The 114167-nt window shown below is 71.3% G+C and carries 108 protein-coding genes, 3 tRNA genes and 2 pseudogenes (1 of these 113 running past the window's edge); 74 read left to right on the forward strand and 39 right to left on the reverse strand.

Annotated features, from left to right (window positions below):
• Positions 1 to 1237 precede the first annotated feature (1237 nt).
• Entirely contained in the window at positions 1238 to 1630 is a 393-nt protein-coding gene (locus AB0H83_RS27890; RefSeq protein ID WP_360099491.1) for a CBS domain-containing protein, read from the reverse strand.
• Positions 1631 to 1794: 164 nt separating this feature from the next.
• On the opposite strand from AB0H83_RS27890, the gene AB0H83_RS27895 reads away from it, so the two are divergent.
• Both AB0H83_RS27895 and AB0H83_RS27900 read left to right on the forward strand, forming a co-directional pair.
• Positions 1795 to 3231 (forward strand): GuaB1 family IMP dehydrogenase-related protein, encoded by a 1437-nt coding sequence (locus tag AB0H83_RS27895; protein ID WP_360099493.1) that lies wholly within the window; start codon positions 1795 to 1797, stop codon positions 3229 to 3231.
• Positions 3232 to 3347: 116 nt separating this feature from the next.
• Entirely contained in the window at positions 3348 to 4658 is a 1311-nt protein-coding gene (locus AB0H83_RS27900; RefSeq protein ID WP_360099495.1) for a hypothetical protein, read from the forward strand.
• 99 nt (positions 4659 to 4757) lie between these two features.
• Here AB0H83_RS27900 and AB0H83_RS27905 read toward each other — a convergent pair whose 3' ends face one another.
• Positions 4758 to 6098, reverse strand: a complete 1341-nt coding sequence (locus tag AB0H83_RS27905) for a hypothetical protein (RefSeq protein ID WP_360099497.1) — start codon at positions 6096 to 6098, stop codon at positions 4758 to 4760.
• Entirely contained in the window at positions 6095 to 7246 is a 1152-nt protein-coding gene (locus AB0H83_RS27910) for a glycosyltransferase family 4 protein (RefSeq protein ID WP_360099499.1), read from the reverse strand. The genes AB0H83_RS27905 and AB0H83_RS27910 overlap by 4 nt, the downstream gene beginning before the upstream one ends.
• A 44-nt stretch (positions 7247 to 7290) precedes the next feature.
• On the opposite strand from AB0H83_RS27910, the gene AB0H83_RS27915 reads away from it, so the two are divergent.
• From AB0H83_RS27915 to AB0H83_RS27970, 12 genes are all read left to right on the forward strand, one after another.
• On the forward strand, positions 7291 to 8151 hold the full coding sequence (locus AB0H83_RS27915; RefSeq protein ID WP_360099501.1) for a DNA-formamidopyrimidine glycosylase family protein: 861 nt from the start codon (positions 7291 to 7293) through the stop codon (positions 8149 to 8151).
• Between the two features lie 4 nt (positions 8152 to 8155).
• A complete protein-coding gene (locus AB0H83_RS27920; RefSeq protein ID WP_360099503.1) occupies positions 8156 to 9586 on the forward strand; it encodes a DUF2142 domain-containing protein in 1431 nt (476 codons plus the stop codon).
• A 198-nt stretch (positions 9587 to 9784) separates the two neighbouring features.
• Positions 9785 to 11296: a sugar transferase gene (locus tag AB0H83_RS27925; RefSeq protein ID WP_360099505.1), complete on the forward strand. Its 1512-nt coding sequence runs from the start codon at positions 9785 to 9787 to the stop codon at positions 11294 to 11296.
• Positions 11297 to 12148: 852 nt separating this feature from the next.
• Positions 12149 to 13360, forward strand: a complete 1212-nt coding sequence (locus AB0H83_RS27930; protein WP_360099507.1) for a histidine kinase — start codon at positions 12149 to 12151, stop codon at positions 13358 to 13360.
• Between the two features lie 43 nt (positions 13361 to 13403).
• Positions 13404 to 14216 (forward strand): LytTR family DNA-binding domain-containing protein, encoded by an 813-nt coding sequence (locus AB0H83_RS27935; RefSeq protein WP_360099689.1) that lies wholly within the window; start codon positions 13404 to 13406, stop codon positions 14214 to 14216.
• A gap of 63 nt (positions 14217 to 14279) precedes the next feature.
• Positions 14280 to 14984 carry a response regulator transcription factor gene (locus tag AB0H83_RS27940; protein WP_360099509.1) on the forward strand — a complete coding sequence of 235 codons (705 nt, stop codon included), beginning with the start codon at positions 14280 to 14282 and terminating at the stop codon, positions 14982 to 14984.
• Positions 14981 to 16000, forward strand: coding sequence for a HAMP domain-containing sensor histidine kinase (locus tag AB0H83_RS27945; RefSeq protein ID WP_360099511.1), 1020 nt, complete (start codon positions 14981 to 14983; stop codon positions 15998 to 16000). The genes AB0H83_RS27940 and AB0H83_RS27945 overlap by 4 nt, the downstream gene beginning before the upstream one ends.
• 223 nt (positions 16001 to 16223) lie before the next feature.
• Positions 16224 to 17918, forward strand: coding sequence for a DUF4153 domain-containing protein (locus AB0H83_RS27950; protein ID WP_360099513.1), 1695 nt, complete (start codon positions 16224 to 16226; stop codon positions 17916 to 17918).
• Positions 17919 to 17999: 81 nt separating this feature from the next.
• A complete protein-coding gene (locus AB0H83_RS27955) occupies positions 18000 to 18386 on the forward strand; it encodes a hypothetical protein (RefSeq protein ID WP_360099515.1) in 387 nt (128 codons plus the stop codon).
• An 85-nt stretch (positions 18387 to 18471) separates the two neighbouring features.
• On the forward strand, positions 18472 to 20169 hold the full coding sequence (locus AB0H83_RS27960) for a cation acetate symporter (RefSeq protein ID WP_360099517.1): 1698 nt from the start codon (positions 18472 to 18474) through the stop codon (positions 20167 to 20169).
• Between the two features lie 47 nt (positions 20170 to 20216).
• Positions 20217 to 20981: an ABC transporter ATP-binding protein gene (locus AB0H83_RS27965; RefSeq protein WP_360099519.1), complete on the forward strand. Its 765-nt coding sequence runs from the start codon at positions 20217 to 20219 to the stop codon at positions 20979 to 20981.
• The gene (locus AB0H83_RS27970; RefSeq protein ID WP_360099521.1) at positions 20972 to 22768 is read left to right on the forward strand and encodes an ABC transporter permease; all 1797 of its coding nucleotides are present in this window, start codon (positions 20972 to 20974) and stop codon (positions 22766 to 22768) included. The genes AB0H83_RS27965 and AB0H83_RS27970 overlap by 10 nt, the downstream gene beginning before the upstream one ends.
• Here AB0H83_RS27970 and AB0H83_RS27975 read toward each other — a convergent pair.
• On the reverse strand, positions 22749 to 23195 hold the full coding sequence (locus AB0H83_RS27975; RefSeq protein ID WP_360099523.1) for an MSMEG_6728 family protein: 447 nt from the start codon (positions 23193 to 23195) through the stop codon (positions 22749 to 22751). The two genes, AB0H83_RS27970 and AB0H83_RS27975, sit on opposite strands and share 20 nt — an antisense overlap.
• Between AB0H83_RS27975 and AB0H83_RS27980 the strand changes: the two genes are divergently transcribed.
• The 11 genes from AB0H83_RS27980 to AB0H83_RS28030 all read left to right on the forward strand — a co-directional run bounded on the left by AB0H83_RS27980 (position 23175) and on the right by AB0H83_RS28030 (position 35201).
• The gene (locus tag AB0H83_RS27980; protein ID WP_360099691.1) at positions 23175 to 23741 is read left to right on the forward strand and encodes a flavin reductase family protein; all 567 of its coding nucleotides are present in this window, start codon (positions 23175 to 23177) and stop codon (positions 23739 to 23741) included. The genes AB0H83_RS27975 and AB0H83_RS27980 overlap by 21 nt on opposite strands.
• 155 nt (positions 23742 to 23896) lie before the next feature.
• Positions 23897 to 24241, forward strand: a complete 345-nt coding sequence (locus tag AB0H83_RS27985) for a DUF485 domain-containing protein (RefSeq protein WP_033360602.1) — start codon at positions 23897 to 23899, stop codon at positions 24239 to 24241.
• Positions 24238 to 26001: a cation acetate symporter gene (locus AB0H83_RS27990; protein WP_360099525.1), complete on the forward strand. Its 1764-nt coding sequence runs from the start codon at positions 24238 to 24240 to the stop codon at positions 25999 to 26001. Before AB0H83_RS27985 ends, AB0H83_RS27990 begins: the two co-directional genes overlap by 4 nt.
• A 68-nt stretch (positions 26002 to 26069) precedes the next feature.
• A complete protein-coding gene (locus AB0H83_RS27995; protein WP_360099527.1) occupies positions 26070 to 27041 on the forward strand; it encodes a UDP-glucuronic acid decarboxylase family protein in 972 nt (323 codons plus the stop codon).
• Positions 27042 to 27112: 71 nt separating this feature from the next.
• Positions 27113 to 28369 carry an LCP family protein gene (locus AB0H83_RS28000; RefSeq protein WP_360099529.1) on the forward strand — a complete coding sequence of 419 codons (1257 nt, stop codon included), beginning with the start codon at positions 27113 to 27115 and terminating at the stop codon, positions 28367 to 28369.
• 845 nt (positions 28370 to 29214) lie between these two features.
• Positions 29215 to 30351, forward strand: coding sequence for an LCP family protein (locus tag AB0H83_RS28005; protein WP_360099531.1), 1137 nt, complete (start codon positions 29215 to 29217; stop codon positions 30349 to 30351).
• Positions 30352 to 30389: 38 nt separating this feature from the next.
• Positions 30390 to 30710, forward strand: coding sequence for a rhodanese-like domain-containing protein (locus AB0H83_RS28010; protein WP_360099533.1), 321 nt, complete (start codon positions 30390 to 30392; stop codon positions 30708 to 30710).
• A gap of 10 nt (positions 30711 to 30720) precedes the next feature.
• Positions 30721 to 31530, forward strand: a complete 810-nt coding sequence (locus AB0H83_RS28015; RefSeq protein WP_360099535.1) for a glycerophosphodiester phosphodiesterase family protein — start codon at positions 30721 to 30723, stop codon at positions 31528 to 31530.
• Positions 31531 to 31657: 127 nt separating this feature from the next.
• Positions 31658 to 33148, forward strand: a complete 1491-nt coding sequence (locus AB0H83_RS28020; RefSeq protein ID WP_360099537.1) for a HAMP domain-containing sensor histidine kinase — start codon at positions 31658 to 31660, stop codon at positions 33146 to 33148.
• A complete protein-coding gene (locus AB0H83_RS28025; RefSeq protein ID WP_360099539.1) occupies positions 33135 to 33551 on the forward strand; it encodes an ATP-binding protein in 417 nt (138 codons plus the stop codon). Before AB0H83_RS28020 ends, AB0H83_RS28025 begins: the two co-directional genes overlap by 14 nt.
• Before the next feature lie 762 nt (positions 33552 to 34313).
• Positions 34314 to 35201: a DUF5926 family protein gene (locus tag AB0H83_RS28030; protein ID WP_360099541.1), complete on the forward strand. Its 888-nt coding sequence runs from the start codon at positions 34314 to 34316 to the stop codon at positions 35199 to 35201.
• 56 nt (positions 35202 to 35257) lie between these two features.
• Here the strand turns inward: AB0H83_RS28030 and AB0H83_RS28035 are convergent, their stop codons facing one another.
• On the reverse strand, positions 35258 to 36472 hold the full coding sequence (locus tag AB0H83_RS28035) for an arginine deiminase (protein ID WP_360099543.1): 1215 nt from the start codon (positions 36470 to 36472) through the stop codon (positions 35258 to 35260).
• A 191-nt stretch (positions 36473 to 36663) separates the two neighbouring features.
• On the opposite strand from AB0H83_RS28035, the gene AB0H83_RS28040 reads away from it, so the two are divergent.
• The 5 genes from AB0H83_RS28040 (at position 36664) to pheA (ending at position 40019) form a co-directional block, all read left to right on the forward strand.
• A complete protein-coding gene (locus AB0H83_RS28040; RefSeq protein ID WP_360099545.1) occupies positions 36664 to 37368 on the forward strand; it encodes a hypothetical protein in 705 nt (234 codons plus the stop codon).
• Between the two features lie 133 nt (positions 37369 to 37501).
• Positions 37502 to 37933 (forward strand): hypothetical protein, encoded by a 432-nt coding sequence (locus AB0H83_RS28045; RefSeq protein ID WP_360099547.1) that lies wholly within the window; start codon positions 37502 to 37504, stop codon positions 37931 to 37933.
• Between the two features lie 117 nt (positions 37934 to 38050).
• Entirely contained in the window at positions 38051 to 38455 is a 405-nt protein-coding gene (locus AB0H83_RS28050; RefSeq protein ID WP_360099549.1) for an ACT domain-containing protein, read from the forward strand.
• Between the two features lie 85 nt (positions 38456 to 38540).
• On the forward strand, positions 38541 to 39053 hold the full coding sequence (locus AB0H83_RS28055; RefSeq protein WP_360099551.1) for a hypothetical protein: 513 nt from the start codon (positions 38541 to 38543) through the stop codon (positions 39051 to 39053).
• A gap of 27 nt (positions 39054 to 39080) precedes the next feature.
• On the forward strand, positions 39081 to 40019 hold the full coding sequence (gene pheA, locus AB0H83_RS28060) for a prephenate dehydratase (protein ID WP_360099553.1): 939 nt from the start codon (positions 39081 to 39083) through the stop codon (positions 40017 to 40019).
• Positions 40020 to 40161: 142 nt separating this feature from the next.
• On the opposite strand, the gene AB0H83_RS28065 is transcribed toward pheA, so the two are convergent.
• The 4 genes from AB0H83_RS28065 to AB0H83_RS28080 all read right to left on the reverse strand — a co-directional run bounded on the left by AB0H83_RS28065 (position 40162) and on the right by AB0H83_RS28080 (position 42584).
• Positions 40162 to 40869: an AIM24 family protein gene (locus AB0H83_RS28065; RefSeq protein WP_360099555.1), complete on the reverse strand. Its 708-nt coding sequence runs from the start codon at positions 40867 to 40869 to the stop codon at positions 40162 to 40164.
• 93 nt (positions 40870 to 40962) lie between these two features.
• Complete coding sequence (locus tag AB0H83_RS28070; protein WP_360099557.1) at positions 40963 to 41694, reverse strand: AIM24 family protein; 732 nt, start codon at positions 41692 to 41694, stop codon at positions 40963 to 40965.
• A gap of 60 nt (positions 41695 to 41754) precedes the next feature.
• Entirely contained in the window at positions 41755 to 42102 is a 348-nt protein-coding gene (locus AB0H83_RS28075; RefSeq protein ID WP_360099693.1) for a metallopeptidase family protein, read from the reverse strand.
• A gap of 56 nt (positions 42103 to 42158) precedes the next feature.
• A complete protein-coding gene (locus AB0H83_RS28080) occupies positions 42159 to 42584 on the reverse strand; it encodes an OsmC family protein (RefSeq protein WP_360099559.1) in 426 nt (141 codons plus the stop codon).
• Positions 42585 to 42652: 68 nt separating this feature from the next.
• Between AB0H83_RS28080 and AB0H83_RS28085 the strand changes: the two genes are divergently transcribed.
• From AB0H83_RS28085 to AB0H83_RS28105, 5 genes are all read left to right on the forward strand, one after another.
• The gene (locus AB0H83_RS28085) at positions 42653 to 43141 is read left to right on the forward strand and encodes a hypothetical protein (protein ID WP_360099561.1); all 489 of its coding nucleotides are present in this window, start codon (positions 42653 to 42655) and stop codon (positions 43139 to 43141) included.
• Complete coding sequence (locus AB0H83_RS28090; protein WP_360099563.1) at positions 43134 to 43751, forward strand: NAD(P)-binding domain-containing protein; 618 nt, start codon at positions 43134 to 43136, stop codon at positions 43749 to 43751. Before AB0H83_RS28085 ends, AB0H83_RS28090 begins: the two co-directional genes overlap by 8 nt.
• Positions 43752 to 43766: 15 nt before the next feature.
• On the forward strand, positions 43767 to 44462 hold the full coding sequence (locus AB0H83_RS28095) for a hypothetical protein (RefSeq protein WP_360099565.1): 696 nt from the start codon (positions 43767 to 43769) through the stop codon (positions 44460 to 44462).
• Positions 44463 to 44581: 119 nt separating this feature from the next.
• Positions 44582 to 45397 carry an HAD family hydrolase gene (locus AB0H83_RS28100; RefSeq protein ID WP_360099567.1) on the forward strand — a complete coding sequence of 272 codons (816 nt, stop codon included), beginning with the start codon at positions 44582 to 44584 and terminating at the stop codon, positions 45395 to 45397.
• Positions 45394 to 46206 carry an HAD family hydrolase gene (locus tag AB0H83_RS28105; protein ID WP_360099569.1) on the forward strand — a complete coding sequence of 271 codons (813 nt, stop codon included), beginning with the start codon at positions 45394 to 45396 and terminating at the stop codon, positions 46204 to 46206. The genes AB0H83_RS28100 and AB0H83_RS28105 overlap by 4 nt, the downstream gene beginning before the upstream one ends.
• Positions 46207 to 46898: 692 nt before the next feature.
• Here the strand turns inward: AB0H83_RS28105 and AB0H83_RS28110 are convergent.
• Positions 46899 to 47441 carry a bacterial proteasome activator family protein gene (locus AB0H83_RS28110; RefSeq protein WP_360099571.1) on the reverse strand — a complete coding sequence of 181 codons (543 nt, stop codon included), beginning with the start codon at positions 47439 to 47441 and terminating at the stop codon, positions 46899 to 46901.
• 83 nt (positions 47442 to 47524) lie between these two features.
• Between AB0H83_RS28110 and AB0H83_RS28115 the strand changes: the two genes are divergently transcribed.
• The 3 genes from AB0H83_RS28115 (at position 47525) to AB0H83_RS28125 (ending at position 51553) form a co-directional block, all read left to right on the forward strand.
• Positions 47525 to 48343: an alpha/beta hydrolase gene (locus AB0H83_RS28115; RefSeq protein WP_360099573.1), complete on the forward strand. Its 819-nt coding sequence runs from the start codon at positions 47525 to 47527 to the stop codon at positions 48341 to 48343.
• 82 nt (positions 48344 to 48425) lie between these two features.
• The gene (locus AB0H83_RS28120; RefSeq protein WP_360099575.1) at positions 48426 to 49637 is read left to right on the forward strand and encodes an ABC transporter substrate-binding protein; all 1212 of its coding nucleotides are present in this window, start codon (positions 48426 to 48428) and stop codon (positions 49635 to 49637) included.
• Positions 49638 to 49930: 293 nt separating this feature from the next.
• Positions 49931 to 51553: a hypothetical protein gene (locus AB0H83_RS28125; protein WP_360099577.1), complete on the forward strand. Its 1623-nt coding sequence runs from the start codon at positions 49931 to 49933 to the stop codon at positions 51551 to 51553.
• A gap of 62 nt (positions 51554 to 51615) precedes the next feature.
• Here AB0H83_RS28125 and AB0H83_RS28130 read toward each other — a convergent pair whose 3' ends face one another.
• Together AB0H83_RS28130 and AB0H83_RS28135 are read right to left on the reverse strand one after the other, a co-directional pair.
• Entirely contained in the window at positions 51616 to 51864 is a 249-nt protein-coding gene (locus AB0H83_RS28130; RefSeq protein WP_360099579.1) for a hypothetical protein, read from the reverse strand.
• Between the two features lie 86 nt (positions 51865 to 51950).
• Positions 51951 to 53168, reverse strand: coding sequence for an ABC transporter substrate-binding protein (locus tag AB0H83_RS28135; protein ID WP_360099581.1), 1218 nt, complete (start codon positions 53166 to 53168; stop codon positions 51951 to 51953).
• Between the two features lie 256 nt (positions 53169 to 53424).
• On the opposite strand from AB0H83_RS28135, the gene AB0H83_RS28140 reads away from it, so the two are divergent.
• Complete coding sequence (locus AB0H83_RS28140) at positions 53425 to 53862, forward strand: hotdog fold thioesterase (RefSeq protein ID WP_360099583.1); 438 nt, start codon at positions 53425 to 53427, stop codon at positions 53860 to 53862.
• A gap of 87 nt (positions 53863 to 53949) precedes the next feature.
• A complete protein-coding gene (locus AB0H83_RS28145; RefSeq protein ID WP_360099695.1) occupies positions 53950 to 54303 on the forward strand; it encodes a hypothetical protein in 354 nt (117 codons plus the stop codon).
• 872 nt (positions 54304 to 55175) lie between these two features.
• Here the strand turns inward: AB0H83_RS28145 and AB0H83_RS28150 are convergent.
• Positions 55176 to 55916: a hypothetical protein gene (locus AB0H83_RS28150; protein ID WP_360099585.1), complete on the reverse strand. Its 741-nt coding sequence runs from the start codon at positions 55914 to 55916 to the stop codon at positions 55176 to 55178.
• Positions 55917 to 56601: 685 nt separating this feature from the next.
• Here AB0H83_RS28150 and AB0H83_RS28155 point away from each other — a divergent pair.
• Positions 56602 to 57042, forward strand: coding sequence for a MarR family transcriptional regulator (locus AB0H83_RS28155; RefSeq protein ID WP_360099587.1), 441 nt, complete (start codon positions 56602 to 56604; stop codon positions 57040 to 57042).
• Between the two features lie 83 nt (positions 57043 to 57125).
• Positions 57126 to 57470 carry a hypothetical protein gene (locus AB0H83_RS28160; RefSeq protein WP_360099589.1) on the forward strand — a complete coding sequence of 115 codons (345 nt, stop codon included), beginning with the start codon at positions 57126 to 57128 and terminating at the stop codon, positions 57468 to 57470.
• 181 nt (positions 57471 to 57651) lie between these two features.
• On the opposite strand, the gene AB0H83_RS28165 is transcribed toward AB0H83_RS28160, so the two are convergent.
• The 9 genes from AB0H83_RS28165 to crtI all read right to left on the reverse strand — a co-directional run bounded on the left by AB0H83_RS28165 (position 57652) and on the right by crtI (position 62890).
• Positions 57652 to 57969, reverse strand: coding sequence for a helix-turn-helix transcriptional regulator (locus AB0H83_RS28165; protein WP_238014155.1), 318 nt, complete (start codon positions 57967 to 57969; stop codon positions 57652 to 57654).
• Positions 57966 to 58310: a type II toxin-antitoxin system RelE/ParE family toxin gene (locus AB0H83_RS28170; RefSeq protein ID WP_360099697.1), complete on the reverse strand. Its 345-nt coding sequence runs from the start codon at positions 58308 to 58310 to the stop codon at positions 57966 to 57968. The genes AB0H83_RS28165 and AB0H83_RS28170 overlap by 4 nt, the downstream gene beginning before the upstream one ends.
• A gap of 188 nt (positions 58311 to 58498) precedes the next feature.
• Positions 58499 to 58572, reverse strand: a tRNA-Phe gene (locus AB0H83_RS28175).
• A gap of 13 nt (positions 58573 to 58585) precedes the next feature.
• Positions 58586 to 58659: transfer RNA gene (locus AB0H83_RS28180), tRNA-Asp, on the reverse strand.
• 30 nt (positions 58660 to 58689) lie between these two features.
• Positions 58690 to 58762, reverse strand: a tRNA-Glu gene (locus AB0H83_RS28185).
• A 179-nt stretch (positions 58763 to 58941) separates the two neighbouring features.
• Positions 58942 to 59814, reverse strand: a complete 873-nt coding sequence (locus tag AB0H83_RS28190) for a polysaccharide deacetylase family protein (protein ID WP_360099591.1) — start codon at positions 59812 to 59814, stop codon at positions 58942 to 58944.
• A 147-nt stretch (positions 59815 to 59961) separates the two neighbouring features.
• Positions 59962 to 60855, reverse strand: coding sequence for a MerR family transcriptional regulator (locus AB0H83_RS28195; protein ID WP_360099593.1), 894 nt, complete (start codon positions 60853 to 60855; stop codon positions 59962 to 59964).
• Positions 60852 to 61397 carry an isopentenyl-diphosphate Delta-isomerase gene (gene idi, locus AB0H83_RS28200; RefSeq protein WP_360099595.1) on the reverse strand — a complete coding sequence of 182 codons (546 nt, stop codon included), beginning with the start codon at positions 61395 to 61397 and terminating at the stop codon, positions 60852 to 60854. The genes AB0H83_RS28195 and idi overlap by 4 nt, the downstream gene beginning before the upstream one ends.
• Positions 61394 to 62890: a phytoene desaturase family protein gene (crtI, locus tag AB0H83_RS28205; RefSeq protein WP_360099597.1), complete on the reverse strand. Its 1497-nt coding sequence runs from the start codon at positions 62888 to 62890 to the stop codon at positions 61394 to 61396. The genes idi and crtI overlap by 4 nt, the downstream gene beginning before the upstream one ends.
• Before the next feature lie 72 nt (positions 62891 to 62962).
• Between crtI and AB0H83_RS28210 the strand changes: the two are divergent.
• Together AB0H83_RS28210 and AB0H83_RS28215 are read left to right on the forward strand one after the other, a co-directional pair.
• Positions 62963 to 63862, forward strand: a pseudogene (locus AB0H83_RS28210) (phytoene/squalene synthase family protein); the annotation flags it as partial.
• 139 nt (positions 63863 to 64001) lie between these two features.
• Complete coding sequence (locus AB0H83_RS28215; protein ID WP_360099599.1) at positions 64002 to 65303, forward strand: deoxyribodipyrimidine photo-lyase; 1302 nt, start codon at positions 64002 to 64004, stop codon at positions 65301 to 65303.
• A gap of 4 nt (positions 65304 to 65307) precedes the next feature.
• On the opposite strand, the gene AB0H83_RS28220 is transcribed toward AB0H83_RS28215, so the two are convergent.
• Entirely contained in the window at positions 65308 to 66000 is a 693-nt protein-coding gene (locus AB0H83_RS28220) for an HAD family hydrolase (protein WP_360099601.1), read from the reverse strand.
• 40 nt (positions 66001 to 66040) lie between these two features.
• Here AB0H83_RS28220 and AB0H83_RS28225 point away from each other — a divergent pair, with 40 nt between their 5' ends.
• From AB0H83_RS28225 to AB0H83_RS28240, 4 genes and pseudogenes are all read left to right on the forward strand, one after another.
• Positions 66041 to 66214, forward strand: a complete 174-nt coding sequence (locus AB0H83_RS28225; protein ID WP_360099603.1) for a hypothetical protein — start codon at positions 66041 to 66043, stop codon at positions 66212 to 66214.
• 12 nt (positions 66215 to 66226) lie between these two features.
• Positions 66227 to 66910: pseudogene (locus AB0H83_RS28230) on the forward strand (hypothetical protein); the annotation flags it as partial.
• A gap of 906 nt (positions 66911 to 67816) precedes the next feature.
• Positions 67817 to 71068, forward strand: coding sequence for a S8 family serine peptidase (locus AB0H83_RS28235; protein WP_360099605.1), 3252 nt, complete (start codon positions 67817 to 67819; stop codon positions 71066 to 71068).
• A gap of 94 nt (positions 71069 to 71162) precedes the next feature.
• Positions 71163 to 71618 carry a MaoC family dehydratase gene (locus AB0H83_RS28240; protein WP_360099607.1) on the forward strand — a complete coding sequence of 152 codons (456 nt, stop codon included), beginning with the start codon at positions 71163 to 71165 and terminating at the stop codon, positions 71616 to 71618.
• Positions 71619 to 71678: 60 nt separating this feature from the next.
• On the opposite strand, the gene AB0H83_RS28245 is transcribed toward AB0H83_RS28240, so the two are convergent.
• The 3 genes from AB0H83_RS28245 to fabG are packed head-to-tail and all read right to left on the reverse strand — an operon-like array spanning position 71679 to position 74682.
• Positions 71679 to 72746 carry an acyl-CoA dehydrogenase family protein gene (locus AB0H83_RS28245; RefSeq protein ID WP_360099609.1) on the reverse strand — a complete coding sequence of 356 codons (1068 nt, stop codon included), beginning with the start codon at positions 72744 to 72746 and terminating at the stop codon, positions 71679 to 71681.
• A complete protein-coding gene (locus tag AB0H83_RS28250) occupies positions 72743 to 73924 on the reverse strand; it encodes an acyl-CoA dehydrogenase family protein (RefSeq protein ID WP_360099611.1) in 1182 nt (393 codons plus the stop codon). The genes AB0H83_RS28245 and AB0H83_RS28250 overlap by 4 nt, the downstream gene beginning before the upstream one ends.
• A complete protein-coding gene (gene fabG / locus AB0H83_RS28255; RefSeq protein WP_360099613.1) occupies positions 73921 to 74682 on the reverse strand; it encodes a 3-oxoacyl-ACP reductase FabG in 762 nt (253 codons plus the stop codon). The genes AB0H83_RS28250 and fabG overlap by 4 nt, the downstream gene beginning before the upstream one ends.
• A gap of 210 nt (positions 74683 to 74892) precedes the next feature.
• Here fabG and AB0H83_RS28260 point away from each other — a divergent pair, with 210 nt between their 5' ends.
• The 4 genes from AB0H83_RS28260 to AB0H83_RS28275 all read left to right on the forward strand — a co-directional run bounded on the left by AB0H83_RS28260 (position 74893) and on the right by AB0H83_RS28275 (position 79257).
• Positions 74893 to 75885, forward strand: coding sequence for a hypothetical protein (locus AB0H83_RS28260; RefSeq protein WP_360099615.1), 993 nt, complete (start codon positions 74893 to 74895; stop codon positions 75883 to 75885).
• A gap of 5 nt (positions 75886 to 75890) precedes the next feature.
• Entirely contained in the window at positions 75891 to 76523 is a 633-nt protein-coding gene (locus AB0H83_RS28265; RefSeq protein ID WP_360099617.1) for a hypothetical protein, read from the forward strand.
• Between the two features lie 3 nt (positions 76524 to 76526).
• The gene (locus AB0H83_RS28270) at positions 76527 to 77324 is read left to right on the forward strand and encodes an endonuclease/exonuclease/phosphatase family protein (RefSeq protein WP_360099619.1); all 798 of its coding nucleotides are present in this window, start codon (positions 76527 to 76529) and stop codon (positions 77322 to 77324) included.
• A 241-nt stretch (positions 77325 to 77565) separates the two neighbouring features.
• On the forward strand, positions 77566 to 79257 hold the full coding sequence (locus AB0H83_RS28275) for a substrate-binding domain-containing protein (RefSeq protein WP_360099621.1): 1692 nt from the start codon (positions 77566 to 77568) through the stop codon (positions 79255 to 79257).
• Positions 79258 to 79301: 44 nt separating this feature from the next.
• On the opposite strand, the gene AB0H83_RS28280 is transcribed toward AB0H83_RS28275, so the two are convergent.
• Both AB0H83_RS28280 and valS read right to left on the reverse strand, forming a co-directional pair.
• Complete coding sequence (locus tag AB0H83_RS28280) at positions 79302 to 80108, reverse strand: TrmH family RNA methyltransferase (protein ID WP_360099699.1); 807 nt, start codon at positions 80106 to 80108, stop codon at positions 79302 to 79304.
• Entirely contained in the window at positions 80108 to 82600 is a 2493-nt protein-coding gene (gene valS / locus AB0H83_RS28285; RefSeq protein WP_360099701.1) for a valine--tRNA ligase, read from the reverse strand. Before valS ends, AB0H83_RS28280 begins: the two co-directional genes overlap by 1 nt.
• Before the next feature lie 36 nt (positions 82601 to 82636).
• Between valS and AB0H83_RS28290 the strand changes: the two genes are divergently transcribed.
• Entirely contained in the window at positions 82637 to 84091 is a 1455-nt protein-coding gene (locus tag AB0H83_RS28290; RefSeq protein WP_360099623.1) for a fused MFS/spermidine synthase, read from the forward strand.
• Positions 84092 to 84162: 71 nt separating this feature from the next.
• Here AB0H83_RS28290 and AB0H83_RS28295 read toward each other — a convergent pair whose 3' ends face one another.
• A complete protein-coding gene (locus AB0H83_RS28295) occupies positions 84163 to 84918 on the reverse strand; it encodes an SDR family oxidoreductase (RefSeq protein ID WP_360099625.1) in 756 nt (251 codons plus the stop codon).
• Between the two features lie 194 nt (positions 84919 to 85112).
• On the reverse strand, positions 85113 to 86435 hold the full coding sequence (locus AB0H83_RS28300; RefSeq protein WP_360099627.1) for a SpoIIE family protein phosphatase: 1323 nt from the start codon (positions 86433 to 86435) through the stop codon (positions 85113 to 85115).
• Between the two features lie 147 nt (positions 86436 to 86582).
• Between AB0H83_RS28300 and AB0H83_RS28305 the strand changes: the two genes are divergently transcribed.
• Entirely contained in the window at positions 86583 to 86924 is a 342-nt protein-coding gene (locus tag AB0H83_RS28305; RefSeq protein WP_360099629.1) for an STAS domain-containing protein, read from the forward strand.
• A gap of 75 nt (positions 86925 to 86999) precedes the next feature.
• On the opposite strand, the gene AB0H83_RS28310 is transcribed toward AB0H83_RS28305, so the two are convergent.
• Positions 87000 to 87389, reverse strand: a complete 390-nt coding sequence (locus AB0H83_RS28310; RefSeq protein WP_360099631.1) for an ATP-binding protein — start codon at positions 87387 to 87389, stop codon at positions 87000 to 87002.
• A 162-nt stretch (positions 87390 to 87551) separates the two neighbouring features.
• On the opposite strand from AB0H83_RS28310, the gene AB0H83_RS28315 reads away from it, so the two are divergent.
• The gene (locus tag AB0H83_RS28315; RefSeq protein WP_360099633.1) at positions 87552 to 87914 is read left to right on the forward strand and encodes a TraR/DksA family transcriptional regulator; all 363 of its coding nucleotides are present in this window, start codon (positions 87552 to 87554) and stop codon (positions 87912 to 87914) included.
• A gap of 79 nt (positions 87915 to 87993) precedes the next feature.
• Here the strand turns inward: AB0H83_RS28315 and AB0H83_RS28320 are convergent, their stop codons facing one another.
• Entirely contained in the window at positions 87994 to 88233 is a 240-nt protein-coding gene (locus AB0H83_RS28320) for a hypothetical protein (RefSeq protein ID WP_360099635.1), read from the reverse strand.
• Between the two features lie 79 nt (positions 88234 to 88312).
• Here AB0H83_RS28320 and AB0H83_RS28325 point away from each other — a divergent pair, with 79 nt between their 5' ends.
• The 5 genes from AB0H83_RS28325 (at position 88313) to AB0H83_RS28345 (ending at position 93691) form a co-directional block, all read left to right on the forward strand.
• Positions 88313 to 91039, forward strand: a complete 2727-nt coding sequence (locus AB0H83_RS28325; protein WP_360099637.1) for a response regulator — start codon at positions 88313 to 88315, stop codon at positions 91037 to 91039.
• Positions 91036 to 91410, forward strand: a complete 375-nt coding sequence (locus AB0H83_RS28330) for a response regulator (protein WP_360099639.1) — start codon at positions 91036 to 91038, stop codon at positions 91408 to 91410. The genes AB0H83_RS28325 and AB0H83_RS28330 overlap by 4 nt, the downstream gene beginning before the upstream one ends.
• A gap of 106 nt (positions 91411 to 91516) precedes the next feature.
• The gene (locus tag AB0H83_RS28335) at positions 91517 to 93151 is read left to right on the forward strand and encodes a sodium:solute symporter family protein (protein ID WP_360099703.1); all 1635 of its coding nucleotides are present in this window, start codon (positions 91517 to 91519) and stop codon (positions 93149 to 93151) included.
• 62 nt (positions 93152 to 93213) lie between these two features.
• Positions 93214 to 93498: a hypothetical protein gene (locus tag AB0H83_RS28340; protein WP_360099641.1), complete on the forward strand. Its 285-nt coding sequence runs from the start codon at positions 93214 to 93216 to the stop codon at positions 93496 to 93498.
• Positions 93499 to 93541: 43 nt separating this feature from the next.
• Positions 93542 to 93691 (forward strand): hypothetical protein, encoded by a 150-nt coding sequence (locus AB0H83_RS28345; RefSeq protein WP_360099643.1) that lies wholly within the window; start codon positions 93542 to 93544, stop codon positions 93689 to 93691.
• Positions 93692 to 93710: 19 nt separating this feature from the next.
• Here AB0H83_RS28345 and AB0H83_RS28350 read toward each other — a convergent pair whose 3' ends face one another.
• Positions 93711 to 94025: a hypothetical protein gene (locus AB0H83_RS28350; RefSeq protein WP_360099645.1), complete on the reverse strand. Its 315-nt coding sequence runs from the start codon at positions 94023 to 94025 to the stop codon at positions 93711 to 93713.
• 3 nt (positions 94026 to 94028) lie between these two features.
• Between AB0H83_RS28350 and AB0H83_RS28355 the strand changes: the two genes are divergently transcribed.
• The 4 genes from AB0H83_RS28355 (at position 94029) to AB0H83_RS28370 (ending at position 97742) form a co-directional block, all read left to right on the forward strand.
• A complete protein-coding gene (locus tag AB0H83_RS28355; RefSeq protein WP_360099647.1) occupies positions 94029 to 95036 on the forward strand; it encodes a hypothetical protein in 1008 nt (335 codons plus the stop codon).
• Positions 95037 to 95053: 17 nt separating this feature from the next.
• Positions 95054 to 95749 (forward strand): response regulator transcription factor, encoded by a 696-nt coding sequence (locus AB0H83_RS28360; RefSeq protein WP_360099649.1) that lies wholly within the window; start codon positions 95054 to 95056, stop codon positions 95747 to 95749.
• Positions 95746 to 97203 (forward strand): HAMP domain-containing sensor histidine kinase, encoded by a 1458-nt coding sequence (locus AB0H83_RS28365; protein WP_360099651.1) that lies wholly within the window; start codon positions 95746 to 95748, stop codon positions 97201 to 97203. Before AB0H83_RS28360 ends, AB0H83_RS28365 begins: the two co-directional genes overlap by 4 nt.
• 68 nt (positions 97204 to 97271) lie before the next feature.
• On the forward strand, positions 97272 to 97742 hold the full coding sequence (locus AB0H83_RS28370) for an alpha/beta fold hydrolase (RefSeq protein WP_360099653.1): 471 nt from the start codon (positions 97272 to 97274) through the stop codon (positions 97740 to 97742).
• On the opposite strand, the gene AB0H83_RS28375 is transcribed toward AB0H83_RS28370, so the two are convergent.
• The 4 genes from AB0H83_RS28375 to AB0H83_RS28390 form a co-directional block, all read right to left on the reverse strand.
• Positions 97723 to 98613, reverse strand: coding sequence for a hypothetical protein (locus tag AB0H83_RS28375; RefSeq protein ID WP_360099655.1), 891 nt, complete (start codon positions 98611 to 98613; stop codon positions 97723 to 97725). The two genes, AB0H83_RS28370 and AB0H83_RS28375, sit on opposite strands and share 20 nt — an antisense overlap.
• A gap of 198 nt (positions 98614 to 98811) precedes the next feature.
• Positions 98812 to 99285 carry a Rieske (2Fe-2S) protein gene (locus tag AB0H83_RS28380; protein ID WP_360099657.1) on the reverse strand — a complete coding sequence of 158 codons (474 nt, stop codon included), beginning with the start codon at positions 99283 to 99285 and terminating at the stop codon, positions 98812 to 98814.
• A gap of 16 nt (positions 99286 to 99301) precedes the next feature.
• Positions 99302 to 99880, reverse strand: a complete 579-nt coding sequence (locus tag AB0H83_RS28385) for a DUF6529 family protein (protein ID WP_360099659.1) — start codon at positions 99878 to 99880, stop codon at positions 99302 to 99304.
• Between the two features lie 16 nt (positions 99881 to 99896).
• Entirely contained in the window at positions 99897 to 100610 is a 714-nt protein-coding gene (locus tag AB0H83_RS28390) for a hypothetical protein (RefSeq protein WP_360099661.1), read from the reverse strand.
• Positions 100611 to 100754: 144 nt separating this feature from the next.
• Between AB0H83_RS28390 and AB0H83_RS28395 the strand changes: the two genes are divergently transcribed.
• From AB0H83_RS28395 to AB0H83_RS28430, 8 genes are all read left to right on the forward strand, one after another.
• Positions 100755 to 102662 carry an adenylate/guanylate cyclase domain-containing protein gene (locus AB0H83_RS28395; RefSeq protein WP_360099663.1) on the forward strand — a complete coding sequence of 636 codons (1908 nt, stop codon included), beginning with the start codon at positions 100755 to 100757 and terminating at the stop codon, positions 102660 to 102662.
• Positions 102659 to 103315, forward strand: coding sequence for a Crp/Fnr family transcriptional regulator (locus AB0H83_RS28400; RefSeq protein WP_360099665.1), 657 nt, complete (start codon positions 102659 to 102661; stop codon positions 103313 to 103315). The genes AB0H83_RS28395 and AB0H83_RS28400 overlap by 4 nt, the downstream gene beginning before the upstream one ends.
• Before the next feature lie 150 nt (positions 103316 to 103465).
• Positions 103466 to 105859, forward strand: a complete 2394-nt coding sequence (locus tag AB0H83_RS28405) for an immune inhibitor A domain-containing protein (protein ID WP_360099667.1) — start codon at positions 103466 to 103468, stop codon at positions 105857 to 105859.
• Between the two features lie 62 nt (positions 105860 to 105921).
• Positions 105922 to 106365, forward strand: a complete 444-nt coding sequence (locus AB0H83_RS28410) for a hypothetical protein (RefSeq protein WP_360099669.1) — start codon at positions 105922 to 105924, stop codon at positions 106363 to 106365.
• A 37-nt stretch (positions 106366 to 106402) separates the two neighbouring features.
• Complete coding sequence (locus AB0H83_RS28415) at positions 106403 to 106915, forward strand: redoxin domain-containing protein (protein WP_360099671.1); 513 nt, start codon at positions 106403 to 106405, stop codon at positions 106913 to 106915.
• Positions 106912 to 107466 carry a DsbA family protein gene (locus AB0H83_RS28420; RefSeq protein WP_360099673.1) on the forward strand — a complete coding sequence of 185 codons (555 nt, stop codon included), beginning with the start codon at positions 106912 to 106914 and terminating at the stop codon, positions 107464 to 107466. The genes AB0H83_RS28415 and AB0H83_RS28420 overlap by 4 nt, the downstream gene beginning before the upstream one ends.
• Positions 107467 to 107909: 443 nt before the next feature.
• On the forward strand, positions 107910 to 108536 hold the full coding sequence (locus tag AB0H83_RS28425; protein ID WP_360099675.1) for a GPP34 family phosphoprotein: 627 nt from the start codon (positions 107910 to 107912) through the stop codon (positions 108534 to 108536).
• A gap of 112 nt (positions 108537 to 108648) precedes the next feature.
• Positions 108649 to 110091 carry an APC family permease gene (locus AB0H83_RS28430; RefSeq protein ID WP_360099677.1) on the forward strand — a complete coding sequence of 481 codons (1443 nt, stop codon included), beginning with the start codon at positions 108649 to 108651 and terminating at the stop codon, positions 110089 to 110091.
• Positions 110092 to 110172: 81 nt separating this feature from the next.
• Here the strand turns inward: AB0H83_RS28430 and AB0H83_RS28435 are convergent, their stop codons facing one another.
• Entirely contained in the window at positions 110173 to 111216 is a 1044-nt protein-coding gene (locus tag AB0H83_RS28435) for a phosphatase domain-containing protein (protein WP_360099679.1), read from the reverse strand.
• A gap of 145 nt (positions 111217 to 111361) precedes the next feature.
• Here AB0H83_RS28435 and AB0H83_RS28440 point away from each other — a divergent pair, with 145 nt between their 5' ends.
• A complete protein-coding gene (locus AB0H83_RS28440; RefSeq protein WP_360099681.1) occupies positions 111362 to 111643 on the forward strand; it encodes a hypothetical protein in 282 nt (93 codons plus the stop codon).
• A gap of 475 nt (positions 111644 to 112118) precedes the next feature.
• Positions 112119 to 113762 (forward strand): helix-turn-helix transcriptional regulator, encoded by a 1644-nt coding sequence (locus tag AB0H83_RS28445; RefSeq protein WP_360099683.1) that lies wholly within the window; start codon positions 112119 to 112121, stop codon positions 113760 to 113762.
• A gap of 246 nt (positions 113763 to 114008) precedes the next feature.
• Here the strand turns inward: AB0H83_RS28445 and AB0H83_RS28450 are convergent, their stop codons facing one another.
• Positions 114009 to 114167: the end of an RICIN domain-containing protein gene (locus AB0H83_RS28450; protein ID WP_360099685.1), read on the reverse strand. It continues 441 nt past the right edge of the window; the window shows 159 of its 600 coding nt (coding positions 442-600); its start codon lies off the right edge, out of view — the gene reads right to left on this strand; the stop codon is at positions 114009 to 114011.

Consider the following 114167-nt stretch of genomic DNA (forward strand, 5'->3'; position numbering starts at 1 on the left):
CAACGATGGTCCGACTCATCTGAGCTCCTCCTTCTGCGGGGGTGGTCATTCGGCCGCGCGGAGGCCGCGCGACAGGGTGCCGTGCCCGGGGTGATGGTCCCCGGGCGCGGTCCTCGCCTGGTCAGTCGCCGTCGAGGTCGTCATTCGGTGGCTCCACTCCGGTTCCACTCCGAGCCCAACCAACGCGAAAACCATCGATTGCTAGACCGGTGAGTACCAGCGTTCGGACCACGATCTCCCGCCACCATTCGTGATCCAAGGACGATTCTGGTCGTCTGGGTGACCACTTCGGTCCTTCGATCATCGGCGCGCGTCGCCTGCGGCAATGAATGCGTTGCCCGTGGTGCCCGTTGTCTGTTCCGCTGGTGATCGAAGGACGATTCTGGTCATCCTGGTGGCCATTCCGCTGCTTTGATCACGAGCGGGGGTGCTTCGACCTCGGTGGTGGCGCGTTCGACGGCCGTTGCCGCGTGGATGTTGCCCATGCTGTGTGTCGCCCGCGGCTTTCAGCGCGTTGCCCGCCGTACCCGTTGTCTGTTCCGCTGGTGATCGAAGGACGATTCTGGTCATCCTGGTGACCACTCCGATCCTTCGATCATGAGTGCGTTGCCCGTGGTGCCCGTCGTCCGTTCCGCTGGTGATCAAAGGACGGTTCTGGTCGTCTGGGTGACCACTTCGGTCCTTCGATCATCGGCGCGCGTCGCCTGCGGCAATGAATACGTTGCCCGCGGTGCCCGTCGTCCGTTCCGCTGGTGATCGAAGGACGATTCTGGTCATCCTGGTGACCATTCCGCTGCTTTGATCACGAGCGGGGGCGGCTGCGACCTCGGCGGTGGCGCGTTCGACGGCCGTCGCCGCGTGGGTGTCGCCCATAGCGTGTGCGTCACCTGCGGCCTTTAGTGCGTTGCCCGCGGCGCTCGCCGTCTGTTCGCCTGTGATCGAGGGATGGTTCTGGTGACCATTCCGGTGCTTCGATCATCGGCGTGGTGCCTGTGGCAGTGAGTGTGTTGCTCGCGGCGGCCATGGTCTGTCGCGGCTCGTGATCGAAGGATGGTTCTGGTCGTCCTGGTGACCAGAACCATCCTTTGATCATCGGGGGTCGGCGGGAGGCCGTGTCGCGACCGTGCCAGTCGTGTGTCGGGGCCGGGATCACGGGATCACGGGATCCTTCGCGCCCGGTAGACATGCGGAAACGGCGTAGAAGGGGCCGCGGGTGGACCGCGGCCCGGGGTGACAGTTAGGCGGCGACTGGGGATCCCTGGTGGACCCAGACGCGGAGGACGTCGCGGACGGAGATCACGCCTAGGACCTCGTCGCCGTCGAGGACTACCAGGTGGCGGAAGCCGCCGCGGACCATGGCGGAGGCGGCTTCCTCGATGGTCCAGGTGGGGCTGGCGTAGACGACTTCCCAGGTGATGTGGGCGGCGGTGCGTTCGACGTCGGGGTCGAGGTCGGCGCCGAGCGCCTTGAGGATGTCGCGTTCGGTGATGATGCCGACGCCCTCGCCGTCTGGGTCGACGACGATGGCCGAGCCGACGCGGTGGCGGGACATCAGTTGGGCGGCCTGGCGGAGGGTATGGTCTGGGCCGAGCTGGACGACGGCAGTGGACATCGCTTCGTGGACCTGCATCAGGCATCACTCCTCGCAAGGCACGTTACGGAAATCCTCCCTGCTCAGTGGCCGACTCTCAAGAGTTGCTCACCCTTTTGCGCGGACCAGAAGCGACACCCGAAGCGAGAAGCCGCGCGAGAAGGGCCGTTACCGCGCCGGAACGCGCGTTAGAGTTCGAAGACGTGCGCTTCCTCAACGATCAGCAGCCCGGCCACGAGCTGACCTATGACGACGTGTTCATGGTGCCGAGCCGCAGCGCCGTCGAGTCACGCATGGCCGTCGATCTCAACACGCGCGACGGGAGCGGCACGACGATCCCGATCGTGGTGGCGAACATGACCGCGGTTGCGGGGCGGCGGATGGCCGAGACGGTGGCGCGGCGGGGCGGGCTGGCGATCATCCCGCAGGACATCCCGATCGACGTGGTCGCCGAGGCGGTCGCGTGGGTGAAGCAGCGGCACCTGGTGCACGACACGCCGATCACGCTCGGGCCGACGGAGACGGTGTCGCTCGCGCTGGACCTGCTGCCGAAGCGGGCGCACGGCGCGGTGATTGTCGTGCAGGACGGCAAACCGGTGGGTGTCGTGACGGAGAGCGACTGCGCCGACGTCGACCGGTTCAGCCAGCTGGGCAGCGTGATGTCGCGCAACCTGCAGACGCTGCCGGAGGACATCAGCCCCGAGGCGGCGTTCGAGCAGCTGACCGCCGGGCACCACAAGCTCGCTCCGGTCATCGACGCGGCCGGCCGGCTGGTCGGCATCCTGACGAGGAACGCGGCGCTGCGCGCCACCCTGTACCAGCCGGCCGTCGACGACAACCAGCAGCTGCGCATCGGCGCGGCGATCGGCATCACCGGCGACGCCGCCGGCCGGGCCGACAAGCTGCTCGCCAGCGGCGTCGACGTGCTCGTCGTCGACACGGCCCACGGCCACCAGGAGCGGATGATCTCGACGCTGCGCGCGGTGCGGAAGCTGAAGCCGACCGTACCGGTCGTCGCCGGCAACGTGGTGACCCGCGACGGCGTCGCCGACCTCATCGAGGCGGGCGCCGACATCGTGAAGGTCGGCGTCGGGCCGGGCGCCATGTGCACCACCAGGATGATGACCGGGGTGGGGCGGCCCCAGTTCTCCGCGGTGCTGGAGTGCGCGACCGAGGCCCGTCGCCACGGCCGGCACGTGTGGGCCGACGGCGGCGTGCGCCACCCGCGGGACGTGGCGCTCGCGCTCGCCGCCGGCGCGTCCAACGTGATGATCGGGTCCTGGCTCGCCGGCACCCACGAGTCGCCGGGCGACCCGCGCCGCGACCCGAGCGGTCAGCTGTACAAGGAGAACTTCGGCATGGCGTCGGCCCGCGCGGTGAGCCGGCGGACCGCCGACGACAGCGTGTACGAGCGCGCCCGCAAGGCGTTGTTCGAGGAAGGCATCTCATCGTCGCGGATGTACCTGGATCCGCGCCGCCCGGGCGTGGAGGACATCCTCGACGCGATCGTCGCCGGGGTCCGCAGCGCGTGCACGTACGCGGGCGCGAGCAACCTCGAGGAGTTCGCCGAGCGTTCCACCGTGGGGATTCAGAGCGCCGCCGGGTACGCAGAAGGAAAACCGCTGGATGTCAGTTGGTGAACAGGCCGCCGGGATAGTCTCGTCACCCGCAGGTCACGTATGGTGCGTGTCGTGAAGCTCGTTCGCGACCTCGGCCGTCGAGGGTGACCGACCAGCCGCCATCACGCCGGCGCCGCATGCAGGCGTTTCGCGTCGCGTCCCGTTTCGTCGGTGCCGGCCTGCTCGACCAGGTCGTCATCGCGACCGCCAACGCGGCGAACACGCTGCTTGGCGGCATCCTGCTGCCCAAGGACAAGTTCGGTGCGCTGGCGCTCGCCCTGAGTGTCGGGTACTTCTCGATGTACCTCAACCGGGCGTTCGTCGGTGACGTCCTGCTGGCGCTGGCGTCACGGTTCGAGGGCGAGCACCGGGGCCGGCTGATCCGCAACGGGCTGACGACCGCGTTCTGCTCCGGTGTCACCACGATGGTCGTGTTCATCGTGCTGTGGCTCGCCTGGCCGCACAACGGCAACATCGACCTCGACGAGCTGATCTGGCTGGTGCCGTTCATGGTGCCGCTGATGCTGCACGACACGGCCCGCTGCGACTACCTCGCCGACCGCCGCCCGGACAAGGCGCTCGGCATCGACCTCGTGTGGGCCGGCACGCAGGGCGTCGTGATCATCGCCATGATCCTCACCGGCAACGAGAGCCCGGGCGGGCTCCTCGCCGCGTGGGGCATCGGCGCGACCGCCGGCGCCACCGTGTACCTGCTCCGCGAGCGCCGGGTGCCGTGGCGCGGCAACCCGAAGGCGTGGCTCGCCGAGACCCGGCACCTGTCCGGCTGGTTCACCGCCACCGCGATCGTCGCCCAGGTGCAGGTGCTGTCGATCAGCTTCCTGGTCGCCGGCAAGCTCTCCAAGATCGACCTCGGTAACCTGCGGTTCGTGCAGACGGTCCAGCTGCAACCGGTGCAGAACCTCGTCGCCGCGATCCAAGGGCTGCTCGTGCCGCGGGCGTCGCGGGCCGCCGCCGACGCGGCGAAGCCCGGCGCCGAAGGGGCCGACGCGGCCGCCGCCCTGCGCCGCCAGACCCGTCAGCTCGCGATCGCGTTCGCCGTCCTCGGCACGCTGATGGTGGTCATCGTGTGGCCGCTGGTGTCGTGGGTACTGACCACGACCGACAAGTTCGCCGAGGCCGCTCCGCTCGCACTGCCGATCGCGCTGCAGGGCGCCGTGTACCTGCTCCAGGTGCCGTTCACCGCCGCGATGCGGGGCATGCACCGGGCCAGGATGCTGTTCGTGCAGTACGTCGTGTTCGCCACCGTGTCGCTGACCGGCCTGTCGGTCGGCGCCAGCCAGGGCCTGCAGGGCGCCGCGTGGGGGCTGCTCACCGGCTCCGCCACCGGCCTGGTCTGCATGGTCGTGCTGTACGGCATCGCGCTGAAGAGCGTCGGCCCGCCGGCCACGGCACCCGCACCGCGGCTGGACGCGACCCAGAACGCCTGAGCGACCTTTCAGCCCAGCGGTTGCGACCGGACCCGCCGGCCCGCCGCAGCCGCGCCGGCAGGACCGTCATCACGCAGGCGGCCGCAGCCGGCGGGACAGTCAGCGGGCCTGCGCCGGGGTCCTGGGTGGGCTGAGGAGCAGGGCGGCCTCGCCGGCGAGCAGCAGCAGCCACAGGGTGCCGCCCGTGCCACCGATCAGCCACTCGTTGGTGATCATCGTGACGAGCGCGCCGGGCAGGAACACCACCAGCCACGGGGGAGCGTCCCGGCGGCGCCGCCACACGTGCCACAGCAGCAGGCCGAGGCCGGTGAGGAAGGCGACCACGCCGGCCACGCCGGCCTTGCGCAGCGCCGCGATCGGCGCGTTGTCGACGGTCAGCTTGATGTCGGCGCCGCTGCTGGCCCGGTAGACGGTCGCCCGCGCGTCGCGGGTGTTGCCGAGCAGCTTCTCGGCGAGGCTGTCGCGCCGCCAGTCGGCGCCGACCTGCCGCCACGTCTCGACCCGGCCGCTGCTCACCCCGGCGTCGTCGCCGTAGCGCTCCTTGACCAGGAACGACGGGCCGTTGACCAGGAGCACCACGGCGAGGGCGGCGGCGGGCACGAGGGCCCGGCGGTGGTCGTACCAGATGAACACCAATGTTGCTGTCAGCAGCAGCAGGAAGCCGGTGCGGGAGTCGCTGGTGCACAGGATCAGGGCGGCCGTCGCGACCGACCCCACCCGCTGCCAGGCGGCCGCTGTCGCGTCGGCGCTGATGCGGATCGCGGCGAGCGCGGCGATGCACGCCATCGCGTTGGGGTGATCCAGCAGCCACGACGCGCCCCAGAACCGGTACTCGAAGCCGCGCCCCCACGGCGTGTCCGGCACGACGTGCGGCGCCGTGAACAGGTTGCCGGAGCCGGCCAGCAGCAGCGCCGCGACCGTGCCGAGGAACGCGACCGCGATGCCCCGGGTGAACCGCGCGAAGTCCCCCTTCACCGCGAACACCGCAAGCACGACGAGCCCGAAATATCCGGCGTACAGCATCCGCTGCAGAGCGATCTCCGGCTTCATCACCAGCACCGCGCCGAGCGCGTCGATGACCAGGTAGGACACGCCGAGCCAGGCGGCGCCCGAGCGCAGCGCGGCCGCCTCGAAAGGCCGGCACCAGAACAGCAGCAGCAGCCCCGACAGCAGCAGCAACGTCCACACCACGACGCCGGTGTTCGTGTACGTCCAGCTCAGCACCCCCTGTACCGCGAACACCCCGCCGAGCACCAGGCCACGGACGTCGCAGGCCGGCACCAGCGACACGGTGAGGACCCCGACCGCCCCCGCGACCAGGCCGGCGAGCAGCGCCAGGGCCGCGGCCCGGTAGCTGTCGTCGACGACCAGCTCGACCGCGCCGGCGAGCAGCCCCACGGCCACGATCCCGGCGACGGCCCAGCCGGCCCGCGTGATCACCGCAGGACGCTGCGGTAGACGTCGATCAGCCGCTGGATGAGTACGTCGGGGGAAAAGTGCTCCTCGTACCGGCGGCGCGCGGCCGACGTGAGCGCGCCGGCACCGGCGTGCGCCTTCGCCAGGCCGTCCGCGAGCGCCTCCGGGGTGGGTTCGACGACCCAGCCCGCGTCACCGGTGAGGAACGGCAGCCCGCCCCGGTCGGTGACCAGCGCCGGCCGTCCGGCGCACAGGGCCTCCAGCACCACGGTCGGCAGCACATCGTGCCAGGTCGAAGCGACGATCATGCAGGCCGCTGCGCCGATCTGCGCCCGCACCTCAGCATGCGGGACAACACCCAGATACGAAATATCCGACCTGTCGCGAGCGGCCGCCTCCGCCAGCGGGCGCAGCGGGCCGTCGCCGACGATCCGCAGCGGGCCGAGCGCCCCCTCCGGGTGCCGCCGCCACGCGTCCAGCACCAGCTCCAAGCCCTTCTCCGGGCTGAGCCGCGCCACGTAGACGAAGCCCTCGCCGGCCCCGGGGGCGACGCCCGTGTCCGGGATGCCGTTGGGCTTGACGGTGATCCGCTCGTCCGGGATGCCGAAGTCGCGCAGGTGCGCGGCGATCCGGTCGCTGAGCGCCACGAACCGGTCGACGCTGCGCCACGTGCCGCGGTGCACCGCGAGGGTCGTGGCCATCACCGCCGACTGGGCCTTCGAGTCCCGGTAGCAGGCGTGCCGGACCGCCGGCAGCGCGAACGCCCTGCCGCGGCACTCCGTGCAGATGTGCCCGTCGCGGAAGTACAGCCCCGGCGCGCACACCTGCCGGTAGTTGTGCACCGTGTGCACCACCGGGACGCCGAGCGAGTGTGCGGTGCGCACCACCCACGGCGACAGCAGCGGGTACGCGTTGTGCAGATGCAGCACGTCCGGCTTTTCCGCTTTTATCAGCTTTTCCAGGGCGCGCTGCGACTCGCCGTTGCGGATCGGCGACAGCGGCAGCAGCACCTTCCGCGCCGTGGAGAACGTGCCGATCTCATCGGAGCTGCGCAGGAACGGCAGCACCGACACCCCGGCCATGGACAGTTGCGCGATCTCGGCGTCGACGATGACGTTCTCACCGGACGGCGCGCCGGACGCGTAGCGATTGTGCGCGACAACGACCTTCATGACGGAAAAAGACTACGGCCCGTGTCGTGAGGCAGACTGTACGGGTGCCAGAGCTGCCCGAGGTTGAAGCGCTCGCCGCGTTCCTCCGCGACCGCGCCGTAGGCCACACCGTCGAACGCATCGAGGTCTCCTCCCTCAGCGCGTTGAAGACCTTCGACCCGCCGGTCACCGCCGCGGCCGGCCTGCCGCTGACCGGCGCCTCCCGGCACGGCAAGTTCCTCGACATCCACGTCGGCGACGACCTGCACCTCGTCACCCACCTCGCCCGCGCCGGCTGGCTGCACTACCGCGAGACGTTCAACGCCAAGACCCCGCTCAAACCCGGGTCCGGCCCCATCGCCGTGCGCGTCCGGCTCGACGACGAGTCCGGCTTCGATCTCACCGAGGCCGGCACGAAGAAAAGCCTCGCCGCCTACTTCGTCACCGACCCGCGGCTCGTCCCCGGCATCGCCCGGCTCGGCCCCGACGTCCTCGCCGTCACCACCGACGAGTTCGCCGCCGCGATCCGCAGCCGCAAAGGCCAGATCAAAGGCGTCCTCACCGACCAGACCGTGATCGCCGGCGTCGGCAACGCCTACTCCGACGAGATCCTGCACGCCGCCAAGATGTCCCCGTTCGCGCTCACCAACCGCATCACCGACGACAAGATGGCCGAGCTGCACACTGCCACCCGCGCCGTGCTCACCGGCGCCGTCGCCCGCTCCGTCGGACAGAAAGCGGCCACCCTCAAGTCCGAGAAACGCTCCGGGCTCGCCGTGCACGCCCGCACCGGCCTGCCCTGCCCCGTCTGCGGCGACACCGTCCGCGAGGTCTCCTTCGCCGACACGTCCCTGCAGTACTGCCCCACCTGCCAGACCGGCGGCAAACCCCTCGCCGACCGGCGGCTGTCCAAGCTCGTACGCTGACCCGGTGCGCCGAGCCTTCCTGATCGCATTCGCCGGTTTCTTCCTGCTCGGCGCGGCCTGGGCGCTCGCCCTGCCGGTCAACGGCACCTACGACGAGAAGCAGCACCTCGTGCGCGCCTGGGCCGTATGGACCGGCCAGTGGCTGCCGCACGCCCGCACCATCGACGCCAGCGGCAACGAGACCAACGCCTTCGACGGCCCCCGCAGCCTCCTGCCCGCCGACGCCGACTGCACGTGGCTCGACAAACCCGATTACAAGCCGGCGTCGTGCCTCACCTTCACCGGCGACCGCACCGAGGTGCTCGTGCCCAGCGCCGCCGCCCGGTACAGCCCTGTCTACTACGCCCTCGTCGGACTGCCGCTGCGGATCTCCCCCGACAACACCGGCCTGATCCTGGCCCGGCTGCTGTCCGCCGCACTGTCCGCGGCGCTGCTCGCCGCCGCGCTCGCCCTCGCCGGCCCCGGGCTGCTGCGGGCCGCCGTCGTCCTCGCCGCCACCCCCATGGTCATGAACCTCGACGGCGCGCTCAACCCCAACGGCATGGAGATCAGCGCCGCGGTGCTGCTCTACGTCGCCCTGCTGCGCAAGCACTGGCCCGCGGCCGGTGTCGCGGCGGCCCTCCTGCTCACCGTCAGAGACCTCGGCCCGGTCTTCGCCGCCGGTGTACTGGCAGTGTCGCTGTTCGTCACCGGCTCCTGGGTACGGTCCAAGGCGTTCTGGCTCCCGTTCGCCGGCGGCGCCGCCTTCGCGGTCTTCTGGGCCATCACCGCGTCCCGCAACGACGCCATCGACCCCGGACGGCCAATCGCCGCCACGACCAGCGGCGCCATCCTGCGCGACATCGCCGACAACCGCGCCGAGTTCTGGGTCCGGCAGATCATCGGCCAGTTCGGCTACGGCGAGACCACCGTCTCCCTCGGCCTCATCGGGCTCTGGTACCTGCTCGTCGCCGCGCTCGTCGCCCCCGCCCTCTGGTTCGGCACCACCCGGCTGCGCATCGCCATCCTCGCCGTCGGCATCGGATCCGCCGCCCTGCTCGTCGCCCTGGAGCTGTACTTCGCGCCCAAGGTCGGCCACTTCGCCCACGGCCGGTACGTCATGCCGCTCGGCGTCGGCGTGGTCCTCCTCGCCGGGACAGCGGACCGTTACGCAGCGTGGCTGACCGACCGTGGCTGGCTCGACCGGCTCACCATCGGCCTCGTCGCCGTCACCGTCCCGCTCGACCTGTACGCCCTCGCCCGGGTCATGACCCGCTTCCAGCACGGAATCAACGAAGGGCTGAACCCGTTCGGGGGAACATGGCAGCCACCCCTCGGCAGCGTCTTGCCCGTTCTGGCGTGTTTAGTGGGTGGTGCGCTACTCGCGGTGATTGTCACACGGAGTTCTGTCCGGCCCACGCCACAGCACTCGACATCCAACACGTTCAGCAACTAGTCTCGGCCGGTCGTCGTCGGTTGCCCCGGCCAACATGGGACACTGCTCGCGTGCGATCGGGTGTCCTCGTAGCCGGCAACCACATCCCACCCGGTCGAGCAGTTGAGCGCCTGATCCCCGGATCGTGGTGCGAGAGGACACACTCAGGTGACCGCTAGTCTCCAACGTCCGGCCACCCCGCCGAGCCGGAGATCAACCTTGGGTGAGCTTGACAGCTTCGAGATTCTTCCCGAGCACGCGCTCACCCCTGTCGGCCCCAACGGCGTGCCCCGCTCCGGCTGGCAGCGCGCCCGCCGGGTCTCCCGGTGGCACCGCCCCTACGCGGCGATCCTCCTACTGCTCGACACCCTCGCCTGTGTCATGGCCAGCGTCACCGCCAGGACCTTCCTCGACAACAAGACCAACGAGATCTTCCGGCACAATCCCAGCCTGTGGACCTCGATCACGTTCGGTCTCCTGCCCGCCGTCTGGCTGCTCGTCCTCTGGGGCCACGGCGCCTACGACCGCCGCTACCTCGGCACCGGCACCGACGAGTTCAAGCGCGTCGTGCGCGCCTCCTGGACCGTCGTCGCGATCGTCGCCTTCGCCGCGTTCGCGACCAAGACCGCGGTCTCCCGGGTCTCGGTCGGCGCCGCGCTCGTCGGCGGCCTGCTCTACGTGCTCATCCTGCGCTACTTCGCCCGGCGCGCCCTGCACTACGTGCGGACCAAGTTCCACCTCGCGACCCACCGGCTGCTGCTCATCGGCACCCTGCAGGAGGCGCTCGAGGTCCACCAGGCGATTGCCCGCGACCCCGCCGCCGGCCTGGTCCCCGTCGGCATCCACCTCACCGAGGGCTACGCGCCACGGCCGAGCACCGTCACCCCCGTGCCCGTCCACGCCGGCCGCGACATCCTCTCCCTCGTCCGCGAGCTCAACGCCGACACCATCGCCGTCTGCGGCTCCGCCAGCGCCGAGCCCGTCGAACTGCGCCGCCTCGCCTGGCAACTGGAAGGCACCGGCATCGACCTCGCCGTCGCCCCCCAGCTCACCGACATCGCCGGCCCGCGCGTGCACATCCGCCCGATCGAAGGCATCCCGCTGCTCTACGTCGAAGAGCCCAAGCTCTCCGGCATCGGCTGGCTCTTCAAGAACGTCATCGACCGGACCCTCGCCCTCATCACGCTCCTGCTCGTCCTGCCGTTCTTCCCGTTCGTCGCGCTCGCCATCAAGCTCTCCGACCCGGGGCCGATCTTCTTCCGCCAGCCCCGCATCGGCCGCGAAGGCAAGATGTTCAAGGTCTGGAAACTGCGGACCATGTACGTCGACGCCGAAGAGCGCCAGGCCATGCTTGACGACCAGAACGAGAGCGACGGCCTGCTCTTCAAGATGAAGAACGACCCGCGCGTGTTCAAGGTCGGCAAGTGGCTGCGCGCCACCTCCATCGACGAGCTGCCGCAGATCCTCAACGTCCTCGCCGGCGAGATGTCCCTGGTCGGGCCCCGCCCGCTGCCCGCCGACGACGGCGACTTCCTGGGCGACGTCCGCCGCCGCCTGCTGGTGCGCCCCGGCATTACCGGCCTGTGGCAGGTCAGCGGCCGCAGCGACCTCTCCTGGGACGACGCGGTCCGCCTCGACCTGTACTACGTCGACAACTGGTCCCTCGTCCTCGACCTGCACACCCTCTGGCGCACCATCGGCGTCGTCGTCTTCCGCAAGGGCGCCTACTGACGCCCACCACCCCGCCTTTGGCCAGCGGCGCGGATCGACCACCCGGCAGATTCCTTGGATCATGGGCCGTGCCGGCGGCGGCCACGGAGATCGCGGTCCGGGCGTGATCTGGGCGCGTTCTGAGCGCGGTCCGGGCGTGATCTGGGCGCGTTCTGAGCGCGGTCCGGGCGTGGGTCGGGTCCGGTTCGGTCGTGTGAGTCCGGGCGCGGGTCGCCGTCAATCATGGCGCCGTCGATCATGGGTTCTTGATCGAAGGCGCGGGATGGTCGCCGGGGTGACCAGCACGTTCCTTGGATCATGGGCCGGGCCGGTGGTGGTCGCGGAGATCCCGGTCCGGGCGTGGTCCGGGCGTGGGTCGGGCGTGGGTCGGGCGTGGTCCGGGCGTGGGTCGGGCGTGGGTCGGGTCCGGTTCGGTCGTGTGGGTCCGGCCGCGGGTCGCCGTCAATCATGGCGCCCTCGATCGAAGGCGCGGGATGGTCGCCGGGGTGACCAGCACGTTCCTTGGATCATGGGCCGGGCCGGCGGTGGCCGGGGAGATCGCGGTCCGGGCGTGGTCTGGGCGCCGGTTGGGTCGGGTGAGTCCGGGCGCGGGTCGCCGTCGATCACGGCGCCCTTGATCGAAGGCGCGGGATGGTCGCCGGGGTGACCAGGGCGTTCCTTGGATCATGGGCGGGGTTGGGAGTGGCCGGGGAGATCGCGGTCTGAGTGCGGCTTCCGCTCGGTGATGAGGTCGGGCTGTCCGAGCGCGCCGGGCTGCCCTGCGCCGGGCTGTCCGCGTGCGTACAACTGTCGGGCCGTGCGCCGGGGTGTTGAGGGCTGTCCCGCGCCGCTGGGGTGGTTCAGGATGAGCGCGTGGGTGGAAACCTCGCCGCGGCTGCTGCCGTCGCTGTGCTGGCGGCGGCGCTTGCCGCGGCCGTCTACGCCGTCGTGCGGTTGCGGTCGCGGCGGGCGATCGCTACCGCTGCGCAGCGGGCGACGTACGACGTGCTGCACATCGCCGCCCTGGCGGCGGAGCCGCTGCGCAACGGGCTGACCGACGTGGCAGCGGGCAAGGCGGTCCGGCATCTGCGGACGTTGACCGGGGCGGCCGGGATCGCGGTGACCGATGCGACCAGGGTGCTCGCGTTCGACGGGGCCGGGGACCATCACCGGGAGCAGATCGCCGTGGCGGGGGCGAAGGCGGTCACCGCGGGACGGCCGACCGTGCTCGGGGGTGTCGACCTGCCCTGCGACATGGTCGACTGCCCGGTCCGGGGGGCCGTGGTCGTGCCGCTGGCGCAGCGGGAAGGGGCGCTGGTCGCGCTGTCCGACGGGCCGCCGGCACCGGGGCTGGTGCAGGCCACCGCGGAGACGGCCCGGTGGGTCGGCACGCAGCTGGCGCTCGCCGAGCTCGATACGTCGCGGGCGCGGCTGGCGCGGGCCGAGGTCAGGGCGCTGCGGGCGCAGATCAGCCCGCACTTCATCTACAACGCGCTGACCGCGATCGCGAGTTTCGTGCGCACCGACCCCGAGCTGGCGCGGGAGCTGATCCTTGAGTTCGCCGAGTTCACCCGGTACTCGTTCCGCGCGCACGGCGAGTTCACCACGCTCGCCGAGGAGCTGCGGTCCATCGACCGGTACCTGACCATCGAGCGGGCCCGGTTCGGGGAGCGGCTGCAGGTGCGGCTGCAGATCGCGCCGGAGGTGCTGCCGGTGACGCTGCCGTTCCTGTGCCTGCAGCCGCTGGTCGAGAACGCAGTCCGGCACGGGTTGTCCCGAAAGCCCGGGATGGGCACGATCAGCATCGTGGCCAGGGACGCCGGCGCCGAGTGCCAGATCACCGTCGAGGACGACGGGGTGGGGATGGACCCTGCGGTGCTGCTCAGCGCCGACGACACGACCGACGCGGGGCAGCAGGTCGGCGGCGACGGCGGGCAGCACGTGGGGTTGCGCAACGTCGACGAGCGGCTACGGTCGGCCTTTGGCGACGGGTTCGGGGTCGTGGTCGAGACCGCGCCGGGCGCCGGCACGAAAGTCAGCATGCGGGTCCCGAAGTTCCACCCAGAGGTACGAAGCACCCAATAAATACAGAAGAACACAAACATCCATGAACCAAGGGCGGCCAATGATGCAGTCGAGCGCCGGCAAGAGCGTCACCGGGCAGATCGTGCAGGAGCACGCGCCGCAGACCGGGTTCCTGCGCGTCCTCGCCGTCGACGACGAGGTGCCCGCGCTGGACGAGCTCGCGTACCTGCTGCGCGCCGACCCCCGCGTCGGCCGGTTGCACACCGCCGGCGACGCGACCGAGGCGCTGCGGGTCCTGCGGGACGTCGACGTCGACGCCGTGTTCCTCGACATCCGCATGCCCGGGCTCGACGGCATGGAGCTGGCCAGGGTGCTGGGCCGGTTCGCGAAGCCGCCCGCGGTGGTGTTCGTGACCGCGTACGACGACCGCGCCGCCGAGGCGTTCGACCTCGGGGTCGCCGACTACGTGCGCAAACCCGTCCGTGCCGACCGGATCGCCGAGTCGCTGCGGCGGGTCCTCGCCACCCGGCTCGTGCCGGCGCACCCCGCGGTCGCCGGGCGGCGCGACCGGCAGGACGACCCGACGATCCCCGTCGAGCTCGCCGGCACCACCCGGATGCTGCCCCGCTCCTCGGTGCGCTGGGTCGAGGCGCAGGGCGACTACGCCAGGCTGCACACCGCCGACGCCTCCCACCTGGTCAGGGTGTCTTTGGCGACGCTCGCCGAACGCTGGGCCGACGCTGGGTTCGTCCGGGTCCACCGCTCGTTCCTCGTCCAGCTGAAGCTCATCACCGAGCTGCGGATGACCAACACCGGTTATGTGGTGGTGATCGACGAGCACGAGCTGCCGGTGAGCCGCCGGCACACCCGGGAGCTCAAGGACCGGCTCGTGCGCGCCGCCAAGTCGTGGTCATAGGTCTTCACGACTTCCACACATCACGCACGGTTGCCCCTCGCATCTACCCAATACGCTGCTGTCATGAGTCTTCCGGGTACGGGGGAGCGACGGCGGGTCCTCGTCGTCGACGACGAACGGATGATCGCCGAGTCGATCGCGGCCCGGCTGCGTGCCGAGGGGTTCGCCGTCGACCAGGCACATGACGGCCCGTCGGCCGTCGCCGCCGCCCGGCTGCTGCGTCCGGACCTCGTCGTGCTCGACGTGATGCTGCCCGGTTTCGACGGGCTCGAGGTGTGCCGCCGCATCCAGGCGGAGCGTCCCGTCGCCGTCCTCATGCTCACCGCCCGTGACGACGAGACCGACATGCTCGTCGGCCTGGCCGTCGGCGCCGACGACTACATCACCAAGCCGTTCTCCATGCGGGAGCTCGCCGCCCGCGTCCACGTGCTGCTGCGCCGCCTGGAGCGGCTCGCGCAGACCCAGCCGGACCCGGACGCGGCCCCGATCGTCCTCGGCGACCTGGAGATCAACCGGGCGCAGCGGCGGGTCAGCCGCGGCGGCGTCGAGGCGCACCTGACCCCGACCGAGTTCGACCTGCTGGTCAACCTCGCCACCCGCCCGCGCACGGTCCTGCCCCGGGAGCGCCTCCTCGCCGAGGTGTGGGGCTGGGCCGACGCGTCGGGGACCCGTACCGTCGACAGCCACATCAAGGCGCTGCGCCGCAAGCTCGGGTCGGACCTGATCAGGACCGTCCACGGCGTCGGGTATGCCCTGGAGACCACATGAAGAACTTCCTGGACCTGCTGCCCCGCCCGCTCGACCCGCTGCGCTCGATCAAACTCAAGCTCGCCGTGCTGCTGGTCGCGTCCGCCGGCGCCGGTCTCGGCGTCTTCTGGATCGGCATCGGCTGGATCCCGCCGACGACGACGGAGATCGCGCTCACCGTCGGCCTGCTCACCTCCCAGGTCCTCGCCCGTGGCGTGACGTCGCCGCTGCGGGACATGACCGCCGCCGCGCAGGCGATGTCCCGCGGCGACTACTCCGTGCGGGTCCGGGCCACCTCGAAGGACGAGGTCGGGCAGCTCGCCGTCGCGTTCAACCAGATGGCCGCCGAGCTCGCCGCCGCCGACCAGCAGCGCCGGGAACTGATCGCCAACGTCTCCCACGAGCTGCGGACCCCGATCTCCGCCGTGCAGGCGGTCCTGGAGAACGTCGTCGACGGCGTCGTCCAGCCGGACCCGGCGACGCTGCGTACCGCGCTCGCCCAGACCGAACGCCTCGGCCGGCTCGTCACCGAACTGCTCGACCTGTCCCGTCTCGACGCCGGCGTGATCCCCCTGGACCGGGAGGACTTCCGCATCGAGGACCTGCTCATCGAGGTCGTCGCGGAGGCCGAGGTCAAGGCGTCCGCGGCCGGCTACAAGGTCGAGTACCTGTCCTGCGCCTTCCCGGAGAACGCCCTGGTCAGCGCCGACCGGGCGCGGCTGCACCACGTCCTGACCAACCTCGTCGACAACGCCACCCGGCACAGCCCCGACGGCGGCACCGTCACGATCATCGGCCGCCGCGACGGCGACCAGGTGATGATCGAGGTCGCCGACGAGGGCCCCGGCATCCCGCACGCGGAGCGCGAGCGGGTGTTCGAGCGGTTCACCCGCGGCGCCCGCGCCTCGGGCGGCGGCACCGGCCTCGGCCTGGCGATCGCGCAGTGGTTCATCCAGCTGCACAGCGGCACGATCGCGGTCATCGAGCAGCCGGACGGCATGGCGGGCTGCCGCATCCGCGTCACCCTGCCCGTCTGATCCACGCGTCTTCATTACGTGTCCGGTGTACCGCCGGACGCGCGGTTCCCCATACCTCCCGGAGTCCGAGATGACGGCACCGACCTTCGAACCGCCGGACGGCCCGCAGCAACCGGCCGAGTCCACCCACAAAGAGCCCACGCAGCACAAAGAGCCCACGCAGCGAGAAGGGCCCGCGCGAGACAAAGAGCCGGCGCAGGGGGAAGAGCCAGCGCAGCGGGAAGTGCCAACGCCACCGCCAGGCGGCGCCCCCGCGCCGAACCTGTGGAAACCACCCCAGCAGCCACAACCACCGAGACCCCCGCAGCCCGGAAACCCGGCGCAACCCCAACGACCGGGGCAGCCGCCGGCGCAGCCGAGACCGCAGGGAACCCCGCCCCCGCAGCAGCACCTCGGCCCCAACCCGGCGCTGCTCAGCCCGATCAGGCTCGGCCCGCCGAACCCGACGGTGTTCCAGCTGCGCTGGCCCCAGCGCAGCACCGCCGCCGGCCCGGACGTGCTCATCGGCGCCCTGGTCGCCGCGGTGATCGCGGCCGCGGCCCTGCCGCTGGACCGGCCCGGCATCGGCTGGCCGGTCGCTGGTCTCGGCCTGGTCGGTGCCCTGCTCGTCGTGCTCCTGCGGATGGACCCGCAGCGGCGCGGCACCAGCGCGATCGAGGCGACCTGCTGGAGCGCCGCCACCGTGGCGCTGCTGTCGGTGGGGGTGTTCCGGGCCGCCGGCTGGCTGTTCGCGCTGTGTGTCCTGGCCGCGTTCGGCACCGTCGCCCTCGCCGTCGGCGCGGGCCGGCGGGTACCGGCCGTGTTCATGGCGGTGCTGAACCTGCCGCTGGCCGGGTTCCGGGCGCTGCCGTGGGTCCGGTGGGGCATCGCCAGGGCGCGGGCCACGGAAGGGGCGTCCGGCGCGACCCGGGTCCTCGCGTCCGTCGGCCTCGGCGCGCTGCTGCTCGTCGTCTTCGGTGCCCTGTTCGCCAGCGCCGACGCCGCGTTCGACCGGATCGTCCAGGCGATCCTGCCGGAGCTGTCGCTGGGCACGCCGTTGCGGTGGCTGTTCGTCGGCACCGTGTTCGCGTTCCTCACCGTCGGCGGGGCGTACCTGCTGCACAGCCCGTCCACGGTCGGTGACGGCACGCCCCGCCCGGCCCGCACGGTGCACTGGTACGAGTGGGTCGTCCCCGTCGGCGCCGTCCTCGCCGTCTTCGGGATCTTCGTCGGCGTCCAGGTCGCGGTCCTGTTCGGTGACCGTGACTACGTGATGCGCACCGCGGGCCTCACGTTCGCCGACTACGCCCGCAAGGGCTTCTGGCAGCTGCTCGTCGTCACCCTCCTCACGCTCGTCGTGATCGCGGTGACCGCGCGCAAGGCGGCGCGGGAGACGGCCCGGCAGCGGCTGCTGCTGCGGGTGCTGCTCGGCCTGCTGTCCGCCGGGGCGCTCGTCGTCGTGGTCTCCGCGTTGTGGCGGATGAATGTGTACGAGCAGGCGTACGGCTTCAGCCGCCTGCGGGTCCTGGTCAGCGCGTTCGAACTGTGGCTCGGCGGCCTCATCGTGCTGATCATGATCGCCGGGGTGGTGCCGGTGACCCGGTGGCTGCCGCGCGCCGCGGTCGCGCTGTGGGTGGCGACCCTGCTCGGGCTCGCAGTGCTGAACCCGGACCGGTTCATCGCCGAGCAGAACGTCGCTCGGTACGCCGAGCACAACAACTCCGACATCTGGTACCTGTCGACGCTGTCCGCCGACGCCGCCCCGGCCCTGGACAAGCTGCCACCCGGCGCCCGCGAGTGCGCCCTGTCGGAGATCTCCAGCGACGTGCGCGACGCCGACGACTGGCGCGGGTGGAACCTCGCCCGCGCCGAGGCCCGAAGGATCGTCCCCGACGAGGTGAGCCCGGGACGTTTCCCCTGCTACCGGAGCTACCGGTAGCGAAGGACGCGGCGGGCCGACGTTCAACGGGGGACGTCGGCCCCTTGCGTTTGTTTCTCGCCGGTTGCGAGACTGCGGTCCATGGAGCCGCCCGCCCCGCGGGTCCGCGTGGTGCTCGGTGACGTCGCCCGCGGCCGCATCGACGTCGCGCGCACCCGCGCCGAGCTCGAGGAGCAGAGCCCGGTCGGCGCGGCGCTCGCCCGTGGTCTCGTGCGCGCCCAGCTGGCGGTGGCGGTCCGGCTCGCCGCGGTCGTCGCGGTCGCCCTCGGCGGCCTGCCGTTGCTGTTCGCCGCCGCGCCCGCCGTCGGCCGGGCCCACCTGTTCGGGGTGTCGGTGCCGTGGCTGCTGCTCGGCGTCGCCGCCTACCCGTTCCTGTTCGTCGTCGGCTACGCGTACGTACGCCTCGCCGAGCGCAACGAGCAGGAGTTCGTCGCGCTGGTCGAGGACAGGTCCCAGCAGCAATCATGAGCGGCCCGCAGCGCAGCGGAGGGCTGCGAATCGGCAGCTCAGGGTGGAGCTCAGGCCGGCGTCGGAGCGCAGCGGAGGGGACGGCATGAACACATACGCCCTGCCGGCGGTCGTCGCGGTCACGCTCGTCACCGTCGGCATCGGCATCTACGGGCTGCGCTTCGCCCGGACCACCTCGGACTTCCTCGTCGCGTCCCGGATGGTCAGCCCCACCTGGAACGCGGCCGCGATCAGCGGCGAGTACCTGTCCGCGGCCAGCTTCCTCGGCGTCGCCGGGCTGGTGCTCAAGTACGGCGTCGACGTGCTCTGGTACCCGGTCGGGTTCGCCGCCGGGTACCTGGCGCTGCTGCTGTTCGTCGCCGCCCCGCTGCGCCGCTCCGGCGCGTTCACCCTGCCGGACTTCTGCGAGGTCCGGCTCCGTTCGAAGCGGCTGCGCAAGCTCGCGACCGCGTTCGTCATGTTCATCGGCTGGCTGTACCTGGTGCCGCAGCTGCAGGGCGCCGGGCTGACCCTGCAGACGGTGACCGGCGCCCCGTACGCCCTCGGTGCCCTGCTCGTCGGCGTCGTCGTCACCCTCAACGTGGCACTCGGCGGCATGCGGTCGATCACGTTCGTGCAGGCGTTCCAGTACTGGCTGAAACTGACGGCGCTGGCGGTGCCGTTCGTGTTCCTGCTCATGCAGTGGCAGTCCGACGGCCGTCCCGCGCTGACCGCGCCCGCCGGGCCGACGTTCCCCGTCGCCACGACCGTCACCGTCGAGCACGTGACCCGGCTGACCGTGACCACCCCGACGCAGGTCACCGCGCACGGCCGGCTGGACGGCGCCGCGGTCGGCGGCACGGTGCTGCTCACCGCCGGCGAGCACGTCGCCGACGCCGGGACCGCCCTGGAGTTCCAGGCCGCGGCGCCGGTACCGAAGGTCGCCGCCGTCTCCGCGGACTCCCCGTCCGACTGGCTGCTGCCGGGCGACCATTCGCAGGGGATCTTCGCCACGTACTCGCTGATCCTCGCCACGTTCCTCGGCACGATGGGCCTGCCGCACGTCCTGGTCCGCTTCTACACCAACGCCGACGGTGCCGCGGCCCGGCGCACCACGCTGGTCGTCCTCGGGCTCGTCGGTGTCTTCTACCTCACCCCCACCCTGTACGGGGTGCTCGGCCGCGTGTACACACCGCAACTGCTGATGACCGGTAACACGGACGCGGTCGTGCTGCTGCTGCCGTCCGCGGCGCTCGGCGGCGGACTCACCGGCCAGCTGCTGAGCGCGCTGGTCGCCGCAGGCGCGTTCGCCGCGTTCCTGTCCGCGTCGTCGGGGCTGCTGACCAGCGTCGCCGGCGTGCTGTCCACGGACGTGCTCGGCCACGGCTCCGTCCGCGACTTCCGGCGTTCCGCGCTGGTCGCCGGGATCGTGCCGCTGCTGCTCGCCCTGTTCGTGGCGAGCCTCGACGTGTCGCAGGTGGTCGGGCTGGCGTTCGCCGTGGCCGCGTCCAGCTTCTGCCCGCTGCTGGTCCTCGGCATCTGGTGGCGGGGGCTTACCGCGGTCGGCGCGGCCGCCGGGATCGTCGCGGGCGGCGGCGCGGCCGCATCCGCGGTCCTGCTCACCGTCCTCGGCGGCCCGCTGCCCGGCTGGGCCGGGGTCCTCACCACCCAGCCCGCCGCGTGGAGCGTCCCGCTCGCGTTCCTGGTGATGATCTCGGTGTCGCTGCTCACCCGGCACCGCTTGCCGAAGGATCTCGGAGCGATCATGCTTCGCCTGCACGCGCCGGATGCGCTGCGGATGTGACGGTTTACGGGGATGCGGGGGATACGGGCGTGACCTACGGTCGAACGGTGACGGACAGCGAGACCGGCTCCGCGCTCGTGCTGCGAGGGCTCACCAAACGTTTCGACAGCAAGATCGCGGTCGCCGGGGTCGACCTTGACGTGCCGACCGGGTCGTTCTTCGGCCTGCTCGGCCCCAACGGCGCCGGCAAGACCACGTCGCTGTCCATGGCGGTGGGGCTGCTGCGCCCCGACGCCGGCCACGCCTACGTCCTCGGCCACGACGTGTGGTCCGACCCGGTCGAGGCGAAACGCCGCCTCGGGGCGCTGACCGACTCGGCCCGCATGTTCGACCGGCTCACCGGCAGCGAGCTGCTCGCGTACACGGGACTGCTGCGCGGCCTGCCGCAGGACGTCATCGACGCCCGCGCCGCGGAGCTGCTCGACGTCCTCGGCCTCGCCGATGCGGGCAGGACCCTGGTCGTGGACTACTCCGCCGGCATGAAGAAGAAGATCGGCCTGGCCTGCGCGCTGCTGCACGCGCCGCGGCTGCTGGTCCTCGACGAGCCGTTCGAGGCCGTCGACCCGGTCTCCGGTGCCCTGATCCGCGACATCCTCGTCCGGTACGTCCGCAACGGCGGCACGGTCATCTTCTCCAGCCACGTGATGGAGGTCGTGGAGCGGCTCTGCACCCACATCGCGATCCTCGCCGACGGCCAGATCAAGGTCGTCGGCACCACCGACGAGGTGCGGGGCGGCCGGGAGCTCGAGGACGTGTTCGTCGACGTGGTCGGCGGGCGGGTCGCGACCGGCGCGGAGCTGTCGTGGCTGTGACCCCGCCGCACATCCCCGCACAACGCCCGGAGCCGGCCGGGCCGGTTGCGCCGGCCGCCGCCGGGCCCGGCACGGCCGTCGAGGCCGCCGCGGCGCCCGGGATCTTCGCGCCGCGGCCGGAGCCGGTCCGCGCCGGCGAGCCCACGGCCGGCCACTTCGTCCGGCTCAAGCTGCGGATCCTGCGCAACGCCATGCGCGGCAAGAAGTCCCGCGTCTGGCTGTTCGTCCTCAGCGTCTTCTTCGGCCTGTGGGCCGCGTTCGTCGGGGTGAGCCTCTTCGCCGGCAGCAGCATCGCCGACGACGGGCTGCGCCCCACCCTCGCCGCGTTCGCCGGCGCCTCGCTCGTGCTCATGTGGGTGCTGGTGCCGCTGCTGTTCTTCGGCGTCGACGAGACCCTCGACCCGGCCAGGTTCTCGCTGTTGCCGGTGCCGCGCCGCACGCTCGTGCTCGGCATGCTCGCCGCCGCGTGCGTCGGCATCCCGCCCGTCGTCACGCTGCTCACCGGGCTCGGCTCGACCGTCGGCGCGGTCCTCGACGGCGGGCCGGCGGCCGGCGCGGTCGCGGTCGTCGGCGCCGTCGTCGGCCTCGCCGTGTGCGTCGCCGCGAGCCGCGCCGTCACCAGCGCGTTCGCCGGGATGCTGCGCTCGCGGAAGGTCCGCGACCTGGCGGCGCTGCTCATCGCCCTCGCCGGCATCTCCTGCAACCCGATCGTCCAGCTGGTGATGGCGCTCGTCGAGAACGGCGAGTCGAAGCAGGCCGCGACGATCGGCCAGGTCCTGTCGTGGACGCCGCTGGCCGCGCCGTTCGTCGCCTACGTCGACGCGATCGCCGGCGACTGGCACCTCGCCGCCGCCCGGCTCGCGATCGGGGTCGCCGGGGTCGCGCTGCTGCTGTGGTGGTGGCTGCAGACGATCGAGTCGGCGATGCTGGGCACCGCGTCGACCGGCGCGGCGAAGAAGGCGAAGACCGCCGACGGCCGCCCGGTACGCGCGTTCCTGCCCGGCATCGTGCGGTTCCTGCCGGTCGGGCGCTTCGCCGGCCTCGTCGGCCGGGAGGTCCGCTACTGGTTCCGCGACCCGCGCCGCCGCGCCAGCCTCATCTCGCTGCTCGCCACGTCCGTGGTCGTCCCGTTCGCGTTCACGTTCGGCTTCGGCACCGGCTCCGGCGAGCAGGAGGCCGCCCGGCAGAGTGCCGGCCTCAGCGGCGGCGCCCTGGTGATCTCGCTGATGTTCGCCGGCGCGTTCGTCGGGCTCGTCCTGGTCAACCAGTTCGGCAACGACGGCACCGCGTACGCGCTGCACATGCTCACCAACGTGCCCGGCCAGGTCGAGCTCGCGGCCCGCGCGATCGGCGTCGGCATCCTCACGTTCCCGCTGCTGGCCGCCGGCACCGTCGCCGTGTCCGTGCTCAGCGACCACACCGCGCAGCTGCCGGCCGCGCTCGGCGTCGGCCTGTGCGCCTACGGCATCTCCGTCGGCGCCGCCGGGGTCACGTCGGTGCTCGCTCCGTACCCGATGCCGGACTCCGCGAACCCGTTCGCCATGAACACCGGCCAGGGCAGCGCGAAGAGCATGCTGTCGTTCGTCAGCATGATCATCACGTGGGTGCTGACCGCGCCGCTGCTGGTCGCGTTCCTGCTGCTGCCGGACGGTTTCCAGTGGGTACTGCTGCCGGCCGGCCTGCTGTGGGGCTTCGCCCTCGCCTGGGTCGGCACCCGGGTCGCCGGCAACCTCCTGGAGCGGCGCGCGCCGGAGGTCCTGATCGCGGTCACGCCGAAGCGGGGGTAGGCCACACGTAGGGCTCGTCCGGGTCCGCGTCCGGGAACAGGGGCCCGTAGAAGTCCGGGTCCTTGCGGACCAGCGCCGAGCGGTGGCTGCGGTGCACGTCCTCGCGCCCCAGCCACGGCGGCACCGCCACGACCCGGGTCAGCTCCTGCTGCGAGCGGGCCGGCCCGCACGCCGCCGTCAGGGTCGCCGCCACCGTGTCGGCGTGCCCCAGCGCGGTCCACGCGACGCACATCTCCAGCCCGTAGCGGACCAGGGCCTCCTCGTACCCCTTCCACATCTTCACCGCCGGGTGGTGCCGCCAGCCGTACCCGGGCACGATCAGCCCGCGCAGCACCTGCAGCGCCTCGACCCGCTGCTTGCCCAGCCGCCGCGGGTCCAGCACGAGGGCGGTGGCGGTGAAGTCGGGATAGGGCAGGAAGGTCTGCACACTCCGGTCATACCCGACAATGAGCGGGTGAGTATCCACGCCACGGATCCGTTCGCCACCCCGGACGACCAGCGCTCGCCGCTGCGGCGGCTGCGCGGGCGCCTCCCCGCTCCCGTGACGCTGTGGACGGCGGCCGGCACCGGCGCGCCCGCCCGTCCCGCCGGGCTCACCGTGTCGTCGATGCTGGTCGCCGACGGTGACCCGGGCCGCATCGCCGGGCTCGTCGACGACGAGAGCGACCTGTGGACCGCGCTCGAGGCGACCGGCCGGTTCGCCGTCGTCCCCCTCGCCGAGGGTGACAACCAGCTCGCCGAGCGGTTCGCCGGGCTGATGCCCGCGCCGGGCGGGCTGTTCGCCACCGGCGACTGGGAGCACACCGAGTTCGGGCCCGTCCCGCGCGGCTACCCGTGGGCCGGTTGCCGCCTCGACCGGGCCGCGCCGTTCGGCTGGTCGCTGCTCGTCGAGGCCACCGTCGAGCGCGTCGAGCCGGCGGAGCCGGCGGCGAAGCCCCTGCTCCACCACCGGGGTCGGTACACCTCGATATAAACACCGGTAAACGGTGTGACCGCTGTCACTGGGCGCACCGAACCTGCCGTTCAGCGCAGCGGTCCGCCGGGCCCGTCCAGGGATCTTCACGCCCCGCCCGGCGGGTTCCTACGGTGCGCCGTACCCACACCCCAAACGGCAGGTGGTGATCCCCCATGAGCACCGAGACGCCGGTGCCGACCGGCACGGGCGACAACCGTTACGTCTCCGTCGCCAACACCCCGGAGTTCGCCGCGTTGCGCCGCGCCCTGCGGCGCTTCGTCTTCCCGGTCTCCGCCGCGTTCCTCGTCTGGTACGCGCTGTACGTCCTGCTCTCCGCATACGCCCGCGACTTCATGAGCACGAAGGTCGTCGGCCACGTCAATATCGCGTTGATCTTCGGGCTGCTGCAGTTCGTGTCGACGTTCCTCATCGCCTGGCTGTACACCCGCTACGCCGACCGCCGCGTCGACCCCCTCGCCGACGAGCTGCGGGCCAAGATCGAAGGGAGCCCCGAATGAGCGACATCACCCTCGCGGTGGGGGCGTCCACCACCCGGACGCTGACGCTCACGCTGTTCGTCGTCCTGGTCGCGGCCACCCTCGCCATCACGATCTGGGCCAGCCGGCAGACCAAGAGCGCCGCCGACTTCTACGCCGGTGGCCGCTCCTTCACCGGCTTCCAGAACGGCATGGCCATCGGCGGCGACTACATGTCGGCGGCGAGCTTCCTCGGCATCGCCGGCATCATCGCCCTCAACGGCTACGACGGCTTCCTGTACTCCATCGGCTTCCTCGTCGCGTGGCTCGTCGCGCTGCTGCTCGTCGCCGAGCTCATGCGCAACTCCGGCCGCTACACGATGGCCGACGTGCTCGCGTTCCGGATGCGGCAGGCGCCGGTGCGCACCGCCGGCTCGATCTCCACGATCATCGTGTCGATCTTCTACCTGCTCGCCCAGATGGTCGGCGCCGGCGCCCTCGTCGCGCTGCTGCTGGGCATCAAGGCCGGCGACACGTTCCTCGGCATGAGCGCGGAGACCGCGAAGATCGTCACCATCGCCCTCATCGGCGTGCTGATGATCGTGTACGTGACGGTCGGCGGCATGAAGGGCACCACCTACGTCCAGATCGTCAAGGCGTTCATGCTCATGCTCGGCGCCCTGCTGCTGACGCTGATGGTGTTCGCCGCGTTCAAGTTCAACCTGTCGTCGCTGCTCGGCGAGGCCGCCGCCAAGTCCGGCCGCACCCCGCCGGAGTCGTTCCTGCAGCCCGGCCTGCGCTACGGCCGCGACATCGCCGGCAACGCCACCGCCACCCTCGCCAGCAAGCTCGACCTGATCTCGCTCGGCCTGGCCCTGGTCCTCGGCACCGCCGGCCTGCCGCACATCCTGATCCGCTTCTACACCGTCCCGGACTCCAAGGCGGCCCGTAAGAGCGTCGTCTGGGCGATCGGCATCATCGGCGTCTTCTACCTGATGACCCTGGCGCTCGGCTTCGGCGCCGCGGCGCTCGTCGGGCGGCAGGCCATCCTCGCCCAGGACCCGGGCGGCAACACGGCGGCACCACAGCTCGCCGAGGCCCTCGGCAAACGCTACCTGGGCGGTGACTTCGGCGGCTCACTGCTGCTCGCCATCATCGCGGCGGTCGCGTTCGCCACCATCCTCGCCGTCGTCGCCGGGCTCACCCTGGCCTCGTCGTCGTCGCTGGCGCACGACCTGTACGCCAACGTCATCAAGCGCGGCCAGACCACCGAGCGGCAGGAGGTCGTCGTCGCCCGGTACTCCGCGTTCGTCATCGGCGCGGTCGCCATCGTGCTCGGCATCTTCGCCCGCAACCTGAACGTCGCCTTCCTGGTGGCGCTCGCGTTCGCGATCGCGGCGTCGGCGAACCTGCCGGCGATCCTCTTCTCGCTCTTCTGGAAGAAGTTCAACACCCGCGGCGCGACCTGGGGCATCTACGCCGGTCTGCTCTCCGCGGTCGGCATCGTGCTGCTCAGCCCGATCGCCTGGGGCGGCGTCAGCGACGCCCGCACCCCGGCGACCCTCACCGCCGCCCAGGCGAAGACCTGCGGCGTGGAGCAGACCTCGAAGCAGGTGTCCAACGCCACGGCGCTGTTCAGCTGCACGACCGCCGCACCGATCCCGCTGGAGAACCCGGGCCTGATCTCGATCCCGATCGGGTTCATCTTCGCCGCGATCGGCGCGATCACCAGCAAGGAGCGCAACCCGGACAAGTACGCCGAGCTGGAGGCCCGTTCCCTCACGGGGGCCGGCGCCCACTGAGACGGAGTGCACCGGGGCTGGGGCACCGCCGATCCCCAGCCCCGGTGCACTGCCGCTAGGCTGGTCCCATGGTCGTTGTTGCGCAGCGTTACGGCGAGGGACACCGGATCCTGCTCACCGGTGGTGCCGGATTCGTCGGGTCTCACCTCGCCGATGCTCTGATCGTGCGCGGCGCGCAGGTTGTCGTGGTCGACAACTTCGTCACGGGCAGTAAGGACAACGTCGCGCACCTCCTCGACCACCCTCGATTCACGCTCGTCGAGGCCGACGTCAGCGAGCCGCTGCCGGCCGTCGAGGCCATCGCCGCCAGGTTCGACGCGATCATGCACTTCGCGTCGCCGGCCAGCCCCACCGACTTCGCGCTGCTGCCCGTCGAGATCCTCCGGGTCGGCTCCCTCGCCACCCTCCAGCTGCTGGAGCGGGCCGTCACCGACGGTGCCCGCTTCATCATGGCCTCCACCTCCGAGGCCTACGGTGACCCGCTCGTCCACCCGCAGCCGGAGACCTACTGGGGCAACGTCAACCCGATCGGCATCCGCAGCGTCTACGACGAGGCGAAACGCTTCTCCGAGGCGGCCACCATGGGCTACCGCCGGGGCCGCGGCGCCGACGTCGGCATCGTGCGGATCTTCAACACCTACGGCGAGCGCATGCGCCCCGACGACGGCCGCGCCATCCCCACGTTCATCTCCCAGGCGCTGCGCGGCGAGCCGATCACCGTGCACGGCTCGGGCACCCAGACCCGGTCCATCTGCCACGTGTCGGACCTCGTCCGCGGGATCCTGCTCCTGCTCGACTCCGGCGAGACCGGCCCGATCAACTGCGGCACCGAGCACGAGATGACCATGCTGGAGCTCGCCGACACGATCGTGCGGCTATCCGACAGCACCTCCACGGTGTCGCTGCTGCCGCGCACCGCCGACGACCCCGAGCGCCGCCGCCCCGACCTCAGCAAGGCCCGTGAGCTGCTTGGATACGAGCCGGCCGTCGCACCCGAGGAAGGCCTGCGCCGGACCGTGGAGTACTTCCGCTCCCGGTGAATCTCCCGGCTTCGTGCCGCGGATGTCCGGGTTACCTGGCGTAGCGGCGATGGGTTCGTATCGTGGGTTTCATGTCCACCACGCCAGCATCCAACGGCTCGTCGGGTCGCGCCTCGGTGCCCAACGCCCTCCCGCCCAGTGCGGGAGCTCGCGCGCGCGTCTCCGGCGCCGCCACTCCGACCAGCCCGGCGACGCCAGGCGTCTACGGCAAGGCCACCGTCCGTTCCGGCGGTGGCGGCGGCGCCGTGCCGCCCCGCCGCTCCGGCGGCAACGAATACCCCGGCCGTAGGAAGATCCGCCCCCGCTGGGGCCGCATCGCCCTCGTCGCCGGCGCCGCGATCGTCGTCCTGGCGCTCCTCGCCGGCGTCGGCGCCTACAGCTACTACCGGTACGTCGACGCCGGCCTGCAGCGCGACGACCCGTTCGGCGAGATCACCGGCGGCCGGCCCGCGAAGGTCGCCGACGGCGCGCTCAACATGCTGCTGCTCGGCAGCGACTCCCGCGACCCCGACAACAAGGGCAAGGCCGGCGAGTGGCGCACCGACACCATGATCATGCTGCACATCCCGTCCAGCCACGACAAGGCGTACCTGGTCTCCATGCCCCGCGACCTGTACGTCTACATCCCCAAGAGCAAGACGACGCAGTACGGCGACACCAAGGCCAAGCTCAACGCGTCGTTCTCGTGGGGTGGCACCCCGCTGACCGTGCAGACGATCGAGAAGTACAGCAACGTGCGCATGGACCACGTGCTGCTCATCGACTTCGGCGGCTTCAAGCAGGTCATCGACGCCCTCGGCGGCATCGACATGAACATCGAGGCGGACATCACCTCCATCCACCCGCCGAAGCGCAAGTTCAAGAAGGGCATGAACCACCTCAACGGTGACGAGGCCCTCGACTACGCCCGGCAGCGCTACCAGTTCCCCGACGGCGACTTCGCCCGGATGCGCCACCAGCAGCAGATGATGAAGGCGATCCTCGACAAGGCCGTCAGCTCAGGCACCGTCAGCAACCCGGCCAAGCTCAACTCGTTCCTCAAGGCGATCACCAAGGCGATGACCGTCGACAAGGACTTCTCACTCGCCGACATGGCGCTGCAGTTCCGCAACCTGCGCAGCGACGACCTGACGTTCCTGGTCAGTCCCAACGACGGCAGCAAGAAGATCAACGGTGAGGACGTCGTCGTGCCGAACACGGCCAAGGCCGATGCGCTGCACACCGCGATCCGCACCGACAAGATGGCCGACTGGGCCGCGGCCAACGCCCCCAAGCCGGCGGCGAGCGGCTCGTCGCAGCCCTCCGCGAAACCCTCCACGAAGAAGTGACGATTCCGGCATCCCGGGCATGTCTCCCCAGCGGTGGGGTTGCATGCTCGGGCTGTCGTATAGATCTCATTGCCGTAGCCCTTGCTGACCGAGTAGAACGCCTGATTGGTGGCATCTCTTCGGATCTTGTGCAGTGACGCTGGTCGGCACGATCCCCGCCGCGAACGTAGACTCGGATAAATCCCCGCCGGAGTGCGGGGCACGCAGTCGGGGGCGACATGCAGCAGGACCAGGACCCGTCGGTGCAGCAGCCGGCGCAGCGCCCTGAAGAGGTTTCACCGGCTCGGGCCGAAGCGGCCGCATCGACCGAAGTGCCGCCCGCCGCCGATGTCGCTGGGTCGGATATTTCGGATTTGTCGGCCGGATCCGGAGTGCCGGCGGAGACCGGTGCTGATGGTCACGCCGTGGACGGGGATGCGGATGGCGCGGCGGGTGACACGGCCGCTGACCCGTCCTCTGACACGGCCCCGGACCCGGCTGGTGACGCGACTGGCGCAGCCCCTGACACGGCCGCTGAGCTGGCTGCTGGCCCCGCCGACGAGGCGGCTGCTGACCCGGCCCCTGACCCGGCCCCTGACCCGGCCCCTGACACGGCCGCTGAGTCGGCTGATGACCCTGCCGCTACGGCTGAGCTGGCTGCTGGCCCGGCTGGTGACGAGCCTGCTGAGTCGGCTGATGATCCCGCCGCGGGCACGGCTGCTGAGCTGGCTGCTGGCCCGGCTGGTGACGAGCCTGCTGAGTCGGCTGATGACCCCGCCGCGGGCACGGCTGCTGAGCTGGCTGCTGACTCGGCCGATGACCCCGCAGATGACCCCGCCGCTGACGCGGCTGGCGGTGGCACCGACGTGGCCGCCCCGGCGAAGCCGCTCACCCGCCGGCAGAAGCGCAAGGCCCGCAAGGCCGCCCTCCCCGGCCGTGACCCCATCTGGGCCAAGCTGCTCGTCGTCGTCGGCGCCGTGCTCCTCGTCGCCTCCGCCACCGTCGTCACCGGCTCGCAGGTGCTCGCCAACCGGTACAGCAACAGCGTCCACCAGGAGAACCTCCTCGGCGCCAACGCCCGCGCCGGCAACGACGACAAGAAGGAAGAGCGCCGCAGCAGCGTCACCGGCCCGCTCAACTTCCTGCTCCTCGGCTCCGACCTGCGCGCCCAGGACCCCGAGGACGGCCAGCGCTCCGACTCGATCATCATCGTGCACATCCCGGCCGGCCTCGACCGGGCGTACCTGCTGTCGATCCCCCGCGACCTGCGGGTCAAGATCCCGCCGTTCGAGCCGACCGGCTTCCGCGGCGTCAGCCACGAGAAGATCAACGGCGCGTTCCAGCACGGCGGCGGCGGCACCGGCGGCGTCCAGCTCCTCGCCGAGACGCTCACCGAACTGCTCGGCATCCACTTCGACGGCGCCGCGATCGTCAACTTCGACGGCTTCAAGGCCGCCGTCGACATCCTCGGCGGCGTCGACATGTGCATCGACCAGAAGGTCACGTCGATCCACCTCGGCTACGACGACAAGGGCAACTACCTGTCACCCGAGCACGGCGGTCACCCGGCCGTGTACGACGTCGGCTGCCACCACCTCGAGTCCTGGCAGGCCCTCGACCTCGTCCGGCAGCGCAAGAGCCTCGCCAACGGCGACTTCGACCGGCAGAAGAACCAGCAGAAGTTCATCCGCGCCATCCTCACCAAGGCCCAGCAGCAGAACCTGACCACCAACCCGATCGCGCTGGACAAGCTCATCCGCGCCCTCGGCGGCGCCCTCACCGTCGACACCAACGGCGTCGCCCTCGAGGAGCTCATGTTCGGCCTGCGCAACGTGCGGCCCAGCAGCCTCATCGGCCTGACCTTGCCGTCGGAGACCCAGGACATCGGCGGGTTCTCGTACGTCATCGGACTGGACGAGGCACAGGCCCTGTACGCGGCGATGCGCACCGACACGCTCGACGCCTGGGCGGTCGAGAACCCCACCTGGGTCAACCCGATCTGAGCCTCTTATAGGCTGGTGCCGTGTTCAGGGGATCCGCTGTGCCGACCGTCACGGTCGACGAGGTCGCTGCCGACGCCTACCTCCTTGACGTCCGTGAGGACGACGAATGGGCCGCGGGCCACGCGCCCGACGCCACCCACCTGCCGATGATGCAGATCCCGGGCCGGATCGACGAGATCCCGACCGACCGGGACGTCGTCGTCGTCTGCCGGGTCGGCGGCCGCTCCGCGCAGGTCGTGGCCTACCTGCAACAGCAGGGCCTCACCCGCACCATCAACCTCGACGGCGGCATGTCGGACTGGGCGGCCGCGGGCCGGCCCATGGTGAGCGAGGACGGCGGTGCACCCAGGGTTGCCTGAGCGGCCGTGGGTGTTCGCGCACAGGGGCTCGTCGTACCGGCACGCCGAGCACACCCTCGACGCGTACCTCCTCGCCATCGAGGAAGGCGCCGACGGCCTCGAGTGCGACGTCAGGCTGACCCGCGACGGGCACCTCGTCTGCCTGCACGACTCCCGCATCGACCGCACCAGCGACGGCCGCGGCCGGGTCAGCGTGCAGACCCTCGCCGACCTCGACCGCTTCGACTTCGGCTCATGGCGCACCGACCTGCCCCAGTCACCCGACGAGTTCATCACCGACCGCAAGCTCACCGACGACCGCTGGCGCGGCCGGGTCCTCACCCTCGACCGGCTCCTCAGCCTCGCCGTCGACGCCGGCCGGCCCATGCGCCTGCTGATCGAGACCAAACACCCGACCCGCTACGGCGCCGCCGTCGAGACCGCCCTGATCACGCTGCTGCGCCGGTACGGACTCCACCGCCCGGACACCGACCAGCCCGTGCACGTCACGATGATGTCGTTCTCCGCCACCGCCGTGCGCCGCGTCCGGCAGCTCGCGCCGGCACTGCCGACGGTCATGCTCATCGACGTGTGGTCCGTCCCCAGCCGGATCGGGTGGCTACCACCCGGCAGCAGCATCGGCGGACCCGGCGTCTCGGTCCTGCGCGCGTCCCCGGAGATCGTCGAACGCCTCCACCGCCGCGGATTCCCCGTGTACGTGTGGACGGTCAACGACCCGGACGAAGTCGACCTCGCGGTGAAACTGAAGGTGAACGGCATCATCTCCGACCGGCCCGCGTTCGTCATCGAGCGCCTCCGGGAGCTGGGCCTGCGCGACTGACCATCGTCTTGCTATCGCGTTGCTACCACGGAATCCGTCGTCCTAGCGGCCCGGTCCGGTGGAATCCACGTGTACAAGTTTCGGCAATGGGCTTTCAAAGCGAAGCGCGGGGAGGCAGACTCGCATCATGGTCGATGCTCGGGATCCGGTCGACGCCACCGCCGTGTTCGGTGGGCTGGCCGAGATCGCCGAGCAGCTCGCGACCGGCGCCGGTGGCCTGCCCGCCCTGCAGCGCACCGTCGACGTCGCCGTCGAAGCCACCGCCGCGGCCGGGGCGTCGTTCGTCGAATACGGCCACGCCGGCGGCCGGGTCGTCGCCGCCGCCGGTGCCCTCGACTGGTCCCTCGGCCGGCCCGTCGACCTGATCCACCCCACGCTGCGGGGGCTGCTCCAGTACGGCTCCCGCGTGCGCGAACTCCCCGTCGACCTCCTGGGCACCGTCGGCGGCGAACACCTCCGCGGCCGCGGCCTGGCCCGCTTCATCGCCGCCGAGGTCAACGCCGGCAGCACCCCCGTCGGCGTCCTGGCCGCCGGCTACCACGACGGCGAAGGCACCGCCGGCCCCGACGAGCGCGCCGCCCTCGCCTTCCTCGCCAACCTTGCCGGCCTGCAGTACACACTGGGCCGCGGACTGCCCATCCATGCCGACGCACCCTCCGTCGCCCCCGTCGGGGAACCCCTCGCGCTGCTCGACGCCGCCCACGTCGTGCGCAGCTGGAACCCTGCCGCGGCGCTGCTCACCGCCCGGTCGCCCGAGGCCGCGATCGGCTCGCCGTGGCCGTTTCCGCTGCCCCACGGCGCCGAGACCGTCGAGCACCAGATGGCGTGCGGCACCTGGATCCAGATCAGGGCCGCCACCGTGCCCGGCACCACCGACATCAGCGTGTCGTTCCACGCCCGCGCCGACCAGCCCGCCGACAGGCGCGACCTGTTCATCGCGCTCACCGGCCACGAGCTGCGGACCCCGATCACCGTCATCCGCGGGTACGCCGACACGCTCGTCGAGCACTGGGACTCCCTGGACGAGGGCTCCCGGCGCGACGCCATCTACGTCGTGGGCCAGCGCGCCCGCGAGCTCAGCCGACTGGTCGACCGGCTGCTCAACGCCGTCGGTGACGAGTCCAACCCCGGCGACGCGTCCGCGCTGCTGCCGTTCGACCTGATCGAGACCCTGACCGCCGCCGTCGACGACCTCAGCCCCGAGCAGCGCCGCACCCTGACCGTCGCACTCCCGCCGACCCTGCCGAAAGCCCTCGGCGAACGTGCCACCCTTGCCACCATCCTCGCGGAATTCGTCACGAATGCGGGTAAATACTCCCTGAACTGGGTAGAAGCTGTTCTGACTGCAGGGGCGGATGCGCAGACCGTCTGGTTCAGGGTCGCTGACCGGGGCATCGGTATCCGTCCAGAGCACGTCGAGCGGGCGTTCGAACGCTTCTGGCAACTCGAAACCGGCGACCAGCGCACCCGCGGCGGCGTCGGGCTGGGACTTTATCTCGTGCGTAGGATCGTTGAGCGTCAACATGGATGGGTATCGTTACGTCCACGCCAAGGAGGCGGGACCGTCGCGGAGGTACGGCTGCCCCGCGCCGACGCAGATACCCATGGGGAGGCTTGAGAGCGTGTCCACTACCGTCGCGGAGCGCGCCTGGTGCGTCGTCGTCCCGCATCACGCTCGCGGTGCGCACCTCGCCCGCCACCGCCTTGCCCACGAGCTCGACGCCCTCCTCACCGAGGACCGCCTCGACGACGCCGTCGCCATCGCCGCCGAACTGGTCGGCAACGCAGTCCGCCACGCCGCCCCCCTCCCAGGCGACGTCATCCGCGTGGCGTGGCGCCTGCTCGACGACGACACCCTGGAGATCAGGGTGACCGACGGCGGCTCCCCGGCCGGCCCCGAGCTGCGCGTCGCCGCCCCCGACGCCATCGACGGCCGCGGCCTGACCATCGTCGCCGCCCTGGCCACAGGCTGGGGCGTCGAACGCGACGGCCTCGGCCAGTGCGTCTGGGCCACGCTGTAATTCCGCCCCACTGCTCCGCAGCGGGTCCCGGCGGGGGGTTCCCACCCCGCACCCCCCATGCTCGCTGGCGCTCGCACTGCCTGCGCTCCGCGCGGCAGCTTCTGGCGCCTGCGCGCGGCATCCCCCCGTGGCTGCTCGCCGTCGTTGATCTCTCCGGCCGAGCTTCGTGCGAATCGCCCGCTGGACCGGCGCCTGCGTGGGTCGCTCACCCGCTGTCAGGCAGCGCGACTCGCCACCTGGGAAGACTCGCTGCCTGGCCGGGCCGGGCGTGGGCTCCCGTTGAGGGCTGGACCGGGCAGGGCAGAGTCGGGCTGTGCCCTCCGCCGGGCGGGGCACGTGCAGTGGTGCGCCGGCGGGGTGGGCTCGGCGGAGCGCTGTGCTCGCTCTGTGCCTTCGGCGACGGGTGGTTTCGGGAACCCGGTGGATTGGTGTGGTCAGCGAACCAGGGATCCACCGGGTTCCAGGGATCCACCGGGTTGTTCCGCGTTGGCTCGTCACGTCGCCGGACTGCGTCGGCGGGTCACATCGGCCGTGCCCGACCGCCTATTGGCACGATAGCTTATGAGTACAAATTGATCTCCGGAGCGGCTACCGAACGTAGTTTGCTGATATGCCGGCCCCGCGACCAGAGCCATCATAAGCCATCACTCAGCGACGATATTCCCGGATTGTCCGGAAGGTGGGGCGCGGGCGGGTGAGTGGCGCGCCCGGGGTGGTGGGTGTTTGCCCGCGGGGCGGTGGGACCGCCTAGGCTGGGTCGCCGTGAGCAAGCGAGCGAAAACCCCCCGTGGCCGGTCCACCGACGGTGAGAAGCGCCAGAAGATTCGTGACGTCTACGTGGGCCGCCCGTTCGAAGGGCTGGTCGACGAGCCGGAGTGGATCGCGCTGCGTGAGCTGGTGCCGGCGGCCTCGGCGCCCCTGAAGCTGGCGCCCGACCTGGTCGAGCAGTACGGTGACCGCCCGGTCATCCTCGCGACGGTGCTGCCGATGGCGTGGCCGGCGATGACGAAGCCCGACGGCCGGGTCTTCATCGGGCTGCAGCGGCATGTGCAGTCGGGGGACGTGTCGCGGGACCTCGCGGTGGCGCTGCAGTGTGCGCTGGACACGCCGACGGGCAAGACGGTGAACATCCCGGCGCTGCCGGGGGTCGGGCCGCGGCTGCAGGACGTGATCGTGAACGCGCCGCTGGACGTCACGGTGCACACGGGGTTCGAGTTCTGGCTCGAGGACAACGCGACCGACGACCCCAATGTGCGGGCGTCGCTGGAGCGGGCCAATGCGAGCATCTTCCCGACGGTGCGGCTGTCGGCGGCGCCGGCGACGTACTGGTGCCGTGTCACCGACCGGTCCCACGTACGGCTCGTGCTCGGCGACGATGAGGACCGGGCGCTGGACGCGCTGTCGCGGCTGTCGGCGGGTGGCGGGCTGCTGCTCGGCGACAACACCAAGTTTGCGGGCATGTTCCGCGCGCACGGGCTCCTGGCGCCGGTCTGGGATCTGCCGCTCGAGGTGGAGGCGGAGGAGTGGGAGGCTCCGGTCGCCGAGTTCTCGAAGCGGTACGCCGAAGCCCTCGCCGTCAACGAGCCGCTGACCGCCGCGGAGCGCCGCAGCAAGCAGGGCCTCCTCGGCCGCCTGCAGCCCCTGCGCTGACCCGACAGGGCAAGCAACCGCCGGAAAAAACCGAAAAAACCGAAAAAACCGGAAACCTAGAAAAACCCGGAAGCACCAGCGGCCCGCAGGATCGGGGCGGACATGCACCGTGGTCCGCCCCGGCCCGAGCCCAGCTCCGAGCCGGGGATCCGGATCACCTCGATGCCGTTGCGCTCCAGCTGGGCGTTCGTCTCGACGTTGCGCTCATACGCGACGCACAGCCGGGGCGCGATCGCCAGGGTGTTGTTGCCGTCGTCCCACTGCTCCCGCTCCGCGGTCACCGGGTCGAGGCCGGTGTCGATGATCCGCAGCGTGTCGATCCGCATCGCCTTGGCCGCCCCCACGATGAACGGCTCCGGGCCCGCGACGGCCAGGTCGCCGTGGGCGTCCCCGGTCGCGGTGACCGTCCACGACTGCAGGGTGCTGGCCACGTTCGGGTACATGACGACCGCGTCCACGTCGACCATCGTGCAGACGGTGTCCAGGTGCATCGTGGCCCGCTCCTGCGCGATCGGCACCACCAGCACCGTGTGCGCCAGTCCCCGCTCGAAGCAGCGCCGGGCGAGCCGCTCCGCGCCGGCCGGCCTGGTGCGCTCCCCGACGCCGACCGCGATCACCCCGGGGGCGAGCAGCAGCACGTCGCCGCCCTCCAGGTGCTCCAGGCCCGGCTCGTACACCAGTGACGTCCCGGCGAACCGGGGATGGTGCCGGTAGATCGCGTGGGTGAGGGTGGTCTCCCGGCGCCGGGCGTGCATCGCCAGGCTGGTCACGGCCACCTGGTCGCCGATCCAGACGGATGAGTCGCGCGTGAACAGCAGGTTGGGCAGCGGGTCGATGACGAAGTCGGACCGGTCCATCAGGGCGTGCACGATGCCGCCGCCGGCGCGCAGCTCGGCGCGGGACAGTCCGGCGATGAGCGTGGTCGCCAGCGCCGCCGGGTCGAGCGCGGTGAGGTGGTCCGCCACGTGGCGGCGCAGCGTGTCGCCGAGCCGGACGTCGTCGAGCACCGCCTGCGTCACTTCGTCCCTTGCCGCCGGTACGGCCACCGTCTCGGCCAGCAGGTCCGACACGTACACGACCTCGACGCCGTGACCACGCAGGGCTTGCGTGAACGTGTCATGCTCTTCCTGGGCGCGCCCGACCCAGGGGATCCCGTCGAACAGCAGCGAGTCGTTGTTGCGCGGGGTCAGTCGGGCCAACTCCGCGCCTGGGCGGTGCAGCAGCACCGTGCCGAGCCGGCCGACCTCGCTGTCGACGTGATGATAGCTCACCGAATCAGACTAACGGCTGACCCGATATCCACCGGTTGGGCGCCATCTGCAAATTCACGAGACGTCGTGAATGTGGCATTCATCCCAGTCATTCCGTGTCTTTCACCCATCCAGTCATGCCGTTTGCGCGTTTGAACACGTACGGTGTTTGAACACACACGCAACCGAGCGGCGACTTGGAGGTGTGCGAGATGACCGAACTGCTGCACCGCGGCGGAACGGATTCGCAGCCCGAAGGGTTTGACGATCGCATCATTGTTGATGCCGGCCGGCCTTCCCCCATTGACTGGATGCGTGAGCGGCGCGCCGAGCGCGGAGCTCGCAGGGAAGAGGCGGGGCACAACCGTTTGTACCGCAGGATGGGCAGCCTCATCGGCCGTCTCGGCGAAGAGTGGCACGTCCTGGACCTGCGCGAGCTGACCGGTGCCGAACGCCGCTCCTTCCTCGCCATCGGCCCCGGCGGCGTGTTCGCGGTGACGGTCAAGGACCACGGTCGCAGCCGCGTCTCGTTCGCCGGTGACATCGTGCAGATCGACGGCAAGCGCCCCAAGTACGTCGAGGAGACCCGCGCCGAGGCCAAGGCCGCCGCCGAGGCGCTGTCGCGCACCGCCGGGGTGTCGATCCCGGTCATGCCGATCCTGGCGTTCGCCGGCACCGGCAAGATCAGCTTCTACGGGGTGCCGAAGGGCTGCCTGGTCACCGCGTACCACGAGCTGCCGCGCGTGCTGAACGCCCGCGGCAACCGGCTCGCTGCGGACACCGTGGACAAGGTGTTCTCGCTGGCGCTGCACCCGGCCACGTGGTCGGCGCAGTCCTATGCGGCGTTCGCCGAGAGCTACCGGTGGTACAAGGATGGGGATCGCGTGGGCACTGACAAGCGGGGTGACGCGGAGTAGCCTCTGCGGCGTGGAGCCGCTCGACACGAAGCGCCGGATTGAGCAATCGCTGGGGACCGATCAGACCCTGACAGATGCGATGATGAGGTCGCTGCGCGGACGCGTCCGCAGCACCGGTGCCTGAGGAGGCGCTGTGGCGCATGTCGAGCTTTCCATCTCCGACCCACACCTCGTCCGCTCGCCCGACCTGGCCGAGTCGTCACTCGACCGATGGGCGGCGACGGTTGCCGACGCGGCCGAGCCGAGCCTGGTGATCGACGACAAGGCGGTCATCGTCGCGGTGTCCGCCTCGTTCGAGGACCTGCTCGGGCTCACCGAGTCCGCGATCGACCGCCCGCTCGTCGACGGGGTCCTGCAGCTGCTCGACTTCGGCGACGGCGGCGCCCTGGACGCAAACGAGATCAACAAGACGCCGCCGCTGCTCGCCCTGTCCTCGGGGCGGCTCGCCCGCGGGCTGGTCCGGGTGCGCTGCGCGACCGGACCGCGCACGTTCGACGCGATCGCCACCCCGCTGCTGCAGGACGGGCAGGTCGTCGGCTCGCTGACGTTCTTCAGCACGGTCTGAAGCACGGTCTGACGCCGGCCCGGCGCAAGACGGCGCCGGGGCTGCCGGAGCGGCGCGCACGTGGCTTGGCTCACGTGCTGCCGACACGCACCGCGCTCGCACCGTACGCTCCTTGTCATGTTGGACCTCCAGGTGCTGCCGGGCGACTATGCGATCTGCCGGCTCCCGGCCGGATCGCCCGTCCCGCCGGGGCTCGTCGAGGCGGCAGCGGCCGGCGCCGGCGTCATCTCCGTGACCTGGACCCCCGACGAGGTATCGATCCTGTGCCCCGCCGACCGGGCACCCGCGGAGGCCGCCGTCGAGACGCCGTGGCGCTGCCTGCGCGTCGCCGGACCCGTCCAGCTCGCCCTCACCGGCATCCTCGCCTCGATCGTGTCCCCGCTCGCCGACGCCAGGGTCAACATCTTCGCGTTCTCCACGTTCGACACCGACTACGTGCTGGTGCCGGCCGTGCGGCTCAGCGAGGCCCTGGCCGCCCTCAACGCCGCCGGCCATCGGGTGACGACGTCCGGCGCGGTCTGACCCCCGCCGCGGGCCCGGTCCGGGGCCGGGCGGCCGCCGCGGGCGCTGGATGAAGCGCGGGCGACGCACGCCCTACGATGTGCGCATGCGCACCGCGGCCGCCGTGCTTGCCATCGTGAGCCTTGGATGCCTGCTGTCCGGCTGCACCCGGTCCGGCGGCGACTCCGGACCCCTCCTGCCGCCCGTCTCGCCCCCGGCAGCGAGGTCGGTGAGCCCGACGCCGGTCAGCACGCCCAACGTGCCGCTGGGGCGCACCACCCCCGCCCGCTCTGCCAGTGCCAGCCCGAGCCAGCTGCCGTTCTCCGAGGCGTACGTCTCGCAGTGCAACGGCCGCCCGACCGGCGAGCAGGTCGTCGCGGCGGTCCGCCGGGCGCGGCCCGGCCTGCCCGGCGGCAACGGCCTCACCGTGAAGACGGGTCCGCTGTGTGCCGGCGTGTGGCAGTACACCGTGCTCACCGTCACCGGCAGCGAACCCCTGCAGGTCATGTCCAAGGGGGCACCGGCGACGCTGACCGTCGTCACGGTGGGCACCGACCCGTGCACCGTCGAGGTGAAGGCGACCGCCCCGCCGGCGCTGCTCAGCGCCGCCAGCTGCTGAGCCTGCGGCAGCGTCTAATCTTGAGGCATGCCTGGTGTACCGCCGACGCGGTTCGTGTACCTGGGGCCGGAAGGCACGTTCTCCGAGCAGGCGCTCAGGACGGTCCCGGCCGCCGACCGCGGGGTGCTGACCCCGGCCCGCAGTGTCCCGGAGGCCCTCGACGCGCTGCGCGCCGGTGAGGCCGACGCCGCGCTCGTCCCGCTGGAGAACTCGATCGGTGGCCAGGTCGGCGTCACCCTCGACGAGCTGGCCAGCGGCGAGCCGCTGATCATCACCCGCGAGGTGGTGCTGCCGGTGCAGTTCGTGCTCGCCGCCGCCGACGTCCGGCCGCTGGACTCGATCCGTTCGGTCGCCGCGCACCCGCAGGCGGGCGCCCAGTGCCGCAAGTGGCTGCGCGAGCACGTGCCGCAGGCGACCGTCGTCGACGTGCTGTCCAACGCGACCGCCGCGATCGGCGCCGGCGCCGGCGAGTTCGACGCCGCGGTCTGCGCCGCCATCGGCGCCACCCGCTACAAGCTGCACGTGCTGGCCAAGGACATCGCCGACAACCCCGACGCGATGACCCGCTTCGCGCTGGTGTCGCGGCCGGGGCCGCCCCCGCAGCCGACCGGCGACGACCTGACCACGCTCGCGGTGTACATCGCCCACGACCGGGTCGGCGCGCTGCTGGCGGTGCTGACCGAGCTGTCGGTCCGCGGGGTCAACATGACCAGGATCGAGTCCCGGCCGACCGGCGAGCGCCTCGGCCGCTACGTGTTCTTCCTCGACTGCGGCGGCCACGTCGCCGAGGCCCGGATGGGCGAGGCGCTGCAGGGGCTGCGGCGCATCTGCGCCGACGTGCGGTTCCTCGGCTCCTACCCGCGGGCGTCGCACGGCGACCCGCCGCCGCGCCGCGCGCCCGGCCTGTCCGACGAGGACTTCGCCGACGCCGCCAGGTGGCTCGCCCAGCTGCGCACCGGCGCCTGACCGGCGCGGCGCACCGCACCTCGATCCGCACCAGCACGGCGTACCGCGGGGAAAAGCGCCTCGATCCGCACCAGCGGGGCCGAGGGTCGAAGGATGGGCGAGGCGGTCCCAGGGCCCATCCTTCGACCTGGGGGAATGGTGATCAGCCGCCGAGGCTGCCGAGCAGGCCGCCGCTGCTGGACTGCGCCGCGGCGGGCTTGCCCTCACTGGGCTGGACGATGACGAAGCCCTGTCCCTGCAGCACCAGCTGGAAGAGCTCACCCGAGCCGCCGCGCAGCATCGACTTGAGGCTCTGGTTCTTCTGGATGCTGGTCTGGAGGCTGCTCGACCACCCGACGACCGCGTCGGTGTCGACCAGGACCGGTGCCTGCGGGCTCACCGGGATGATGATCGGCGCGCCCTCGGTCACGATCGCGAGCTTGCCCTGACCGGTGAACACGCTGTTGAACAGGCCGCCGCCGAACATGCCGGCGCCCTTCACCATCTGGATGTCGTACCGCAGCGAGGGGTCGAAGCACAGGACGTTCTTGCCGTTGATCGACAACGCGTCGTTCGGCTCGATGTCGAGGATGTGGCAATCGAAGGCGGCGTCGGCGAACCACACCTCGCCCTGTCCACGCACGGCCATGAGGGACAGGCCCTCACCGGTGACCGCACGCTTGAGGAAGTTGCCGACGCCCTGACTTTTCACCTCGAACTGGAGGTTGCCGCGGAACGCGACCATGGCGCCCTGACGGGCCAGGACCTCACCGTTCACGGCGTACTTGACGCACTTGGAGTGCTGCAGGCTCATGCCTGCCTGGGTTGGGGGCTGGGCCATGTTCTCGGCCTTGAAGATGTCACCGCGCACGCTGCGCAGCGTAACGGGTCCCCCGGCGGCTCGCGGAGGACCCGTTGGCAATCCTGAGAGACCCGTTACAAACGATCCCGGGACGGACCCGGCTCAGCCACCGAGCAGGTTGCCCAGCACCCCGCCCTGCTGCTGTTGCCCCTGACCACCGGCGAGCCCCTGCGGCGGCTCCTCCGACGGCTGGACGACGACGAAGCCCTGCCCGGCGAAACTCATCGTGAAAGCCTCACCGGTGCTGCGGCCGAGCAGCGTGCCGATGCCGAGCTGGTCGGCGCGGTGGTAGCCGGTCTGCAGGCTCGCCGACCAGCAGATCGCCGCCTGCGGGTCGACGTAGGTGGGCGCGTCGACGGTCAGCACCACCGGGGTGCCCTTCGTCGTGATCGCGAGCCGGCCCTGGCCGGTGAACACGCAGTTGAACAGGCCCGCCGAGGACAGCATGCCGACGCCCTGGACCATCTTGATGTCGTACTGCAGCGACGCGTCGAACGCGAGCACGTTCGCCCCGTTGATCGAGATCGCGTCGCCGGGCTCCAGGTCGATGAGGTGCACGTCGGAGGAGCGGTCGGCGAAGAACACGTCGCCGCGGCCGGAGACCTTCATCAGCGGTACGCCCTCGCCGGTCAGCTTCGACTTGAGCCACTTGCCGACGCCGCCCGAGCCGAGCGCCTGGAACTGCACCTGACCCTGGTAGGCCACCATCGTGCCGGTCCGGGCCATGATCTCGCCATTGAGCTCGGCCTTGAGCATCTTGGAGTTCTGCAGCCGCAGCCCGGGCTGCTGCGACTCCTTCTCCATGTTTTCGGCGGCAAACAGCGCGCTGCGCATAGGGTGTCCTTTCGATGACGTTCATGACGCACCCGCGACGGTAAGCGCCGGGGGCAAGCGTCAGCCCCAGCCGAGCGCGTGCAGGCGCCGGTCGTCGATGCCGAAGTGGTGGGCGATCTCGTGCACGACGGTGATCGCGACCTCCTCGACGACGTCATCCTCATCGTCACAGATCGCAAGGATCGGGTTGCGGTAAATCGAGATCCGGTCGGGCAGCACGCCGGAGTAGTCCCAGCCGCGCTCCGTCAGGGAGTACCCCTCGTACAGGCCCAGCAGGTCCGGTTCGTCCGCCGGTGGGTCGTCCACGACCAGGATCACCACGTTGTCCATGAGGTCGAGCAGCTCCTCGGGGACCTCGTCCAGGGCCTCGCCCACGAGCTCCTCGAAGCGTTCCTTGCTCATCGTCACCGGCATGCCAAAGAGGGTCCCCCAGGACGGAGGACCCTCTCAAGTGCAATGACGGCTCAGACGAGCTTGGCGTCCAGGGTGATCTCGACGGCCGCGAGGGCCTTGGAGATCGGGCAGCCGGCCTTGGCGTCGGCGGCCTGCTTCTCGAACTCGACCGCGTCGATGCCCGGGACGTCACCGCGGGTGGTCAGGTCGATGCGGGTGATGGCGAAACCGCCGTCGACCGGGCCGAACTGCACCGCGGCCGAGGTCTCCACCGACGTGGGCGTGAACCCGGCCTTGGCCAGGCCGTTGGACAGCGCCATCGAGTAGCAGGCCGCGTGCGCCGCCGCGATCAGCTCCTCCGGGTTGGTCCCCTGGCCGCTCTCGAAGCGGGAGGGGAAGGAATACGAGCCTTGGAAGGTGCCCGAGCCGGTCGAGACGGTGCCGGCGCCGGACTTGAGGTCGCCCTCCCAGCGGGCAGATGAAGTGCGAGTAGGCATGAACCAGACGCTAGCCCATTGCGTGTGCTCCTAGGGACGAGCTCGGCAGTCTTGGAAGGAGCAAGTTGATGCAGCGCAAACTGGTGCAGATCGGCGGCTGGCTGGGCGTGTCCGGCCTGGTCACCGGCATTGCCTCGATCTTCGTGCCGTGGGTGCAGCAGCTGGTGGTGACGGGGTCCGGGCGCCGCGCCCAGCAGCGCCTCGACAGCCTCACCATCCTCAATCTCGAAAAGGGCCTCTGGTACGTGATCCTGCTGCTCACCCTGGTCGCGATCCTCGGCGCGGCGGCGCTCGGCGCGAACCAGGGCCGCAAGTTCGCGGGCCTCGCCGGCCCGATCCTGTCGCTGGTGACCGCGTCGCTCGTAGTGGGCCTCATCACTACCTTCGACGGGCAGCTCACCGGAGCCGGCCGGATCGCGGACGTGGGCACGTCAGCGGGGAGCTGGCTGGCCCTGGCGGCCATGCCGCTGCTCGGGTTCGCGTGCGGGCTGCTCGCGATCGGCCGCGCCGGACGGCATGTTTCCGCGCCGTCCGGTGTTGCCGCAGGACATGACTGATCTCAATGTGGGCGTCCTCGGCACGGGCATGGTCGGCGAGGCGATCGCGTCCCGGCTGGTCGAGGTCGGGTACGACGTCGTCATGGGCTCCCGCGACGCGGCCAATCCGAAGGCCGTCGCCTGGGCCGAGCGGACCGGCGGGCGGGCCGGTACGTTCGCCGACGCGGCCGCGCACGGTCCGCTGCTGTTCAACGCCACCCCCGGCGGCGCGTCGCTCGATGTGCTGCGGGCCGCCGGCGACCTGGCCGGCAAGGTCCTCGCCGACGTCTCCAACGACCTGACGTCCGCGGCGGTCAAACCCGTCGCCGCCGGCCTGCAGGCCGCGTTCCCCGAGCTGAAGGTGGTCAAGACCCTCAACACCGTCAACTGCGAGATCATGGTCCGGCCCGACCTGCTGCCCCAGCCGCACACCATGTTCGTCGCCGGCGCTGACGCCGACGCGAAAACCCTGGTCAAGGGGGTTCTGGTGAAGTTCGGCTGGCCCGAGGGAGACGTACTGGACCTCGGCGAGATCGACAAGGCGTACGCGATGGAGCAGTACCTGCCGCTGTGGCTGGCGCTGTGGGGAGTCAAGGGCGATCTGCGGTTCAACCTGAGGGTCGTTTCCTGAGCTACCCTGCGCGGTATGACTGAGCCGGTCATCACCGGAACATCGGCCGCCGATCCCTCGCGGACCGCCCCGACCGCCCCGACCGCCTGGCCCGCCGACGCCGCGTCACCGGCCAGCGCCGCGCCGCCCGCCGGCGCCACGCCGGACGCGGCGGAGCGCGGCGCCGGCCCGGTCGCCGTGACCGTGCTCGCCATCGGGTTCGGCCTGGCCGCGGTGGCCCAGTACCTGCCGTGGAGCTCCGTCAACCTGCGCGAGGCCGCCATGAGCGACCCGGACATGTCCGCGAGCACCGTGCCGGAGAGCATCGATGTCGACCTGGCCAGCCTCAACAGCGGCCCGGTCGTCGTCTACCTGGGCACCCTGACGCTCGCCCTCGTCGGCATCGGGATCCTGCTGGCGACCCGCGGCGCCGTCCGCCGGGGCGCGGCCGCCGGCGCGCTGGCGATGCTCGCCGGCAACGCCCTGGTGCTCGTCGGCTTCAAGCAGATCATCGACCGGCTCGGCTTCAGCCCGCTGGCGTCGTACCGGCTGCCGGACGACGCGGTGCACATCGGCACCGGCTACCCCCTCGCCGCCGCGGCGACCGCGGTGCTGGCCGCCGGCACGATCATCGCCGTCAGAGGGCTCGGCCGCCTCGGCCGGCGGGCGCCCGCAGACGACCCGCACGACGGCTCGGAGCCGCTCGAGCTCACGGTCACCCCGCTGCACTGAGCGCGAAACACCGCCGTCATCAGGACGTCGTACGTTCGGTTGAGATTTACTCGCATGGTGTGATCCTGGCCGATCGCAGAGGTACGGTTGCTCCCCCGCTGACGCGGAAGGAGCACCGAATGCGGAGTTTGCCCAAGCTCATCGCGACCGACCTCGACGGCACCCTCGTGCGCAGTGACGAAACCGTGAGCGACTACACCCGCGCCGTCCTGGAGCGGGTCAAGGCGGCCGGCATCCATGTCGTGGGCGCCACCGGCCGCGGCCCCAGACTGACCGAGCTCATCCGGTCCGACATCCCCTCCGCCGACTTCCTCGTCATGGGCGGCGGCAGCCGGGTCGTGGACATCCGCGACGCCGACCACCCGGTCGTCCTGCGCGACGAGCGGCTCGACGGCGACGCCCTCGCCGAGGTCCTCACCCGCCTCGAGCACGAGCTCGGCACCCTGTCCGTGCTGGTCGAGGCCGGCGACCACCACGAGGCGCCGCTGTGGGGAGACGCCGACCCGCACTGGCGCTACCCCGACGTCGTCGAGGTCCGGGTCCGCGCCGAATGCCTCACCGGTCCCGTCCTCAAGGGCTTCGCCAGGCACCCCATCTGCGACGTCGACGACGTGCTCACCGTCGCCGAGCGGGTCATCCCACCGGACATGGCCACCATCACCCAGGCCGGCCTCGGCTACATCGAGATCTGCCCGCCCGGCGTCGACAAGGCCAGCGGCCTGCGCTTCGTCGCGACCGCCCTCGGCATCGACCCCGGTGACGTGCTCGTCTTCGGCGACATGCCCAATGACGTGCCGATGTTCCGCTGGGCAGGGTTCGGCCGGGTCGCCGTCGGCAACGCCCACCCGGCCCTCAAGGCGGTCGCGGACGAGACGACTCTCACCAATGACGAAGACGGGGTCGCGACCTACCTCGAAGCTATGTTGAGGTTGTGACGCAGACCCCGCGACTGGTGGCGACGGACCTCGACGGCACCCTCGTCGGCCGGGACCGCACGGTCAGCCACCGCACCGCCGAGGTGCTGCGCCGCCTCGACGCCGCGGGCGTGCTGATCGTGCTGGTCACCGGCCGTCCGATCCGCTGGCTGCATCCCGTGTACGACCAGCTGCCCGTCGCCCCGGTCGCCATCTGCGCCAACGGGGCGGCGACCTACGACCCGGGCACCGACACGATCCTGCACAGCGCCCCGATCGAGCCCGGCACGCTCGCCGAGGTCTGCGAGCGGCTGCGCACCAAGATCCCCGGCGTCGTCTTCGCCGTCGAACGCGACGGCGGCCGCCAGATGCGGCACGAGGCCGAGTTCCCTGTCGGCCCGTGGGAGGTCAACCACCACTCGGTCGGCCCGGTCTCCTACGCCGAGCTGCTGACCCGGCCCGCCGCGAAGCTCCTCGTCCGCGCCGGCGTCCAGCAGGCCGACGAGTTCACCGCCCTGGTCGGCGAGTGCCTCGCGGGCCTCGCCGAGGCCACCAACTCCTCCTCCAGCGGCATGGTCGAGGTCTCCGCCGCCGGCGTCACCAAGGCGACCGCACTGGCCAGGATCGCCCGCGAGCACGCCGTCACCGCGCCGGAGGTGATCGCCTTCGGCGACATGCCCAACGACCTGCCCATGCTCACCTGGGCCGGCCGCGGCGTCGCCATGGCCAACGGCCACCCCGCCGTCCTCTCCGCCGCCCACGACATCACCACCGCCACCAACGAGGACGACGGCGTCGCCGCCTACCTGGAGCAGCTCTACCGCCACTGACGGCCACCTGCCACTGCGTCGGGCGTCGACGGTCTCGGGGAGGGGTGCCGGGCTGATCGGCCGGCCCGCGGCGCCGTGGCGGCTCTGGTCGGCATGTCCTGGCGGTCGACGGCGGCGGTGTTCGGCGGCGTCGGCGGTCTCTCGGGGAGGAGTGCCGGGCTGATCGGCCGGCTCGCGGCGCCGTGGCGGCTCTGGTCGGCATGTCCTGGCTGGTCGACGGCGGCGGTGCTCGGCGGCGTCGGCGGTCTTGGGGAGGAGGCGCCGCGCTGTCGGCCAGGCCGCGGCGCCGTGGCGGTTGGCGGTCAGCATGTCCTGGCCGGTCGACGGCGGCGGTGTTCGGCGGCGTCGGCGGTCTCTCGGGGAGGAGTGCCGGGCTGACCGGTCGGCCCGCGGCGCCGTGGCGGGGCTCTGGTCAGCACGCCTCGGCCGGTCGACGGCGGCGTCGTGGCGGCTCTGGTCAGCACACCTCAGCCGGTCGACGGCGGCGCCGAGTGGCCACCTTGCCGTCGGCGGCAGCGATCAGAGCCGCACGCGAATCCGATCCGGCAACAAGCCAGCAGCGGCCGGGCGGGCCCCGGCCGCTCAGCCGCTCAGCCGCTCGACGCGCGGCCCTCGACGGAGCGTCAGGACGCCGGGCCGCTCCGGGTTGACCTTGGAACCGGGGCGGTGCGCGACTCCAAGGTCAACCGCTCCTACAGGTACTGACCGGTGCCGGTGGGCGTCGGCTGCTGCGCCGGGTGCCCGGGCATCCCGCCCGGTCCGCCGGTGAGCGCCGGGCGGCCCCGCATCTGCTCGAGCTGGACCCTGGCCGCCATCTGCTGGGCGACGAGCGCCGCCTGGATGCCGTGGAACAGGCCCTCCAGCCAGCCGACCAGCTGCGCCTGGGCGATCCGAAGCTCCGCCTCGCTCGGCGTCGAGCCGTCCTCGAACGGCAGCGACAGCCGCTCCAGCTCCTCGCGCAGCTCAGGGGCGAGCCCGTCCTCCAGCTCCACGATCGAGCGGCGGTGGATCTCCTTCAGCCGGCTGCGGCCCGCCTCGTCGAGCGGAGCGGCGCGGACCTCCTCGAGCAACTGCTTGATCATGCTGCCGATGCGCATGACCTTGGCGGGTTGCTCGATCAGCTTGCTCGGGTCCTCCGCACCGCCCTCCTCATCGGTGGACATGGTGCCCAGCGGACGTCCGTCGGGCCCGACCACCAACACGGTGCGCGACTCGTCCTGCGCCTCATCTGCCATGGCCTCTAGTCTTGCCTACCCGTCGTTGGTACGACCACCAAGGGCCCCTGTTGCCACGCTTCGTGACGCGCTAACGTCGCCCCGTGACGAGTGATGCCCGTGAGGTGCTCAGCCGGCCCGCCCGGCCCGCCGACTTCACCCTGCGGTACGGCGAACACCCTGATCAGGTGGCCGACGTCCGGCTGCCGGTCGTGCCGGGCGCACCGCTCGTGCTGTTCCTCCACGGCGGGTTCTGGCGCAGCGAGTGGGATCGCGCCCACGCGGGCCCGCTCGCCGCCGACCTCGCCGACCGGGGCTACGCCGTCGCGACCGTCGAGTTCCGCCGCACCGGGCAGCCGGGCGGCGGCTGGCCCGGCACGTTCGCCGACATCGCCGCCGCCGCGGTCGCGGTGCCCGACCTGCTCGCCAAGGAGCTCGCGCACCGCGGGCTGCGGCCCGTCGCGGTCGACCGGCCGATCCTCGCCGGGCACTCGGCCGGCGGGCATCTCGCACTGTGGTACGCGGCGGTCGCACCCGACGCGGTCGGCGCGGTCGTCGCCCTCGCCCCGGTCGCCGACCTGACCCGCGCGTACGACCTGGACCTCGACGACGGCGCGGTCGCTGACCTGCTCGGCGGCGCGCCGGACCAGGTCCCGGAGGCGTACGCGGCGGCGGACCCGATGCGCAACCTTCCGTCGAAGGTCCGCACCGTCATCGTGCACGGCAGTGACGACCCGATCGTGCCCGTCGCGCTGTCCCGGGACTTCTGCCAGGCGGCCCGCCGGGCCGGCGGCGACACCACGCTGGTCGAGCTGGCAGGTGTGGAACACTTCGCTGTGATCGATCCGTTGTCGGCCGCGTGGCCCGCCGTGCTGGCCGCGTTCGGCACGGTGACCAGGGGCGAGGCCCGGACCACGGATTGACTGTGCGCCGCGATGGCGGTAGAACGCAGCGTGGGTGTCGAGGTTCTCTCGCCGCCGCAAGGGTGCTGGGGAGGAAAAGTACGTGTCCCACCTGAACCGCCGCCAGGCGCTCCGACTCTTCGCGGCCGCGGGCGTGGCAGGCGCGGCCGCACCGTTACTCTCCGCATGCAGCAGCGGCTCCGGCAGCAGCCAGTCCAGCAGCACGCCGCCGTCCGGCCCGCCGGTCAAGATCGGCATGATCGTGCCGCTGACCGGCAGCCGCAAGGACCTCGGCAACGAGATGGACAACGGCTTCCAGCTGTACCTCAAACTGCATGACAACAAGCTCGGCAACCGCGAAGTCCAGCTGGTCAAGGTCGACGAGGGCGAGACCGCCGAGACCGGCAAGGCCGCCGCCGAGAAGCTGATCAAGGAAGACCGCGTCCTGGCTCTCACCGGGGTCGCGTCCGCCACGGCGATGATGGCGCTCAAGGACACCGTCGAGAGCGCCGCCGTGCCGCTCGTCGGGTCCAACGCCTCGCCGGTCGCGCTGCAGGGCGTCAAGTACATCTGGCGCACCTCCTTCGTCGCCAGCGAGCCCGGCCAGGCCCTGGCCAGGTGGACCGCGGACAACGCCGGCGGCTCCGTGGCGATCGTCGCCGCCGATCATCCGGGCGACGACGACGAGGCCAAGGCCTTCCTCGACGCCTTCATCAACGCCAACGGCAGCGTCAGCGGTGGCGGCATCCGCTTCACGCCGTTCCAGTCGAAGGACTTCGGTCAGGTCCTGAACCAGGTGAAGAACTCCGGCGCGACCGCCATGTTCGCCTTCTACGCCGGCGCGTCGGCGGTCGATTTCGTCAAGCAGTACAAGGCGGCGAAGTTCCCGGCGAACTTCAAGCTCGTCGCGCCCGGCAGCCTCACCGAGGGCTACGTGCTCAAGCAGCAGGGCGAGGACGCCAGGGGCATCTACACCTCGATGAACTACTCGCCCGACCTGGACAACGCGGCCAACCGCCGGTTCATCGCCGACTACCAGAAGTCGTTCGGCACGATCCCGTCGACCTACGCGATGGCCTCCTACGACGCCGCCGCCGTGCTGGACAAGGCGATCGGCGACGCGAGCCGGCCGCAGCTGGACTCGTTCTCGCTCAACGCCGCCATCGGCAAGCTCGGCCAGATCGAGAGCCCGCGCGGCGGCTGGCAGTTCAGCCAGAACCGGACCCCGCTGCAGCGCTGGTACCTGCGCCAGGTCCGCCTGGACGGCGCGATGCTGTCCAACGTGCTGACCGCGGAGCTGACCACGCTGGGGTAGTCGCGACGGGTGCCGGGGAGCCGCCGGGGCGGGGTCGACAAGGGGCGCAGGCCTGGCGGAGGATGTGGTTCCGCTCCTCGACGTCGGCAGGCAATGTGACCAACCCCGAACCGGCCGCCGCGGCCCCGGCCGCCGCCCCTTCGACCGAAGCCGCACCGGTCGGCGTCACCACGCCGCCGGCCCCCACGGCGGTCACCGGCCCAGCTCCCGTCCCCGCCGTCACGGACGCAGCGCCCAGCCCGGCGGCGGCTCCAGCGCCAGCCGTCCCTTCGCAGGCCGCCGTCCCTTCGCAGGTGGGCCCTCCCGCGGCCGAGGCCCTGCCCGCTGCGCCGCCCGCCGCGGTCCAGCCGCCGGCCGCGCCGCCCCAGGCCCCCGGTCCCGCTCCGGTGCAGGCACCCTTGCCGGTGGTGCCGCCCGGTGCGCCGGCACAGTTCATCCCGCAGCAGCGCGTGCCGTTCCCGGGCCCCCCACCGCAGGGGATGCCGCCGCAGTACCCGCCGCCGCAGGGGTATCCGGGGCAGTTCGGGGCGGTGCACGTACACCAGCAGCCGCCACAGACATTTCCCAGTTATGCCTACGGGTGGCCGCCGCAACTGCCCCCGCAGCCGCGTCGCAGCTTCCTCTGGCCCGTGCTCATCGCCCTGCTGGTGGTCAGCATGGTCCTCGCCCTCGGCGGGGCGGCGGCGGCCACCTGGGCGCTGCGCGGCGGGGGCGGCAGCGAGACCGAGGTGGTCGCCTCCACCTGGGTCGACATGCGCACCGGGGTCGGCGTCAAGGCGATCGAGGAACTGCTGGAGCGGCACACCCAGGCGGTCAAGAAGAAGGACCTCAACGCCTGGATGGCCGACGTCGAGCAGACCGACGCGGCGTTCGTGAAGCGGCAGAAGCAGCTGTTCGACAACCTGGTCAAGCTGCCGTTCTCCGACATCAGCTTCGACCGGACCCGGTTGCCCGCGCGGCAGCTGGCGAAGTTCCTGCCGTCGCAGCTGTTCGACCGGTACCACGCCGCAGTGCACGTCGAGGCGGTCACCATCCGTCACCGTGTCGAGGGCGTGGACAGCAAGACCGTCGCGACGCCGTGGATGCCCGTCGTGGCGCTGGTCGACGGCAAGTGGCGCATCGTCGGCGACGCGGCCGGCAAGGACATGCCGCTCGGCGCCAACGGGCAGCCGTGGGACTCCGCCGGCCCCGTGGCGGTGCTGCGCAACGAGCGGGTCGTCGCCGTGGTCTCCGCCGACGACGTCGAGCGCGGCCGCACGCTGCTGCAGCACGCAGACACGAGCATCAGGCAGGTCATCGAGGTACGCCCGGCCGGCTGGGACGGCAAGGTCCTCGTCACCGCCGTGCAGGACAAGCGGATCTTCGACACGTACTTCGCCGAGTCGCAGGAGCGCGTCGCGCAGGTGGCGGCGATCGCCGTGCCGTACTACAACCAGGTCGGCGACTGGGCGACGTCGCCGGCGTACAGCTCGACCCGGGTTGTGTTCAACCCGACGCAGCTGACCGCGCAGACCGAGGAGCTCGCGCACGACCTGACGCACGAGTTCGCGCACGCCGCGATGGGCCCCGTGACGACCGCCCGCACGCCGCGGTGGGTGGTGGAGGGGTTCGCGGAATACGTCGCGTACAAGAAGGACAGGGTGCCCCAGGCGGGCATCCGCCAGGCGCTGGGCGACCTGGTCATCTCGACCCTGCCGACCGACGCGGAGTTCTACTCCGAGCCGCGCAACTACATCGCCAGCTGGCTGGCGAACCGGATGATCGCGGAGAAGTACGGGCAGGACAAGCTCATCGCGTTCTACGAGGCGTTCCAGAACGTCGCGGAGGTCGAGTCAGCGGCCCGCGAGGTGCTGGGCATCGGGGTGAGCCAGCTTGAGCAGCAGTGGCGGGACTACGTAGCGAAGCAGCGCGGCTGAGGACTTTCGCCCCCGGCCGCGCCGCTTCGGTGTGCTCGGATTTGCTCGGGTGTGCTGCTTTGTCAGGTGGTCGCCGGCGGGAGGCCGCCGTCGCCGTCCACGACCTGCTCCGGCGTGCCGTCCTCGTCGATGTCACTCATCGTGATGTCGACCTTGCCGTCGCCGTCGGTGTCGAACTGGAACACGTCGGCCTTGCCGTCGCCGTCCGTGTCGATCGCCCACAGGTCGGGCTTGCCGTCGTTGTTCGTGTCGCCGACGAGGAGCTCGATGCGCTGGTCGCCGCGCGTCTCGACGGTCTCGTTCTCGCTCATGCTGCGGGTCCTCTCACGGTCGGGGGAAAACCTGATCCAACGCGGGCCTTACGCCCCCGGCTGGACCTGTCGCGTTCGCGGTTTCGTTACACCGATGGTGCCTTTATGCCCGCGGCGACCAGAGCTTTAATCACCAGCGCCGACTCGTCGAAGCCGACCAGCAGGATCGCGGTCGCCCCGGAGTTCTTGACCTGACCCGCGATCGGCGCGAACAGCTTCTCCGCGTCGGCCTTCGGATCGTAGTTGTCCTTCGCCTCGTACTTGAGGACCTGCATGTTGCCGGGCTTGATGCCGGCGGCGGTGAGGTCGCTGCGGACCCCCTCGGACAGGCCGCTGCCGTACGAGTCGTCCCGGGCGATGATCGCGACCTTGGTGTGCCCGTCCCGCATGATGATGTCGGCGATCGCCTTGGCCTGCAGGACGTCCGGCGGCGACGTACGGAAGAACAGCCCCTTGTCGTCGAACTTCGTCAGCTCGTCCGAGGTCGCCGACGGCGAGATCATCACCTTGCCGGCCTGCGCGACCCGCGGGATGACGGCCTTGCTGACGCCCGACGCCCCGGCGCCGATGATGACCTGGACGTTCGCGGAGATCAGCCGCTCGACGGTCGCCTTCGCGGTCTCGGGGTTGGTGCCGTCGTCACCCTCCTCGACCAGCACCTGCTGGCCGAGCACCCCACCGGCCTCGTTGATCTCCTTGACCGCCAGCTTGGCGGCCGCGAACATCGGCGGCCCCTGGAACGCCAGCGCGCCGGTCTTCGGCAGCAGCAGGCCGAACTTCAGCGCCGGACCCTTCCCGCCGCCCTTGGTGCCGCCGCTGGCCGGCGGCGCAGCCGCCTTGTTCTCGGTCTTCTCGTCGCCGGCGCCGACGAACTCGGTCTTCGCCTCGTCGATGGTGTTGTTGCGGCCGAAGTTGAGCACGCCGTACATCGCGGAGGACGGCTCGCCGGCGTCGGTGAAGCCACTGCGGCGCAGTGAGATTCCCCGGTACTTGAAATCCTTGCCGGACTTGGCGGCCGTCAGGCACGCGGCGATCGTGTCGCACACGTTGTCACCGGTCGTCACGCCGATCAGCTGCTTGGCGATCGACGCGGACTCGACCGACCTGCCGGCCTCCGCGGCCAGCGCGGCCACCACGACGGCGTCGTAGGCCTCGCCCGCGTAGTTGAAGTCCGTGATGCTGCCGTCGATGGACCGGACCCGGCGCTTGAAGTCGTCGCTGAGCGGCGTGAGCGGGGTCGTGCCCTTCATCCCGGCGAGGATCGCCGGCGAGTCCTTGAGCGCTTCACCGAACGAATTGGCCATATTGCCGTCGGAGCCATAGAAGTGAATGTCATTCTTTGTCTCAGTGTCGCCGTCACTCTGCGCGGTGGAACCGCAGCCGGACGCGGTGAGCAACAGACCAATCGCGGTGATTGCTCCCACGATGGCTTTCGCCGACCGTGCGCGCATGAGTGTTTCTCCTCCCCAAAGGTGCCGTGCGCACCTTAGCGCGGTCTGGCCGAGGACTTAAGTGGGGAGGTGGCCGCCGCCGGCGTACCACCCGGTAACGTTGCACGGCATGGAGGACACTGGCGTCACTCAGAGTGACACGCTGCCCGACGGCATGTCGATGCAGGGCTCGCTGGCCGAGCGTATGGGCATCACCCTGGTGGAGGCCTCCCCCGAGCGGGTCGTCGCCACCATGCCGGTCGCCGGTAACACCCAGCCGTACGGCCTGCTGCACGGCGGCGCCTCGGTCGTCCTCGCCGAGACGCTCGGCTCGATCGGCGCGGCCCTGCACGCGGCCCGCCTCTTCAACGGCATCGCGGTCGGCGTCGAGGTCAACGCCACCCACCACAAGGCAGCCCGCACCGGCCTCGTCACCGGCGTCGCCACGCCCCTCCGGCTCGGTGGGATGATCGCCTCGTACGAGATCGCCATCACCGACGAATCGGGCGAGCGTGTCTGCACCGCCCGCCTGACCTGCGCACTCCGCCGATCCTCGGGCGGGTCGTAGTCACCGGTTCGGCACGCACGGCTTGACTGAGCCGCATACGGTGTCGGCGTGGATGAGCCGGGAGACGAGATTCACCAGGACGCCGCCATGGTCCTGGAGTCCGCCCTAGCGGGCGACGGAGCGGGCGTGGTCCACACCTTCGACGCGGTCGTCGACCGCCGCGGGATGAGCGCCGCCTACGACGTGGCGTGGCGCCTCGCCGGCGAGATGGTCGGCGAGAACCTCGCCCGCGGCCCGTGGCGCCTCGAGTTCCCCGACATCGACGACGCCAACTACGACAAGCGCTGGGTCGCCCGTTTCGTCAGCGCCTACGCCAACGAGGACATCCCCAGCGGCACCGCCCTGTTCACCGTCGCCCTGGTCGACGGCAAGCTCCCCGACTGCCTGATGACTCTCGCCGGCTCGGCCGTCGCTACCCTCCGCCGCCGCGGCGCCGCGTAGCGCAATAGCGCACTTGCAGAATCGCATCGAGTGCGATTAGGTTGTGCGTACGTCGTTACCGAGCGTCGCAGCGCCCGAACCCCTGACCGTGTGTCGACTGAGGGGTCCGCGCGGTCGGGTGAACGGGCGGGCGCTCGCCTAGCCAACTGGCCTTGGTGACCCCGGGCGCCCGCCCCCTTTTTCTCGATGCCACGAGGGGGCCGCCGATGCCGTACAACTTTTCTGCACCACAGCGCTTGGACATGGACCGTGCCGTCGGGGCCGGTGGTCGTGGTGGCTTTCTCCGGGGTGTGGTTCGTGACAGCGGCGGGGGTGCCGGGCGTGCGGTGTCGTGCGGTCTGGGCCGTGAAGGCGCGGCCGGCGGGCGTGCGGTGTTGCGCGGTCCGGGCCGTGAAGGCGCGGCCGCCGGCGGTGATTCCCGCGGTCTGCGCAGTGGCGGTGCCGGCGCCGGCGGCGCGGTCACCGACGGTCAGCGCGTGCGGGGGAGCAGCGTCGCATGAGCTCGGTGCACTACTCACAGGTGGCCGCCGACCGGATCGCGGCCGCGAACCACGCCGTCGGCATCCACGTCGAGTCGGCCACCAGCGGCCGGTGCGCAGCATGCGCCCAGCCGATGCCGTGCGCCTTCCGTCGCGCTGCCGAAGGAACGCTGCGCGCCTACGACCGACTGCCTCACCGTTTCCCAGGCCTCACGCTCCGCTCCTCAGGCGTCTTCCCAGGTCTCACGCTCCGTTTCTCAGGCGTCGCCCTCGCCCAACCACCGGCGCGCCCCGGCCCGCCGAGGGCGCAGCGCACGCAGCGCGGCCGGTCGCTCAAGGCGGCGTTCGGCTGGTTCACCGCGGGAGGGTGCGGCGAACCTCTCAACGTGCCATTCAGCCGGCCCGCTTCGGCAGGTCCGACAGCACATCCGCCAGAGCGTCTGCAGCCGTCGTCCCCGGCGGCAGCCATGACGGCGTCAGCGGCGGCCCAGGATCGTCGTCCGGCGCCACCGTGGCATTGTCGTCCGGCACCTCGTCCGCCGGCAGCCTTTCAAACGCCTCATCCGGCACCTCCTCCGCCAGCTCTTCAGATGCCTCATCCGGCAGCCCTTCAGACGCCTCAGCTCTGGCCGCCGCAGCAACATTCGAAGCCGGCCCTGGGCGGGTCTCGCCGAGGATCTGCAGCCGCTGGCGGATCGCCCCGTCCGTCCGTCCCAGCTCAGCGGTCAGGGTCTTGATGGTGGCGCCCTCGCGGAAGCGGCGCACCAGCAGGTCGAGGTCGGCCGGCTCCCACGGCTGACCCCACTTGGACGCCGTCGCCGGCCGCGAGTCGCGTGCGTCGTACGACAGCCAGCCGCTCGCAGGTGTCGGGCTCGGTGGTGAGCCGCCCCCGCGGAAGCCGGCGAGCGCCGACGCGAGCAGCTGCCCGACATCGGCCGCGTCGCCGGTCGGCAGCTCGGCCACGACCTCCGTGAACATGTAGCCGGAGTCCCACCCGACGAGCCGCAGCCCGACCACACCCGAGCCGTCGTCGAACGCGGTCACGTCGTAGCTGCGGAGGTCGAGCATCAGGCGCCGCCGGACGTCGGTGCCCCGGACCGGACGGTTGTCGAAGTCCCAGTCGAAGTCGTTCATACCCGGCACGCTACGACCAGGGTCTGACACTTCCCGAGCAGCGTCATGCACCTGTCACGATCCGTAACGGGCGTGTGGCCAGACGCCTAGCCGTGATCAAACGCAGGTTCGAATCATGGTCGTGACATCCACACTAGGGCCTAGTGGCCACATCTCTCACTCTGGCGTGCCGCGGCGCCGCATCTTCGCCTGTTTCCTGTGTCCACTCGGCCTGCGTGGGGACGTCGGTCAATCCCGTGCCGGTCGCGAGCGGCATACTTGTGATCTTGCTCGGTTGATCGAAGTCGTGTCGTGGTCGTCCGGATGGCCGGGACGCGACTTGGATCATGAGGGTGGTCCGGCTGGCGGGACGGCGACCTCCGGATGCCGCACGCGTGAGGCTGCCGCGCGCCGGTCGCAGGCAGTGCCGGTGGCAACGAACATGGAAGGCTTCCGGGTGGGAGCCCCGGCCGGCCCGCGGCGCAGCCGCGCTGAAGCTCGTGCTGTGGCCAGTGACGTTAGCCGGGTTTCCTGTCGTACCCCGACCCCACCACACCACCGTCGCGCCGCCATTGCATCAAAGGGCGGCGGCGGGGTCGGCTGGTCGGCTAACGCCTGCCCACCACCACGAAGGGGAGCCGCACCGCACGGCGAGGAGCCATAACACCCTCATGGACGTCTAACAGATATCTGATAAGATATCTGCGTGTTGTTCAATCCTCGTGATCGCCTGCTCTACCTCATCCGCATGGTTTCGGGGGCGTTGACCCAGGAGATGGAGCGGGCGCTGCGCCCGGTCCAGCTGACCCAGGTCCAGCTGGGGGTGCTCGTCCTGTCCGGTCTCGACGGCCCTCAGACGGCGGCCGAGCTGGCCCGCCGCTGCGGCGTCACCGCCCAGTCGATGGCAACTGCGGTCAAACAACTCGAAGATCGGGGACTGATCGCACGCAGGCCGCACCTGGACCGAGGCCGCGCCCTGTTGATCGACGTCACCGACGCCGGACGTGACCTGGCCGTGGAAGCGCAGCGCTTGGTGGAGGGCGTCAACGCCAAGGCGCTCGCCCTGCTGCAGCCCGGCGACGCGGACGAACTGCACCGGCTGCTGATGGCCCTCGCGACGGGTCTCGGGTACTCGGCCGGGCGGTGACCCGGGCGGTAACGAGGCCTGCGCGGAAGCGGGGCCGGGCACCCCCTCCAGGCAAGAGTTCCTGACAGAAAGAGACATCCCCCATGGCTACGTTCGCCTTTACCGTCACCATCCCCGAGCAACGGATCCCGGAGTTCCGGGGACTGCTCGCCGAGCTCCGAAACGATCACTCCGGTCTCGTCGAGCGGGCCCGCGCGCTGGGCTACCACCGCGAGCGGATGTTGCTGCAGCCCAACCTGGACGGCAGTGCGCAGCTCATCACCTGTCTGGAGCTGAACGAGGGCGTCGACCTGGCCGACTTCCTGAAGGGCCTCGCGACCTACGAATCGGACTGGACCCGCTCGTGGAACCCGCGGTACGTGTCATTCCTCGGCGGCCGTCCGGCGCTGGCAGAGACGCTGTTCGCCTGGGACGACGACAAGGACTGAACGGGCTGCCCGACAACCTTCGTCGGAGCTGGTACCCGGGCCACTGCCACCAGCGTTGCCACATAACGATCTTGACTGGCCGAATCTGAGCCGTTCCGGGCCGCGGTGAGGCCCGGAACAGGTTGGAGATGAGTGCCGTCGTGCGCGGCCGTTGCCACACGCGTTGCTGCGTCGGATGCTGTCAGGCGATGGCTGCGATGTCGCCATCGTCGAAGTAAATCGCCTGATGGAGGCGTCCACCGAGCGCCGCCGCGAAACGGGCGACCACATCCTGGCCCGACACCTGGCCCTGTTCGATCTGGGACACACGTCCCTTGGTGACGCCCATGCGGTCGGCGACCTCCTGCTGGGTCAGGCCACGCTGCTTGCGGACCTCGGCCAGCCGATGGCCGAGGACGGTCGCGAGGAGTTCCTGCTTACCTGCCGCGACCGCTTCCTCGCCGCCAGCCCGTTCGACATGTTCGGCACGAATGTCGCTCCAGCGCACGTAACTGCTCATCGCTGGTCACCTTCCTCCTGCGCCCGTTCTTTCAAGTAGATCTCATAGCGTTGCTCGGCAAGCGGGATGGCTTCCTGATACCAGGCGTTCCACTGTCCTGCCTTGTCGCCGGCGACCAGCAGGATGCTGGAGCGCCACGGGTCGAAGACGAACAGGATGCGCACCGTGCCGGGACGGAGTTCCTTGAGGTTGGCGACCGTTGAGTGAGCAATGCTGTCGACAAGCGGCCGGCCGAGGCCCGGACCTCCCTCCGCTAATGCGTCGAGTGCCTGGACGACTCGTTCGTGGGTCGCATCATCCAGCGCATCGATCCACTCGCGGACTTCGTTCACGACGTAGATGTCTCACTCCGGTGTGGCCACCCATAGAGTATAGCGAACCCTATACTTCCTGGTCGGCCGAGTTGACCGTCCGCTGTCCGGAAGTCCGGCGTTGCTACATAACGATCTTCGTCACAGATGACGAGCAACAAAGACCCCGACCGGCGTTTCCGCTGGTCGGGGTCTGTAAAGCCCGGCGAAGAGCTTTGTGGGCAGGGGCGGGGTCGAACCGCCGACCTTCCGCTTTTCAGGCGGACGCTCGTACCGACTGAGCTACCTGCCCAAGATGGGCCTTGCGGTCCTGACGGGACTTGAACCCGCGACCTCCGCCTTGACAGGGCGGCGAGCACTCCAACTGCTCCACAGGACCTTGCTCAACTGCTCCGGGCGAACCCGGTCGTGCCCCCAACGGGATTCGAACCCGTGCTACCGCCTTGAAAGGGCGGCGTCCTGGGCCGCTAGACGATGAGGGCGGCCCCGCAATCATCGCATACTCTACGACTTGTGCGGTGTTGCTCCCATCCGGCCCCGCCGGAGGCTTTCAGAGCATACGTGACCCCTTCCGCGATCGCCAAATGGGTATCCATCGTGGTCCGCCAGCCCGAACGCCACGCCGCCTGACGGTCAGGACGCCACGCAAGCAGCAGCCTGCTCAGTTGGGCAGCGCGATAAGGGTGTACCGCTGCTTGAGCTCGGGCAGGAGCGTCTTGTACGCGGCAAGAGTGGCGCTGCGGTCGCCTCCGCCGTCGTGGGAGAGGATGACGCCGCCGGGCTTGGTGTTGTTGCGCACGGTGGCGATGATGTGCTGGGTCATCTGGTCGCCCTTCCACTTCTGGGTGTTCCAGTCCGACGGGTCGACGGTCCAGCCCAGGGAGACCATGCCCAGGTCGCGGGAGACCCGGACCGCCGTGGGGGTGAAGTTGCCGCCGGGGTGGCGGAAGTACGGGATCTGCGCGTCGGGGACGGCCTTGCGGATCTCGTCGTTGGTGCGCTGGAGGTCGGCGCGGATGGTGTCGGCGGACTTCTTGCCGAGCTTGTCGTCGTGCTTCCAGGTGTGGTTGCACAGGGTGTGACCGTCCTTGACGATCTCCTGCACGTACTGGGGGAACTCCTGCACGGCGACGCCGACCACGCAGAACGTGGCCTTGATGTTGTGCTGGCGCAGCATGGCGAGCAGCTTCGGGGTGTCGGCGCTGGGGCCGTCGTCGAAGGTGAGGGCGACCTGCGTGCCGCCGGTCTGGCGCATGATGCCGTCGGAGGAGGCGGACGCCGAGGCCGCGGGGGACGCCGAGGCGGACGCCGGCGAGGACGGGGTGGCGGACGCGGAGGCGGCGGGCCTGCCGGCCTGCGCGGTGGAGTCGCTGATCGGGTGCGCCTCGGTGCCGCCGGTCTGGCCGCTGGCGAAGCCGGACTGTGCCGGAGCACCGTGCCACGACGCCGAGGACGGATCAGTGCCGCCGCAGCCGGCGAGGGCCAGGGCGGCGGCGCTGATCAGCGCTCCCAGGGCGAGGCGGGTGCGGGTCATCGTGGGTGCTCCGGAGGTCGAAGGGTGCGGTGTACGGAAGGCACACGCTAGTCACCGGACGCTCCGGCCAACCTCCGGCGTTCAGCCCATGGCACGAACCCGGGAGTACCTCGGCAAGGGATTTTTACACCTTCAGAGGGGGATTTTTCACGCGATCGCCGCGGTCAGCATGATCAGCGCATCGGTCAGCGACGCGGGGGTGGCCACCCCCGCGGGCAGGCCGGCCACGTCCCAGCCGGGACCGGCGGCGGCGAGGACCAGCGGCCGGCGCGGCGCGGCCAGCAGCGGCTCCAGCTGTCCGGGGTCGCCGGTGGCCCGCAGCTGCGACCACACGAGCACGCCCGCGGGGCCGGTCCGGCGCACGGCGGTGGCCAGGGCCGTCGGCGGCACCCGGGCGCCGAGGATGCGGGTCGGCACTCCGGCGGCGGCCAGGGCCGCGCCGACCGCTTCCACGGGCAGGCTGTGCTGCTCCTCGTCGGCGCAGGCGAGCAGGATCTGGGCGGGCACGGTCGGCTCGGGGCGGGGCACCGCGCCGAACACGGCCGAGACGCAGCCGGACAGCAGGTGCTCGACCTCGACCAGGGCGCCGGTGGCCGCGTGTCGCTCGCCGATGGCGTTCAGCACCGGGCGCAGGACGTCGTCCCAGGCCACGACGACGCCGAGGTCGTGCACGGCGGCGGCGACCCGCTGCCGGACGGCGGGCGCGTCGAGGCGCACCGCGGCGCGGTGCAGCCCGCGCGCCGCCGCGACCAGATCCGGCCGAGCGGACGGGAACGGCGCCGGAGCGCCCCCGGAGGACACGGCACCAAAGCGTCCCTGCAGCGCCCACCGGGCGGCCTCGCTCGGCGCGACCCCCTCGACGATCAGCCGCTGCATCACCTCGAGGCGTTCGATGTCCTGTTCGGTGTACCGGCGGTGGTGCCCCGGCTCGTGCAGCGACGGGCCCATCCCGTACCGCTGGTGCCAGGTCCGCAGGGTGGTCACCGCGACGCCGAGCCGCCGGGCCACCGCGCCCGCCGAGTACGCCGCCGCGGCCGTCATGCCGAAGAGCCCTGCCAGGCCGCCACGACCCCGGCCAGCCAGGGCGCGTACAGGTCCGGTGTCTGCGACAGCCGCGCCGCGAGACCCTCGGCGGTGACCCACTCGACCGCGGCCACCTCGGCCGGGTCGACCGCGAAAGCACCGCCGGCGGAGGCGGTGAACGACCCGACCAGCACGTGGTCGTACTCGTACTCGACCCGCCCGGTGGCCGGGTCGGCGGCCTGATAGACGTACACGCCGACCTCGCGCAACGGCACGGTCGTGACACCGAGCTCCTCGGCCATCCGGCGGCGGGCCGCGTCCGTGACGGCCTCGCCGGGGGCCGGGTGCCCGCAGCAGGCGTTGGCCCAGCGCAGGGCGAACCTGGTCTTCACCGCCGCGCGCTGCTGCAGCAGCACCCGGCCGTCGTCGTCGACGAGCATGACGGAGAAAGCGCGGTGCAGCCGGCCGGGCGCGCGGTGCGCCTCGTCGACCGTGGCCGCGCCGACCGCGCCGCCGACCGTGTCGACCAGCTCCACCAGCTGTTGTTCCCGAGGACTCACGACACCACTCCCGTAATGCGTTGCGCTGCCAGGCGACCTGAGATCAGGACCATCGGCACGCCGACACCCGGCTGGGTGCCCGACCCGACGAAGACCACATTGGACAGTGTGGGGTGGAGGTTGCCCGGCCGGAAGGGCCCGGTCTGGCGCAGCGTGTGCGCCGCGGCGAACGGCGTGCCCGCGGCCATGCCCTGATCGGCCCAGTCGGCCGGGGTGATGAACCGCGAGACCTCGACGGCGTCGCCGAAGCCGATGTACCCGCGCTGCTCCAGCGTTTCGATGAGCTCGCTGCGGTACGTGCCGCTCAGCGAGCCGCGCCAGTCCAGCAGCGGGGCGTTGAGGTTCGGCGTCGGCGCGAGCACGTAGTAGGTCTGGCGGCCCTCCGGCGCCAGCGACGGGTCCGTGTGCGTGGGGTTGGTGACCAGCAGCGACGGGTCGCTCATCAGCCGGCCCTGGTTGATGACCTCGTCGAAGGTCTCCCGCCAGGCCCGCCCGAAGTGGATGTTGTGGTGGGCGATCGCCTGGTACGACTGCCGCGACCCCACGTGCAGCACCACGCACGACGGCGAGTACCGCAGCCGCCCCAGCAACGGGCTGCGCCAGCGCGCCGGGGGCAGCAGGTCCCGGTACGCCACCGGCAGGTCGGGGTTGAGCACGACGGTGTCGGCGGTGAACCGGCGGCGGTCGGCGCACACCACGCCGGTGGCCCGGCCGGCGGCCACGGAGACCGACTCGACCGTGGTGTCGTAGTGGATGGTCACGCCGTGCTTGGTCGCGACGTCGGCCAGGGCGCGCGACACCGCGTGGATGCCGCCCTTGGGGAAGTAGACCCCGGCGACGGAGTCGAGGTAGGCGATCACCGCGTACAGCGCGAGCGCCTGGTGCGGGGCGACGCCCGCGTACATCGCCTGGAAGGAGAAGATCCGCCGGGTGCGCGGGTCCTTGAAGTAGCTGTCCACCTTCGCCTGCAGCCGGCCGAAGCCGCCGCGCCGCACCAGCCGCCACAGGTTGGCGGTGACGAGGTCCCGGGGGCGGTCGAGGTTGCGGTCGATGAAGTCGTCGCGCTCCAGCCGCCACAGCTCCCGCGCGTCGTCGACGAAGCGCAGGTAGCCGTCGGCCTCGCGGGCGCCGCACACCCTGGCGACCTCGCCGGCCATCCGGGCGGTGTCGGCGATGACGTCCAGCGTCGAGCCGTCGGGGAAGTGCGCCCGGTAGGCCGGGTCGAGCCGGGTCATCGGCAGCCAGTCGGCGAGGTCCTCCCCGACGGTGCCGACGAGGTCCTCCAGCAGCGACGGCATGGTCAGCACGGTCGGGCCGGTGTCGAACTCGTAGCCGGATATCGACAGTTTCCCGGCCCGGCCGCCGGGGTAGTCCTCCCGTTCGAGGACGGTGACCTCCCGCCCGGCGGCGGCCAGCCGGATCGCGGCCGACAGGCCGCCCAGCCCGGCACCGACGACGACCACCCGATCGGTCGGTCCTTTCACTACCCGCATCCGGCAAGCGTAGCGTAGGCTCAGGTTTGCGTCGATTGATGCGTCGATTTACGTCAGACTTGGAGGTTCAGCATGGAGCCAGCGCCACTGACCGCCGCCTACGAGCGGTGCCGCGCGCTGCACCGCCACCACGGCCGGACCTACTACCTGGCGACGAGGCTGCTGCCCGCCTGGAAGCGCCGGCACGTGCACGCGCTGTACGGGTTCACCCGCTACGCCGACGAGATCGTCGACCGCTCCGGGGCGATGACCCCGCAGGAGCGGGCGCGCGAACTGGAGGCGTGGGGCCGGCAGTTCGTCCGCGGCCTCGAGGGCGCGCCGACCGGCGACCCGCTCCTGCCGGCGGTCCTGCACACCATCCAGGTGTTCGACATCGACCTGGAGGACTTCCGCAAGTTCCTCGGCAGCATGGCCATGGACCTCACCGTCACCGGCTACGAGACCTACCCCGACCTGCTCGGCTACATGGAAGGCTCGGCGGCGGTGATCGGCACGATGATGCTGCCGATCCTCGAGTCCTCCGACCGCGCCGCCGCCCGCGAGCCCGCCCGCCAGCTCGGCCTGGCCTTCCAGCTCACCAACTTCATCCGGGACGTCGCCGAGGACCTGGAGCGGGGCCGGATCTACCTGCCGGCGGAGGACCTGCGCCGGTTCGAGGTCACCCGCGAGGACCTGCAACGGGCCGCGCGCGAGCGGCGCAGCAGCCAGAAGATCAAGAGCCTGATGGGGTACGAGGTGCAGCGCGCCCGCGCCCACTACGTCGCCGCCGCCGAGGGGATCCCTATGCTCGCGCCGAGCTCGCAGGCGTGCATGCGGGCAGCGTTCCGGCTGTACGGCGGCATCCTCGACGAGGTCGAGGCGCAGGACCACGACGTGTTCGTCCGGCGCGCCACCGTGCCGAAGCTGCGCCGCATCGCCGTCGCGCTGGCCTGCCTGATGACCCGCCCCGGCGCGCCGGTGCCGATCCCGGGCACGCCGTCCGGCGAGTTCGACGAGGTGGCCGCCCTGGCCGGGGTCACGCCGCCGGCCGTGCCGCAGGCCCGCGAGCCCGCCGCCGAGGTGCACGTGCCGGTGGTGCTCGACCTGCGCGGCAGCACGGTATGAGGGCGGCATGAAGGTCGCCGTCGTCCTGTTCACCCGCGACCTGCGGGTCCATGACAACCCGGCGCTGTCCGCCGCGGCGCGTGCCGCCGAGCGGGTCGTGCCGCTGTTCGTGCACGACCCCGCGATCCGCGCCGGCGAGCGGCGCCGCCGCTTCCTCGACGGGTGCCTGGCCGACCTGAAGGCGTCGCTGCGCCGGCGCGGCGCCGACCTCGCCGAGCTGCGCGGCGACCCGGTGACCGAGGCGGTCCGGGTGGCGAAGGCGGTCGGCGCCGAGGGCATCGGGCTCGCCACCGACGTCAGCGGCTACGCGCGCCACCGGGAGCGCCGCCTGCGCCAGGCGTGCGACGCCGAGCGGATCGCGCTCAAGACGTTCCCCGGCGTGACGGTCGTGCCGCCCGACGCGCTGCGGCCGTCCGGCGGCGGCGACCACTACAAGGTCTTCACCCCGTACTGGCGGGCCTGGCAGGCGCAGCGCCACCGGGAGGTCGAGGGCGCGCCGCGCACCCTGCGCCTGCCCGACGCCCCGCCAGATGCTCTGCCCGCCTCCTGGTTCGCGGACCGGCCCGCCGGGCAGGACGGCGCCGGCGGGGAGTCCGCGGGCCGTCGCCGGCTGACCGCCTGGCTGCCGCAGCTGTCCGGGTACGAGGACGACCACGACGCGATGGCGGCCGACCGGACCTCCCGGCTGAGCCCCTACCTGCACTTCGGCTGCGTGTCGCCGGGTGAGGTGGCGGCCCGCGCCGCCGGCCGGCCGGGCGCCGAGCCCTTCGTGCGGCAGCTGTGCTGGCGCGACTTCTACCAGCAGGTTCTGTACGGGTTCCCCGACCTTCGGCACCAGGCGTACCGCAGCACGGCGCAGGAGGCCTGGCGCGACGAGTCCGACGCGCTGCAGGCGTGGCGGGAGGGGCACACCGGCGTGCCGGTCGTCGACGCCGGCATGCGGCAGCTGCTCACCGAGGGCTGGATGCACAACCGGGCCCGCCTGATCACCGCCTCCTACCTGACCAAGCATTTGGGGGTCGACTGGCGCGCCGGCGGCGACCACTTCTTCGACCTGCTGCTGGACGCCGACGTCGGCAACAACTACGGCAACTGGCAGTGGGTCGCCGGCACCGGCAACGACACCAAGCCCTACCGCCGGTTCAACCCGGTCCGGCAGGGGCACCGCTTCGACCCGCAGGGCGACTACGTGCGCCGGTACGTGCCCGAGCTGGCCGGCGTGGAGGGCAGGGCCGTGCACGAGCCGTGGACCCTGCCGGAGGCCCGGCGCAGGCAACTGGACTACCCGGCCCCGCTGGTGCTGCCGTAGGTCGCTAGGCGGTCGTCAGGGCGACCCGGAACGCCGTGGTCAGCGCCTCGTCCAGGTGCTCCAGCACGTCCTGCGGGTCGGCGTAGACCGCCGCGGCGCCATGGTCGAGCAGCTCCGCCGCGGACACGCCGCCGCTGGTCAGGCCGATGCACGGGATCGACAGCGCACCGGCGGCCTGGACGTCCCAGACCGAGTCGCCGACGAACACGACCTCCCCGGCGTTCAGGTGGGACCGGCGCAGCGCCACCTCCACGATGTCCGGCGCCGGCTTGCTCTGCCCCGCATCGTCGGCGCTGGTCACCGTGCCGATGACGGCGTCGGCGTCCAGGCAGCGCAGCAGCGCCTCGAGCTCCGGCTTCGACGCCGACGTGGCGAGCACGTTGCGCAGCCCCCGCCCGGCGCACGCCCGCAGCAGCTGCCGCGCCCCCGGCAACCGGCGCAGCGCCGGCCAGCTGGTCGCGTACAGGCTGGCGTGCGCGGCCCGCAACGCATCGTCGTCACCGGGGTCGTGGTCCTCGCCCAGCAGATGGTCCAGGATCTTGTCCGATCCCATGCCGATCGCCCGGTGGATGCGGGCGGACGCGACATCGTGGCCGTACTGGCGAAAGGCCTGCCACCAGGCCGTCGTATGCAGGTAGACACTGTCGATGAGGGTCCCGTCGACATCAAAGAGCACACCGGTCACTGGTTTGGTCATGCGTTCGTTGTACCCACCCGCGGGGGGTTTCACTGGAAATATGACCGAGTCACAGGCACGGGTAAGGGAGCCGTTCCCCGGCTTCGACGTCGACGACCTCGGCGACTTCGCGGTGGAGCATCGCAGCGTCACCCTCGCGGACCAGCTGGCCGGCGGCCCGGAGCGCGCCGCCGAGCCGGAGAGCCCGAAGGGGCTGGCCGGCATGGACGATTGATTTCGCCGATGGATGGGCATCCATCACCGCATGGTCCGTGATGCCCTCGGCGACGTCGTCCGCTTCGTGCCGTCACTGCTGCTGTTCCTGCTGATCCTGCTCGCCGGCTGGGGCCTCGCGGTCCTGCTGCGCGCCGGCGTGCGCAAGCTGCTGGCCAGGGTCGGCTTCGACCGGCTCGCCGAGCGCGGCGGGGTCGGCCGGGCGCTGGCCCGCACCGACCTCGACGCCGGCGACCTGATCGCCAAGCTCGTTTACTATGCGGTCCTGCTCTTCACGCTGCAGATCGCGTTCGGCGTGTGGGGCCCGAACCCCGTCTCCGAGCTCATCGACACCGTCGTGTCCTGGCTGCCCAGGGCGGCCGTCGCCGTCGTCATCGTGGTCGTCGCCGCGGCGCTCGCCGGCGGGCTGCGCGACCTGGTGACCGGGGCGCTCGGCGGCCTGCCGTACGGGCGGCTCCTGGCGAACCTCGGCTTCTGGTTCGTCCTCGGGCTGGGCGTCATCGCGGCGCTGAACCAGATCGGCATCGCCACGACGGTGACCACGCCGGTGCTCATCGCGGTGCTCGCCACGGTCGCCGGCATCCTCGTCGTCGGGGTCGGCGGTGGCCTGGTCCGTCCGATGCAGCAGCGCTGGGAGACCTGGCTGACCCGGGTCGAGCAGGAGGCGCCCGCGGTGTCCGAGCGGGTCCGCCAGGCCGCGCAGGCCCGCCGCGAGGAGGCCGAGGCGCGCCGCGCGGCCGAGGCCGAGGCCGCCCGCCGGGCAGAGGAGGCCCGCCAGGCGGAGGAGGCCCGCCAGGCGGAGGCGGCGCGGCAGGCGGAAGTCGCCCGCCAGGCTGAGGCTTCCCGGCAGGCTGAGGCTTCCCGGCAGGTCGGCGCGACCCTGGTGTCCGAGCGCCCCGCCCCGGCCGACGCACCGACGATGATCGTCCCGACCGTCCCGCCGGCCGTGCCCCCGACAGTGCCGCCGGCCGTGCCGCCCGGCCAGCAGAGCGGCCAGCAGAGCGGCCAGCAGAGCGGCCAGCAGAGCGGGCAGATCCAGGTGCCGAGCCAGCGGCCGCAGACCTCGCCCGCGAAGGACACCGACCAGACTGTGGTGATCAACCCGCCGCGCGAAGACGCCTGACCGGTCCGCCTTTCCCCCGACCCGACCCGGCCCGCCCCGACAGGGGCGGGTTTGTCGTTTCGTGCGCAACCGTTACAAAACTCCTCCGGCGCTTATTTGCCCGCATGACGGATCAGTTGGACATTGCAATTCGTTGATATGCGCAAAGGCTGCCCCGGTAAACCCTCGACATTGCCCTACAACCCCTGTTCGGCGCTTTTCTGCGGAGTGATTGCCCCTGTTCCGCGGCCTCGAAAACTGGCATGTTGTGACGGCGTATATCGAGCATTCGAGATATGCGGCGACGGCGTGCGCGCAGACCGAGGGTGGCCACGCCGGAGCAGCTACGCGGGGGGAAGTTGTCACAACCCTTCGGACACCAGCCCGTCCATGAGAGGGGGCATGATGAGCCGACGGAGATGGGTGCACGCCGCTGTGGCGTCAGCACTCGTTCCGCCACTGCTCGTGATCGTCTCGGCAAGCCCGAGCCAGGCCGCACCGGTGAGCGGCAAACTCACCTCGGTGCAGGGTGCCTCGCTGGTCAAGCAGGTCTCGACCGCGAAGTCACCCACGAGTCGCATGGCAAAGACCGACCCGTCCCTGCTCAACCGCACCGACAGCGCCCGGCTGTCGATTGCGGTCAAGCTCGACTACGACTCGACCGCGACATACTCCGGCGGCATCGCCGGATATGAGGCGACGAGCCCGGCAGTCACCGGAAAGGCGCTTTCCGGAAGCAACGCGGAGCAGCGCTACGAAAGCCGCATCACCACAATTGAGGACAAATTCCTCGCCGATCTCAAGAAACTGGTCCCGGACGCCAGAGTCGGCCAGAAGCTGCGCACGGTCTACGGCGGCATCGCACTGTCGGTGCCGGCCAACAAGATCGGGTCGATCCTGACGATCGACAACGTCGTGGCGGTCCAGTCCGACGCGGCGCGCGCGCCGCAGACCGACTCCAGCACCAGCTTCATCGGCGCGGACCAGGTCTACCCGTCGCTCGGCGGCAAGCCGAACGCCGGTAAGGGCGTCATCTTCGGCTCGCTCGACAGTGGGGTGTGGCCGGAGCACCCGTCGTTCGCGGACAACGGCAACCTCGGTGCCCCGCCCGCGAAGGCCGACGGGACCCCGCGGTCGTGCGACTTCGGCGACAACCCGCTGACCCCCGCCAACGACCCGTTCGTGTGCCAGAACAAGCTCATCGGCGGCAAGGGCTTCCTGGACACCTACAACGCCAACCAGCCGGTGGAGATGTTCGGGTACACCGCCCGCGACTCCGACGGCCACGGCACCCACACCGCGTCGACCGCCGCCGGTAACCCGGTCGCCTCGGCGAACGTCCTCGGCGTCGAGCAGGGGCCGGTCAACGGCGTCGCGCCCGGTGCCTGGGTCTCGGTGTACAAGGTCTGCGGCGCGACCGGCTGCTACAGCACCGACTCGGCCGCCGCGGTCGCCCAGGCGATCAAGGACGGCGTCAAGGTCATCAACTTCTCGATCTCGGGTGGCGCGAGCCCGTACACCGACGTCGTGGAGCTGGCGTTCTTCGACGCGTACAAGGCCGGCGTCTTCGTGGCCGCCTCTGCCGGCAACTCCGGCCCGGGCGCGTCCACGGCCGACCACCTGTCGGGCTGGGTCACCACCGTCGGCGCGTCGACGCAGAAGCGCTCCTTCCAGTCGACGCTGACCGTCGCGTCCAGCGACGGCGCCCAGACCTTGCTCAAGGGCGTGTCGCTCACCCAGGGCGTCACCCCGGCGAAGCCGGTCGTGCTGGCCTCGGCACCGCCGTACAACAACCCGACGTGTGAGGTCCCGGCCCCGCCCGGCATCTTCGTCGGCAAGATCGTGGCGTGCCAGCGCAGCCCGGGCCGCATCATGAAGGGCTTCAACGTCCTGCAGGGCGGCGCGGCCGGCATGATTCTGTACAACAACCCGGCGGCTGACGCGCTGAGCGACAACCACTGGCTGCCGACGGTGCACCTGGCCGACGGCACGGCGTTCCTGAACTTCGTCGCCGCCCACCCGGGTATCACGGCGTCGTTCACCAGTGGTGAGAAGGTCATCGGCACCGCTGACGTGATGACGAGCTTCTCGTCGCGCGGCCCCGGCGGCCAGTTCATCAAGCCCGACATCACCGCACCCGGTGCGCAGATCCTCGCCGGCCAGACGCCGGTCCTGGACGACGCGGCCGGTGGCCCGCCCGGCCAGTACTTCATGGCCATCGCCGGCACCTCGATGTCGTCGCCGCACATCGCCGGCTCCGCCATCCTGGAGAAGGCGGCTCACCCGGACTTCACCCCGGGTCAGATCAAGTCCTCGCTGATGACCACCGCGACGACCAACGTGAAGAAGGAGAACGGGACGACTCCGGCCGACCCGTTCGATCTCGGCGCCGGTCGCGTCCAGGTCAACCTCGCCGCGAACCCCGGTCTCACCTTCGACGAGACGGCCGACCGGCTGTTCGCGCTGGGCAACGACCCGGTCAACGCGGTGCAGATCAACCTGCCGTCGGTGAACGCCCCGGTCATGCCGGGCAAGCTCACCGCGGTCCGCACGGCGAAGAACGTCTCGGGCAAGACGCAGACCTACCGCGTCGAGACCACGTCGCCGGCCGGCTCGTCCATCACGGTCACGCCGTCCATCTTCACCGTGCCCGCGGGCAAGACCGCGACCATCAACATCACCATCAAGTCCAGCGCCCCCAAGGCGCAGTACTTCGGTGAGGTCCGGTTGAAGCCGCTCAGCTCGAGCGTGCCGGCGCTGCACCTGCCGGTCGCGTTCGTGCCGCAGCAGGGCGACATCAAGGTGACCCAGTCCTGCAGCCCCGCGTCGCTGACGCTGCTGCAGAACAGCACCTGCACGGTCACCGCCACCAACGGCACCTTCGCCGACACCACGGCGGACTTCACCACCACGACCACGCTCAACCTGCCGATCGTCGGCGCGAGCGGGGCCACGGTGGCCAACCCGTTCAAGGCGGAGAAGAAGGGCGCGGCGCTGGCCGGCGCCGTGCCGGGCACGCCGTCGATCGCCCCGGGCACCATCGCCGGGTACATCCCGCTCGACCTGTTCGGGGGCACGCTGGTGGCCCCGATCGGCGACGAGGACCTGACGACGTTCAACGTGCCACCGTTCAAGTACAACGGTGTCGAGTACAGCTCGCTCACCGTCGACTCGAACGGCTACCTGTACCCGGGCAGCGATGACAGCAACGAGAACAACATCTGCTGCGACATCACCCCGATCCCGAACCCCGCGAAGCCGAACAACGTCCTCGCGCCGTTCTGGACCGACCTCGACGGCACGAACTCGACGGGCCTGCTGGTCAACGTGCTCACCGACGGCGTCGGCCTCTGGACGGTCGTGGAGTGGCGGGTGAACGACTACGGCACCAACAAGACCCGCAAGTTCCAGGTCTGGTTGGGCTCGGGCGGCCCGCAGGACATCGCGTTCTCGTACGACTTCGCCTCCGTCGCGAGCCTGCCGTCCGGGCAGGACCTCGTGGTCGGCGCCGAGAACGTGGCCGGCACCGGTGGCCAGGGTCTTCCGCTGAACACCCTGCCGACCACGGACCTCTACGTCACCAGCACCGACCCGGTGCCCGGGGCGTCGACGTCCTACACCGTCACGGTGAAGGGCCTGCTGCCCGGTTCGGGCAAGGTCACCACCTCCGTGGTCACCCCGGCCGTGCCCGGCACGACCGTGGTCACCACCGACATCGGTGTGACGCTGAAGCTCAACCGCATCGGCACGTAAGCGCCGCACGCAACCAGGCCGGCGGCCGGTCCCGAGCCACGGGGCCGGCCGCCGGTCGTTGACGGATGTTGCACTATGTGTGCAAGATCAGGGTATGCGTACGTTTGCGAATGCGGATGAGCTGCTGGCGTCGGTCGGCCAGGTCCTGGGCCACAGCGAGTGGCGGGAGGTCACCCAGGACCAGATCAACCTGTTCGCCGAGGCCACCGGCGACCACCAGTGGATCCACGTCGACGTGGAGAAGGCGGCCGCCGGGCCGTTCGGCACGACCATCGCGCACGGCTTCATGAGTCTGTCGCTGCTGCCGGTCCTGGTTTCCGGCGTGTACCGGGTGCAGGGCTCCCGGATGGGCATCAACTACGGGCTGGACAAGGTGCGGTTCCCCGCGCCCCTGCCCGTCGGGTCGAAGGTGCGCGCCACGGTGCAGCTGCTGTCCGCCGACGACCTCGGCGAGGGCTGGCTGCAGCTGAAGAACAAGGTGACCGTCGAGCGCGAGGGCCAGGAGAAGCCGGTCTGCGTCGCGGAGTCGCTGACCCGGCTCCTCCTGTGATCCTCAGGCCGGCAGCCGATCCTCGGGCCGGCAGCTGATCTTCAGGCCGGCAGCTGATCTTCAGGCCGGCAGCTTCACCAGGCCGGCCAGCGCCGCGCGGTGGGCGGCGGCCGACCCGAGGCTCGCCGCGTCGGAGCGGGCGCGCTTGAGGTACAGGTGCGCCGGGTGCTCCCAGGTGAAGCCGATCCCGCCGTGCAGCTGGACACACTCCTCGGCGGCCTTGACCGCCACCGGGGAGCAGAAGGCCTGGGCCACGGCCGCCGCGACCGGCAGGTCCGGGTCCCCGGTGGCGAGGCAGTCCGCCGCGTAGCGGGCCACCGCGCGGGCCTCGGTGACGCTCACCCACAGGTCGGCGAGCCGGTGCTTGACCGCCTGGTACGAGCCGATCTGCCGGGCGAACTGTCGCCGGGTCTTCACGTACTCCACCGTCGTGGTCAGGCACCATTCGGCCACGCCGAGCTGCTCGGAGGCCAGCAGCGCCGCCCCGGCCGTCAGCGCCCGGCCCACCGCGGCGGTCGCGTCGGCGCTGACCAGCCGGCCGGTCACGCCCCGCAGCGTCACGTCGGTGAGAGGGCGGGTCAGGTCGAAGCTGACGACCGGCGCCCGTTCGGCGTCGGCCGCGTCCACCGCGTACAGGCCGGCGGCCGTCGGCACCAGCAGCACCTCGGCGGACCCGGCGTCCACCACGCTGGTCACCGTGCCGTCCAGCTTGTCGCTGTCCGCGGTGACGGTCCAGTTGCCCGCCTGGTGCGCGGACAGCGGCACGGCCAGGGTCGCCGTCCGGCTGCCGGCGGCGAGGGCGTCCAGCAGCGGGTCCCCGCTGCCGAGCAGTGCGGCGACGGCGAGCACCGAGTTGCCCAGGAACGGCACCGGCGCCACCGAGCGGCCCAGCTCCTCCAGCACCACCGCGGTCTCCCGCCACGACGCGCCCGCGCCGCCGTCCGCCTCGGGCACCGGCAGTCCGGCCACGCCCAGGTCCACCGCCAGGGCCCGCCACAGCTTCAGGTCGACGGGCTCCGCCGACTCGATCCTGGTCAGGACCGCCTCGAACCCGGCGCGGTCGGCCAGCAGGGAGCGCACGCTCGCCCGCAGCTCCTCCTCGACATCGCTGTACAGCAACTCGGTCATTTCGGCAGGTCCTTCCAGGCGACGTCCTTGTCGAGCCGGTGCTCCGGCGGCAGCCCCAGGACCCGTTCGGCGACGATGTTGCGCAGGATCTCCGAGGTGCCGCCCTCGATCGAGTTGCCTTTCGCGCGCAGGTACCGGTAACCGGCCGTCCGGCCGGCGAAGTCCACGACGGTCGGGCGCCGCATCGTCCACTCGTCGTGGCGCAGCGCCTCCTCGCCGAGCAGGTCCAGCTCCAGGCCGGAGATCTCCTGGTTGAGCCGGGCGAAGAGCAGCTTCCCCGCCGAGCCCTCCGGCCCGGGCTGGCCGACCGCCAACTGCTGGCGCAGCCGCGTCCCGGTGAGCCGGGCCGCCTCCGCGTCGACCCACAGCCGCAGCAGCGCGTCGTGCAGCGCCGGCGTGCGCAGCTCGGGGCGCTCCCGCCACAGGTCGGCGACCACCCCGATGACACCGCCCTCGCGGGGCGCCGCGCCGCCGCCGATCGCGACCCGCTCGTTCATCAGCGTGGTCTGCGCGACCGCCCAGCCCTCGCCGACCGCGCCGAGCCGGTCGGTGTCGGGGATGCGGACACCGGTCAGGAACACCTCGTTGAACTCGGCCTCGCCGGTGGCCTGCCGCAGCGGGCGCACCTCGACCCCGGGCGCGGTCATGTCGAGCACGAAGTAGGTGATGCCCCGGTGCTTCGGCACCGCCGGGTCGGTGCGCGCGATGAGGATCGCCCATCGCGCCTCGTGCGCCATCGACGTCCACACCTTCTGGCCGTCGACGACCCAGCCGTCGCCGTCACTGTCACTGGCCCTGACCGCGCGGGTGGCCAGCCCGGCCAGGTCGGAGCCGGCGCCGGGCTCGCTGAACAGCTGGCACCACACCTCCTCACCGGTCCACAGCGGGCGCAGCCAGCGCCGGCGCTGCTCGTCGGTGCCGTGCCGCAGGATCGTGGGCGCCGCCATGCCGAGGCCGATGCCGATGCGGCGCGGGTTGTTGTCCGGCGCGCCCGCCGCGGCGAAGACCTCCTCGACGCCGGCCTGCTCCTCACGGGGCAGGCCGAGCCCGCCGAGCCCTTCGGGGAACTGGACCCAGGCGAGCCCGGCGTCGAACCTGGCCCGCAGGAAGTCCAGCGGATCGAGTGCGTTCGGGTCGTGCGCGGCGAGGAACTCCTTCGCCAGGTCTGCCGGCTTCAATTGAGCGGACCTCCGGCCACGTAGATGACCTGTCCGGAGACGAACCCGGCGCCCTCGCTGACGAGGAACGAGATGGTGTGCGCGACGTCGGCGGGCTCCCCGACCCGGCGGACCGGGATCCGCTCGGCGGCCGCCGTCCGGAACGCCTCGAAGTCGACCTTCATCCGCGCCGCGGTCGCCGCGGTCATGTCGGTGGCGATGAAGCCGGGCGCCACCGCGTTGACGGTCACCCCGAACGGCCCCAGCTCGATCGCGAGGGTCTTGGTGAAGCCCTGCAGCCCGGCCTTCGCCGCGGAGTAGTTGGCCTGGCCGCGGTTGCCGAGCGCGGAGGACGACGAGAGGTTGACGATCCGCCCGAACTTCGCCGCCGTCATGTGTACCTGCGCCGCCCGGCTCATCAGGAACGCGCCGCGCAGGTGCACGCCCATGACGGTGTCCCAGTCGTCGTCGCTCATCTTGAACAGGAGGTTGTCGCGCAGCACGCCGGCGTTGTTGACCAGCACCAGCGGCGGGCCCAGTTCCTCGGCGACCCGGGCCACGGCGGCGGTCACCGCGGCGGAGTCGGCCACGTCCGCGCCGACGGCCAGCGCCGTGCCGCCGGCCCCGCGGATCTGTTCGACGGTGTCCTTGCAGGCGCCCTCGTCGAGGTCGAGCACCGCGACGGCGTGCCCGTCGGCCGCCAGCCGGACGGCGGTCGCGGCGCCGATGCCGCGGGCCGCGCCGGTCACGATCGCCACGCGGGCCTGTGTGTCAGTCATGCCTTCGATCCTCGCCCGTGAGACACGGTCCCGAAAAGGCACTCTGAGTGCAAGTTGTTCACACGTCGCCGGCCGGTCCGGGGTCACGCGGGCGGAATGTCCGATTGGCGGAATTCCTCGAAGTTTCCGGCGGGGAACCGTTCAGGTGCGGCACGGTTGCGCCGATGGTCTCAGCGTCACACGGAAGCGACGGAAACACAGGGGGCACGGATGAACGGCAACACGATCAAGAAGGCGCTCACGCTGGCCGGTTTCGCGACGCTGGCGGGTATCGGCTCCATGATCGGTGCTCCCGCCGCCAGTGCCGCCGCCGCTGCCGACGCCGCCGCGACCGGCGGCAGGACCGTCGCCTACGTGCGGGCCGGCGTCATCTACAGCAGCGACGGGGTCACCGAGACCCGGCTCACCGAGGACGAGGTCAACGCCCGCCCCCGGTTCAACCCGGACGGCACGAAGCTCGCGTACCTGCACAACGGCACCGTCTGGGTGATGGACGCCGACGGCGGCGGCAAGCGCCAGGTCAGCGACCGGACCGCCGGCGGGCCGTCGTGGTCGCCCGACGGGCAGTGGATCGCGTACGCGGCGCTGTCGTGCACCGGCGGCCCGGGCGTCTTCCGAGTCCGCGCCGACGGCATCGGCGCCGCCTCCGAGCCGCTCTTCCCCGCCTCCTGCCGCGACCAGGCCCTGCCCGAGGTCGCCTACGTCATGGCGCAGCCGGAGGAGAAGGCCGCGGCCGGACCCCGGCTGGCCGACCGGCTGCGCACCGACGACGCCGTCGCCTGGTCGCCCGACGGCACCCGGATCGCGTTCCGTGGCGGCGAGTGCGAGTCGATCGCCGACAACTGCCTGAGCGTCGGCAACGTCGCCTCCGGCACCGAGCGCGCCATCGACTACTACGGCGGCGGTGGCTCCGGCACCAGCGGCTTCGGCGTCGTGCCGGCCTGGCGCGCCGACGGGCAGAAGGTCACCTGGACCACCTACACCGAGGACGGCACGGTCGTGCGGGTCACCGAGGCCGACGCCGACGGCGGCGACCGCCGCCAGGTCGGCACCGCCGGCGACCGCGAGATGGTCTACGCCGGCACCGGCACCGGCGTGCTGACCGCCGCCCACCAGGGCCACTCCTGGATCACCGCGGTCGACCTGGCCACCGGCGCCCGCACCCCGCTGCGCCAGGGCTCCCAGCCGACCATCGGCGCCTGACGGCAGTGCCGCCCGCCAGACCCGCCACGACCCTGCTCAGCGCGCTGACGCTGGCGCTGGGCGCCTGTGACTCCGGTTCGACACCCGTCGAGCCGGAGTCTTCGCGTACCGCCGCCGCGAGCGTCATGCTGACGGTCGACGACCTGCCCGGCGGGTATGTCACCAGCCCGCCGCAGGCCGAGCCGGAGGTCAGCGCCGCCGGCTCGGTGAGCGTCGCGGGCTGTGACGCCCTGCTCGACCGGTTCCGCGGCGGCGGCAGCGGGGTCCGGTTCGAGGCCAGCGCGTCGGGGCCGTTCCTCGCCGAGGAGCTCGCCGACGCCACGGAGGCGGTGGGGGTACTGCGGACGCTCGCCCGCCGGTGCGCCACCTTCACCGACACCGACGGCGGCGGTGGCACGACCACCGTCACCGTGGCCGACGGGGGCCTGCGGGGCCTCGGCGACGAGTCCGCCGGGTTCCGGATGACCGCTTCGGGCGCCGCCGGCGACGCCGCCTACACGCTCGGCGGCTACCTGCTCGCGGTCCGGATCGGCGGCACCACCTGCACGATCGTGCACTTCGGCCAGCCCGGCGTCGACCCGGCGGAGACCGAGACGATCGCCAGGACAGCGGTACGCAAGCTGCAGCGGCGACAATGAGACATGCGGCTGGGCACGTTCAACCTGATGCACGGACGGTCCCTCGCCGACGGCATGGTCGACGCCGGCCGGGTGCGCGCGGCGATCGCCGGCCTCGACGCGGACGTGCTCGGCCTGCAGGAGGTCGACCGCGGCCAGGTCCGCAGCGGCCACGCCGACCTCGCCGGGATCGCGGCCGACGCGATGGGCGCGGTCGAGGTCCTGTTCGTGCCCGCGGTGGTCGGCACGCCCGGCGAGGCGTTCCGGGTCGCGACCGATGCCGATCAGCACGGCAGCGACCCGCACTACGGCATCGCGCTGGTCAGCCGGTACCCGGTGATCGAATGGCGGGTCACCAGGCTGCCGGCAGCCCCGCTGCGCTCGCCGATCCTCGCCGGGCAGCGGCTCATGCTGCTCGACGACGAGCCGCGCGTGCTGATCGCCGCGGTGCTCGAAACCCCCGCCGGGCGTGTGACAGTTGCCACCACCCATCTGTCCTTCGTGCCCGGCTGGAACGTGCGGCAGCTCCAACTGGTCCGCCGGGCGCTGCGCCGCATGCCGGCGCCACGCGTGCTGCTCGCCGACCTCAACCTGACCGGCCGGCTGCCCCGGCTGTTCTCCGGCTGGCACCGGCTCGCGGGCCTGCCGACGTACCCGTCATCGGCGCCACGTGTGCAGTTCGACCACGTGCTCGCCGACCGGCAGGGCCTCGATCGCCTCCCGCGGGTCCTGCGGGCCGACACCCCGGCGGTGCCCTTCTCCGACCATCGGCCGCTGATTGTTACCCTGCGTGACCGCCCAGGAACACTGAAGATTGATTAGGGCAGATTTAAGCGCGAGTGAAATGCCTGCATATGGCGGGTTTGTTCCAGCGCGATTGCGAGCCGTGTTCGTCTAACTACGATCCATCAGTGCCTTGTAGATTGGGCGTTCGTTTGTTGGGATGCGTACCGTCAGTGATTTCCAACCGAAGGTACAAGGCCGCAGAGGTCGCCGGTCCGGAGGATAAAGAGCCGTGAAAGGTCGCCACCGCTCAGCGGGGTCGTCAGGCGCAGCGCTCAAGATGGGCGCTGCCGCCGTCGCCGTGCTCGTTGTCCTCGCCGGCAGCTGGTATGCATTCCGCAAGTACTCGCAGGTTTCGTGCGGCAGCTCGACCAAGCTCACGATCAGCGCGCCCACCGACATCGCCCCCGCGCTCAAGCAGCAGGCGACCGACTGGACCGAGCAGGCGAAGTCCGACGGCAGCTGCGTCGACGTCGAGGTCATCGAGGCCGCCCCCGCCGACGTGGCCGCCGCCGTCGCCGCCACCTCGAAGAAGTCCCTGACCGGCGTCGGCCAGGCCAACGGCAAGACCCGCGTGCCCGACGTGTGGGTGCCCGACTCGTCGCTGTGGCTGCAGCGGCTGCGCGCCGCCAACCCGCAGAGCGTCCCCGACACCGCCACCTCGATCGCCCGCAGCCCCATCGTCGTCGCCGTCCCCGAGCCGATCGCCACGAACTCGTTCGGCTGGCCCGCGACGAAGATCAAGTACACCGACCTCATCGCCAAGGTCTCCGGCGACCAGAAGGTCAAGCTCGGCATCGTCGAGCCCAGCCGCGACTCGACCGGCCTCGCCGGCCTGATGACCCTCGCCGCCGCGGCCACCGCCTCCGGCGGCGGCAACGCCACCCAGGCCACCCAGATCGCCACTGCCGCGCTGCGGGCCCTCGCCGCCGGCCGGTCGGCGGTCAAGGACGACCTGATGCAGAAGTTCCCGCGCGGCTCCGACCCGCAGGCCCTCAGCAGCGGCCTCACCGTCGCGCCGCTGTCGGAGCAGTCGGTCATCCAGTACAACGCCCAGCAGCCGCCGGTGCGCATCGCCGCCATCTACGCCGAGCCCGCCCCGATCGCCCTCGACTACCCGTTCGTCGTGCTCAACAAGGACCGCGCCGCCGTCGCCGAGCAGCTGCTCAAGTCGCTCAACGGGGAAAGCTTCCGCGACCGGCTCGGCGCGATCGGCCTACGCGGCTCCGACGGCGCCGCCGGCAAGGGCTTCCAGACCCCGACCAGCGCGCCGCCCGCCCTCACCGCCAGCCAGGTGCCCGAGGCCGCGGCCATCGAGGGCCTGCTGAACAAGTGGCAGGCGATCACCCTGCCGGCCCGCATGCTCGCCGTCATCGACGTCTCCGGCTCCATGCTCCAGAAGGTGCCCACCGCCGGCGGCCTCGACCGCATGACCGTCACCCTCGAGGCGGCCCGCCGCGGCATGCAGCTCTTCGACGACTCCTGGGCCCTCGGCGTGTGGACCTTCTCCACCCAGCTCGACGGCGCCAAGGACTACAAGCAGCTCGTGCCGATCGGCCCGCTGGTCAGCCAGCGCAACCAGTGCCTGCAGGCGCTGCAGTCGATCCGCCCGAAGCAGAACGGCGACACCGCCCTCTACGACACCATCCTCGCCGGCTACAAGGCCGTGCAGAGCGGCTGGGACGACGGCCGGATCAACTCCCTCATCGTCATGACCGACGGCGAGAACGACGACCCTGCCGGCGGCCTCTCCCTGGAGCAGCTCATCGCCGAGCTCAAGGCCACCGCCGACCCGGCCAAACCGATCCAGGTCATCCTCATCGGCATCGGCGACAAGGTCGGCGAGGGCGCCATGCGCCAGATCACCGACGCCATCGGCGGTGGCACCTTCGTCGCCCCCGACCCGGCCAAGATCGGCGACATCTTCCTGCAGGCCATCTCGCTGCGCGGCCAAGCCGTCCAGCCGAAGTAGCCGGCCCCGGCGCCGGCACCTCATCGACCAGAGTGCCGGGCGGGCTACCAGTCGGACTTGCGGGCCCGCGCCTCGTACAGCAGGACCGACGCGGACACCGACACGTTCAGCGAGTCACCCGAGCCGAGCATCGGCACCGCGACCCGCTGGAAGCCGTGCCCGTACCACTCCTTGCCGATGCCGTACCGCTCACTGCCGACGACCAGCGCGGTGCGCCCCGAATAGTCCGCCTGCCGGTAGTTGACCGCCTCGTCGGTGTCGGCGAGCAGCACCGTGAACCGGTGCCGCCGCAGCCAGGCGACCGCGTCGGCGGTCTGCTCGAACTCGACCGTCGGCACCGTCAGGATCGTGCCCTGGCTCGCCCGGATCACCTTCGGATGCGTCAGGCGCGTCTTGCGGTTCGTCAGCACCAGGCAGTCCGCGCCGCACGCGTCCAACGACCTGATCAACGTGCCCAGATTGCCCGGGATCTCCAGGCCGTCGGCGACCAGTACCAGCGCCGTCCTGCCGAACCGGAGATCGTCGACACCCCACCGGGGCAGCGCCGCCAGCGACAGCAGCCCGTCGGGCTTGTCGCGCTCCGAGATCTTTTCCAGGGTCCGCACCGAGATCCGGAACGACCGGTCGGCCCGCGCCGCGATCTCCTCCGCCCGCCGGTGCGCCTCATCGGCGTAGATCGCCTCCGGGCACCAGAAGAACGTGTCGATCGGGGCACCGGCCTCCAGGAGCATGTTGTGTGCCCAGAGGCCCTCGGCCACGAACAGCTTGTACCGGTTCGGCGCGGTGTTGTTCTGGATGTGCTGCACCTGCCGCACGGCGGGGTGCTGGACCCCGATGGCCTGGAGTTCCATCACAACGTGACGGTAACCGACAGCTCCCCGGCGTCCGTGACGGCCCACTCGCGCACGTTCCCGGCGGCGGTCAGGTCCGCCCGCACCTGCGCCAGCACCGCGGCCGGGCCGGCCACCTCCAGCAGCGCCACCTCCGCCCGCATCGACTGCCGCGCCGCCGACTTCGCCTTGCGCACCGCCGCCAGCACCGCCGTCGCCGTCACCAGCGGCGACACGTCCGGCGCGTCCTTCGTCTGTGCCGTGCCCGACGGCCCCGGCAGGTCACCGGCGGCGGGCCAGGCGGCGCGGTGCACCGACCCCTCCTGCCACCACGACCAGACCTCCTCCGTCACGTACGGCAGGAACGGCGCGAACAACCGCAGCAACGTCGACAACGCCGCCGTCAACGCGGCCCGCGCCGAGTCGGCCCCCGGCACCTCACCGTAGGCGCGCGCCTTCACCAGCTCCAGGTAGTCGTCGCAGAACGACCAGAAGAACTGCTCGGTGCGCTCCAGGGCGCGGGCGTAGTCGTACACCTCGAAGGCCGCCGTCGCGTCGGCCACCACCGCCGACAGCGCCGCCAGCAACGCCCGGTCCACGGGCTCCGTCACCGCACCCGACTCCGGCGCGGGGAACCCCAGCACGAACCGGCTCGCGTTGAGCAGCTTCGTCGCCAGCCGCCGCCCCACCTTCATCTGGTTCAGGTCCAGCGCCGTGTCCACCCCCGGGCGGGCACTCGTCGCCCAGTACCGCAACGCATCCGCGCCGAACCGCTCCAGCAGCGTCTCCGGCGAGTCCGGCGCGTTGTCCTTCGACTTGCCGATCTTCTTGCGGTCCGGGTCCACGATCCAGCCCGCGATCGACGCCCGCTTCCACGGCAGCACCCCGTGCTCCACGTGCGCGCGCAGCACCGTCGAGAACAGCCAGGTCCGGATGATCTCGTGCGCCTGCGGGCGCAGATCCATCGGGAACACCCGGCCGAACAGGTCCGGATCGTCGAGCCAGCCACCGATGATCTGCGGCGTCAACGACGACGTCGCCCACGTGTCCATCACGTCCGGGTCGCCGACGAACCCGCCCGGACGACCCCGATCCGCCTCCTCGAACCCCGGCGGCGTGTCACTGCTCGGATCCATCGGCAACGCCGCCGGCACGATCGGGTCGTCGTAGATCGGGTGCGCCTCGGCGTCCAACCGGTACCACAACGGGATCGGCACGCCGAAGAACCGCTGCCGGCTGATCACCCAGTCCCCGGTCAGCCCCTCCACCCAGTGCTCATACCTGCTGCGCATGTGCGCCGGCGTCCACTGCAGCTCCCGCCCGCGCGCCAGCAACGCCGCCCGGAGCTCCGGCGAACGGCCACCGTTGCGGATGTACCACTGGCGCGTCCCCACGATCTCGAGCGGCTTCTCGCCCTTCTCGTAGAACTTCACCGCATGCGTGATCGGCCGCGGCTCGCCCTCCAGCGACCCCTCGGCCCGCAACGCCGCCACCACCTTCTCCCGCGCCTGATGCACGGTCAGCCCCGCCACCAGCGCGTACAGGTCCTCCTCCACACCCGGCGGCGGCTGCAGGCCAAGCCGGCCGTTGCGCTGGATCACGGTCCGGGTCGGCAGGTCCAGCTCCCGCCACCACGTCACGTCCGTCAGATCGCCGAACGTGCACACCATCACCAGCCCGCTGCCCTTCTCCGGGTCGGCGAGCGGATGCGCGAGCAGCGGCACCTCCACCCGGAACAGCGGCGTGCGCACCGTCGAACCGAAATGCGGCCGGTACCGCTCGTCATCGGGGTGCGCGACCAGCGCCACACACGCCGGCAGCAGCTCCGGCCGGGTCGTCTCCACCGCGAACTCGCCGAACCGCACCCGGTGGAACGCCCCCGGGCGCTCCCGGTCCTCCAGCTCCGCCTGCGCCACCGCCGTGCCGAACGTGACGTCCCACAACGTCGGGCCGTCCACCGCGTACGCGTCACCGCGCGCCAGACTGTTCAGGAACCCGCGCTGCGCCGCCGCCCGCGCCCGGTCACCGATCGTCGTGTACAGCAGCGACCAGTCCACCGACAGCCCGAGGTTGCGCCACAGCCGCTCGTACGCCTGCTCGTCGACCTCCGTCTGCCGCTTGCACAGATCGATGAAGTTGCGCCGGCTGATCTTCTGCGGCGGCGCCCCCGCCGTCTTCGTGATCACCAGATCCGGGTCGTAGGGCAACGCCGGGTCGCACTGCACCCCGTACGTCAGCTGCACCCGCCGCTCCGTCGGCAGCCCGTTGTCGTCCCACCCCATCGGATAGAACACTTCCCGGCCCCGCATCCGCTGATACCGGGCGATCGCATCGGTCTGCGTGTAGGAGAACACGTGCCCGATGTGCAACGCCCCGCTCACCGTCGGCGGCGGCGTGTCGATCGAGAACACGTCCTGGCGCGACTTCGACCGGTCGAACCGGTACGTCCCCTCGGCGTCCCATACCTTCGCCCACCGCGCTTCGAGTCCATCAAGGGTCGGCCTGGCAGGGATACGCGTCGAATCGGACATGTGCCCCATGCTAGAGCGGTGACTGCCGCGACACCGCTCAATAACCGCATCGCCGCCGCCCTCGTCTTCCTGACCAGCGGCGCCGTGCTCGTCCTGGAAATCGTCGGGCTGCGGCTCGTCGGCCCGTACGTCGGCGTGACGCTGTCCAGCAGCACCGCCATCATCGGCGTCGCCCTCGCCGCCATCGCCTACGGCGCGTGGACCGGCGGCTGGCTCGCCGACCGCAGCACCGACCAGCGCCGCCTGCTCTCCCCGCTGCTCCTCCTCGGCGCCGTCGCCACCGCCGCCACCCTGCCCATCATCCGGGTAGCGGGCGAATGGCTGCGTGGCACCGACACCACCAGCGTCCTGCTGCTGGCGACCATGACCCTCTTCGTCCCCGCCGCCCTGCTGTCCGCGGTCACCCCGCTCGTCGTCAAGCTCCAGCTCGCCGACCTCGCCCACACCGGCCGCGTCGTCGGCCGGCTGTCCAGCGTCGGTACCCTCGGCGCGATCACCGCCACCTTCGGGACCGGCTTCGTCCTCGTCGCCACCGTCCCCACCAGCGTCATCCTGTTCGCCCTCGCCGGCGTGCTCGCCCTCGCCGGGTTCGGATTCGGCGGGTACTGGCGGCGCCGCGGCAACCTGTCCGCCGCCCTCGTGTTCACCGCCGTCGGCGTGCCCATCGGCATCGTCGCCCCCAACCCCTGCGCCGTCGAGACCGCCTACACCTGCGCCGCCGTCACCGCCGACGGCACCGGCCGCACCCTGCTGCTCAACGGCGCCCAGCACTCGTACGTCGACCTGGCCGACCCCCGGCACCTCGAGTACTCCTACACCCAGTGGATCGGCGGGTACGTCGACAACCTGCCGCCCGGGCCGCTCGCCGCGCTGCACCTCGGCGGCGGCGGGTTCACCCTCCCGCGGTACGTCGCCGCCACCCGCCCCGGCAGTGACAACCTCGTCCTCGAGCTCGACCCCGCGCTCGTCGCCCTCGACCGCCGGCTGCTGGGCCTGCGCACCGGCCCGCTGCTGCGCGTCGAGACCGGCGACGCCCGCGCCAACCTGCGCCGCCAGCCTTCCGCCAGCCGGGACCTCATCATCGGCGACGCGTTCGGCCACCTCGCGGTCCCGTGGCACCTGACGACCCGCGAACTCGTCGCCGACGTGCGCCGCGTCCTGCGCCCGGGCGGCGCGTACGCGCTCAACGTCATCGACGGCCCGGCGCGCCGCTTCATCCGCGCGGAGGTCGCCACCATCGCCGAGGTTTTCCCGCACGTCATGCTGGTCGCGCCGGCGGCCGCGCTCCGCGGCGAGGCGGGCAGCAACTTCGTCGTCTTCGCCTCGACGGCGCCGCTGCGGGAATGGACGGGCGCGGTCAGCGGCGACGCCCCGGAGACGCTGTCCGGCCAGGCGCTGCGATCCTTCTTCAACGGGGCGAAGGTGCTGACGGACGACTACGCGCCGGTGGATCAGCTGCTGACGTGGGACTGAGTGGGTCTGCTCGTCGGCGGGCCTAGGGCTTCGTTGCTCGTCGGTGGGGACTGAAGGGCTTCTTTTGCTCGTCAGCGGGGACTGAAGGGCTTCGCCGGCCGGCCGGTCAGGCGCGCGACGTCATCACTCACCGCCGCCAGCTCCCCGGCCGCGATCGCCTCGTACGAGCTGACCCACCCCGCCACCTCGAACGCGGGCGCGCCGTAGTGCGCCCGCGACGCGTACGCCTCCTCGACGGTCTCCGGCACATACCGGACCCCGAGCCGGGCCGCGACCTCGTGCAGGGTCAGCGCTTCGGGCCCGGTCAGGTCGTACGTCTGCCTGTTGTGCCCGTCGTGCCCGTCACCGGTCAGCGCCACGACCGCACACGCCGCGATGTCGTCGTAGCTGACCGCGGCCACCCGCCCGTCGCCCGCCGGCCCGCGGATCACCCCGTCGGGCCCGGCCAGCATCGGCAACATCTCCTGGTACAGGTTGTCGCGCAGGAACGTCCACCGCAGCCCCGTCTGCCGGATGTACTGCTCGGTGTGCCAGTGGTCCCGCCCGAACGTGAACGTGCACTCCGGCGCCGCCCCCACGAACGACAGGTACACGATGCGCCGCACCCCCGCCCCGACCGCGGCATCGACCGCGCTCCGGTGCTCGGCCAGCCGGTCCGCCGACTCCCGCCCCGAGACCAGGAACAGCGTGTCGACCCCGTCGAGCGCCTGCCGCATCCGCGTGGTGTCCCGGTACTCCGCGTCCTTGCGCGTCAGCCGCCGCGCCTCCGGCAACGCCGCCGCGACTCTGCCACCGACCTGGCCGGACGCCCCAGTCACCGCGATCATGCTTACCAGTATGCGACCGGCGTCCCGGCGTCCCGGTGTTCTGCTGGCCCGCCGGTCTGACCGACCTGCCGTCACGTCGGCCACGGTGTGCGGCGCTCATGCGCGTGAGGCTGTCAGCTCTTCGCGTGGGTCCGCGCGCCGATTCACCTCGCCTACCCGGTGGCTGGCTGTTCCCCGGCGAACCAGCGCTGCGGTCACGGGGCCGCCCGCAGGGCGAGCACCGCCAGGTCGTCGCGCTGGTTGCCGCCGGACCCCTCAAGGACCGCGATCTCGATCGCCTCGACGAGGGCGTCGACGCCGGCCTGGGCGTACTGGGACAGCAGGCCGGTCAGGCGCTGGGTGCCGTGGCTGACGCTGTGGTGGCCGGCCTCGGTGACGCCGTCGGTGTAGAGCACAAGGGTGTCGCCGGGGGCGAGGAGGACCTGGGCCTTGGCGTACTCGACGGCGGGGACCAGCCCGGCGGCGAGGCCGCGCACGGCGACGGGCTCGACGTCGCCGGAGACGCGCACGAGCAGCGGCGGCGGGTGGCCGGCGGAGGCGACGGTGACGTGCAGGCCGCCGCCGGCGTGGCGGCGGACCCGGCCGTAGACGGCGGTGACGTAGCGGCCCTGGGTGGTGCCGTCGAGCATCGTGTTGAGGGCGCGCAGCACCGCGGACGGGTCGCGGTCGACGGCCGAGGCGCCGCGCACGGTGTGCCGGGCCTGGCCGGTGACGACGGCCGCCTCGACGCCCTTGCCGGAGACGTCGCCGAGGACGAACGACCAGTCGGTGGAGTCGCCCCACGCGTCGTAGAAGTCGCCGCCGATCTCGCCGTCGCCGGAGGCCGGCCGGTACCGGGCGGCGAGCGCGGCGCCGTCGAGCTTCGGCAGCTCCGGCGGGCGGAGGCCGGCCTGCAGCACGGTCGCGACGCCTGCCCGCTCCGCGTAGCGGCGGGCCGCGTCGAGGGCCAGGGCGATGCGCACCGCCAGCTCCTCGGCGATGGAGATGTCCTCGGCGACGAACCCGTACCCGGTGCGCCGGGCGAGCGTCAGCGTGCCGAACGTGGTCCCGCGCGCGGTCAGCGGCAGGCCGAGCACGTCAGCGGGGCGCAGCGCGGCGACCTGCGCGCGCATGCCCTCGTCGGGCACGAGTGCGACGAGCCCGTCGGGGGGCAGCGGGTCCTGGTCCAGCGAGACGTGCAGCAGCTCGGGGCGCCCCGTGACGAGGAGCCGCTCCTGACCGTTGGCGCCGTCGGCGCTGGGGTGCCGCCTGGTCGTCGACGAGGGGCCGGACGCGCCAGTGACGAGGCTGGTGTACGTCGCACCGTCCGGCCCGACCTGCATGATCTGCGCCCAGTCGGCGAGGTGCGGCACGCACGCGGCGAGCGAGCGGCGCACGGTGTGTGCCAGATTGAGCGAGCCGGACACCTGCCGGCTCGCGTCGGCGAGGAACTGGGCGCGCCGCTGGGCGACGGCGAGCATGGTGGCGTCGTCGAGGGTGGCCGGGGAGCGCCCCACGAAGTCGAGATCACCACTCATACCGTCACCATCGTTCGAGTCTGCGTCGCGTCCGCGACGTGGTCAAACGGGGTGAGCGTTTGAAGTCCGCCGGATGGGTACCACACACTGTTGACCAGCGGGCAGTAGCCGATCCGCAGCTCGGTTCGCGAAAGGACATGGCACAACGTGGTCAATGACGAGACGGTGTGGGAACTGTCGGTGCACCGCGACGGCGGCCGGGTGCGCCTCGAGGCGGTCGGTGACCTGGATCTCGACTCGGCGCCGAAGCTGCTCACCGAGATGGTCAGCCAGCTCGAGGCGGGCGCGGAGGAGCTGGTCGTGGACCTGGCCGGGCTGGCGTTCATCGACTCCAGCGGCCTCGGCACCCTGGTCGGCTGCTGGCGCCGCGCGCAGCAGGCCGGCGCCACGCTGGTCGTCGCCAACCCTGGCCCCGACGTGTCGATGACCCTGGAGATCACCGGGCTGGACCAGATCCTGCCGATCCGCGACGAGAAGCAGGCCGCCTGACCGGTCCGCGAGCAGGCGGGCCGGGCAAGAGGCCGGGCGCGGAAGAGGCAGGGCGAGGTGAACGGGTGAAGGTGCCTACTGCGACACCAGCTCGGCCCAGACCACCTTGCCGGTCGGCAGCGGGCGGACGCCCCAGGAGCGGGCCAGGCGCGACACGATGAACATGCCCCGGCCCGACGTGCTGGTCTCGTTGTCGATCTCGGCGATCCGCGGCAGCTCAGGGCTGCCGTCGCCGACCTCGATCAGCACGGCGCCGTCGCGGCGCAGCAGGCGCAGCGCCGCCGGGGGCATGCCGTGGCGCAGCGCGTTGGCGACGAGCTCGTGGCCGACCATCACCGCGGCCCGGGTCAGATGCGTGAGCCCCCAGATGCTCAGCGCGCGGGCGATGACCTTCCGGGCCTGCCGGGCCTCGCCGAGCGGCACCTCGACGGTGACCTCTGCGGCTTCGGGCTCGGTCGTGAACACGTAGCTCATGGTGCCCGTTCGCGCCGCGGTTGAACAGTGACACCACGGCCGGAGTCGGGGATGAGTCAGGTTTGCGGCGCCCCTCTGATGGGCACACCGGAAGCCAGTCGAACGCGATCCAGCGTCAGTACAGGGGGGCCAAGGATGCTCGTCCAGCCAGAAATGACGGTTGCCGGTGGTGCGCAGCGCTCCGCGGATCTGCGTGCCGCGCTGGACGCCCGGCACCAGGAGCTCGCCGCGGAGTACGCCGAGGCGGTCGCCGAGATGACCATGGCGGGTGTGGTCGACGCCGGTGACGACGTCGCGGACCTGGGCACCAAGGCGTTCAGCCGGGACCAGGAGCTCGCGGTCGCGCTGTCGATCCGCGCCCGGATGGACCAGGTCGAGCGGGCGATGGAGCGGCTCGACGAGGGCACCTACGGCCGGTGCGAGCGCTGCGCCGAGGACATCCCGGTCGCCCGGCTGACCGCGTTCCCCTCGGTCACCCTGTGCGTCCAGTGCAAGAGCATCAGCGAACGCCGCTGAAGCGAACACCGCTGAAGCGAACACCGCCCGAAAGCGGACGGCCGCCGAAAGCTCCGAAGGCGACTGGCCGTGAACGCGACTAGCCGCCGGCGGACCGGGCGCCGCTGACGCTGAGCCGCTCGACGACGCCGAGCGCGCGGCGCGCCGCGCTGGTCAGGTGCGGCAGGTAGTCCGCCGCGGCCGAGTTGTCGCCGAGGTCCTCCGCCAGAAACGCCGCATAGTTGAGGATTGCGCCCAGCGCGTTGGAAAGGTCATGGGCGCCGTCGGCGATCTCGGCCCGGAGCAGGGCGAGTTCGTCGGCCGGTTCCGTCTCGCCCATCCGTCCCCCTGGCTAGAGTGAGTCCCGTTCAACTGTTACGGGGCGTAGTCAGATGATAACTCTAGTTACAGCACTGCTCGTGGTCGCGGTGTTCCTGCGCACGTTCGTGGGGTATCTCGCCACCCGCGACCCCGTGCAGGGGCACATCACGCTGATCTTCCTGCCGCTGGTGGTGATCTGCGCCACCGGCGTCGTGCGCGAGCTCACCGGCCGGCCCGTCCCAGGGGCCGCGGTCGCGACCGGGCTGCTCATGCTGCAGCCGTACCTGACGCTGCGGCTCACCGCCCAGTTGCGGCACGTGCCGACCTGGCTGGACCGCACCCTGCTGGTCGCGCTGGCGGCGAGCATCGTGGCCGTCGCGACCGCGCCCCGCCCGCTCGACCTCGGGTACCTGCTGCTGGCCACCGGCGCGTTCGCCATGACCGAGGTGATCGCCGGCAGCTACCTGCTGCTCGGCGCGCAGCGGCGCTCCGGCTCGGCCAGGGCGAGGCTGCGCATCGCCGCGGCCGCCACCTACCTGCTCGTGACGATGATGCTGATGCTGTTCGCCGGCGCCGTGCTGCACCCGGGCACGACGAGCTGGCTCGCGCCGGCCGGGCGGGTCGTCGCGCTGGTCTCCGCGGTCGGCTACCTCATCGCGTTCACGCCGACCGCCTGGCTGCGCCGGATGATGTCGGCGACCATCTGGTACGAGGCGACCGAAGACCTCCAGCGGCTGCCCGCCGCCGTCAGCACCGGCCAGGTCTGGCGCCGGTACGTCCAGGTGGTGCACGAGACCACCGGCACCGACGCGGTCGTGCTGGTCCGGGCCACTCCCGGCGGCCGGCTCGACCAGGTCGCGGCGGTCTGCCGGTCCGGCGCGAGCCTGCCGCACGACCCGATGCCGGAGCTGACCGCCGAGGACCTCGACCAGCTGCTCGCCGCCCGCCAGCCGGTCCCGGCCGGCTCGGCCCGCCGGGCGGCGCCGCAGCTCGCGGAGTACTACGCGCAGACCACCGGCGCCCGCCTGGTCACCGCGCTGGAGGTGCCGCTGCCCGCGGACGAGTGCGGGGCCGTGCTGCTGCTGGACCGCTACCGGGCCCTGTTCACCGCCGACGACCTGCGCCTCGCCGCCGTGCTCGGCGGCCAGGCCAAGGCGCTCGCCGAGCGCAGCACCACGCTCGCCGAGCAGCGCCACCTGACCGAGCAGCTGGCCGCGTCCGTGGCCGCGCTCACCCACGCCAGCCAGGCCAAGAGCGACTTTCTCGCCGGGATGAGCCACGAGCTGCGGACCCCGCTGAACGCGATCATCGGGTTCAGCGATTTGATGCGGGCCGAGCAGCCCGAGGGCGACCGGCGCACCGTACCGGCCGACTGGGTCGAGCACATCCACAACAGCGGCCGGCACCTGCTCGGGCTGATCAACGACATCCTCGACCTGGCCAAGGTCGAGGCGGGGCGGCTGGAGCTCAACCCGGAGCCGCTCGGCCTCGACGTCGCCGTCAACGACGTGATCACCGGCCTGCGGCCGCTCACCGACCGCAAGCGGCTGGAGGTGCTGATCGACGTGCCGAGGCTCGCGGTCCGCGCCGACCCGCTGCGCTTCCGGCAGATCCTGGACAACCTGCTGTCCAACGCGATCAAGTTCACCCCCGAGGGTGGCCGGATCGCGCTGAGCGCCGCGCGGGAGTCCGGTGAGGTGGCGCTGACCGTCGCCGACAGCGGCGTCGGCATCGCCGCGGAGAACCACGCCCGGGTGTTCGAGGAGTTCCAGCAGGTCGGCAACGCCGCCCAGCGGCAGGCCGGGACCGGGCTGGGGCTCGCGCTGACCCGCCGGCTGGTCGAGGCGCACGGCGGCTCGATCGTGCTGCAGTCCGCGCTCGGTGAGGGCAGCCGGTTCACCGTCCGGCTGCCGGACGCGACCGCCGAGCTGCCCGCCGCGCCCGCCGCCCTGCCGGTCGCCGAGCCGGTCGGCGTCGCCCGCGGCCGGGTGCTGATCATCGACGACGACGCGCGCGCCGCCGAGCTGCTCATGACGTACCTCGCCGCCGCCGGGTACCAGGTGCGCGTGGCGCCCGGCGGGCAGGAGGGCCTCTCCGCGGCGCGGACGTGGCAGCCCGATGCGATCCTGCTCGACGTCGTCATGCCGGGCCTTGACGGCTGGGACGTGATCCGCGAGCTGAAGCACGAGGAGGCGCTGCGCGGCATCCCGGTCTTCTTCGCCACGATCATCGACGACCGGAAGGCCGGCATGTCGCTGGGCGCCACCGACTTCTTCATCAAGCCCGTCGACCACGACCTGCTGCTCGCCCAGCTGGCCCGGCACGTGGTGCCCTCCAGCGGCGCCGAGACCGCCGCGGTGCTGGTCGTCGACCGCGACGACCAGACCCGCCGCGTGGTCGAGCAGCACCTGCGCGACGGCGGCATCGACGTGGTCACCTGCGACGACGGGCCGGAAGGGCTGCGGCTGTCCCGCGACCGGCACTTCGACCTGATCATCTGCGACCTGCAGATGGCCGACGTCGACGGGTTCGCGCTGCTCGCCGGCCTGGAGGGCGACCCGGCGACCCGGGGGATCCCGGTGCTGGCGCTGACCGAGCCCGACCTGTCCGACGACGACCGGGTCCGCCTGACCGGCAAGGTCATCGGCACCATGCCGCGCAGCGCCGCCGCCGCCGACGGCGTCCGCGAGTGGGTCGACCTGGCCGCCGTGGCCAGCACCCTCTCCGAAGCCCGCACCGACGGCGCCGCCGCCGGCACAAAGAGCGCCGACACGGACGGCAAGACGCTGGAAGGCGTACCAGGAACGGAGGCCCGGCAGGCATGAGCAAGGTGCTGCTCGTCGAGGACGAGGAACTGAACCGGGTGCTGGTCAGGGCGATCCTGGCCCGCGCCACCGACGACGTCATCCGCGGGATCGAGCTGCTGGAGGCGGGCAGCCTGGAACTGGCGCGCGACGCGCTCGCGCGGACCGCCGTCGACGTGATTTTGCTGGACGTCAACCTGCCCGACGGCAACGGGCTGAGCCTCGCCACGGACCTCAGCACCCAGCCCGACCGGCCGCAGGTCATCGCCCTGACCGCCAGCGTGCTGCCGCACGAGCGGGCCGCGGCGATGAGCGCCGGCTGCGACGCGTTCCTCGACAAGCCGTACGGCGCGCAGGACCTATTGAAGATTCTCGCTTCACATCTCCCCTGACAGGTGCGTTTGAGCGTCACCTGCCCCGGGGTAGGTGGGAGCACGCTCACTCGTCGTGAAAGGGGAGGAACGGGTGCGGACGCTCGCCGAAGGTCTACGCCTGCAGATGGACGCGCTGGACTACGTCCTCCTGTCGCTGTACTTCATCACCGTCCTGGGCGTGGGTCTCGCCGCCCGCCGCTCCGTCAAGAACAGCACCGACTTCTTCCTGTCCGGCCGCTCGCTGCCGGCCTGGGTCACGGGCCTCGCCTTCATCTCCGCCAACCTGGGCGCGCTGGAGATCCTGGGCATGGCCGCCAACGGCGCCAAGTACGGCATGATGACGGTCCACTACTACTGGGTCGGCGCCGTGCCGGCCATGGTGTTCCTCGGCATCGTGATGATGCCCTTCTACTACGGCTCCAAGGTCCGCAGCGTCCCCGAGTACATGCGGCGCCGCTTCAACCGGCCGGCCCACCTGCTCAACGCGCTGTCGTTCGCGCTCGCCCAGGTCCTCATCGCCGGCGTCAACCTGTACGCGCTGGCGCTGATCATGCAGGCGCTGCTCGGCTGGCCACTGTGGACCGCGGTCGTGGTCGGCGCGGCGATCGTGCTGGCCTACATCACCCTCGGTGGTCTGTCCAGCGCGATCTACAACGAGGTCCTGCAGTTCTTCGTGATCATCGCCGGCCTGCTGCCGATCGCGATCATCGGCCTGGTGAAGGTGGGCGGGATGGACGGGCTGTTCGACGCGGTCCGCACCACGAAGCTCGGCGAGGCCGGCCTGCACACCTGGGCCGACACCGGCGGCAGCGACAACCCGCTCGGCGCGTCCTGGTTCGGCATCGTGTTCGGCCTCGGCTTCGTGCTGTCGTTCGGGTACTGGACGACGAACTTCGCCGAGGTCCAGCGCGGCCTGTCCGCGCGCAACATGAGCGCCGCCCGCCGCACGCCGATCATCGCGGCCTACCCGAAGCTGGTCATCCCGTTCGTGACCGTCATCCCGGGCCTGGTCGCGCTGGTGACGGTCAAAGGGCTCGGTGCCGACCAGGGCGACCTGCAGTACAACAACGCCATCCCGCTGCTCATGCGCGACTTCCTGCCCAACGGGGTGCTCGGCATCGCGGTGACCGGCCTGCTCGCCTCGTTCATGGCGGGTATGGCGGCCAACGTCTCCGGGTTCAACACGGTGTTCACGTACGACATCTGGCAGGAGTACGTGAAACGCGACAAGCCCGACGGCTACTACCTGCGCATCGGCCGGTGGATCACGGTCGTCGGCGTCGTGATCGGCATCGGCACCGCGTTCATCGCCTCCGGCTACAGCAACATCATGGACTACATCCAGGCGCTGTTCTCGCTGTTCAACGCCCCGCTGTTCGCGACGTTCATCATCGGCATGTTCTGGAAGCGGATGACCGCGTGGGCCGGCTTCTGGGGGCTGCTCACCGGCACGCTCGCCGCGTTCATCGTCTACGCCGGCTACAAGTGGTGGGGCTGGTTCACGTTCGGCTCCGACCTCGACGAGTCGTTCTGGGGCGCCGGGATCGCGTTCGTGACCGTCACGATCGTCGCCGTCGCCGTCACACTGTTCACCACCCGGAAGACCGACGACGAGCTCAGCGGGCTCGTGTACGGCATCGGCGACCACGACCTGACCGCCGGCGCGCTCGCCGGTGACCGGGCCTGGTACCGCTCCCCGGTGCTGCTCGGCGCCGGCGCGCTGATCCTGGCCGTCGCGTTCTACCTGCCGTTCCTGTAGCCGTTCCACCACCGTTCCTGTAGTGGAGCCCGCCGTTCCTGTAGTGGAGAAGGTGCCTGCAGATGTCTGACCAGACGACGAGAGCCGAGACCGTCAGGGCGGCCCGCCTGTTCGACGTGCGCCGCGTGATCGGTGGCCTGTTCACCGTGTACGGGGTGATCGTCACCATCCTCGGCGTGTTCGACTCCCAGGCGGAGATCGACAAGGCGGCCGGGGTCCGCATCAACCTGTGGATCGGGCTCGGCATGCTCGCGCTCGGCCTGCTGTTCCTGCTCTGGCAGTGGTGGCGCCCCGCCGAGCCGCCGCCGCCGAGCGACATCCCACCGGCCGACGAGATTCGGGAGTAACGGCCGGTTCCGGGTTCCGGCGCGGCAGGGCACACTGCGCGGCATGAAGATCGTGCTTGCCGACGCCGCGCCGGAACCGGAGTTCCTGGCCGGGACGGCCATCGTCGTCGCGCTGCTCTGTGTCGCGTTCGTCGCCGCGCTGGTCGTGCTCATCGTCTGGCTGGTCCGGCGGACGAAGAACAGCCGGTACTAGAGACGGAAAACAGCCGGGACTAGAGCAGCAGCAGCCCGATGAGCACCGACGTGGCGTTCGCCCCGAGACTCGTCACCAGCAGCAGCGCCGGGTCGCGGCGGCAGGCGGCCAGCAGCACCGCCGCCTCCGCGACCACGACGGCGGCCTCGGCCGCCCAGAACCGCCCGGCGGACGGCCGCGGCGCGAGAAACCACCACAGCAGCGGGTGGGTGAGCAGGTTGACCGCCGCGCCCAGCAGCACCGCCCGCCGCCACGCCGCCAGCCGCAGCGCGGTCAGCGCCAGCGCGTACAGCGGCACCTCTACAGCGAGGGTCAGCAGCAGCGCCGGGATCACCCCATGAAGGTAACGCTGCCGTTCGTCGCCGCTGCCGCGGCCGCGCTCGCCGTCGCGCTCGGCGCGCCCCTCGCGACGACCGTGCTCGGACTGATCGCGTTCGGGGTCCTGCACAACGTGCTGGAGCTGCGGTACGTCGCCGGCCGGTTCGCCCCGGTGCTCAACGGCCGGTTCCTCGCCGTGCTGTTCGGGCTGATCAGCGCCATCGTGCTGTGCCGGATCGCCGCGATGTTCGTCGGGCAGCCGGCCCGTGACGCCGAGATCCTGGTCGGCTACGCCGTGCTGGCCGCCGGCTGCGCGCACGCGCTGCGCGGGTGGCTGCTCGCCGGTGCCGGCGGGATCCTGACGGTGGCGGCGGCGGTGTCGCTGACCTGGCCCGGTTACCACTTCGTGGTCCTCGCCCACCTGCACAACGTGGTGCCGTTGTTCTTCCTCTGGGAGTGGGCCGCCGCGCTGCCGGCGGCGACCCGCCGCTGGTTCCGGGCCGTGCAGGTGGGCTGGGTGCTGGTGGTGCCCGCCGCCGTCCTGGCCGGTGCCTTCGACGTGTCCGCGGTCTCCCCGTCGACCGTGGCGGCGTTCGCCGGCGACCCCGCGAAGATCGTGGCGCTCAGCGCGCCGCCCGGGTCGGATGCGTCCGTCGGCGCCCGGTTCCTGGTGGTGTTCGCGTTCCTGCAGACCATGCACTACTTCGTGTGGGTCTGGTTCCTGCCCCGGTACGCCCCGGACGCGGCCCGCGCGTTCGAACGCCGGGTGCCGTGGCTGCGCGGCCCCCGGGCCTGGGTGCTCGGCGCCGGTCTCGGCCTGGCGCTCGGCGTGCTGTTCGCCGTCGACTATGCCTCCGGCCGGGCGCTGTACAGCGCATTCGCCTCATATCACGCATATGTGGAGTTTCCGGTACTGCTGGCGCTGCTCCTCGGCGCCGGTGCAGCCCGTTCACAGCTGGTTTTCAGGGAAACCGCATCCGGCGGTCAGCCTCCGGCGGCAGTCTCGACGGTGACAGGGGATCACTGAGCAAACTGGAGCGAATCATGACGCGGCTGCTTGTGGTCGACGACGAGCCGGACATCGTCGAGCTGCTCTCCGCGAGCCTGAAGTACCACGGCTACGACGTCGCCAGCGCCACGAGCGGGCGCCAGGCGATGGAGGAGGCCCGGCGCTTCCGACCGGACATGATCCTGCTCGACGTGATGATGCCCGAGCTCGACGGCTTCGAGGTGCTGCGCAAGCTGCGCGGCGAGGGCACCCGCGTGCCGGTGCTGTTCCTCACCGCCCGCGACGCCACCGAGGACAAGATCAAAGGGCTCACGCTCGGCGGCGACGACTACGTCACCAAGCCGTTCAGCCTCTCCGAGATCCTCGCCCGGATCCAGGCGGTGCTGCGCCGGGTCGCCGACCCCGCCGGCGGCGCCGGGGCCGCGTCGTCGCGGCTGACCTTCGCCGACATCGAGCTCGACGAGGACACCCACGAGGTGTTCAAGGCGGGCCAGGAGGTCCAGCTGTCCCCGACGGAGTTCAAGCTGCTGCGGTACTTCATGACCAACCCGGGCCGGGTGCTGTCCAAGGCCCAGATCCTGGACCACGTGTGGCAGTACGACTTCGGCGGCGACGCCGGCGTCGTCGAGTCCTACGTGTCCTACCTGCGCAAGAAGATCGACACCTCCGAGCCGCGGCTGCTGCAGACGCTGCGCGGGGTCGGCTACTCGCTGCGGTTGCCCCGGACATGAGCGCCTGGCCGCTGCGGGTCAAGCTGGTCGCCCTGATGCTGGTGCTGCTGACCGCGGCCCTGGTGGTCACCGGCGGCGTCAGCCTCTACAGCACCCGCTCCTTCGCCAACCAGCGCGTCGACGACCAGCTGCGCAACAGCATCGGCAAACGCGACATCTGCCAGACGCGCCAGGGGCAGGACCCGTACGGCCCGGCCCAGCGCAGCGCCTACTGGGTCGGCTGCGCGCTGAACGCGGACGACCCGCTCGCGCAGCGCACGTTCCTGCCCAGCGCGGGCGACGACAGCCAGGGCGCGCCCGACCTGCCGGCCACCACCGTCGCCGGTCTCGTCCAGGGGGCCGAGCTCACCCCGCAGAACGAGTACCTGCTGACGGTCCCGCCCAAGGGCGGCGTGGGCCACGACTGGCGCGTCATCGTGTCGCAGCAGCCCAACCCCATCACCGGCCGCCAGTGGGTGGTGGTCGGGCTGAGCCTGGACGAGGTCGACGAGACCGTCAACCGGCAGCTGTGGGTGACCGTCGGCGTCGGCGCCGGGGTACTGGTGCTGCTCGCGGTCGTCGCGTACCTGCTCGTCCGGTCCAGCCTGCGCCCCCTCGTCGAGGTCGAGCAGACCGCGGAGGCGATCGCGGCCGGCGACCTGACGCGGCGCGTACCGGAGGCGGACCCGCGCACGGAGGTCGGCGGCCTGTCGACCGCCCTGAACACGATGCTGGGGCAGATCGAGACGGCGTTCGAGGAGCGCCGGGCCTCCGAGGAGGCGGCGCTCGCGTCGGAGGAGCGGATGCGGCGGTTCGTCGCCGACGCCAGCCACGAGCTGCGCACCCCGCTCACGTCGATCCGCGGCTTCGCCGAGTTGCACCGGCAGTCCGGCCGCGCCGACGAGAACGTCGGGCGGATCGAGCACCACGCCACCCGGATGGGTCTGCTCGTCGACGACCTGCTGCTGCTCGCCCGGATGGACCAGCAGCGGCCGCTGGAGAAGAAGCAGGTCGACCTGCTGGCGCTGGCCACCGACGCGCTCATCGACGCCCGGGTCACCGCGCACGACCACAAGCTGCGGCTGCGCACCCAGGGCGGTGACGACGACGACGTCGAGCCGGCCATCGTCCGGGGCGACGAGACCCGGCTCCGGCAGGTGCTGCAGAACCTGATCGCCAACGCGCTGACGCACACCCCCGCCGGTACCGAAATCACCGTCTTCGTCGGCACCGAGGGCCGTGACGCGGTCCTCGAGGTCGCCGACAACGGGCCGGGCATGACCGCGCAGGACGCCGAGCGGGTCTTCGAGCGGTTCTACCGCACCGACCCGAGCCGGACCCGCGCGCACGGCGGTTCCGGCCTGGGCCTGTCGATCGTCAGTGCCCTGGTGACGGCGCACGGCGGCACGGTGACCCTGCGCACCGCGCCGGGGGAGGGCGCCACGTTCCGCGTCACCCTCCCGTTGAGCGACTAGGGTCTACTGGCTGCACCCATGCCGGTGGTACGTGCACCGCCGGCGCGCCAGTTGGGTACGTGATGGACGTGGATGAGGACCGGGTCGACCTGTGGGACGTGACGCTGCGCGTCCGCCGCGAGGGCGCCGGCCCGCCGGTGCTGCTCCTGCACGGGCACGCCGGCACCCTGGACGCGTGGGACGAGCTCGCCGCGCTCCTCGCCGCCGCGCACACCGTGGTCCGGCCCGACCTGCGCGGCTACGGCGGCTCGATCCGCGAGACCGGCGAGCCGTGGCCGCGCCTCGTGCACGAGATGGCCCTGGACAGCCTGGCGCTCATGCACTCGCTCGGCCACGACAGCTTCGCCGCCGTCGGCCGCGACCTCGGCGCCCACGTCGCCGCGCGGCTGGCCCTGGAGCACCCGACGAAGGTCACCCACCTGGTCGTCATCGACGCCGTGCCGCTGCCGCCGCCCACCTGCCCGACCCTGAGCCTCTGGTCCGGCGGCGCCCCGTACACGGGGTCGCTGCTCGACTTCCTCAGTCCCGGTAGAACATGACGGCCTGCGGGTCGTGCGCCGGCAACGGGTAGGTGTGCACCACCTTCCACGCCTTGTCGAAGACCTTCACCTGCGATGAGGTGACGACGACCGCGCCGTCCGCGCGGAACCAGGCGTGCTCGATCCGGCCCAGCGCCACGCGTTGCTTGGCGACCGTGTCGTAGACCAGGGCGGTCTGGTACTGGTGACCCGGGTCGCTGTTGACGTTGCCCAGCGCCACGTACCGGCCGTCGTCGGAGACCGCCTGCACCGAGGTCGGGCACCCGGCGGTCAGCTCGCACTCGGCCAGCCCGGTCACGGGCACGGTCCGCGGCGAGCCCCCGTCCACGCCCGAGACCGTGACGGCGTCCGGCCGCTCCTGCGAGAGGTACGCGATGGTCGTCCCGCCCGGGGAGTAGGCCAGGTACCGCGGCTCGCCGGCGAGCGGGGTCCTGACCCCGGACGCGGCGTCGTACCGGGCGCCGCCGGCGATGAGTGTCGCACCGTCGGGGCTCCAGACGACGGTGTTGCCGCCGTCCCACCGTACGTTGCGCGCGACGGTCCGCCGGGCCCCGCCGCCGTCCACGACGACCAGGTCGCCCGGGGCGATCCGGTCCCGGTCCGGCGGGGTGTTGACCGCCAGCCGGGTTCCGTCCGGCGACGGGGTCGCGTAGACGTCCTTGCTGGTCGCGGTGCCGAAGGTGACGGTCTGCGGCGCGCCGCCGACGTACCGGCGCAGCTCGATCGGCTTGCCGGCCGTGAGCGTGAGGAACGACAGTTCACCGGGGATGCCGTCCGCGGCGGACGGCGCCCGCGACGTCGGCGAGGACGCGGCCGGCGAGGAGGCGGCGGAGGGCGGCGCCGACGCCGAGGCGGACCCGCCCGGCACCACGTCGGGGCGCCGGTCGTCGGCCTGGAACCGCAGGCGGTGCGGTGCATGGTGGTGGTCCTCCCGTGATGTGTACCAGTGACCGCTATAAACGCCACCCCGCCCCGATCGGGTTACCTGGATCCGGAGGAATTCTGGAAAAGCCGGCTGCCCGGGCGCCGTCCACTGTGGACGTGACCCGGGCAGCCGGCCCTGTGGGAGCTATGCCTTGGAGATGGCGTCGCCGTCGACCTTGATCGCGACGGCCTTGAGCGCCTTGCTGGCCGGGCCGTTCGCGACCGAACCGTCCGCGACCTTGAACTTGCTGCCGTGGCACGGGCAGTTGATCGTGCCGCCGGAGACGTCTCCCACGACGCAGCCGGCGTGCGTGCACACCGCGGTGAAGCACTTGAACTGGCCGGCGGTCGGCTGGGTCACCACGATCTTCTGATCCTCGAAGACCTTGCCGCCGCCGACGGGGATGTCGGAGGTCTTCGCGAAGCCGCCGCCACCGCCGGCCGGCGCGCCACCGCCAGCCGCACCCGTGACGCCGGTCCCGCCGCCGGTGTCGCCCGCCGGGGCGGGCGCGGCGGTGTCGGTGCCGGTGTCGCCGTAGGCCGCGCAGCCCGTGAGGGCCGCGGTGAGGCCGGCCGCGCCGACGCCGGCCAGCAGGGTCCGTCGAGTCGGGTTGCTCATGGTTCTTCGATCCCTTTCAGATCTTGACGCCGAATGTGGTGAAGAACCACAGCGCGGAGGTGACGAACAGGCCGGACAGCGCGGTGAAGACGAGGCCGCCGAACAGCGGCAGCGCCCAGTTGGGGACGCCCTTCTTGGCCAGGATCAGCATCTTGGCGGCGAAGGTGCCGTAGAAGAAGCAGCCGAGCAGCGAGTGCATGAGCACCCGGGTGTCGAAGTCCGCGAAGCCCAGCGCGTACAGGCAGTGCAGGGCGACGGGGATCGACGCGATGAACGCCAGCCGGCCCGACCAGCGGTGCACCCCGCCGAGCCACGCCGCGTTGCGCAGCGGGATCTTGCCGTACATGACGAGCGCGGTGAACAGCTGCACGACGGCGAGCGCGAAGGCGAGGGTGGCGAGCCACACCTTGACCGTCTGCGGGCTGGAGAAGCCGGCGACGTTCACCGCCAGGTTGGTCGGCTCGTGCACCTTGCCGTAGACGCCGAGGGCGCCGGCGACGAAGCAGGCGACCAGCACCGGCACGATGAGGGCCGCGGCCGTCTTCGGGCTGGTGGGCTGGATGACCGGAGCGGTCTGGGTCTCATCCGGGGACATGGTGACGGCTCTCCTCTCAGTAACCGGAGCTGGCGTTGGGGTTGCCCGCCTCGATCGGGACCTTGGTCCCGTCGACCGTGGCGGTCCTGCTGTTCACGTCGAACGGCGGTGCCTCGCTGGTCTCGCCGTTCCTGGTCTGGACGCCGACCTGCCGGCCGTCGGGCAGCACGACCCAGCTGGCGTCGAGCTTGTTCCGCAGTGAGGCCGCCGAGCGGTACAGGCCGGAGGGCGGGGCGGCGACCTTGACGGTGAAGCCCCACGACTTCGTGGCGGCCGTGACGGTGCCCTTGACCTGGCCGCCGCCGTAGGTGCCCTTCAGGCTGCCCTTGGCGCCGGTGAGGTCGACCTGCCCGTTGGCCATGGTGCCGTTGAGCCACGCCTCGACCTTCTTGCCGTCGCAGACGTAGGCGATCGCCTTGCCGTTGTTCACGACGATGGCCAGCGACGCCGCGCCGCCGTCGACCGCGCCGGCGTAGGTGACCGTGCCCTGCTGGGCGGCGTTGCCGCTGCCGTCGCCGGCCGGCGTGCCGGAGGCCGGGGCGCTGCTCGGCGGCGGGTCCGCCGCGGGTTGCGTGGAGGCCGCGGGCGCCGGCGCGGCGGTGGTCGCCGCCTGGTTCGCCGCTGCTTTGTTCTTCTCGACATCGTTGCTGAGGTCGACATTGAGCGTGTACAGGACGCCGGCGACAACAAGTCCGGCGCCGAGCGTGACGAGCGGTGCCTTGAACTTCATCGGTAACTCCCACAGTTGATCGCACCCGTCAGGTGCTTCGTGAATATGAGACCGAGGTTGGCGTACGGTGTCTGCGTCCAAAGACGCACAACGCAACTGCTGCAATGTCGCCAAAGTGACCAGCTTTCGAGAATGGTGCGTTCGATGCCTCGTGTCCTCGTGTGGGCGACCCACCTCGCACTGCCCCTGGCCGGGCTGTGGCTGCTGCTGACCAGGCCCGGGGCGGACGTGATCTGGCAGCATCACGACACCCATTTCTGGCTGGTGCTCACCGTCGCCGCGGTCAACATCGCAATCGGCGCGGCAATGAGCGTCGCCGCGCGCAGCCGGCAGGACGGGCGGCTGTTTCTCGTCTCGCTGGTGTTCCTTTCCGGCGCCGGATTCCTGTTCGCGCACGCGCTTGCCACGCCGAAGGTCCTCATCGCGCACCCCAACGCCGGATTCGACTCGGCGATGGCGGTCGGCCTGATCATCGGCGCCGTGCTCGCGCTGCTGTCGTCGCTGCGGCTGCCGGCCGGCATCACTCCCTGGCAGGTCGTCCTGCGGCCGGTGCTGGCGCTGGTGCTCTTCGCCTGGATCGTGGTGTCGCTGCTGGACCTGCCGCCGCTGGACCGGCAGACCCAGGTCCGCGACGTCGAGGGGCCGATGGTCGTCGCCTCCTACGCCGCGGTCGCGCTGTACCTCGTCGCCGCGGTGCGCTTCTACCTGCTGTACCGGCGCGCGCCGGGCGCGGTGCTGATCTCCGTGGTGACCGCGTTCGCGCTGCTCGCCGAGGCGATGCTGGCGGTGACCCTGGCGGACAAGTGGCGGCTGTCGTGGTGGGAGTGGCACCTGATCCTCACCGCGGCGTTCCTGTTCGTCGGGTACTCCGCGTACGTGCAGTACCGCCGCGAGGGCAGCGCGGCCGGACTCTTCGATGGCATCGCGGTCGCCGAGACCACCCGCCGGATCCGCGCGCAGTACGAGACGGCCCTGGAGGAGCTCGTCACCGCGCTGCAGGAGTCGGAGGCGGGCGGCCGCCCGCAGCGGCTGGCGGCGCGGATGGCGGAGCGCTTCGGCCTGACCGAGAAGCAGGCGGAGGTCCTGGACCGGGCGGCCGCCGCGCTGCTCGCCGAGCGGGACCTGTCCGGCCGGCTCGGCGCCCTCGTCACCGTCGGCGAGCAGGCCCGCGTCGGTGCCGGCGAGGAGGAGTTCCTGCGCTCGGCGGTGGCCGCGGTGCGGCCCTCGTTCGGCGCCGTCGAGGTCGGCCTGGTCCGCGCCGGCGTGCCCGCCGTCACCGGCGAGGACGTGCTGCCGCTGACGGTGAAGGGCCAGGTCGCCGGCGGCGTGCGGATCCCCGGCGGCGGCCGGCCCGAGCTGCGCGCGACCCTGGCCAACCAGCTGTCGATCGGCCTGGAGAACGCGCGCCTGTACGGCGAGCTGGCCACGCTCTTCCGCCAGTACATGTCGCCGGACGTCGCGGCGGCCCTGCTCGCCGACCCCGACCAGGCCGCGCTCGGCGGGCAGCTGGTCGACGTGACCGCCCTCTTCGCCGACCTGCGTGGCTTCACCACGTTCTCCGAGGCCGTCGAGCCGGGCGAGATCGTCGAGATGCTCAACCGGTACCACGGCGTCGCGGTGCCCTGCATCCTCGACAACGGCGGCACGATCGTGCAGTTCGTCGGCGACGCGCTGCTGGCGCTGTTCAACGCCCCCGCCCGGCAGCACGACCACGAGACGCGGGCGGTCCGTGCGGCGCTGCAGATGCAGGACGCGGTCCGCGCGATCGCCGCCGGGCACCCCGGCTGGCCGAGGTTCCGGGTCGGCGCCAACACCGGCCCGGCGCTGGTCGGCAACATCGGCAGCGAGCTGCTGCGCGGCTTCAACGCGATGGGCGACGCCGTCAACGTCGCGGCCCGGCTGCAGACGATCGCCGAGCCCGGCCAGGTGGTGATCGGCGGCGCCACCTTCGACGCGCTCCGCGGCGCGGTCGCGACTCCGCTCGGCGACCTGGAAGTGAAAGGACGCCGACAGACAGTCCGGGCATATGTGGTGGAGACTCTGCACTCGTGACCGAGTTCTTCGACCGGCTGAGCACCGGCGAGCAGGCCGCGCTCGAGGCGGCCGGGCACCGCCGCCAGTGGAAGCGCGGCGCGGTCATCTACCGCGAGGCGAGCCCGTCGGAGTCGGTGATCGTGCTGCGGACCGGACGGGTAAAGGTCTCCTCCGACACCGCGTCCGGCACCGAGGTGGTCCTCGCCGTGCGCGGCCCCGGGGCGCTGCTCGGCGAGTTCTCCGCGGTCGACGGCGGCCCGATGTCGGCGACCGTGACCGCGCTGGAGCCGGTGACCGCGCTGGCCGTGCCGACCCCGGAGTTCGAGCGGTACCTGCTGAGCCACGCCCGCGTGTCGATGCTGCTGATGCGGGAGCTGATCGGCCGGGTGCGCGACGCGGACCGCAAGCGGGTCGAGTTCGGCGCCTACGACACCACCGGCCGGGTCGCGGCCCGCCTGGTGGAGCTCGCCGAGCGCTTCGGCGAGCGGACCGAGGAGGGGCTGCGCATCAACCTGCCGCTGTCGCAGGACGAGCTCGCCGGCTGGACCGGGTCGTCCCGCGAGGCGGTCACGAAGGCGTTGCGCACGCTGCGTGAGGAGGGCTGGATCCAGACCGGCCGCCTGCACGTGATCGTCCGCGATCTCGCCGCATTGAGAGACCGCGCTCAATAGCCGGATTCACCCTTGCTTTGACCCTTGCACCTATGCGCATACCCGGTTGTTGATCTTTACAGATACCGGTGACCCCCTAGTCTCTCGCGACAGGTGCATCGAGGCATCGACATCATGCCTGGGTGCTTTCGCCCCACCAGGGAGGTACCTGTGCGTAAGTTGACCGTGGGACTTCTGAGTCTCACGCTTGCGTCGGGTATGGGGGTGTTCGCCGGTGGTGGTGCCGCATATGCGGTGCCGGCGTCCGGGGAACCGTCCGTAGCCGACGCCGCGTCACCCTCCGACGAGCTGCCTAACCCGTTGGAGGACAAGCGGCGCGAATCCCGTGAGGTCGCGATCTCGCAGATCCTGAGCGGCCAGGCGACGCCGGAGAAGCGTGGATCCAGCACGGTCGTGAAGATCGGCAAGAAGGGCCAGACCGGCAAGGGTGGCGACACCAAGACCAAGAAGGCCCGCGTCGACCAGTACGTCGAGCTGAGCCGCGAGAAGACCGACAAGATCTTCGTCGTCCTCGCCGAGTTCGGCAACCAGCGGCACCCGAGCTACCCGGACCAGGACACCAGCGCCGCCACCCCGGGACCCGTGGTGTTCGACGGGCCGCTGCACAACCAGATCCCCGCCCCCGACCGGTCGGTGGACAACTCGACCGTGTGGGAACAGGACTTCAGCCAGCAGTACTTCTACAACAAGTACTTCGCCACCGGCAGCGGTGCGGAGTCGCTGAAGACGTACTACGAGAAGCAGTCCTCGGGCCGCTACAGCGTCGAAGGGCTCGTCACCGACTGGGTCAAGGTCCCGTACAACGAGGCCCGGTACGGCCGCAGCAACGGCTACCCGTGCGGCAGCAACGTCTGCAGCAACACCTGGTACCTCATTCAGGACGCGATCAACGCGTGGGTCGCCGGCCAGCAGGCCCAGGGCAAGACCGACGCGCAGATCAAGGACGCCCTCGCCTCCTACGACCAGTGGGACCGCTTCGACTACGACGGCGACGGCGACTTCAACGAGCCCGACGGCTACATCGACCACTTCCAGATCGTCCACTCCGGTGGCGACCAGGCCGATGGCGACCCGTACCAGGGTGAGGACGCGATCTGGAGCCACCGCTGGGCGGCGTTCCAGAACTTCACCAGCGGCCCGTCGTTCAACCAGATGGGCGGCACGCAGATCGGCACCACCGGTCTGTGGGTGCGTGACTACACGATCCAGCCCGAGAACGGCGGCCTGAGCGTGTTCGCGCACGAGTACGGCCACGACCTCGGCCTGCCGGACCACTACGACACCTCGGGCGCCGGCGGCAACGCCGAGAACCCGGTCAACTGGTGGACCATCATGGCGCAGAGCCGGGTCAGTAAGGCGGGCGACAACAACATCGCCGACCGCGCCGCCGACCTCGGCGCGTGGGACAAGCTGCAGCTCGGCTGGCTCGACTACGAGATCGTCGTGGCCGGGCAGAACAAGACGCTGGACCTCGGGCCGCACGAGTACAACAGCAAGAAGGCCCAGGCCGTCGTGGTGGTCCTGCCGAAGAAGCAGATCGTCACGCCGCTGCCGACCCCGCCGGAAGGCACCAAGTCGTGGTGGAGCGGCTCCGGCAACAACCTCAACAACTCGCTGACCCGCACCGTGACGCTGCCTGCGGGCACGTCGACGCTGAGCTTCAAGGCGGCGTGGGACATCGAGGACTGCGGCCCCGACGCGTGCGACTACGCGTACGTCGAGGTGGATGACGGCACCGGGTACCAGTCGATCCCGGGCTCGATCACCACCGCGGCCGAGGGCAACGGCATCGACGGCACCAGCGCGGGTTTCGTGCCGGCGACCTTCGACCTGTCCGCCTACGCGGGCAAGACGGTCGGCCTGCGGTTCCACTACTTCACCGACGGTGCCGCTGTCGGCCAGGGCTTCTTCGTCGACGACATCAAGGTGACCAACGGCGCGACCACGGTCTTCGCCGACGGTGCCGAGGCCGGGGCCAACGGCTGGACCGCGGTCGGTTTCACCGCCCAGGGCAGCGCGCTGACCACCGAGTACGACAACTTCTACATCGCGTCGAACCGTACGTACACGTCCTGGGACCAGTACCTCAAGGCGGGCCCGTACAACTTCGGCTTCGCCGACAGGCCCGACTTCGTCGAGCACTTCCCGTACGAGGCCGGCCTCCTGGTGACCTACTGGGACACGTCGTACTCGGACAACAACACCAGCCAGCACCACGGCGGTGGCCGGATCCTGCCCGTCGACGCGCACCCCGACCTGATCTACAAGCTGGACGGCACCCCGTGGCGTCCGCGCATCCAGGGCTACGACGCGACGTTCGGCCTGACCAAGGCCAGCTCGTTCACGCTGCACTACGGCCCGAACAGCACCGCGAGCTACATCCGCGGCCAGGCCGGCAACGCCACGTTCGACGACAGCAAGAACTACTACCGTGAGGACCCCGCCACCAGCACGTACTACGGCGTCAAGGTCCCCAATCACGGTGTCAAGATCAAGGTTGTCTCGACCGACGGCACCAGCATGAAGATCCGCATCACCGGCTGAACCGCTAGCCGCTGATTGGTCACCGCGCGGAACCGCGCACGGCGGGAGGAGGTCCAAGTGCCATGAACCGAGCACTGGGCCTCCTCCTCGCCGTCACCGCCCTCTCCGTCTCCGGCTGCGCCGCCAGGCCCGCCGACCGGGCCGCCGCGCCGCCACCGTCGGTCTCGGCGGCCCCCTCCGGCACCCCCGCACCGTCCGCCTCGGGCTCGAAGGCCGCGCCCACCCCCGGCGACTCGGTGATCACGCTGCCGTCCGGGGTACCGAAGACCACCGCGCCCCACGAGCCGACCGACGACTTCACCGTGCTCACCACGACCGGCCAGGTCCGCATCGACGGTGCCTGCGTCGAGCTGGTCACCGACAAGATCGTGTGGGTGTTGGTCGGCCCGTCCGCCGCCGGGCTGCGCGCCGGCCAGCGGGTCAAGGTCACCGGCCTGCCGGACCCGGGCTTCGAGTCGCCGTGCACCGGCAGCCCGTTGAAGGTCAACACGGTCACCCCGGCCTAGTGACCCGCCGCGCGGCGCCGCGGCGAACCGTTGAGGGATGAGCGGATCTGTATCTGCGCCCATGCCCCCGGCGGCGCTGCACGCCGGGCAGCGGGCGCCTGACTTCGAGTTGCCCTCCGCACCCGACCACCGGCTCGGCTCGTCGCAGCTGCGCGGCCGCCCGGCGGTGCTCGCCTTCTACCCGGCCGACTGGAGCCCGGTCTGCGGCGACCAGATGACGCTCTACCAGGCGGTCATGCCGGAGTTCGAGCGCTACAACGCCGGCGTCGTGGGCATCTCCGTGGACAACGTCTGGTCGCACCGGGCGTTCGCTGAGGACCGGGGGATCACGTTCCCGCTGCTGGCGGACTTCGAACCCAAGGGGGAGGTCGCCCGCCGGTACGGCGTCTACGACGATCGCAGCGGGGTCTGCCAGCGGGCCCTCTTCGTGCTCGACGGCGACGGCATGGTCACCTGGAGCCAGGTGGTGCCGGCCGGGGTCAACCCGGGCGCCGAGGGGATCCTCAACGCGCTCGACGGCCTCGACAGCGAACGGCGGCCGGTGCTGTGACCACGACCCCGTTCCAGGTCACCGTCGCCCGGCTGGTGGTGCCGGTCGGCGCCGAGGACCACACCCTGTCCGACGGGCCGGTGTCGCTGGTGGAGTACGGCGACTACCAGTGCCCGTACTGCGGCATGGCGCACACCATCGTGCAGGACCTGCTGCGGCTGCGGCACGAGACGGTGCGCTACAGCTACCGGCACTTCCCGCTCACCAACGTGCACCCCTACGCCGACCTCGCCGCGGAGGTCGCCGAGGCGGCCGCCGTCAGGGGGAAGTTCTGGCCGGTGCACGACTGGCTCTTCGAACACCAGCGCAGCATCAACCCGCGCCAGCTGATGGTCGGGGTGGAGCGCCTCGGGCTGCCGTCGGAGGAGATCGCCGACGAGGTCGGCGGGCACGTCCATCTCGACCGGGTCCGCCGCGACTTCGTCGGTGGGGTCCGCAGCGGGGTCAACGGCACGCCGACGTTCTTCATCAACGGAGTACGGCACGACGGCGGCTACGCCCTGGAGGAGCTGCTCGAGGCTGTCGACGAGGCGGCCGAGTCGATCGCCTGACCGAACGACGTGAGGCCGGCTCTCATCACGCGCCGTGTGGGAGCCGGCCCGTCCGCGTGTGCGCCGGCGGTTACCCAGCGCAATATCGACGGTTGGCTTCTGTACCGCAATCATCAGCGGATAAAGCTCAACAATGCCGCGGCCGTACGGTTCCGAATGTTACCCACGGTGCGAATGGTTGACGTTTGAACCCGAATTACGTCTCCTCACGCTCGGTAGCGCCGGCCGGCCGAGCAGGGCGTCAATATCACTTTGCCAGGTCGCCAGTAATTCAAATCCTCATTACGAAAGTTGCGGAGCAACTGTCCCGCAGTGCATGCTTTCGCGTTGGGTCGGTGAGATTTCTCGGATCCAGATTGAGCTGAAGACGGAAGTGTGGTGACGGTGCGCCAGGCTGAGGTTCGTGGCGCCTGCACCCTGCCCTCTTCGAGGAGTGCGGGCGGATGCTGCTTGCAGATGACTTCTTCCTGATCGCGCACGACGACCGGGACGGGCGGTCCCGCCTGTCGCAGCGGGCGGTCGAGCTCGGCCTCGCCGGCGCGATGCTCGGCGAGCTGGTCCTGGAGCAGCGGATCGTCTGCGAGGGCGACCGGCTCAGGGTCCTCAGCCGTGAACCTCCCTCGGACCCCCTGGCGCACACCAACCTCGCCACCATGATCGCTGAGACGCAGCACCGCGAGATCCGCACGTGGCTGCTCTTCCTCGGCCAGACCGCGGTCGACGCGGTCGGCCAGCGGCTCGCCCGCGTCGGGCTGGTCGAGCAGACCCAGGTGCGGCGGCTGCTGCGCACCACGACCCGATGGGTGCCCACCGACATCAACCTCCCGGCGGGCCGGGTGGTGCGGCTGCGCCGCCTGCTCACCGGCCACGAGCCGATGCGGGTCGCCGACACCACCCTCGCCGGCCTGGCCGACGCGACCGGCCTGTCCGGTCACGTCCTGTGGGACACCGACCAGACCAGCGTCAAACGACTGCAACAGGCGGTCAGCGCCCTGCCCCCGCCGCTGCGCGACCTGATCCATCAGGTCGAGTCCGCGGTGGGTGACTCGGTGCTGTCGCAGCGCGGCTAGCGGACTCTCTTCCCCCCTTCCCCCTCATCAACCCCCTGGAGGACCGATGTCCGCAACGTCGCCTGCGCGACCGAGCGTGGTATCACAGGCGCTGGCCCGGGACCGTCTCGGCGTGCCGTCCGTCATCATGTTCGCCCTCACGGCGGCCGCCCCCCTCATGGTGGTCGGCGCCCTCGTCTCCTCGGCGTGGGGGTGGGTCGGTGTCACCGGCTTCCCGCTCGCCTTCGTCATCATCGCCCTGGTCCTGGCGCTGTTCAGCTTCGGCTACGTCGCCATGTCCCGGCACATCACCAACGCCGGCGCGTTCTACAGCTACATCGCCCAGGGCCTCGGCCGCCCGCTCGGCGTCGGCGGCTCGCTCGTCGCGCTGCTGGCCTACAACCTGCTGCAGATCGGCCTCTACGGCGCGTTCGGCTTCTTCGGCTCGCTGATCCTCGCGGACAAGGCGGACCTGAACGTCGACTGGTGGATCCTGGCGCTCGCGCTGTGGCTGTTCATCGCGATCCTCGGCCTGCTGCGCGTCGACGTCAACAGCAAGGTACTCATGGTCCTGCTCGGCGCCGAGCTCATCGCCGTGACGATCTTCGACTTCATCTTCCTGAGCAACCCGGCCGAGGGCGGCGTCAGCCTCGAACCCTGGACCTGGGGCTCGCTGACGGACGCGGCCGGACCGGCGTTCGCCGTGTGCGTCACCGCCTTCGTCGGCTTCGAGGCCGCGCCGGTCTTCGCCGAGGAGGCGCGCAGCAAGAACCGGACGGTTGCCCTCGCCACCTTCCTCGGCCTCGCCGTCATGGTCGTCTCTTACGCCATCACCAGCTGGGCCGCCGCGGTCAGCATCGGCGTGGACGCCCTCGTTCCGCTGGCGCAGCAACCAGACATCGCCTCCGCCGGCGGTCCGTTCTTCCCGACCCTCGCCGAGAAGGGCGGCGCGTGGGCCGCCGACCTCGGCCTCGTCCTGCTGACCACCAGCATCGCGGCCGCGGCCCTGAGCTACCACAACACGACCGCGCGCTACGCCTTCGCGCTCGGCCGCGAGCGGGTGCTCCCGGCGTTCTTCGGCCGCACCCGGGCCCGCTCCGGCGCCCCGGTGTCCGGCTCGATCTTCCAGACCCTGATCGCGTTCGTCGTGCTCGTGCTCTTCGCGGTCCAGGGCTGGGACCCGATGCTCAACCTGTTCTTCTGGCTGGGCACCTCCGGCGGCGTCGGCGTGCTGTTCCTGGTCTTCGCGACCTCGCTGTCGGTCATCGGGTTCTTCCTGAAGGACGCGCGTGGCGAAGGCGCCTGGTCCCGGCTCATCGCCCCGGTCCTGGCCTCGGCGGCGCTCGGCTACATCATCTGGCTCGTCGTGGACAACTTCGGCGGCCTGCTCGGCTTCGCTCCCGGCGCCGAGAACGCCGCCGTCTGGGCCTTCCCGACCGCCTACGGCGTGGTCGCCGTCATCGGCATCATCTGGGCCTTCGTCCTGCGCGGCATCAGCCGTGAGGACTACGACTCGATCGGTCTCGGCGCCCGCGCCACGACCCGCGCCGAGGCGCCGGACTACGCGCAGCTGTAAGGCGACGGCCCTGCGGGGCCACGCATCACCGAACGGGAAGAGCCGGGGCGACGCGCCCCGGCTCTTCGCGTTGTGGAGTGCTCAGAGCATCTCGGTGTCGCGGAGCAGGCGCCACAGGCCGGCGCCGTCCGGGGCGCTCAACCAGCGCTGTGCGGCGCCGGCGTCGGCAGGGAGGCGGCGGGTGCTGCCGGCGGGCGTCGGGAAGCCACCCGCGAGCACCGCCTGGGTCGGGGACAGGTGCCGGATCGCCACGGCCGCCACGTTCTGCGGGTGCTCGGCCACGAACTCGGCGTAGATCTCTGGGTCGTGCTGGCCGTCGTCGCCGACCAGCAGCCAGCGGACGTCGGGGAACTCCTCGGCCAGCCGGGCCAGGGTCGCGCGCTTGTGGGCCTGGCCGCTGCGGAAGAACCGGTCCGGCTGCGGGCCCCAGTCGGTCAGCAGGAGCGGGCCGGCCGGGTACAGGTGGCGCGACAGGAAGCGGGTCAGCGTGGCGGCCACGTTCCAGGCGCCGGTCGACAGGTAGAAGACCGGCGCGCCGGGGTTGGCGTTGACCAGGCGCTCGTACAGGACCGCCATGCCGGGGACGGAGGCGCGGGCGTGCTCGTCGAGGACGAAGGTGTTCCAGGCGGCCAGCAGGGGGCGGGGCAGGGTGGTGACCATGACGGTGTCGTCGACGTCGGAGATGACGCCGAAGCGCACGGACGGGTCGACGATGCGCACCGGGGCCTCGACAGGGGCGCTGTCCTCGCACTCGAGGGTGACGGTGGCCCAGCCAGGGGCGAGCTCGGCCTCGATCACGGTGTCGATGAAGCCGCCCCGGTCGCTGCGCACCTCGCAGCTGCGGTCGCCGGCGGTGATGCGGACCAGCGCGTTCGCCACGGAGACGGCGGTGAACGAGCGCCAGCCGCGCAGCTTCTTGGGGCGCTTGCCGGGCTTCGGGTCGATGCGGGTGAGCAGGACCCGGCCGAGCACGCGGACCCAGCCGGGGGCGCCGTAGCCGGTGTACGGCGTGACGGCCACCTTCCACCCGCGCAGCCGGAGGCGACGCTCCAGCACGTCGTGGAAGGCGTCCTCGATGCGCGCGGCCCGGTGCAGCCGGACCGGACCGGAAGGGGTCAACGACACGCGCCAACCCTGTCACAGCCCCCACGCCGCCGCACCACCACACGCTGGGTGACAGTTGCGCGACGGTGGCATGAAACCGTGAGCCCGAACACATCGGACGCTTCTAGCGTTGGTGGTGTCAGGGACACACACCAAGGGGTATGAGATGGCAACTACGACATTCGAGGCGGTGCGGGCCGAGGCCTTGTTCGTTTCCTACCTGCAGTGCTCGCAGGCGCCGAAGAGCGACGAGGTCCGCGCGGCCGTGGTGAGCACGCTGCGGCGGGTCGGCATCAAGGGCTGCGCTGCCCAGGTCGCCGGCGAGTTCGGTGACCACCCGGAGACGGCGGTGGCGCGGATGGCGTGGGCCCTCGCGCTGGTCCGCTCGACCTATCCGGCCCGGCGCAACGCGCCGCGCGCGGTCCGGCTCCTCGCGCGCAGCGCTTGAGAAGCCGGGGCCTGTGCATCGCGCGGACCCGCAGGAACTCCACGTCGCACTCGACGACGCCCAGTTCGGCGGCGCGGAAGTCCCAAGCCGTCATCGCCGCGACGAACCCCGCATGGCCTGCAGCAACCTGGTATCCCCGCCGCCTTCAACAATGGGACACCATCCGTTACGGACGGCAACCGCGTGCTCAGCGATTTCCGGATCGAAAAGGTCTTCCAGCATTGCCGGCGACCTCGGCGGCAGCGGGCGACCCACAAACCCCCAGACAAATCGAGCTGCCCCGCTGACAAGCCGGCGCAGCGGTTTACGCCAGGCGCATCCCGTTTCGGGGGTCTCCGGCTGGGCCCGTCCCGGCGCGGGTCTCAGTTGAGCTCATGTCGCCGAGATCCGGAATGGGTGGCGCTGTTCGGCGCTGATCCGCTTAGATGATGCATGCACAACCGAGGCAGTAGCTTCGCATGAAAGGGACATGACGATGTCCACATATGACGGTGCGCTGACCGACCCGGCCGCGGCGATGACCGCCGCCGATTTCGTGGCGAGTCTCCGTGCGCTGCGGGAGTGGTCCGGGCAGACGTTCCGGCAACTGGAGACGCGGGCCTCGGAGGCCGGCGCGGTCCTGCCGCACAGCACGCTCGCGACCGCGCTGTCGCGAGCTCGACTCCCCCGTGAGGAGTTGGTCGCGGCCTTCGTGCGGGCCTGTGGCGGCGACGACGACATGGTGTCCGAGTGGGTCGCGGCCCGGAAGCGGATCGCGGCGGCGAACGCCGGCACACCCTCGGTGACCCTGCCACCGGAGCAACGGCAACCGCTCGCCACAGCGAACCACACACCCGATTCCGTCAATTCGGTCCAGCTTGCGCGCGAGCCGGTGAAGGCTGCGGAAGGTTCGACAGCTGCGGCCGAGGAGACGGTGGACGCGGCGGCAGAGGCGGGGGTCGATGGGGTCGATGGGGCCGGGCAACTCCTGGCCGCGCCGTCGCCGGCATCGACGGCTGCCATGACCGTTACGCCCGATTCACCGTCTGATTCACCGTCTGACTCACCGTCTGACTCGCCGTCTGACTCGCCGTCTGACTCACCGTCTGACTCATTGCCTGACTCACCGCCTGATTCACCAATCGCAACGCCGGTTGAGATGCCGGTCGAGCCACTGCCCGAAACGTTGGCCGAAACGCCGGCTGAAGCGCTGGTCGAAACGCTGGCCACAGGCGCGGTCGTTCCGTTCGAGCCCGTTCCGGGCATTGCTGCGGTGGCGATCGAACCGGTTTTTCCGGCGCCGCTGGAGAAACCGGGGAAGCCCCGCGTCGGGTTCACCGACGGGCAGCTCGCCAGCATGGTGAGGGCACGGCAGGAGCCTAGTGCCTGGGTCGGCCTGCACCGCCGCCGCGCACCGTTCCGGACCGGCGGCTCGGCCGAATCGGGGTCCCTGCACCTGCGCGACCTCGTGCCGCCCCTGGTGTTCCGTGCTGGCTGGGCCTCCCGGGTCCTCCTCGGTGTCCTGGCCCTCCTGCTGGTCGTCGTGGCCACCGGGGGTATCGCCCGGGCACTGCGGCCCGACAGAGGCGACGAGCGGGACTCGGATCCGCTCGCGATCGTGCCGGACGGCGACCTGGCCGAGATCGATACCGACGCGTTGCTGGCGGACGGCGCGTACCGGATCTTGCCCGTCTTTACCGCATCGGCAAACCTGTGCCTCGGCGAAGGGCCCCAGTTCCGTACCTCCGGAAAGGCTGCCGTGGTGACTCACAACTGCGCGACCGCCACGCCGACGCTGAGTTGGCTGGAGCATCAACCCAGCGGTCGATACCGCATTCTCTGGAGATATCCCGACGCGCGCATCGGCTGCTTCACCGTCAATCCGAACAGCGACGGCTATGTGGTCACGTCGCAGAGCTGCGGGACGGCGCCCGGCGACCAGGAGTTCGACCTGGAGCTGGTGGAAACGACGATGGGGCGGGCCGCGTCGGTCGATCTTCCCCGAGTCAAGCTGTACGTGCCGGGCGTGCCGAACGGCTGCCTCGGCATCATCGACGGCGACACCAGGCCGGGTGCGGTGCTCGTCAGTCAGCGCTGTGACGGCAGCGCCGAGCAACAGTTCGTGTTCATGAAGAGCTGAGCGGCGGTCGCGCGGGTCGGCCGGCCGGGCCAGGTCGAGGGCCGGCTGGCCGCGGGCTCTGGCCGGTCGCCCGGCGGTGTGGGCGCCGGCCAGCGCAGCGCTGACCTGCCCGGTCCAGGACGGCTGCAGGCTGCCGGGACCGGGTTCGGCCACCGCCCGGCTATTCCTCGACGCGGCAGGTGTTGTCGCATTCCAGTGTCAGGCACCGTAACCGGCGAGTTCGTCTGTGCCAACAAGCCCTGCCCGTCACGGGTTCACCAGTTCGAACATCTCGTTGGTGTAGAAGCATGCCTTAGGACTGTACTGAATGAGCTTCGTGCCGGCCGCAAGGGACCTGCCGGGTACGTCGAGCGTCGCATAACCCTTTTTGTTCTTCAGCGAGTAGACCCTCCCGGAAGTGCCCTT

Source organism: Dactylosporangium sp. NPDC050688, assembly GCF_040654515.1.
Classification (GTDB): domain Bacteria; phylum Actinomycetota; class Actinomycetes; order Mycobacteriales; family Micromonosporaceae; genus Dactylosporangium.

Coding starts and splice junctions, on each gene's coding strand:
- AB0H83_RS28025 (WP_360099539.1), top strand. CDS start 33,135: ATGGGGAGGCTTGAGAGCGTGTCCACTACCGTCGCGGAGCGCGCCTGG.
- AB0H83_RS28360 (WP_360099649.1), top strand. CDS start 95,054: ATGACGCGGCTGCTTGTGGTCGACGACGAGCCGGACATCGTCGAGCTG.
- AB0H83_RS28390 (WP_360099661.1), bottom strand. CDS start 100,610: ATGAAGTTCAAGGCACCGCTCGTCACGCTCGGCGCCGGACTTGTTGTC.
- AB0H83_RS28320 (WP_360099635.1), bottom strand. CDS start 88,233: ATGGGCGAGACGGAACCGGCCGACGAACTCGCCCTGCTCCGGGCCGAG.
- AB0H83_RS28335 (WP_360099703.1), top strand. CDS start 91,517: ATGGACGCGCTGGACTACGTCCTCCTGTCGCTGTACTTCATCACCGTC.
- AB0H83_RS28275 (WP_360099621.1), top strand. CDS start 77,566: ATGGGCGCTGCCGCCGTCGCCGTGCTCGTTGTCCTCGCCGGCAGCTGG.
- AB0H83_RS28260 (WP_360099615.1), top strand. CDS start 74,893: ATGAACGGCAACACGATCAAGAAGGCGCTCACGCTGGCCGGTTTCGCG.
- AB0H83_RS28355 (WP_360099647.1), top strand. CDS start 94,029: ATGAAGGTAACGCTGCCGTTCGTCGCCGCTGCCGCGGCCGCGCTCGCC.
- AB0H83_RS28195 (WP_360099593.1), bottom strand. CDS start 60,855: ATGACGGCCGCGGCGGCGTACTCGGCGGGCGCGGTGGCCCGGCGGCTC.
- AB0H83_RS28220 (WP_360099601.1), bottom strand. CDS start 66,000: ATGACCAAACCAGTGACCGGTGTGCTCTTTGATGTCGACGGGACCCTC.
- pheA (WP_360099553.1), top strand. CDS start 39,081: ATGCCTGGTGTACCGCCGACGCGGTTCGTGTACCTGGGGCCGGAAGGC.
- AB0H83_RS28330 (WP_360099639.1), top strand. CDS start 91,036: ATGAGCAAGGTGCTGCTCGTCGAGGACGAGGAACTGAACCGGGTGCTG.
- AB0H83_RS27995 (WP_360099527.1), top strand. CDS start 26,070: ATGGTCGTTGTTGCGCAGCGTTACGGCGAGGGACACCGGATCCTGCTC.
- AB0H83_RS28140 (WP_360099583.1), top strand. CDS start 53,425: ATGGAGGACACTGGCGTCACTCAGAGTGACACGCTGCCCGACGGCATG.
- AB0H83_RS28165 (WP_238014155.1), bottom strand. CDS start 57,969: ATGAGCAGTTACGTGCGCTGGAGCGACATTCGTGCCGAACATGTCGAA.
- AB0H83_RS28445 (WP_360099683.1), top strand. CDS start 112,119: ATGTCCACATATGACGGTGCGCTGACCGACCCGGCCGCGGCGATGACC.
- AB0H83_RS28085 (WP_360099561.1), top strand. CDS start 42,653: ATGCAGCGCAAACTGGTGCAGATCGGCGGCTGGCTGGGCGTGTCCGGC.
- AB0H83_RS28240 (WP_360099607.1), top strand. CDS start 71,163: ATGCGTACGTTTGCGAATGCGGATGAGCTGCTGGCGTCGGTCGGCCAG.
- AB0H83_RS27935 (WP_360099689.1), top strand. CDS start 13,404: ATGCAGTCGAGCGCCGGCAAGAGCGTCACCGGGCAGATCGTGCAGGAG.
- AB0H83_RS27910 (WP_360099499.1), bottom strand. CDS start 7,246: ATGAAGGTCGTTGTCGCGCACAATCGCTACGCGTCCGGCGCGCCGTCC.
- AB0H83_RS28410 (WP_360099669.1), top strand. CDS start 105,922: ATGAACCGAGCACTGGGCCTCCTCCTCGCCGTCACCGCCCTCTCCGTC.
- fabG (WP_360099613.1), bottom strand. CDS start 74,682: ATGACTGACACACAGGCCCGCGTGGCGATCGTGACCGGCGCGGCCCGC.
- AB0H83_RS27960 (WP_360099517.1), top strand. CDS start 18,472: ATGAACACATACGCCCTGCCGGCGGTCGTCGCGGTCACGCTCGTCACC.
- AB0H83_RS28150 (WP_360099585.1), bottom strand. CDS start 55,916: ATGAACGACTTCGACTGGGACTTCGACAACCGTCCGGTCCGGGGCACC.
- AB0H83_RS28130 (WP_360099579.1), bottom strand. CDS start 51,864: ATGAGCGAGAACGAGACCGTCGAGACGCGCGGCGACCAGCGCATCGAG.
- AB0H83_RS28050 (WP_360099549.1), top strand. CDS start 38,051: ATGTTGGACCTCCAGGTGCTGCCGGGCGACTATGCGATCTGCCGGCTC.
- AB0H83_RS28300 (WP_360099627.1), bottom strand. CDS start 86,435: ATGAGTGGTGATCTCGACTTCGTGGGGCGCTCCCCGGCCACCCTCGAC.
- AB0H83_RS27955 (WP_360099515.1), top strand. CDS start 18,000: ATGGAGCCGCCCGCCCCGCGGGTCCGCGTGGTGCTCGGTGACGTCGCC.
- AB0H83_RS28190 (WP_360099591.1), bottom strand. CDS start 59,814: ATGACCCGCACCCGCCTCGCCCTGGGAGCGCTGATCAGCGCCGCCGCC.
- AB0H83_RS28365 (WP_360099651.1), top strand. CDS start 95,746: ATGAGCGCCTGGCCGCTGCGGGTCAAGCTGGTCGCCCTGATGCTGGTG.
- AB0H83_RS28380 (WP_360099657.1), bottom strand. CDS start 99,285: ATGAGCAACCCGACTCGACGGACCCTGCTGGCCGGCGTCGGCGCGGCC.
- AB0H83_RS28095 (WP_360099565.1), top strand. CDS start 43,767: ATGACTGAGCCGGTCATCACCGGAACATCGGCCGCCGATCCCTCGCGG.
- AB0H83_RS27985 (WP_033360602.1), top strand. CDS start 23,897: ATGAGCACCGAGACGCCGGTGCCGACCGGCACGGGCGACAACCGTTAC.
- AB0H83_RS28055 (WP_360099551.1), top strand. CDS start 38,541: ATGCGCACCGCGGCCGCCGTGCTTGCCATCGTGAGCCTTGGATGCCTG.
- AB0H83_RS28345 (WP_360099643.1), top strand. CDS start 93,542: ATGAAGATCGTGCTTGCCGACGCCGCGCCGGAACCGGAGTTCCTGGCC.
- AB0H83_RS28440 (WP_360099681.1), top strand. CDS start 111,362: ATGGCAACTACGACATTCGAGGCGGTGCGGGCCGAGGCCTTGTTCGTT.
- AB0H83_RS28340 (WP_360099641.1), top strand. CDS start 93,214: ATGTCTGACCAGACGACGAGAGCCGAGACCGTCAGGGCGGCCCGCCTG.
- AB0H83_RS27940 (WP_360099509.1), top strand. CDS start 14,280: ATGAGTCTTCCGGGTACGGGGGAGCGACGGCGGGTCCTCGTCGTCGAC.
- AB0H83_RS28315 (WP_360099633.1), top strand. CDS start 87,552: ATGACGGTTGCCGGTGGTGCGCAGCGCTCCGCGGATCTGCGTGCCGCG.
- AB0H83_RS28415 (WP_360099671.1), top strand. CDS start 106,403: ATGAGCGGATCTGTATCTGCGCCCATGCCCCCGGCGGCGCTGCACGCC.
- AB0H83_RS28245 (WP_360099609.1), bottom strand. CDS start 72,746: ATGACCGAGTTGCTGTACAGCGATGTCGAGGAGGAGCTGCGGGCGAGC.
- AB0H83_RS28280 (WP_360099699.1), bottom strand. CDS start 80,108: ATGGAACTCCAGGCCATCGGGGTCCAGCACCCCGCCGTGCGGCAGGTG.
- AB0H83_RS28110 (WP_360099571.1), bottom strand. CDS start 47,441: ATGGCAGATGAGGCGCAGGACGAGTCGCGCACCGTGTTGGTGGTCGGG.
- AB0H83_RS28425 (WP_360099675.1), top strand. CDS start 107,910: ATGCTGCTTGCAGATGACTTCTTCCTGATCGCGCACGACGACCGGGAC.
- AB0H83_RS28145 (WP_360099695.1), top strand. CDS start 53,950: ATGGTCCTGGAGTCCGCCCTAGCGGGCGACGGAGCGGGCGTGGTCCAC.
- AB0H83_RS27890 (WP_360099491.1), bottom strand. CDS start 1,630: ATGCAGGTCCACGAAGCGATGTCCACTGCCGTCGTCCAGCTCGGCCCA.
- AB0H83_RS27900 (WP_360099495.1), top strand. CDS start 3,348: ATGCAGGCGTTTCGCGTCGCGTCCCGTTTCGTCGGTGCCGGCCTGCTC.
- AB0H83_RS28080 (WP_360099559.1), bottom strand. CDS start 42,584: ATGCCTACTCGCACTTCATCTGCCCGCTGGGAGGGCGACCTCAAGTCC.
- AB0H83_RS28160 (WP_360099589.1), top strand. CDS start 57,126: ATGGCTACGTTCGCCTTTACCGTCACCATCCCCGAGCAACGGATCCCG.
- AB0H83_RS28020 (WP_360099537.1), top strand. CDS start 31,658: ATGGTCGATGCTCGGGATCCGGTCGACGCCACCGCCGTGTTCGGTGGG.
- AB0H83_RS28070 (WP_360099557.1), bottom strand. CDS start 41,694: ATGCGCAGCGCGCTGTTTGCCGCCGAAAACATGGAGAAGGAGTCGCAG.
- crtI (WP_360099597.1), bottom strand. CDS start 62,890: ATGCGGGTAGTGAAAGGACCGACCGATCGGGTGGTCGTCGTCGGTGCC.
- AB0H83_RS28100 (WP_360099567.1), top strand. CDS start 44,582: ATGCGGAGTTTGCCCAAGCTCATCGCGACCGACCTCGACGGCACCCTC.
- AB0H83_RS28215 (WP_360099599.1), top strand. CDS start 64,002: ATGAAGGTCGCCGTCGTCCTGTTCACCCGCGACCTGCGGGTCCATGAC.
- AB0H83_RS27945 (WP_360099511.1), top strand. CDS start 14,981: ATGAAGAACTTCCTGGACCTGCTGCCCCGCCCGCTCGACCCGCTGCGC.
- AB0H83_RS27990 (WP_360099525.1), top strand. CDS start 24,238: ATGAGCGACATCACCCTCGCGGTGGGGGCGTCCACCACCCGGACGCTG.
- AB0H83_RS28395 (WP_360099663.1), top strand. CDS start 100,755: ATGCCTCGTGTCCTCGTGTGGGCGACCCACCTCGCACTGCCCCTGGCC.
- AB0H83_RS28225 (WP_360099603.1), top strand. CDS start 66,041: ATGACCGAGTCACAGGCACGGGTAAGGGAGCCGTTCCCCGGCTTCGAC.
- AB0H83_RS28090 (WP_360099563.1), top strand. CDS start 43,134: ATGACTGATCTCAATGTGGGCGTCCTCGGCACGGGCATGGTCGGCGAG.
- AB0H83_RS28000 (WP_360099529.1), top strand. CDS start 27,113: ATGTCCACCACGCCAGCATCCAACGGCTCGTCGGGTCGCGCCTCGGTG.
- AB0H83_RS28270 (WP_360099619.1), top strand. CDS start 76,527: ATGCGGCTGGGCACGTTCAACCTGATGCACGGACGGTCCCTCGCCGAC.
- AB0H83_RS28040 (WP_360099545.1), top strand. CDS start 36,664: ATGACCGAACTGCTGCACCGCGGCGGAACGGATTCGCAGCCCGAAGGG.
- AB0H83_RS28135 (WP_360099581.1), bottom strand. CDS start 53,168: ATGGCCAATTCGTTCGGTGAAGCGCTCAAGGACTCGCCGGCGATCCTC.
- AB0H83_RS28385 (WP_360099659.1), bottom strand. CDS start 99,880: ATGTCCCCGGATGAGACCCAGACCGCTCCGGTCATCCAGCCCACCAGC.
- AB0H83_RS28295 (WP_360099625.1), bottom strand. CDS start 84,918: ATGATCGCGGTGACTGGGGCGTCCGGCCAGGTCGGTGGCAGAGTCGCG.